We start from the raw sequence: 115343 nt of genomic DNA, 5'->3' as shown, positions 1-115343 counted from the left end.
CGTGGACAAATCAGCCACGCCTGCATCGTGGCGAGAGATCTCCAAAAGGTCCGCGAGCAAGTCCTCGAAACGGTCCAGCTCCTTGATGAGCAACTCCGCCGAACGTTTGGTGTAGGGGTTGAACTCTTCTGCGTCTTCCGCGATGACATCCGCCGCCATGCGCACCGTCGTCAGCGGCGTGCGCAACTCGTGAGAGACATCGGAAGTGAACTGCCGCTGGAGGTCGCCATATTCCTCCAGCTGGGTTATCTGCTTTGACAGCTTGTCTGCCATGTCATTGAAAGAGGAAGCAAGGCGGCCCATCTCATCATCCGAGTTGACCACCATGCGCTCGCGCAGGTGGCCGGCGGCAAATCGTTGTGCAATGCGGGATGCGGAGCGAATCGGGACGATCACCTGCTGGGTAGCCAGCCAGGCAATACCCACGAGGAGGACCACGACCACCACTCCGGCAGCCGAGAGCAGACCACGCATAAGCGCCATCGTGGACTCCTCGGACTCCATGGACAATACGAGGTAGACCTGGGTATTCGGGATATCACTTTCGATGGGTGTGCCCACCATCAACGCGTTATAGGTCGCCCCCGACTGCTGGTCCACCGTGGCATATTGCTGGACAACCTGACCGCGGCCGACGAGCTCGCGCATCCCATCGGGAATACGGTAGCCCTCCGGCGAGGTCGTGGCCGTGCCGTCTGAGTTTTCCACGACGATGACCGGCTCATACACGGCTTGGGCATCGGGCTGTTGCGCCGACATTTGGCCCAAGGCGGCGCGCGCAGAGTTGATGCGCACCTGCGTTGAATTTGCTGTGCCGGTGGCATCGATCTGCTGCTCCACGGCCACACGGGCGCGGTCGAGCTCCTGCAGTGCGGTGTCTTCCTTCTGGCTCACGAGCTGTTGTGTCAACACCGACACCAGTGCATACGCCAGGATGATCATGACCACCGTGGAGGCGACCAGCATCATGCCCAAGACACGTGTCTGCAGGGACGTGCGCCAGCGCTCGACGACGCCATCCCGGGCTCGCCTTAACCAACCAAAAATAGCGGTAGTCCTTTACTCGGCGATTTTTCCAGTCTTGTATCCCACACCGCGCACCGTGAGCACGATGTGTGGATCTTCTGGGTCGTGCTCGATCTTTGCGCGCAGGCGCTGAACATGCACGTTGACCAAGCGAGTATCGGAAGCGTGGCGGTAACCCCAGACGGATTCGAGCAACGCCTCGCGGGTGTGCACCTGTCCGGGCTTTCGAGCCATCTCCAGCAGGAGGTCGAACTCTAGCGGGGTCAGCGAGATCTCCTCGCCGCCCTTACGGGTGACGGTGTGCTCGGGGACGTCGATAAGCAGGTCCCCTACCTCAATTATTTCGCTCGTACCCCCGTCAATCCGGCGCAGGCGCGCACGGATACGGGCGATGAGCTCTTTCGGCTTGAAGGGTTTGGTGATGTAGTCATCCGCCCCCGATTCGAGGCCAAGGACCACATCGACGGTATCGGTCTTTGCGGTGAGCATCACGATAGGCACCGAGGACTCGGTACGGATGGCACGGCAGATATCAACGCCGTTCATGCCCGGAAGCATGAGATCCAACAGGATCAGATCGGGGTCATGCTCGCGGAAGGCCGGGATGGCCTCATTACCATCGTTGACGGCAATAGGTTCCAGCCCTTCCGCCTCGAGCACGATGGTAAGCATTTCGGCAATCGCCGGATCATCATCCACGACCAAGATTTTCGGTGCCACGTTATTGTTCTCCTACAAGCTCCTTGACAGCTTGGATAATCATATCGGCATCCGCGGTGGCGATCCACCGCCCTGCCCACTGCTGCTCCGCCAACCGACGGTAGGCAGCCGCCGTGCGTGACTGCAGAGCGGCATCGCGTTCATAGCGGTCGCGGTTGCGTCCCTCATCCTCTGCTGCACGGGCCACGGCACGCTGGCCGGCAAGGGCTACGTCGGTATCCAAAAAGACCTGCAGTTGCGGCACCGGCAGGCCGAAGCGCTCGAATTCGAGCTCATAAATCCAATCAACAATGAGCTCCCCTCCCACCCGCGCGGAAGAGTACGCGGCGTTGGAGGCCACATAGCGGTCCAGAATGAGCAGAGAGTCCGAGGACGCAGCGGCGGTGAGGAGCTGTTCCTTGGCGCCCCGCCGATCCAGCGCAAAGAGCGTGGCCATCCCGTAGATCGAATCGGTGAGGTCACCCATACGCCCGTAGAGCGCCTCCTGCGCGAGCTGGGCATGGATGGAGTCTTCGTAGCGCGGGAAGCTTAAGACTTCGACATCGCAGGCTAGTTCTTCCCGCAAGCGCTGGGTGATGGTGTTCTTACCCGCGCCGTCAATTCCTTCAATACTGATCAGCATGCTTGGTGTATCTGGTGCTCGAGCTGTTTCTAGGAAAGCTGGCTCTACGACAGAGCCTCAATGAAGGGCTCAAGGTCATAGTCCTCTTCCACACCTTCGATCAGCTCGAGCGCGTTTTCGTTCAGGTTCTCGCTGCCGGAGCCGGCGAGATCCCGGATGAAGGGGTAGTCCTCAACGACCTCCCCGGCACTGAACGGAGCACCTGCCCAGATGGCAGCAATCGTGGCCGCCGCTAGGGCGTTGCGCTGCTCCTCTTCAGTCTGCGCCTCACCTGAAGCCGCAAGCGCGCAGGCATCATCGACCGCAGCAACGATCTCTTCATCCTCTAGATCAGCCAGTTCATCCAAGAAGTCGACGTTGGCCTCGTCAGCGAAGATGTCTTCATCCCATGAGCTCATTGTTTTCTCCTTTATGCTCTGGTGAATTAGGGGTCTGTGTTCTTATATCCACGGTGGGCCGGTGCGGATTCGCAGGCGGGGCACGCCGCGCAGCCGCTATCTAATCCAAGTTCTACCATTCTTTAGGCGCACGTATGCAAGGCTTGCTCCCGCGGGCCCGTTTTATTACGGCACTAGCTATCTACCTTTCCTTCCTCTTTCACATTTCTCTCTCCTTCTACAGCGCACCGAAGACCGGCTCGCATAAGAAGCGCGTGGGGATTATTGCCCAGCCCATTTACTATCCTCAGTTTCGTGTTATCGTTGTTACCGTCTTGTGACATTTGAGCAGGCTTTTGCGCAGCAATTTAAGTAGGAAGGAGAGCACCCCGCATGACGAGCACCCCTCGCCGCATTGTGGCTTTCGTCGTGGCAGGCCTCCTGTGCGCCGTCGCCGTTGGCATCGCAGTTTGGCGCATGAGCGCGCCGGATTCCGTGGTATCCAAGCCCTCCGCCGCCACCGCTGCCTCAAGCGCTCCGGCCACGTCATCTTCGGCAACGCACTCCTACACCACCACGGCCTCCCCGACCTCGACGCGCTCCAAGCAGTCCCAGACTCAGGTTGCCGCACCCGCGGAGGATCCGTACTTGGCACCGAATGCCGTGGTGAACCGCACGGAACCGGCTGCGCCCACGGCTGTCTACCGCCCTGATAATGTCTCCTCGCTGCAGAACCAGCAGCCGCAGGTAACACCGAACACGCAGTACCCGCAGGCGCCGCTCAGCACGGCGCCCACTGCGCCGCCATCTGAAGGTTCCGCTACGACGGCCCCTGGGTCGCCAGTACCGGGCTCTCCTCAGCCGAGCTCAGAACCGACGCAGCCGCCGACCACACCGGAGTCACCGACGATCGTTCCACAAGAGAGCCCAACGGAGGACCACCACGCTGGCCCGCAGTCCTCCGGGCAGCCACAGCCTGAAGAACCTTCTGACTCCCCTGAGTCCTTCAATCCGCGGCCAGCTGGGTTCACCCACGAAGCTCCCGCACCTGATGCTGAGAACCCCACAGAACCCCGCGAAGCAGGCAAGAAACCGTGGGAAGGAACCGCCCCACTAGTCGGCGATGGCGCGAAAACTCCGGGGCGCGACGCCGAGACTCATCGAAGCAACGAGGCTCCCACCCCAGCGGCGCCGACGGATGATGCCCCCGTTGCCGAGGAACCTTCTGCAGCAACCCCCACCGCCACTGCTCCGGCTGAAAGCTCCCCCGAGCCAACCGCCGGACCGGCGATCACAGAGTCGGCTTAAATTCTCTCACACTTAAATCCCCTCACAGCTGCCCAGGCGCACACAAAGCCTGGGCAGCTGCGCAGTTTTAAGGCTGGCCGCACGCCATGGGCTTAGACGCGGGCGATGAATACCTCAGCACCCTCGGCGCCGGCAGCGCGGACGGTAGCAACAGGTTCGTTGGCAGGGAGCCACGCAGCGTGGCCCGCGCTTAAGTTGAGGCTCTCTGCCTCCGCGTTGCTCAACGCAGCTGCGCCGGAGGTACACAGCAGAATCATCGGGCCATCGCTGTCGACATCGACGCTCTCCTCGCCGGAAAGCTCTACACGGTCCAGCAGGAATTCCTCAATCGGTACCGGATAGGACCATGCCTTCGCGCCCTTCACGTTTCCGGTTTCGGAGGCATCCACTAACTCCACTCGCGGGTCTTCAGCCGCCTCGTAGGTGAGGACCTTGACCAGTTCAGGAACGTCAACGAACTTCGGGGTCAATCCGCCGCGTAGCACGTTATCGGAGTTGGCCATGATCTCTACGCCTAAGCCGGAGACATAGGCATGCAGCTGCCCGGCGTCGAGGTAAATCGCCTCCCCCGGCTGCAGGACAATGTGGTTGAGCAGAAGCGCTCCCAGAACGCCGATATCACCTGGGTACTGTTCATTGAGCTTGGCCACGGTACCCATCACGGTGGTCATCCACGGCTCACTTGCCTGGGTGCTGCACAGTCGCTCACCAGCAGCCACCACCGCATTGATCAGTTCCTTGCGCTTGGGGCCAGGGATCGTAATCCAGGTGGTAAACAGCGCGCGGAGACTATCGCCTTCGGCGGCTGGATCCGCATCAAGCATGCCTTCATAGTGCGCTAGTTCTTCGCATTCCAAAGCCGCGAAGAGGCTGCGGGTCTGCGCAAGGGGGCGGAATCCCGCCATGGCGTAAAACTCGGTGAGCGCCACGATGAGTTCCGGCTTGTGGTTGTCATCCTTGTAGTTGCGATTAGCTGCCGTGAGATCGATTCCCGCCGCGTTCTCGCGGGCAAAGCCTTCCTCGGCCTGCTGTTTCGAAGGATGCGCCTGCAGCGATAGCGGTTCGGCGGCTGCCAGAATCTTCAGCAAGAAGGGCAGGCCGGCACCATACTTGTCAGCCACCCGCTGTCCCAGCTGTCCATGGGGGTCGGCCGCGATGATCTCATCCAGCTTCTCCTCCCCAATCGTTGAAGGGTCAGCCGGATGCGCACCGAACCACAGCTCTGCTACCGGGCTGTGGGCTTCCGGCTCGCCGAGCAGCGTCGGGATAAGCGTGCGCGAACCCCACGAATAATTGCGGGCAGCGCTGGTGAGCAACTTCATTGAAATCCTTTATTTCACGTCGTAGGCGGTCGCGGCATAACTGCGCGTAATCAACTGCAGCGAGCGGGCCAATTCCCCACAGGAGGTGTCGGCGCTCGCTGCTGCAAAAGAGTGGGGAAGGTTCGCCTCTTCCTGTCCCCATAAAACAATTTTCAAGGGTACCAAAGGCTCTTCCGCTTCAAACGGGTCGTAGAAGATGTCAGTCGGGTCTGTCTGCAGAATCGGCCCTAAGCCTTCCGCATCAACAACGGTCCCTCCCAGCCCGTGGGCTGCCCACAGCGCACCAGCCATACGGGCAACAAGCGCGTCAAGGTGCACGCGCGTACGCTCCTCCGACAGCGCATAAGGATCGGGCCCACAGCTGTGGATGACTCGCCCGCCCTCTACGAATTCACGCAACGCGCGCCCAGGGTTCGTCGTGGAGTCACGTTGCGGGGATAGTGCTTCCAGCTCACGGTCCACTGCATCGGCGACGTCCTCCACACGGCGGGAAACGAGAACTGGGTCTTCGCTCAGCACCGCGTACACCGCGTGCACAGCTGTAATCACGCGCACCGGGGAGATCCCTTCGGCGGTGGGTAGGTTGTCAATGACGATGGTGTCCTCGGGGGCGTCGTCGATCTCATTGAGAAGGACTGTCGTAGCACCCCGGCGCGCAGCAGTATGCAGCGCGCGCTCCGCCCACGGGCTATCCCCCGCCACCACCACGACATCGAGGGCACCGGTAAAGCGCGGTAGTGACTCGCTGACCATGATGGGGACTTCAGCGGGCTCAGCTAGGCCCACAGCAACGTGAGCGGCAGCGCGGGAAACTTGGTCGGCGGCAAGGATGACGACGCTGCGCGGGCGGAGTCCGCCCAGCACGCGAGCAAGCTCCGGCACGGATGCAGCCACCACGCGCGCCTGGGCGCCTTCGTGGGCAATGTCAAAGAAGCCCACGGTTTCGGGGTCATAGGAAGTCATAGGCCCGAGCATAGCTAGGATTAGTGGCCATGAGCATTCATCCGGTAGTCCTTGTCGGCGGCGGCCCTGGCGCGTGGGATCTCATCACCGTGCGTGGCATGCGGGCGCTGCAGGAGGCCGAGGTCATCGTGGCAGATCACCTCGGTCCAACCGCCCAGCTGGATAAGCTGTGCGATATAGGCACCAAGGAACTTATCGACGTCTCCAAGATCCCCTACCGCGCCCAGGTGGCCCAGGAGCGCATCAACGAGATTCTGGTTGACAACGCCCGCCAGGGGCGCCGCGTGGTCCGCCTCAAGGGTGGGGATCCTTATGTGTTTGGGCGTGGTTTCGAAGAACTCACTGCGCTTACGGAAGCGGGCATCCCGGTGGAAGTGATCCCCGGGGTGACCTCGGCGGTCGCGGTGCCCGCACTGGCGGGAACGCCGGTGACGCACCGTGGCGTCGTTCATGCCTTCACGGTGGTCTCCGGGCACCTGCCGCCAGGCCATCCCAAGTCTTTGGTGGATTGGGCAGCACTGGCACAATCTGGGGCTACGTTGTCTGTCATCATGGGTGTCAAAAACGCGGCCGCTATCGCTGCTGCGCTGATCGACGCCTCCCTGTCGCCCCACACCCCCGTGCGCATCATTCAGGAAGGCTCCCTCGATGGCGAACGAGCATTCCAGTGCGAGTTGGCTGAGCTAGGGGCCACGATGGAAGAGAACTCGGTGGCTCCCCCGGCGGTCATCGTCATCGGTGAAGTTGCCGGGCTCTAGCGCCAAGTTCTACTCAACTCCGACGCGCTCGTCCTCCGAATCCGCGGAGCTTCCTGCATGGGCGGTCTCGCGGCCGGTCGGCTCCGCTGTTTCAACGACGCGGCTGCCGGTGCGCTGCTGCGAAGTGCTATCCCCCTCCGCGCCCTGCGCGGATCGAGCCCGGCGTTGATTCGCCCAGACCGTGAGAGCAACTCCGAGGACCAGCGCAGCGACCTGCAAAAGAAGGATCTGCTGATGCGCCAGCGCCCACCCTAGGGCCCTAGGAATGTTGAGCGTTACGATAGCCGTGCCCACGAAGCCCCCAAGGAGCGTGGGGTTGATGCGCGAGATGAGCCAGGCTGCAATCGGTGCGGTAATCACCCCGCCGATAAGCAACGCTACAACCGCGGCAGCGTTAGCCACGATCTCCTCCCAGAGGCCAACGATGAAGCCCGCCGTGGCACCAAAAGTAACAAGGAATTCTGCGGTGTTGACCGTGCCGACGATGCGCCGCGGCTGCTCACGGCCGACCGCCATGAGCGTCGAGGTGGAAATCGGGCCCCACCCACCGCCGCCTGAAGCATCGACAAAGCCTCCCACCACGCCGAGCCCCGCGAGAAGAGGAGTGGAGTGCTGTCGAGTTTCCTGCGATGTGCGGCTCCGTGGGCGCGAGAAGCGCCAGACGAGGTTGATGCCTAGGACCACGAGAATCGCAGACGTTACGGGCGCGGCAGCTTCGAGAGAAAGGTTAGACAGAACCGTCGCTCCGATGAAGGCTGACAGGCCTCCCGGCACACCGAGCTTGAGCACCGTAGGCCAGTGCACGTTGCCAAAACGCCAGTGGCTAATTCCGGAGACCAAGGTGGTACCCAGCTCCGAGGCGTGCACCACGGCGGAGGCCGTCGCGGGTCCCAAGCCAGCTAGCAGCAGGATGGTGGTGGAGGTGACGCCGAAGCCCATGCCGATGCCACCGTCGACAAGCTGCGCGGCGGCACCCGCAACCGCGATGAGAATGAGGCTACGCATGGGCCACCTCCGCATAACGGTGGGAAACAATGCCGGCGAGTGCCTCACCCAGCGGAGGGAGAATCTGCCGAGTCTCCCCATCGCTGCGCCCTGCATCCTCGTCGAGGCGATCTAAAAGCAGGCCAGGGCTCACAAAAAGTGGCACGACGACCTCCTGTTCTCCGCCCGAGTCAACGGGCTGGCGCGCACCGCGCGTGGCATAGGCAACCTTCGCTGTGCAACCGGCAAGCTCACCGACACGACGCGCTAGACCAGCAACGGCGGCGTTGGCACGCTCATCGGAGGAGCCGACAGAATAGAGCACAACGGTATCTGTTCCCTCTGGAACTCGCTCTGCCAGCAGACGCGCCATGTCCTCACCGGTACCGAGTCCACGGGCTTGGTGAAGGCGCACTCCAGATGCCGAAGAAGCCTGGGCCACAGCTTCAGGAACGTCGATGCGCTGGTGGTAGCCCTCGGTAAAGAGCAATGGCACAACGACCGCCTCGCGTATTCCTTGCGCTGCTAGGCAGCGCGCCGCCTCATCAAGTGGCGGGTTATTGAATTCTAAGTGTGCGGCGGTGGCCGGCACACCGGCCAATTCGCCAGCGGCGTGGGTCAGGGCCATAACGTTCGCTGCAGCCTCAGGGTGGCGTGAGCCGTGTGACAAGGTTAGTAATGCCGTGGTAGCGGTCGGGGCGGTCATGGTGGGTTTCCTTAATTCTGAGTTTTCGCGGTGGAATGGCCGCGGCGAGCGAGAGAGCGCTGCAGCGCCTCCGCGGAGGAGACCGCCGGCGCGGGCGCTACGGGGGCATCGTCTTGGCCGTGGAAGCGTACAGAAAAGATGCGGAGGCACTCTTCGCACTTCCAGGCAAAATCATCTTCCTCATCTGGGAAAAGGTTTGTCCCAGCGCAATAAGGGCAAAAGGCTGGGTGATTGCGGTTGGGGTTAGGTTGACGGCGAAAATTCACTGCAGGTCCTCCTCGTCCGCGCGCAAGACCCAGTGGCGGAACTGTTCGCCGTCTTCGCGCTGTTCCTTGTACTTGTTGACCAAGCGAATGACATAGTCCGGAACCTCATCCGCCACCACCTTGTGCCCACGCAGCTTTCTGCCCCAGTCCGGAGATAGCCCGAGGGCGCCGCCAAGGTGGACCTGGAAACCTTCAACGCGGTTGCCATCGGCATCCGTCACGATCTGTCCCTTGAGCCCGATATCCGCTACCTGCGAACGCGCACAGGCGTTGGGGCAGCCGTTGAGGGCAACAGACAGCGGGACGTCGAGGTCACCGAGGGCATCTTCCAAGATGTCGACGAGCTCGATGGCGCGGGCCTTGGTGGTCACGTGCGCGAGCTTACAAAACTCCAGGCCGGTGCAGGAGATGACGCCGCGGCGGAACTCCGAGGGCTGGGAGTATAGGCCCGTCTCATCCAATGCACGTGACAGCGCGGGAATGTCCTCTTCTTCCACGTCGAGGAAAAGCAGCTCCTTCATCGGTGTCGTGCGAATGCGGCTGATGCCGAATTTCTCGGCCACGTCGGCGATGGCAATGAGCTGCTCGCCAGTGGCATGCCCCACGGTGGGTTTCACGCCGACGTAGAACTTGCCGTCCTGCTGGCGGTGCACGCCCACGTGATCGCGGTTGCCGGGAGCGACGGGGAGCGGGAGGCCATCGAGAAGCGGCGCGTCGAGGTATTCCTCCTCCAGTACCTTGCGAAACTTCTCAATGCCCCACTGCGCCACCAGGAACTTCAGACGCGCGCGGTTGCGGTTGCGACGGAAGCCATAGTCGCGGAAGATGCGCGCCACACCGGCCCATACCTCCGGCACGCGCTCGAGCGGAATCCACGCGCCGAGGGATTGCGAGAGCATTGGGTTCGTGGACAAGCCCCCGCCCACGAAGCAATCGAAGCCCGGGCCGTACTCCGGATGCTGCGTCCCCACGAAGGCAACGTCCTGGATCTCGTGGGTCACGTCCTGACGCACGTTGCCGGAGATGGCGGACTTGAATTTACGCGGAAGGTTATGGAATTCATCGCGCAAGAGGTAATCATTCTTAATCTCCTCGATGGCTGGGGTGGCGTCGATAATTTCGTCGGCAGCCACTCCCGCTACCGGTGAGCCAAGAATGACGCGGGGCACGTCGCCGCAGCCCAACAAGGTATCCAGCCCCACAGAGCGCAGTTTCTCCCAGATGGCGGGGACATCTTCAATCTGAATCCAATGCAGCTGGATGTTCTGGCGGTCCGTAAAGTCCGCGGTGGAGCGCGCATAATCGCGCGAAATCTCTCCCACCGCCCGCAGCTTGGCGGGATCCGCGCGGCCGCCGTCGAAGCGCACGCGCATCATGAAGTACTCGTCCTGTAGCTCGGCGTTGCTGAGCTTGGATGTCATCTCCCCGCCTAGGTTCTGGTTGCGCTGGGTATATAGACCCAACCACTTGAAACGTGGGGCCAGGTCCTCTGCGGGAATAGAGGAGAATCCCTGCTTTGAGTAGATATCAATGACGCGCTGACGCACTGCTAGGGCGTCGTCGGCCTGCTTGATTTCCTCGTCGGAGTTCAGCGGCGCGGTGCCGTCAATCTTCCACTGGCCTTCCGGTTTCTTCGCACGTGGCTTTCGCTGTGTGGCGGTGGTCATAATTTGCTGCCTTTCGTCGGTTAGTGAAAACCTACCGGTCTAGCAATAACAGACAAAGCGGTCTTTTTTATTTTCTCCCGAATATGCAAAGCACGCTGGGTTTATGCAACAATGTTCTCCGAATGTAATTAGGCCCAGTTGCCCTACAGCAGACAAGCCGGTTCAATGAAACCCACGCTTGTTTAGACCTAAGCTTTCGTTAGTTACTACAACATTCCGAAAGGCCATCATGACCCAGCAGTCCCTGAAAGTAGCCGTCATCGGCGCCGGCCCAGCCGGCATCTACGCCTCCGACATCCTGGTGAAGAAAACCGGCGGCAACGTTCAGATCGATCTCATCGAGCAGATGCCCGCCCCCTTCGGGCTCATCCGCTACGGCGTGGCTCCGGACCACCCGCGCATTAAGGGAATCGTTAACTCCCTGCACCGAGTGCTCGACACCGAACAGATCCGCCTTTTGTCCAACATCAACGTGGGCCGCGATGTCACCGTCTCCGAACTCGAGGAGTACTACGACGCCATCGTCTTCGCCACCGGCGCAGTCGGCGACTTGGGCATGCAGATCCCCGGCTCTGACCTCGAAGGAATTCATGGTGCCGGCGAATTCGTTGGCTTCTACGACGGCAACCCGCGTTTTGAGCGCTCCTGGGATCTCTCCGCTACCGACGTCGCTGTGATCGGCGTGGGCAACGTGGGCCTCGACGTGGCCCGCATCCTGGCCAAGACCGGCGATGAGCTCAAGGAATCCACCGAGATTCCCGACAACGTCTATGAGTCCCTGGCCAAGAACCAGGCCACCACCGTCCGCGTCTTCGGCCGCCGCGGCCCGGCGCAGGCCAAGTTCACCCCGCTGGAGCTCAAGGAGCTCGACCACTCCCCGACCATCAACGTGGTGGTGGACCCGGAGGATATCGACTACGACGAAGCCTCCCTCAAGGCCCGCGAAGAGGCCAAGTCCTGCGACCTGGTGTGCCAGACTCTGGAAGGCTACGCCATCCGTGAGCCGAAGGATGCCCCGCACACCCTACAGATCCACCTCTTCGAGCAGCCGGTGGAGTTCATCGGTGAAAACGGCAAGGTTACCGCTGTGAAGACCGAGCGCACCGCACTCAACGGCGATGGTTCTGTCTCCGGCACCGGCAAGTTCACCGAGTGGCCGGTACAGGCCGTGTACCTGGCCGTGGGCTACCGCTCCGATGCCATCGAGGGCGTTCCCTTCAATAAGCAGAAGAACGTCATCAACAACGACGGCGGCCACGTGGTTGACCTCGACGGCGATATCGTCCCGGGCCTCTACACCACCGGCTGGATCAAGCGCGGCCCGGTGGGGCTCATCGGCAACACCAAGTCCGATGCCACGGAGACCATCGGCATGCTGCTTGCCGACGCCGAAGCAGGCAACCTCTCCCACTCCCGTGACGAGGACATCGTCGAGCTCTTCAAGTCCAAGGGCCTGGAGCACCTGACCTGGGAGGGCTGGAAGAAGCTTGACGCCGCCGAGCGCGCCCTGGGTGAGGCCGAGGGTCGCGAGCGCAAGAAGTTTGTCGAGTGGGAAGAGATGGTCAACCACTCGCGCGACTAAGCCGGCTCGTCCCAATTAAAACTGCCCTATCTGACGACGTTATCGCTCCCGCCGCAATGAACGCGGGGAAAATCGTCAGATAGGGCAGTTTTCGTCTCAAGGCTCGAGGCCTTCGTGTGAAGGCACGTGCCTTCACACGCTAGGCGCGGATGATGCCGAGGACCTCGTCGACGATGGCCTGCACCTCGTCTTCAGTCTTAGCCTCAACGTTGAGGCGCAGCAGCGGCTCGGTGTTGGAGGCGCGGACGTTGAACCAGGCGGCAGTGCCCTTGAGCTGTACGGTCACGCCATCGAGCTCGTCGACGGACTCAATCTTGTCCGCCAGCTCATCCAGCACGCGCTGGGTCGTTGCCTTCTGATCCTCCACGGTGGAGTTAATCTCTCCCGAGGCTTCGTAGCGCGAATACTGGGCCATCAGCTCGCTCAGCGGCTTGTCCTGCTCACCCAGGGCTGCCAGCACGTGCATGGCCGCGAGCATGCCGGAGTCCGCATTCCAGAATTCCTGGAAGTAGTAGTGAGCGGAGTGCTCACCACCAAAGACCGCCTTCTCCTTGGCCATCTGGGCCTTAATGAAGGAGTGGCCCACGCGGGTGCGCACGGCCTTGCCGCCCTTCTCCGCGATGAGCTCCGGAACCGTCTTCGACGTAATCAGGTTGTGGATGACTGTGGAGCCTGGGAACTTGTCCAAGTAGCGCTCCGCCACCAGTGCACAAATAGCAGACGGCGGCACCGGCTGGCCCTTCTCATCCACCACGAAGCAGCGATCCGCATCGCCATCAAAAGCCAGGCCGATATCCGCCTTCTGCTCAACGGTGAACTTCTGCAGGTCCACCAGGTTCTTCGGATCTAGCGGGTTCGCCTCGTGGTTGGGGAAGGTGCCGTCCAGCTCGAAGTAGAGGTCACGCACGTCGAAAGGCAGCCCCTCAAAGACCGCCGGGACGGTGTGTCCACCCATGCCGTTCGCGGCGTCGACAGCCACGACCAGTGGGCGGGAGTTCTCCAGCGGCACCAAGCCGCGAAGGAATGCCGCATAATCCGGAAGAACCTCACGCTCAGTGACGGTGCCCGGCTCGCCGTCGAAGGCCGGAGTGCCATCGATCAGCATGTCCTTGATCTGCTCCAGACCTGTCTCCTGGCCCACCGGAACAGCACCCGCTCGGCACAGCTTGATGCCGTTGTACTTCGCCGGGTTGTGGGAGGCGGTAAACATAGCGCCCGCGCAGTTCAGGTGGCCGGCGGCAAAGTACAGCTCATCGGTAGACGTCAGACCGAGCTGGATAACATCAAGGCCCTGCGCAGCAGCGCCCTCCGCGAAAGCAGCGGCCAGCTGCGGGGAGGAAGGACGCATGTCATGGCCCACCGCCACGGTGCTCTCCCCTTCCCCGCGGAGAATCGCGGCAAAGGCCGCACCAGTATCACGCACGAGGTTCTCATCGATGTCCTCGCCCACGACACCACGGACGTCATAGGCCTTGATCACTGCATTGAGCTGTTCACGAGTTCGCATAGCCCACAAGCATACCCCCGTCGGACGCGAGCTACCGCGTCCGACGGACCAGTCAGTGTCCGACGGGCTAGAAAGCGCCCGAATGGCTACTCTGCGTCCGGCACCACAGTCAGGTGAGCGCGGCGGCGCTGGCGGGCATCGTACACTCGGCGGGTGCGGAACACAGGGTGGTTGGAGTTACGCGGATCGGCGCCGTCGAAGGTGGCGGAATAGTCAATCGGATCGGCACCGGAACCAGCAGTGGAATCATCCACCAAGCCTGTGGTCACGCGCCCGGCCTCGCGGACGGCTTCCGCGAGCGCGGTGAGGTCATCATCCTCATCGAGTTCGATGCGGTCAACGCGCACCATCTCCCAACCTTGCGGGGCGGTGATGCGGGCGCTGTGCTTTTCGCACAGGTCCCAGGCGTGGGGATCGGTTTCTTCAGACAGTGGGCCCACGACGGCGGTTTGCTGCGCGTAGGCATAGGTCAACGTCGCCACGGCGGGACGGCCGCAGCCGGGGCGGGAGCAATGGCGAGAGCTATTCACGGGCCCAAGTCTAAACCCTAACTTGAGATTTAGATAGTCCAGCGCGGCGCGTCTCGCCGCAAGCCCTGTTCCGGGCGGCTTAAACTAAGCCGCATGAGCACGCCCCGCCCGCATATTCGCCCGGCCCGCCACCGCCATGGCCGCGGTGCACGCGGGCCCCTGCTCCCCCACAACACACCGCGCTACCGCAGCAGCGCCGAGCGCTTCGACATGGCCGTGCTGGAGGCCTACGCACCCATCCACAATGCTTTCGCGGAACAGCTCACCGGGCTCGATCTCGCGGTCGATACCGTGCCCCGAATGCGCCTATCCGTGGATATGACCGTGATGCCGGATGAAATCATCGCCGATGGCCCGGTTCCGCTCGGACGCATTGTCCCCGCGGGTGTCGATTCCGATGGGCAGCCCACACGCGCACGGTTGGTCATCTTCCGCATGCCCGTGGAGGAGCGCGTGCATTCTGCCCAGGAGCGCGAAGAACTACTGTCCACAGTGCTCACCGCGCTGGTGGCACATTATCTCAATGTCGATCCAGGAGATATTGATCCGCGCTTTACCTGGTAAAACCACTGCTCCCCCTTACTGTTGAACTCTAAGCCCAACAACAAAGGGGAAGTAAGGTTGTTCGCTCGCGGTTGCGCTACGCTCTAACCAATTTCACGCTTGAGGCGGCGACGCTCACGGTCTGACAGTCCACCCCAGATTCCGAAGCGCTCATCATGCTCCAGGGCATACTCGAGGCATTCATCACGCACCGCACAGGCCTGGCAGATGCGCTTAGCCTCGCGGGTAGATCCTCCCTTTTCGGGAAAGAATGCTTCCGGGTCCGTTTGGGCGCACAGCGCCTGGTCTTGCCACTCCTGCTCGACGGCACCAAAGAGTTCATCGAGCGACATCTCTGCAGCAGCACCGCCACGGAGAATAGCGCCGTTATTCGTTGTATTGTCCACGCTGCTTCCTTTCTCCGAGGTCGTTTCTCTCTTAATTCGGTGGCACCGACCCTACACCGAAAAGATTTCTCGGTGCCGCGCCCGCCGTGCCGTTTATTACACTGATGTCATTTCACACCGAATCACTAAATATCGTCAACCTGTCGCGGAAGATTTTTGCGCAGCTCCAGCGAAAACGCTGTACAGAGTCCCCAACTTTCACATCAGTCACAGATCTCCTAGTCGGGGGGTAATCGTCGGGGGTACTACATGTAGTACCCTTTCCCTATCCTGTGAACAATTCCAAGGTTTCTTCGGCGTGTCGCCACCCAGTCCGGCAAAACACATGGATCTCATTCGCACCACGAAAACCACGAGTCACGGCCACGTGTATCGCTTAGCCTTCGGCGCCGTTACTCATACACAAGAAAAGGAAAGCGCCGAGAGACACCCCCTGCTCTCCGCGCTTTCCTATCGCTTTATTCCACTGCGCGGCAGCACCTAGGCGTCGGAACTAAAACGCACGCCCGCGTCCGGAATGCTCACACCTGGGAAGACGCGCATGCCGCCCTGCAGTTCGCAGCGCGCGCCAATAGTGGCGCCTTCACCGATAACGCAGCCATCGATATGCGCGTTCGCACCAATGTGAGCACCCGAGGCAATGATGGAGTTGTTGATGATGGCGCCCGGCTCAATGGTCACGCCATCAAAGACCACCGTGCCATCCAAACGTGAACCCGCCCCAATGACGGAACCGCGGCCCACCGCCGTACCAGACAGAAGGAGCACGCCACCGGCAATACCCGCGGACTCATCCACCACGGACTCACCCGTGCGGCCCACCAACAACGGCGAATGCGCAATACCGCGCACCAGATCAGAGGAACCGCGGACGAAATCATCCGGACGGCCCATATCGCGCCAGTAGGAGTTGTCCACATGTCCGACCACAAGGCGGCCCGACTCCAACAGCTGCGGGAAGGTTTCGCGCTCCACGGAGACCACGCGGCCTGCCGGGATAGTCTCGATAACATCCTTCTTGAACACGTAGCAGCCAGCATTAATCTGGTTCGTCGGCGGATCCTCAGTCTTCTCCAAAAAGGCCGTCACCCGGCCCTCAGAATCCGTCGGAACACAACCAAAAGCGCGAGGATCAGCAACGTTGAGCAGGTGCATCGTCACATCCGCATCCTTGGAGTGATGCGTATCGAGGATGCCGTTCAGATCCATTCCGGACAAAACGTCACCGTTGAACACCATGACCGTATCCTGGCGCAACTTGTCATAGACATTGCGGATACCGCCACCAGTCCCCAGAGCGGTCTCTTCCACCACGTACTCAATCTCCAAGCCCAGCTCGGAGCCGTCCCCGAAGTACTCCTCAAAGACCTCCGCCTTATAGGAAGTAGAAAGCACCACGTGCTCGATTCCTGCTTCCTTGATACGAGCAAGCAAGTGCTGAAGGAATGGGTAGTTGGCCGTGGGCAACATCGGCTTCGGCGTGCCAATCGTCAGCGGGCGCAGACGGGTGCCGCGACCTCCCACCAGAATGACGGCATCGGCCGTCGATCCCCACTGGGGCGCTGATTCAGTCATATCGTTCCTTAATCTCTTTTCAGATAAGCCACCGTTAGTGTATAAGCGCCCCAGCCCTAGGAGCCGTCGCGGCACGCGCTTAAAACCAGCCCGCGCACCCGCAACCCCAGCCACAAAGCCGCGCGCAGTGGCGCTTGGTACCAGTACGGGTGCCTATCCGCTTGGAAGCGATAGGCGGAGTCATGGTGGGCACGCAGCATCGCGCCGCGATGGGCCTGCGTCGAATGGCCCTTGGCGTGGGTAATCACCGCCGTGGGGCAGAAGATATTGCGCCAGCCGGCGCGGACATAGCGGTCACCTAAGTCCACGTCCTCCAAATACATGAAGTAACGCTCATCAAAGCCGCCAATCTGCTCAAAAGCCTCCCAGCGCACCAACAGGCAGGAGCCGGATAGCCAGCCGGCTGGGCGCTCGCTGTCCATGTCGGCATCATCGCGGTAGGCGCGCGACCACGGATTGGAAGGCCAGATTGTGCCAAAGAGCGCATGGCCAACACCCGTCAGCAACGTCGGCACCGCGCGAGCAGAGGGATAGTTGCTACCATCCGGCTCCACGATGCGCGGCCCCACCGCCGCGGCATCTGGGTGGCGGCGCGCACACGCGATCAGCTCATCCAGAGAACCTTCGCTAAACGTCACGTCCGGGTTAGCAATGAGAAAGAACTCTTCATCGACGCCCTTCGCCCGAGCGAAACGCGCGCCGGCATTCATTCCGGCGCCATAACCGAGGTTTCCCCCGGTATCGAGGAATTCCACGTCCGCGTGCTCCCGCGCGGCAGCTTCCGGCACCCCATCGGTCGAGCCGTTATCGGCGAGGATGGTGAGGGTTGGGCGGGACGTCGCCAAGCGCAGCGAGGACAAGAAATCGCTGAGGTAACGGCCAGGAGAAAAGGTCACGGTGACCACGGCCAGGGGTTTCTGTATATTCTTCACGATAAATTTGAGCGTACCCAACGCCAGCGCGCGCACGCGCCCGCGACACTGCTTCACGTTTTTGCAGCGAGCTCACCTAAACTAGTCCCGTGACTTCCCCGAACTCCCCGCGCGCCGCCCGCCATATCCAGGCCGCGCCCTCGCAGTCCGCGCCCACCACCCAACGAGGATCGACGCCGGTGAAGGCCGTCGTCGCGTTCCTGTCTGCTGTCGTCCTGGTGCTCTCCGGCGTGGGCTACTTCACCGTGGGAAAACTGGGAAATGATATTTCCTCCGCCTCCAACCTGGCGCTGGGTAACCAGGGTGGTTTCAAGGACAGCAGTCTCGATGGCGCGGTCGATATCTTGCTCGTGGGCAAGGACTCCCGCACCGATGCCAAGGGGAATCCGCTTTCCGAACAGGAGCTGGCAGATCTGCATGCCGGCGTGGACGAAGGTGAGGAAAACACGGACACCATCATGGTGATCCGTATTCCCAACGATGGCTCGCGCGCCACGGCAGTATCCATTCCGCGCGATACCTATGTCCACGACGAAGACTTCGGAAACACGAAGATCAACGCAGTCTTTGCGCAACACAAGGTAGCCAAGATGGAGGAGCTGCAGCAGGACAACACGGAGGCTGAAGCAGCGGGCAAAAAGGCACCTCATACGGACAAGGAGATTGAGAAGGAAAGCACGGAGGCCGGCCGTTCTGGCCTCATTTCGATGGTGCACCAACTCACTGATGTCAGCGTTGATCACTACGCTGAGGTGGGGTTGCTAGGCTTCGTGCTGCTTACCGACGCCGTCGGGGGCGTCGACGTCTGCCTCAACGACGCCGTCGATGATCCGATGTCGGGCGCCAAGTTCCCGGCCGGGCGCCAAACCTTGCAGGGATCCGAGGGCCTCTCCTTCGTGCGCCAGCGCTATGATCTCCCGCGCGGTGACCTTGACCGCATCGTGCGCCAGCAGGCCTACATGGCATCGCTGACCTCGAAGGTGCTGGACTCGGGCACGCTGACCTCCCCTGGCAAACTCAACAAGATTGCCGATGCCGTGGAGCGCTCCGTGGTCATCGATGACGGTTGGGACATCATGGGCTTCGTCACCCAGCTGGCCGGGCTGGCCGGCGGCAACGTGACCTTTACGACGATCCCGGTGACCTCAATTACCGGCGTGGGTGACTATGGCGAATCGGTGGTGACCATCGATACCGCAGAGGTCCACCGCTTCATGGAAGATTTGGCTAAGTCCCAAGAAAAAGCCGAGGAAGAAGAAAAGTCTGAGGATGCCGCCTCGGACGAGGGCGGCGACAACGGCGAGAAGCCCGTGGCTGAAAACCTCAACCTGCACGTCCTGAACGCCGGCAACGTCGACGGAATGGCCGGCGGAATCGGCGCGTGGCTGAAGAACGTGGGCTACACCGTGGAGCGCACGGCCAATGCGCAGTCGGGCCTGTATACCGAGTCCCAGATTGTGGCCGCGGATGCTAACGATGAGCGCGCCCGGGCCCTGGCTGAGCAGCTCGGCGGACTGCCGGTCACGGCCAACGAAGAGCTCGAGCCGGATACCTTCATCGTGGTGGCTACTGATGATTACTCCGGCCCGAAGGATGACTCCGCGCAGGAAGAAGAGGCTGCTGCGGAGCCCAGCCAGGGTGGCGACACTCAGCAAGTTGGTACCCCGGGCGATGATTTCGGTACCGCGGAGGTCTCGCCTGAGATCGACGCTGGCGGCGACGGCCCGCGCTGCGTGAACTAGTCTGCTGCGAGGTGAACTCGCAGCAGACTCAAGGGCCTAGTCACCGGTCGTTCGTGGCGGGCTGAGCGCCTGCCACCTACGATGGGCGGACATGGAACTCCTACAGCATCTCCTGTCCGCCGATGCCTCTGCTCCCCGGCTCAGTGTTTATAACGAAACTGACGGCACCCGCATGGACTTCTCGGCGCAAACGCTGGAGAACTGGACCTCCAAGATTGCCAACATGCTGTTAGAAGAGCTCGACCTTGAACCCGGCGCCGATTCCCGCATACTCATCGACCTTCCGGTGTCGTGGCAGGCCGCGGTCATTGCGCTTGGGGCACTAGCCGCGGGCATCCCCTTTGACATGACGGATGGTGCGGCTGCTGCAGAGCCAACTCCCGACGATATCGCCGTGGTTTTCACCTCCCCGGAGACCTTTCTCAAGGCTGCGGCGGGCGCCGACTCTGTGTCAGCCCCACTGGTCGATACCGTGCTAGTCACGCAGGATCCTTTTGGCCGCGGCGTTGTCGAAAGCGGCGGCGAGCTGCCGCTCGGTACCATCGACTTTGGCCCCACCGTGCGCTTCTATGGTGATCACTTCTATGGCACCACGACCCCACTGCCGGAGCTTTTCCCCACGGATTTGGGCGCTGAGCGCGTGCTTTCACAGGGCTGGACGGACACCACTTCCTTCCAGCGTGCAGTGCTCGAACCGCTGGCCGCAGGCGGCTCCGCCGTCATTGTGGCGGGCCTGTGCTCAGCCGACCGTTTGGAGGACATCGCGGCGAACGAGAAGGTCACCGTCCGCGCTTAAAGCTTGCCGTGAGATAGTAGAGCAATGTTCAGCTGGCTCTACATCTTCATCGGCCTGCTCATCCTCGTGGGCACAATCTGCCAGGGAACCATCGGATTCGGCTTGGGCACCATCGCCACCCCAATCTTGGCGCTGATTAAGCCGGAGCTCGTTCCCACGCTTATCCTCCTGCTGGCTTTTGTCATTTCCACCACGACAATGCTCAAGTCGCGCTCGGCGGTGTCCTGGGACATCGTGGCCGTCTCCTCCATCGCGCGCATCCCCGGCTCGCTGCTCGGCGCGTGGGCGATTGCCTCCCTCTCCCACCGCGGGCTGTCCATTTTCATCGGTTGCGCCGTCATCTTTGCCATGACCTTGTCCAGCCTCGGCTGGTCTCCCAAGCGCACCACCGCCAACATTGCGGTGGCAGGCGTTGCCTCCGGGTTCCTGGGAACATCCACCTCCATCGGCGGCCCGCCCATGGCGCTGGTACTCAAGGGCTATGACCCAGCCCGCATACGCGGCACCCTGTCGGGTACCTTCATCATCGGCTGCACCATCTCGCTGGCGATCTTGGGCTTAAGCGGGCAAATCACCAGCCTGCAGCTCACCGCTGCCGCGGCTTACCTGCCGGTAGCCATCGTGGGCCTCATCGCCGCCAGCTACCTCAACCGTTTCATCAACGCCAAGGTGCTCAACCGCATCGTCCTCGTCGTGGCTATCAGCGCGGCCCTGGCGCTCATCGTTGAGGGGCTGGTTGCTGCCTAGCGTCAGCCGTATGCTGCCGGGCACAACTGCCAGGAACATGCCCCACACTGCCCGTCCTGCCAAAGTTTTCGCCTCTGACTCAAGATCTGGCAATAACTTCGTCACCTAGGGCAGTCGGGTGGCTCCGGGAAGTCGGGCGGTTCTGGATAGTCGGGTGGTTCCGGCGGCACAGGCGGCACATACCCCAAGTGCTCGCTGTATTCCCACGGTTTCGGCTTGGGCGGCAACACTCCCTCGTGCCAGAAACCGATGAACTTGAAGTAACGCTTCTCAAAGTCCGGATTCCTGGCATTAGCTATCTGGTCAATGACATAGTCCAGATGATGCGCCACGCAATGACCTGTATAGCGCAGCGTTAGCCACCCAATCAGTGCGCCCTCGTTGTTCTTCCAATGGTCCCGCAACCATGACTCTTGCTGGGAATGGAATTTCATCCCGTTGATTTCTACCGCAACTTTGAGCTCTGGGAGCACGATGTCCCAGGTGTAGTGGCCGATAACAACGTTGCACTCGACCTTGAGCCCACGCCTTTTCAGCCCCTTGGCTACTTTCACCTCCGCACCAGAATCCGTGAACAACGCGGCCTGCTCTAGCATTCGTTGGCTTGCAACAGGGGTGACATTGAGTGCTTCGCGGTGACTATCCAGTCGGGCGCGTCCGGCCTTCGAGGAGTAGATGGACTCAAACACGCGAATCCCCAGTTCAGGACTAACAGATTTCATGGCGACAAGAGGATTAAGGACCCGGATCCCAGACGAGGTAACGAAACTCTCGACGCTCACCCGCGAGTGCACATAAAAGGTTGATGTCGGCATTCTCTCCACACTGGCGAGCCGCAGTGGAAAAGTCACGGTCTCGCCAAGAAGCACCTGGGCAGCCGTTGTTCCTGTCGCCTTAAGGAATGGCCTGTGCTCCTGTAATAGCTTTAATAGTTCTAATGGCTCGGGCCTGCCCCAGACATAAAGCCCCTTGGCAAGTCGCGTAATCTCTCCTCGGCGCACGCGAGTTGCAAGCGCACCTTTAGATAGGCCGCACACAATGCCATGTTTCATGTCATTCCCCCCGGAAAGTTAGGCTCCAAGGTAACACGGCACGCCGCTGTGTGCTGCGCAACCGCCCTACTCGCCAAAGTTATTGTCTCCGCCTCAAGATCTGGCCAGATCTTTGGCAACTGGGGCAGTTTTGTCGACTGCGAAACTAGGCGCGCGAAGCGCCCAGCGCCAAGAAAACGCCCTAGCGAAGCGACCCCTCAATAAAACTGCGGAACCGTTGGGCAATCTGCGCAATCTCTTCCCCCGCATAGTGTCCCGGGGACCAGGCCGCGACCAGCGGTACCCCTGCCAGAGCGCGCTCACCATCGACCACGTCGAAGCCCACCAGCCGCGCCGGCTGCAGCTCCGTCATTAAAGCTACAGCTCGCCCGGCACGCGCCAAGGCGCATAGCGTCGCCGTATCATCGCACTCCACGTGCGAGCCTAAGGCGTAGCCAGCCGTGCCCACGAAGGAATCCACCACCCCGCGAGACACACTTCGCCGCGAGGGCAGCGCCACATTTTCCTGCAGCAAGCGCTCGACCTCCACGCTTGTCGAACCCGCACACTCCAGCGCCAGCGGGTGCGTCGGCGGCACCCAGGCACGCACCGGAATCGTGCCCAGCGCCAGGGAGGCCACGTCATTGCCCGGCGGAATGGTGGCAATCACCACGTCGGCGGCGCCTTCCAGTGCGTCGAAAACGTCATAGTGCGTGACCGGGGTCGTGGTGAGCAGAGGGATAGTTGAGCCAGCTGCTTCAATAAAAGGGGCAAGTAGCGTCGAAATCGTCGTCGGCGTAGCCGCCACACGCAACGCCGGGACACTGCCCGCCCGAAGTGCCTCCACCGCCTGCCCGGCGCGCGCGGATTCCGCGAGGAGGCGGCGGCAGGTCGGGATCAGCGCGTGTGCTGCATCGCTCAGTGTTAGTGAGGATCCAGCCCTCATGAAAAGCTCCAGGTCCAGTTCCTTTTCAAAGCGCCTAAGCTGCCGGCTTAACGCCGGCTGAGTTATTCCAAGGCGTTCCGCAGCAGCAGTCACCGTGCCGGAATCCACAATCGCAAGGAAATATTTGGCCTTCACCATGTCCATTTCCCTACTTTTACCACCAACCATGCCCTGAGGGTATGCCTTTCCAACTTTCTAGACATTAGACAACATGACATCACCAAAGAATAATGAGACCACCAACACAACTACTTCAAGGAGGTTTCCATGTCACACGTCGGCGCCGCCATTGCCGAATCACTCGCCGCGCACAACGTCGCTCGCGCATTCCTTGTTCCCGGCGAAAGCTTCCTTCCCGTGTTGGACGGACTCTACGATTCCCCCGTGAAGGCCATCGTCACCCGCCACGAAGGCGGTGCCACCTACATGGCTGAAGCCCACGGCAAAGCCACCGGCCAGCCGGGCGTCGCCTTGGTCACCCGCGGCCCCGGGGCGGCCAACGCCTACGTGGGTATCCACACCGCCTGGCAGGATGCCACCCCGCTCGTCCTCTTCGTGGGCCTCATTCCCACCGCCGACCGCGACCGCGAGTCCTTCCAGGAATTCGACCCTAAGGCCTGGTTCGGCACCCAGGCCAAGCAGGTCTTTGTCCTCGACTATCCATCGCGCGCCTCCCGCGTTGTGGCCGAGGCATTCTTCCAAGCCCAGCAGGGTCGCCCCGGTCCCGTCATCGTGGGCCTGCCGGAGGATGTTCTCCACCAGGAGTTCACCGGCAGCATCCACCCACCCATCCCGGTATCGGAGGGCGCGCTTTCCGACGATCACCTGGACCTCCTCTCCCGCGAGCTGAGCCACGCAGAGCGTCCACTCATTTTTGCCGGCGGTCCGCGCTGGACCCCGGAGGCCGCAGAGAAGATCACTCGCTTCGCCGAAGAGCACCGCATCCCGATCATTCAAGACTTCCGCGCCGCTGACCGCGTGCCTTTCGACTCCCCCGCCAACGCCGGCTGGCTCGGATATGGCCGTGATCCGCACGCGGCGCAGCTACTCGAGGACGCCTCCCTGGTCATCGAGGTAGGAGCTGTGCTGGGTGACGTCCCCACCGACGGCTATACCTTGCGCCAGTCTCCGCAGGCACGCAACATCGCCATCAATCCCGATACCAGCCTGCGTGGCCACTCGGTGGCGCTGCTAGAACACATCGTGGCAAGCCCCGTGGCCTTTGCCAACACCCTGGACCGATTGAGCGTCGAGGGCACGGACAAGCGCGGTGAGTGGTTTGATAACGCGCACGCGAACCACCTCGACTTCGCCACCCTGCCCGAGCCAGCGAACTACCGCCCCGGACAAGACGGCACCGCCCACATGGAGGCCATCCTCGCAGCACTCCACGAGCAGCTGCCGCAGGATCCCATCTACACCTTCGGCGCCGGCAACCACTGCATCTGGGCCCAGCAGTTCCTGCGCTCGCAGGTCTACCCCTCCCAGTTCAGCGTGCGCAACGGGTCGATGGGCTACTCCATCCCGGCCGCGGTAGCCACCAAATTGCAGTTCCCGGAGCGCACCGTCGTCACCATTGCTGGCGACGGCGAATACCTCATGAACGGCCAAGAGCTAGCCACCGCGCTGCAGTACGGCGCGCCCTTCCTCATCATCGTCATGTCCAATGGCGAGTTCGGAACCATCCGCGATCACCAGAAGAAGCACTTCCCCGACCGCGTCTCCGGCACGCAGCTTATAAACCCGGATTTCGCGGCCGTCGCCCGCGGCTTCGGCGCGCATGGCGAGCTCGTCACCGATGACTCGCAGGCACAAGAGGCGGTAGCCCGGGCCTTGCGTGCCATCACCGAGGACGGCGTACCGGCGCTCATCAACGTCATCACCGACCAGGACCACTCCCTGCCCATCGAATAGAGGAGGCTCACCATGAGCTCTGCCAATACTCCACCAACACCATCCACGCCGCCCACCACTGAGCTGAAGGAAGGCGAGCACATTGTGGGCGAGGGGGACGCTGCCAAGCAGCGCCCCGCCGCCTCCACCGCATCGTGGATCATTACGCTCTTCGGCACCGCGGTGGGTGCGGGCATCCTCTTCCTTCCGCTCAATGCGGGCGGTTTCGGTTTCTGGCCGCTCGTCTTCGCTACGGTCTTCATCCTTCCGCTGGTGTATTTTTCACACCGCACCTATGCACGCATCGTTGCGGGCGCACCCAAGGAGGACCATGGCAAGGACATCCTCGAGCTGGTTTCGCAGTACCTGGGCAAAGGCCAAGGAATTGGCTTCGCGGTGCTGTACTGGATCACGGTCTTTTCCACCGTCCTGATCTACGGTGTCTCCATTACCAACGCGGTGGATAGTTTCATCGTCAACCAGCTTGGCGGGCCCTCCATCGACCGCTGGCTACTCGCCACCATCTGCGTCGGAATCATGACCGGCGGTTTCGCCATCGGCCGCAAACCCATGATTTGGCTGGCCCAAGTGCTGGTCTACCCGCTGATTATCGCCCTGGCTATCACCTCCGTCTACCTCATTCCGCGCTGGGACCTGCACAGCTTCATCCATTTCGACGATGGTGCCGATGGCTGGGGCCAGATGCTCAAGGGCATCTTCCTCATCCTTCCGGTGCTGGTCTTCTCCTTCTCCCACATGGCGGCGCTTTCGCAGTTTGCCATCGACATGCAGCCGCAGTACGGCGAGAAGACCGAGAAGCGCGTCTCCCGCACGGAGTTCTACACCGCCATCCTGCTCGTCGTCTTCACCATGTTCTTCGTGTGGTCCTGCGTCCTCGCACTTGGCGCCGACGGCATGAATGAGGCACTCGAGCAAAATATTCCGGTGCTCTCCTACTTCGCTAACGTCACGGGCACTCCGTTCATGGCCTACATGGCTCCCATCGTGGTCATCTGCGCCATCGTCTCCTCTTACTTTGGCCACATGCTCGGCACCGAAGAAGGCACGGAATACCTGCTGAAGAACGCCGCGCCGAAGCTGGCGGAAAAGGTCTCGCACCGCACGCTGCTCAACATCATCTATGTCATCGCCTTCGTGTGCACCACGCTCGTGGCGATCTTCAACCCTTCCATTATTTCGATGATTTCCGTGGTCTCCGGCGTCTTCGTGGCATTCATCGTTTACCTGGTTCCGGTGTACATGTTCAAGAAGTTGGACGTATACAAGCAATTCCGCAATGACCCGTGGAACTACTTCGTCTTCGGCATGGGCCTGCTGATTATGGCCGTGACCATCTGGGATCTGATTTAGAAAGGACGTGATTATGCTTCGTAGTGATCTCTCAAGCTTCCCCGAGTACAAGGTGGGCAAGGATTTCCCCAATGCCCTGAAACTTTCCTCCAACGAGGTCCCCTTCCCTCCCGCCGAGGACATCATTGCCGCGGTTGCCGACGCCGCCCGCACCACCAACCGCTACCAACAGCCCGGCAGCTTGGAGCTCACCAATGCCTTGTGCAATTACTTAGATGTTCCGGCGGATAATATCTTCGTCTCTGCGGGTTCCACGCCCATCCTGCAGGCCACCATCTTGGCCTCCTGCCACACCGGCGATGAGGTCATCGTGCCCTGGCGCAGCTTCGAGGCCTATCCCCTGTACGTGCGCATGGCCGGAGCGGAACCAATTCTGGTCCCGCTCACGAAGGATTACCGCGTCGATCTGGAGGCAGTGCTCGATGCACTGACAGACAAGACCAAGCTCATCATCCTGTGCAATCCCAATAACCCGACGGGCACCGTCATCACGCGCGGTGAATTCCGCACTTTCATGGAACGGGTGCCCCAAGACGTCGTCGTACTGCTCGATGAGGCCTATTGGGAGTACAACGACGCCTCCGATACCCCGGATTCGGTGGAGGAATACCAGCGCTATCCCAACCTGCTCGGCGTGCGCACCTTCTCCAAGGCGTGGGGTTTGGCTGGCATGCGCGTGGGCTACGCGGTGGCGGGCGAAGAAATCATCAATGCGCTGCGGCTACTCTCCCTACCGCTGACGGTGACCGCCATGGCAGAAACTGCCGCGGTGGAGGTGCTCAAACGCCACGACGAGCTTGACGACGCCGTCGAGATCACCAAAGCACAACGCGACCGCGTCTGCGCGGAACTGGGAGCCGAGAAGTCCTACGGTAACTTCGTCTGGCTGCCGCGCCCAGATGCCGAAGAGGTGGAAACGAAGATGCTTGATGAAGGCGTGGTCATCCGCCGCTACCTCGATGAGGGCGTGCGCGTGTCCATTACAGACGAAGCCGAGACCACCCAGTTCTTGGAGGCCTGGCGCCGCGCAGGGATTCAGCCTTGGCGGGGCTAGGTGGCCTCCTTTCACCCCCTCAGCCCAAGTACCCCATAAGCCCATACTGAGATATATGGCATAAAACGCAAACACCTTGCAATAAATCACATTCAGCCCCATAATGGGGCGCAACCCATACACACTTCAATCATTGGAGGATGAAGCAATGTCCGGATTTCGCGTAGAAAACCCCGCTACCGGTGAGGTTCTCGAGACTTTTGACCACGCCACTGACCAGGAGGTCCTGGCCGCTGTCGACTCCGCGCACGAGGCATTCCTCAGCTGGCGCGAGACCCCGATCGAGGAGCGCGCCAAGGTAGTCACGCGCGTTGCCGAGCTCTTCGAAGAGCGCAAGGATGAGCTCGCAGAGATCATCGCTACCGAAATGGGCAAGCCGGTCTCCGAGGGCCTTGAGGAGGCTGAGTTCAGCGGCGCCATCTTTGGCTACTATGCCGACAACGGCCCGAAGTTCGCCGCCGACGAGGAAATCCCCGTCGAAATGGACGGCAAGGGCTACATTCAGCGCCTTCCCATCGGTGTTCTGCTTGGCATCATGCCGTGGAACTTCCCCTACTACCAGGTTGCGCGCTTCGCTGCCCCGAACCTGATGCTGGGCAACACCATCGTCTTGAAGCACGCCACCATCTGCCCACGCTCCGCGCTTGCCATCCAGAAGATCATGGATGACGCCGGCGTACCCAAGGGCGTCTACACCAACATCTTCGCTACCCACGATCAGGCAGAGAAGATCATCGAGCACAAGGAGCTGCGCGGTGTGTCCCTCACCGGGTCCGAGCGCGCTGGTGCTGCGGTGGGCTCTCTGGCTGCGAAGAACCTCAAGAAGGCGGTACTCGAGCTCGGTGGCTCCGACCCGTACGTCATCCTCGACACCGATGACGTCAAGCAGGCAGCCAAGGATGCGTGGGAGACCCGCATGTACAACACCGGCCAGGCATGCAACTCCAACAAGCGCCTGATCGTGATGGAGGATATCTACGACGAGTTCGTCGCAGAGCTGGTCGAGCTCGCAAAGGCCATGAAGCCGGGTACCCCGCAGGAGGCTTCCGAGACCGTCTACACCCCATTGTCTTCGCGCAGCGCGGCAGAAAACCTCAAGGATCAGATCGACCGCACTGTGGCGGCCGGCGCCACCCTGCACGTCGGCGGCGAGCTCGTGGATGAGAAGTCCTCCTACTTCAGCCCCGCCGTACTGACCGATGTTCCGGTTGGCTCTGATGTCTACTACGAAGAGCTCTTCGGCCCCGTGGCCACCGTGTTCAAGGTCAGCAGCGACGAAGAGGCCCTCGAGCTGGCCAACGACACCCAGTACGGCCTGGGCGGTTGCGTCTTCTCCAAGGACGTCGAGCGCGCCGAGAAGATTGCCCAGCGCCTAGAGGTCGGCATGTCCAACGTCAACACCTACGCGGCCGAGGGCGCCGAGGTCCCCTTCGGTGGTGTGAAGAACTCCGGTTACGGTCGCGAGCTGGGCCCCTACGGCATGGATGAATTCGTCAACAAGCGCACTTACTTCGTGGCCAACTAAGGAGATTCCATGACGTCACTAGGAAACTTTGTCCTCGAGGTTCACACTGCGCTTTTCGATGGCCACGAGACCTCCGTCCTGGACAAGCACTTCGCCGACAACTTCGTGGAGCACTCTCCCCTCATCGCTGATGATGCAGAAGGGCTCAAGAAGTTTGTCGCGGATCTGGGAGAGGGCCTGAAGTACACCAACGCCCGGGTGATTGCCGATGAAGCCAACGGCCTCGTCGCTTTGCATGGCCGCTTCGACGGCATCGAGGATGAGCCCTTCGTCGGTTTCGATATCTACCGCGTCGAGGGCGACAAGATTGTCGAGCACTGGGACAACCTCGTTCCCCTAGCAGAACCGAACGCAAGCGGCCGCACGCAGCTCGATGGCGCTACCGAGATCGGAGATGAGAGCCTCACCGAGCAGAACCGAGAGTTCGTCATCGAGTTCTTCACCCGCTCGCTCATCGGCGCTGATTACTCCGGCTTCATCGACAACACCCGCGATGATCAGTTTGCCCAGCACTCCCCTGATATCGCCGATGGTGCCCAGAACTGCGTCGATTTCCTCACCAAGCTGAAGGAAGACGGCGAGGGGCTGGAGTATGAGCGCATCCACCGCACGGTTGCACAAGGACAGTTCGTTCTAACCCATTCCGAAGGCAGCATCGCTGGTGCGCGCCATTCCTATTGCGAGCTGTGGCGCGTCGAGGACGGCAAGCTCGTTGAGATGTGGGATGCCATCTCTGAGGTCCCCTCCGATGACGAGGCACTTCATGACCACGGCATCTTCTAGGCCATAGCCTAGGCCGCACGCCGAAAGGCTGGGCCGCTCCAAATTCCTGGAGCTGCCCAGCCTTTCCGTCTTTTCGGCACGATCTGCAACTAGGTCTGAGCCACAACTGCCCGATCTGCCAAAGTTGTCGCCCCAGCCTCAAGATCTGGCCAGAACTTTGGCAAGTAGGCGGGTGTCGCGTCTAAAAGCGGCTCTTCCGGTTTCGGGGTGCGTAGCGGGGTGAGGTAGAAAACGACGGGTTCAGCGGGTCACCACAACATGTAGGGGTCCCTGGTGTGAAGATGAAAGTTCCTACACAACCATCTAAACCCACCAGGGACCCGTACTGTGAAGCCTACTGGAAACCTCGTCGCCGACACTATCTGCCGTACCGCGGAAATCGGACTTGCCATCACCGGTGCCGCTGATACCGGAGCGTTGACCATCATTGAGGCCACGCCAGTAGCCGTTATCGGCGTGTGCCCGGACTGCGGACAGCCAGGAAAGCTGCGCGACCACACCACCCGTCGACTCGTTGATCTTCCTGTCGTTGGATTCCCCACTAGGCTGCACGTAACAGTCCCCAGATTCTTATGCACAGCCGTCTCATGTAAGAGAAAGATCTTCCAAGAATCTTTAACCTGCGCGGATGACGGCGCCAAACTCACTTATCGGGTCACCCGCTGGATCTTGCAGCGCCTTGCTATTGACCGGATGAGTGTGTCAGCTACCGCCAAAGCACTCGGTGTGGGCTGGGACCTGGTCAACCAGGTCGCACTGGATGCCTGTCGCCAGCTTGTCTACGGCGACCCCTGCCACCTAGACGGGGTTCGCGTCCTCGGAGTCGATGAACATGTATGGAAACACACCAGAAAACCAGGTCAGGCATCAAACCTGGTGACCATACTTGTTGACCTCACCCCGCTGGTGGACGGGCGTGGGCCTGCTCGTTTGTTAGACATGCGACCGGGCAGATCCGCCCACGTGCTCAGCGGGTGGCTTAAAGAGCGCGACCCCAGCTTCCGGGAGCAGATACAGGTGGTGACCATGGATGGGTTCACCGGTTATGCCACCGCAGTTGAAGAGCAACTACCACAGGCGAATAAAGTCATGGACCCTTTCCATGTGGTGCATCTGGCAGCCGACAAGCTCACCAGTTGCCGACAAAGACTCCAACGTGAGACAACCGGGCGCCGCGGACGCAAAGATGACCCGCTGTACAAGCACCGGCGCACCCTGTTGACCAGGACGAACTATCTCACCGAGCGGCAAAAGCAACGCTTAGAAATGCTGTGGGCCACCGATGACGACTACGTGGCCCTAGAAGTAACGTGGCTGCTCTACCAAGACGTGATCGCAGCGTACGCGCATCCGAAGAAATCGGAAGGCAGAAAGCTCATGGAACGCATCATCCACACCCTGCGTAAAGGACTACCAAAAGGCTTAGAAGAGCTCGCCCAACTGGGACGCACCCTGTGGCGTCGACGCAAAGATGTGCTCGCCTACTTTGATATCGGCGCATCCAACGGTCCCGTTGAGGCAATCAACGGCAGACTCGAACACCTACGCGGCATCGCCCTGGGATTCAAAAACCTCAACCACTACATCTTGCGATGCCTCATCCACTCCGGACAACTACAGGACAAAATCAACGCACTCTAAAACCGGAAGGGCCCTAAAAGCCGGTGCTACGCCCAGCCTGCCGGCACCAGCCCAAAGATGGAAATGATCGAGTAGATGAAGGCCAAGACGTAGACCACGATGATGGTGCCCTGGATTACCGGGTGTGCGAGTCCGCCCACGTTCCAGCCTGGGTCGCGGTCGCCCTTCTTTCGGGAAGCGTGCAACAGCATCACCGGAATGACGGACATGATGGCGCCCGCGAAACCACCAGCATAGGACAACGCCGCAACGAAGCCGCCGAGACCAGCAATGGAAATCACCAATGGCGGAACAACCGTCAGTGCTACTGCCACGATGCGCTGTCCCTTCACGCCTTCCCAGTGGAAGATGTCCAAAACGTTGCGCATGGTGGTAAAACCAATCGCCAGGAACGAGGTCAACATAGCCGCCAGGGCAAAGATATTGGCCATGTAGTAGGCCACCGGGCCAAGGGCCTCGCCCCACGCGATGGTTACTACTTCGGTGACCTCCATGCCGAGCAGACCCAGGGCAGCAAAAGGAACCAACGCCAGGGTAAAGCCCGTGATGACCATGCCCATAACGATTGCCCGCGCGGTCTGCTGCGGCTTAGCCGGGTCCATGCCTTGCACCAGCTCCGGAACCACGTACTGCGCCAAGAAAGAAAACACCGCCAGGTTCAGAATCGGGACGATGAAGAAGGGGTGAAGAACCAAAAGGTTCTCAATCTTGATTCCCGGGCCTAGGATCGTCCATCCGCACAGGACAGCGATGATGATGGCCATGCCTGCGGTGATGGCTCCTTCAGTCTTACCCGTGGTGTGCAGCCCGCGGTACATCACCCAGGAACCGAACCCAAAGAAGATCAGCGTGCCGAGGAGCGGCGACAACCCGAAAATATTGTTGATCAGGTCGCCCGAACCAGCGGCATAAGCAATGAGCGCGCCGATGCCGTTGACGATGATGGCCACGAAAACCAACCACCGGCCCCATTGCCCCAGGTAATGTTCCGCCAATCCGGAAACCTGTAGCGGCGCCTTGGTGCGCATGGCAGACTCCGCCACGTACAGCATGGAAATGGTCGTGAGCGTACCGGCCACGAGCAAGGCGATAACGAGTGCGAGGAATCCTCCGTTGCGAGCGGCATAAGGAATGGAAAGGACTCCAGCACCGATGTTGGTGCCGAAAATAAGGGCGATGCCCTGCACGAAGGACAGCGCGGGTTTGAATTCCGCCGTGGACTCATCCCTCTGCGGCACGGAAATGTTGTTGGACAAAGACTTCTCCGATAACTAAGGACTAATAAAACAGGAGCTCACCCGGAAAGATCCAGGTGAGCAACAAGGAACTACTTGTATTCGTTGAACTGCTTCACGACGACCTGCAGCGCTTCACGCCACAGATCTTCCGGAATAGCCAGGGAAGGCAGGAAGCGGATGACGTTGTGGTCGAGGCCGCAGGTCAGCAGCAGGACGCCCTCGGCCTTGGCGGCGTCGGCAATCTTGTGCACCAGCTCGGAGTCCGGCTCACCCTCAGCGGTGACGAATTCGAGGGCGAGCATCGCGCCGCGGCCGCGGAATTCGGCCACGCGCTCATCGCCCAGGATGGGCTCCAGCTCCTCACGGGCAACCTTCTCTAGGTTCTGAGCACGCGCACCGAAGTCCTTCTCTTCGAATTCCTTGAAGGTTGCCAGCGCAGCAGCACAGGCCACCGGGTTGCCGGTGTAGGTGCCGCCCAGGCCACCTGGCTGCGTGGCATCCATAATTTCTGCACGGCCAGTTACCGCAGACAGCGGCATGCCGGAGGCAATACCCTTCGCAATGGTCACCATGTCCGGAACAATGCCCTCATGGTCGGAGGCGAACCAGGTACCGGTGCGCATCATGCCTGCCTGGATCTCGTCGACGATGAAGACCACATCGTTCTCGTTGCACCATTTCTGGATTGCTGCGAGGTAGCCCTCGGCTGGGACGACGAAGCCGCCCTCGCCCTGAATCGGCTCAGCAACAACGCAGGCCAGGTTGGCTGCACCAACTTCCTGCTCAATCATGGTGATGGTCCTCTGGGCTGCCTCGGCGCCGCTCAGGCCGTCGCGCAGTGGGTAGGACATCGGGGCGCGGTAGATCTCCGGTGCGAAGGGGCCGAAGCCGTTCTTGTAGGGAGACTGCTTGGCGGTCATCGCCATGGTCAGGTTGGTGCGTCCGTGGAAGGCACGGTCCATGACCACGACACCGCGCTTGCCGGTGTAGTTACGGGCAATCTTCACGGCATTCTCCACGGCCTCCGCACCGGAGTTGAACAGCGCGGTCTTCTTCGGGTGATCGCCCGGGGTGACCTCGTTGAGCTTTTCTGCCACGGCCACGTAGGACTCGTACGGGGAAATGGTGAAGGAGGTGTGGGTGAAGTGTGCAACAGCATCCTGCACCGCGGCCACGACGGCCGGGTTCGAGGCACCAGCGGAGGTCACGGCGATGCCGGAAGCGAGATCGATGAAGCGGTTGCCGTCGGCGTCGGCAAGAATGCCGCCATCCGCATCCACCACGTAGCCCGGAAGCGAGGGCGCCATGCCCGCGGGGAGGGCATTCTTGCGACGTTCATCCAAGGCGGCACTCTTCGGGCCCGGGACCTGCTGGCCCAGGTGGCGGGACTGCTCAATGTGGTACTGAAGTTCCTGCATGGTCTTCCTTTTGTGTTCGGATGAATAGGATGCCACTTAGTGTGGCCCCTACCACCCTGACGCCACTATGGACAGGGTGTATAAATTTTTTGTGCATAGCTGTGTACTCTGTCCACCATGCGTGAGATAACCTTTCGCTGGCTTCTCAACCAGCGCTCTTTGAACCTGCGAAACATCGTCACCGGTAGCGCTACGTTCAACACTATCCACGCCTCCGAGCTCGCGGACCCCAGCGAGTTCACCTCCCCCGGCGCGCTCATGCTCACCCTGGGGCTTGCTTTTCAGGAAGAACCGGAGGGGTTTGAGCGCTATGGCGCGGCTCTGGCCACGGCCGGCGTGCAGGGCATCGGCTTCGGTACCGGGCTGGCCTTCAGTGAGGTCCCCACAGAACTTATCCGCGCCTGCTCCCAGCACAATCTCACCCTTTTTGAGGTCCCACGCGCCACCCGCTTCGTATCCATCACCACAGCCGTGGCTCAGGAACAGGCCCGCTTGGACAACAACGCGCACTTTGCACTCCACCGCCAGCAGGAACGCCTCAACCAGGCGGCAGCCACGAGCATCGACGCACTCATCGCACAGGCAGGCAAGGAACTCGGCGCCGCGGTAGCAGTAGCCAGTTTCTCCGGAGCGGTGGTCAGCCGCAGCGATCGCGGCCGGATCAGTGCGGCCGACGCCGCGGTGGAAGCCGCGGAGCAGACGGGGCGGGGAACGGGGACGTCGACAAGCACAGGCGCCACCATCACCAGCATCTTCGGATCAGCGGGACGACGCTGGGCCATCGCGGTAACGCGTGCAGAGAAATTCGATTCCTACTCCCGCGCGCTCATCCGACACCTCACCGGCCTGGCCAGCCTGCTCTTAGATCATCCCGACACCACTGCGCACACGATCCTCGGAGCGTTGACGCTTGATACCCAACTGGCCGGCGTTGACTCCCCCGCCCTGCAGGCGGCTTTTCATATGGTCGATAGCCATGATCTCATCGATGTCCTGTTTCTCACAGCAGCTTCCCCCTCCCGCCTCGCGCGGGCTTTGAGCGAGATCGGAAAAGCCGAGCCTCTCAACCTCATCCGCCCGGAACACGATTCGGCGCTTATCGCGCTTCCCCCGGGCACCGCACACCCAGGTTTAAGCGGGAAACACACTCGCTACCTCCGCACATCCATCCTGCAGCGCATCCAATGGCAGGCGTTGACACCGGCGCTCTTGTCCTCTCTCCAGAGCCACGCGCGCAGCCTGCCGCTCGGCGCTGTGACCACCTTCGATTCGGCTGCCCCTACCTGGCTGTCAGAGCCCGGAGTACCCGAGGCCCTCACTGCCCGGCGCGCGGCGACGGTCAGCCGCCTAGCCGAACACGATGTTCAGCACAATACGGAGTTGCTCGCCACTTTGCGCGCCTTCCTCGTGGGCAACGCCAACCTAGCCACTGCCGCCGCGGAGCTTGGGGTTCACCGGCACACCGTGCGCGCTCGGTTGGATAAAGTGGAGCAACTTTGTGGCGTGGACTTGGCTAACCCCGTCACCCGCGCAGAACTCCTCTTACTCAGTATTGATTCTTAACCGACCATTGAGGACTCAGTTCGGAACGCTGACCCCGAGGATGAGCAGCTCCGCCGCCACGAGAGGATCCTTGAGGTCGACTTCGAGAAGATCCTCCAAGTCCGCGATGCGCTTGCGAACGGTATGCCGATGCGATTGCAGCTCCTCAGCGGTGCGGCTCACGTGCCCACCCGCGCGCAAATAAACCTCCAAGGTTTCCGCCAATTCGGTGCCGTGCTCCGCGTCGTACGCGCGCACCTTGCCCCAGGTTTCTTCGGCGCGATTGTGCACCGCACCCTTGACCCTGGGATCCCTGGTCCAGCTCAGCGTCCGCGATTCTGGTCCCGCCAACATTCCTGGCTGCAGCCCAAAGGCGAAGGATTCCAATTCACGGACAACTCCTACTCCCAGCTCGCCCCATGGCATGGGTTGCCCCACGACGATGCGCTTGCTTCCCCGAATATCACGCAACAAGTCTTGCAAGTTCTTCATCGAACGACTCCCCCTAAAGAGCAGGAGGCTGGAGGAGTTATCCAGCGCGTACTCGAAAAGCAAGCGCCCGTGCTCCTGCAGGCGAGCGTCCAAGGCGTGGAGGAAGCGCTGGTGGGCGCGCTCGCCTTCTGACTTCACTAAGACCGGACGTACCCGACCCTGCGCATCACCCACCATGTGGAAGATGCGGCGCATGGGATCTTCCGGCTGGTCCATGCCCAACTGAATGGCCATGGCCATGGAGTTGAGTTCGTTTTGGGTGCGCCGCAGCTCCTGCGGGCGCTTCACGGTGAGTTCCGCGAGACCTGCAGCCTGTTTGAGCAGTGCGCGCTCGTTCACACCGAAACTCTCACGCGCCACCGCCAGCAGCCCGAAGGAGCGCGCACCGTGGTCGGCCAAGCGCTGGGCCAAGACGTTCCACCCGCCGACGCGGCGTGCGGCGTAGAAGTTCTGCGCGCGGGTATCGGTAATTACCGGGCCCCACTCCACTGGGGGCAGGCCGGGGTGACTCGACTGCGCGAAGACCCGTCCGTCCTTATCCACGAGGCAGCAGTGCGCCCCCAACAGGCGTCCGGTCTTATCCACAAGGGCGTCGAGGCCAGCGATGGCGGCGTCGTTGAGCGCACCCTGCTGTGCAATGAAGAGTTCCAGGCCTTCCTCACGCTGACGCTGAAGCTCGTCGTGGAGACGCGCGAGCACCGAAACGAAGGGAACACGCCGCGCCACCGTGAAGAGCGAAATATCGCATTCCCGGGCGGCCTCCACCATGGAGGGCGGAACCTCGGCAAAGGCAATCCCAACGCCGAAGCCCACCCCCGTTACCCCGCCTTCGGCCACCCTGTGGATGTACTCCGCCAGCTCTTCCGGCTTCCCTTCAAAGGCCATGCCGGTAAGCAGGATAACCACCCCAGACCCCACAAACTCGCGGGGATCGCGCAGCTCACACGGGTGTATTACGGAAAAAGGGCGCCCACAATCGTGCAGAATTTCTATCCCCAAATCAGGCTGATTAGCCAACCATCTCAGGGAAACGCTCCCCTCTTCCAGCCCGACCGCTACCCCCGTATCCAATGTGGACAAATTCTCACCATTCTTTCACCAGATTGTCTATGGCCCTTCTGAAGTTTAGCCATAAGAATGACCCACGTCATAAAAAATTCCGAGTATTAAGGAGCAGACAGCATGCAGGATCTCAAGCACCGCCTCCCCCAGGAGCGGAATGTCTCCACCGCAATTCCTGGCCCCCGCAGCCAGGAGCTGAATGCTGCCCGTGAAGCCGACGTCGCTGCTGGCGTCATCCCGGGCTACCCCTCCTACATCACCGACGGTGACGGTGGCGTGCTTGTCGACGTCGACGGCAACACCATCGTCGACTTCGCATCCGGCATCGCCGTGACCTCCGTTGGCGCCTCCAACCAGCGCGTTGCCAAGGCCGTCGCCGAAGCCGCCAGCCACCTGACCCACACCTGCTTCCTCAACGCTCCCTACGAGGGCTTTATCCAGGTGGCCAAGAAGCTCAACGAGCTGACCCCGGGCACCCACGAGAAGAAGACCTGTCTCTTCTCCACCGGTGCTGAGGCAGTGGAGAACGCCATCAAGATCGCTCGCCGCTACACCGGCAAGAACCGCGTTGTGGTCTTCGACGGCGCCTTCCACGGCCGCACCAACCTCACCATGACCATGACCGCCAAGAACAAGCCCTACAAGCAGGGCTTTGGCACCCTGGCTGCTGATATCTACCGCGCGCCGATGTCCTACCCGCTGCGCGACGGCCTCGACGGCAAGCAGGCTGCAGCGCGCACCCTGCGCTACATCGAGCAGTACGTCGGCACCGAAGAACTGGCTGCCGTCATCATCGAGCCGGTGCAGGGCGAGGGTGGCTTCGTCGAGCCTGCCAAGGGCTTCCTCCCGGCACTGCAGGAATGGTGCACCGACAACGGCGTTGTCTTCATCGCCGATGAAATTCAGGCCGGTATCTGCCGCACTGGATCCTGGTTCGCCTGCGACGATGAGGGCATCATCCCGGACCTCATCACCACCGCCAAGGGCGTGGGCGGCGGCATGCCGCTGTCCGCTGTGACCGGCCGCGCCGAGATCATGGATGCCCCGGACCCGGGCTCCCTGGGTGGCACCTACGCCGGTAACCCGGTGGCCTGTGCTGCTTCCCTGGCAGCTTTCGAGGAGATGGAGGAGCTGGATCTGGCTTCCCGCGCCCGCGAGATCGAGGCCATCACCCGCGAGGAGCTGGAGCCGCTGCTCGAGCTCACCACCGTCGCCGAGGTCCGCGGCCGCGGCGCCATGATCGCCATCGAGCTGGTAGACGACAACAACCAGCCGAACGCTGACCTCACCGCCAAGGTAGCCAAGACCTGCCGCGAGCAGGGCGTGCTCATCCTCACCTGCGGCCTCGACGGCAACGTCATCCGCCTCCTGCCCCCGCTGGTCATCAATGAGTCCACCCTGCGCGACGGCCTCCAGGTCCTGGCCGAAGCCATCCGTGCAAACTAATCCACACCACCACCGTCTAAAAGGAGACACACCACTATGAAGATCTACGATTGCATCATCCTCGGCACCGGCTACGGCGGACTGGGCATGGGCGCCCAGCTGGTCCGCGACGAGCAGAAAGACTTCCTCATCCTCGAGGCTGCCGATGAGGTCGGCGGCGTGTGGCGCGACAACACCTACCCGGGTGCTGCCTGCGATACCCAGGCTCTGATCTACTGCTACTCCTACTTCCTCAACCTTGGCGTCTCCCGCATGTTCGCCGGTCAGGACGAAATGCAGGGCTACCTCAAGGCTCTTGCTGAGGAGTTCAACCTCTACGACCACATCAAGTTCAACCACCGCATCACCAACGCCGAGTGGAAGGAAGACCTCAAGGCCTGGGAGATCGAGGCCAACGGTGAGACCTACTACGGCCGCGTCTTCGTCGGTGCGTGGGGCCAGCTCTCCAAGCCGAAGGTTCCGAACTTCCCGAACCGCGAGGCATTCCAGGGCGTGCAGTTCCACTCCGCCGAGTGGAACCACGACGTTGACCTGGCCGGCAAGAAGGTCGCCGTCATCGGCAACGCTGCTTCTGCGGTTCAGCTGGTTCCGGAGGTAGCAAAGGTGGCGGAGAAGCTCTCCGTGTTCCAGCGCTCCGCTAACTACATCCTGCCGCGCAACCAGGTCATCTTCACCGATGAGGAACTTAAGGAGTTCCAGGAGAACCCGGATTCCTACCGCGCTATCCGCCAGGAGATCCACGAGGTCCGCGAGGAGGGCTTCGACCGCACCCGCAAGGGCACCGATTCCGCTGCTGAGGGTGTCGAGCAGGCCATGGAGCACCTGCGCTCCCAGGTCAACGACCCGGAGCTGGTGGAGAAGCTCACCCCGACCTTCGCCTTCGGCTGCAAGCGTATTCTGCGCTCCGATGACTTCTACCCCACCTTCAACCGTGACAACGTAGAGCTCATCACCGCTGGCATCGAGAAGTTCACCGAGACCGGCATCCGCACCGATGACGGAGCAGAGCACGACTTTGACGTGGTCATCTACGCCACCGGCTTCCACTCCCAGGAGTTCCAGGGTGATTTGCCGATTGCTGGCCGCGATGGCGTCGACCTGCGCGAGCGCTGGGGTAACTCCCCGGAGGCTTACCTGGGCATGACCGTGGACGGCTTCCCGAACTTCTTCATGCTCTATGGCCCGAACACCAACCTCAACCACCACTCCGTGGTGGCCATGCTCGAGGCACAGGACCGCTACATCTCCCAGGCCGTTGCTTACCTGCGCGAGAACCCAGAGGCAGCCCTCGACGTGAAGAAGAACGTCATCGACGAGTTCAACACCAAGATCCAGAAGGAACTCGAGGCATCTGCGTTCTCCGCTGACTGCTCCTCTTGGTACAAGAACGAAGAAGGCCGCGTCATCAACAACTGGTCCGGCAACGTTGCTGAGTACTACGAGCTGACCGATAAGCTCGAGCTCAACGACTACGAGCTGGTCTAGGAGGTAGTTCACAATGCACACTCTGCACGACGATTTTTCCGGGCGTCCCGTCGCTGAGGATGCGTGGAAGGCGCTGAAACCTTTCCGCGATGGTGGGGCGAAGTCCTTCCATAACTTCCCCATCCCGCAGGTGCGTGAGAACTACGTAGCCTCGGCCCACGCCAACCCGCTCCACGAGGAGAAGGAACCCGCGACCACGGATTTCCAGGTTGACCAGTTCCAAGTTCGCCTCTACGACCCCCGCCCGGAGGCGGAGCGCGGCCAGGAGACCCCAGCGGTGCTCTACATGCACGGCGGCGGCTGGCTCATGGGCAACCTGGAGACCCACCACTCCTCGGTACGCCGTATCGCGGTGCTGACCGGTCTCCCGGTCGTTGCGGTGGACTATCGCCTTGCCCCGGAGCACACCTACCCGGCGGCTATCGACGATTGCCGCGCTGCCTACCGCTGGTTGTCCAACCCTGAGGCCGAGCACGGCCTGACCGTGACCTCCATCGCGGTAGCGGGTGACTCGGCCGGCGGCCAGCTCGCCGCCACCCTGGCGAACGAGTTTGTGAGCGAAGAAGACGTCGCCAAGCTCAGCTCCCAAATCCTGCTCTACCCCATCACGGATTGCTCCCGCGAGCGAACCGAGAACGGTGCCTCCTACAAGCGCTTGGAGGAGGGCTTCCCGCTGGCATCGGACACCATGCGCTGGTTCATCGATACCTTCGTCACGGAGGAGGCACAGCGCACGGCAACGGATCTCTCCCCGCTGTTGCTAGAAGAGCTACCGGAGGGCCTGCCCCCGTCACTCGTGATCACGGTGGATAACGATCCGCTCGCGGACGAGGGCATCGAGTACGCCGGCAAGCTGGCGAAGGCGGGCGTCGACGTCACGCACAAGCACCTTCTGGGCTACCACCACGGGCTGTTCACCTCCGCCGGTGTCATTGACCGCGGCGAGGAAGAGCTCGCAGTCGTCGCCGAGTTCATCAAGGCGGCAGCGAACTAGAAGCTTCCGCTCCATCACGCACGGGGCAGGCACCTTCAAAGGCAGCCTGCCCCGTTTGCATAAGTAGCTATTTCTGTCCACCTAAAGTTAGGTTCACCATGCTTAAACGCTCATTCGGCATCGCGATGGCCTTCATCGGCGTACTCGCGGGTGCCTCCTTCGCTTCCGGCCGCGAGGCCCTTCAATACTTCGTTGCCTTCGGCAACATGGGCATCGTCGGTGCCATCGTTGCCGCACTGGCGATGACCATCTCCGGTATCACTATTCTCCAACTAGGTTCTTATCACCGCGCCAAGGAGCACACCTCCGTCTTCAACGCGGTGTCCACCCCCATTGTGTCGAAGGTCCTCGACTTCGCCACGCTGACCTGTCTCTTTTGCATCGGCTTCGCCATGTTCGCCGGTGCCGGTGCCAACCTCAACCAGCAGTGGGGCTGGCCAGTATGGATCGGCGCGGTCCTCATGCTCGTGCTCACCCTGCTAACTGGCCTGCTTGACGTGGACAAGGTAACCATCGCCATCGGCGCTATCACCCCGTTCATCATCGTCCTGCTCACCATCGGCACGGTCTATACCGTGCTCACGTCCAACCCCGATTGGTCGCACCTCAACGAGCAGGCACAGCAGCTGCCGACGACGCTGCCGAACTGGTGGGTCTCCTCTATCAATAACCTGGGTCTTAACGTCATCGTCGTGGTCTCCATGATGATCGTTATTGGCGGTAACTTCCTCGATGCTAAGGAAGTGGGCTACGGCGGCATCCTCGGCGGCCTGTGCTTCCTGTTCCTGCTGGCGGTCCTCGTCGGTGGCCTCTACGTCTCCGTGGGCCCGATCACCGAGGCTGAGATGCCAACGCTGGCCATGATTGAGCAGATTCACCCTTGGCTTGGTGTCGCCATGTCCGTTGCTATTTACGGCATGATTTATAACACCTCCATCGGCATGTTCTATGCCTTTGCCAAGCGCCTCACCCGCGGCAAGCCGCAGCACTTCTACAAGGTCTATGTCATCTCCGTGCTCATCGGCTTTGTCCTCTCCTTCATTGGCTTCTCCAACCTCATCGGCTGGGTTTACCCGATTCTGGGCTACATGGGCATCGCCATCATGTTCATCATCGGCTTCGCCTGGCTGAAGAACCGCGGGGAGCTGCAGTCCGAAGCGGACCTGCGCCGCCGCGCACGCGAGCTCCTCAAGAAGCGCTTTGAGAATGACAACCACCTCTCCGATGAGGAGATGCGTGAACTCGTGGCCATTGCTCGCAACTCCTCCATCCCGGAGTCTGACTTCATCAAGGAAATCATGACGGAGGTTGATTCCGCGGATCTCCCGGAGGACATGCAGATTGGCGATGGCAAGCTCCACGCGCTCATTACCGGCAAGCCCATCCCACGCAGCAAGAAGAAGGTGTAGTTCTCTCCCCTCCCCCTCTCACTCTCTGCCCTCACACCTTCTCCGTGCCCCCGCATCCAGCCGCCTAGCGCTGCATACGGGGGCGCAGCGCTTTCCACAGCGCCCACAGGACCAGGTCTGCATCGGAGAAGCGGATACGTTCCGCCAGCGCCTCCAACCGGTGCCGGACCGTATTGGCATGTACACCCACGACCTTGGCCGCACGGGCGACAGAAAACCCTTCGGCCTCATAAGCGTGGAAGATTTCTTCCCCATCTTTAATGGAGCCGATGGCGCGGTCGAGCTGCCCCACTGCATCTTCGAGACCGCGCTGCCCCAGGTAGGCCGCTGCCTTCTCAATGGCACTGCACTGAGAAAACTCCATGCTCTGCAGATGCAGGGAATGTTTCCGTTCCACCACCACCGCGGCAAGCAATGCCTGCAGCCACGCCCGCGGGCCTTCCTCGACGGTATCGAAGCCGTCGGAAAGCCCCACTGAGCCGAAGAGCACATCCGCAATCTTGGTCTCAGTACCCGATTGCGTCGTCAGCACGCAGGTACGGCCAGCCACATATCCCAGCACCAGTGGCACGCCCGCATCTTGCGCCACGGCGAAAGCTTTGTCGCGCACATCACTGCGATAGGAATCCTTGATGGAATCGGAAACGATGAGGCGCATTTTCGCGTGTTCCGAAAAGCCCCGCCTGCGCAACGTGGTGGCCACTTCTTCCCTATTCGAATTCTCATCGCACAACGCCACCATCAACGCGCTCGATTCGGCAACGTGGTTGCGCAGGATGTTTCTCTGCGCCATGAGGGAAGCGGTGAGAAGTTCCTCCAGCGCTGCGAAAGCGGGGTCATCGAAGTCTGCATCCTGACTGGTCTGCCGCCCCCGGATCAGCCAGTAGCCATGGTCGAAGGAGGGGCTCTCACCAGCAATGTCAAGCCACCGGGCAAAGACCTTCCAACGCCCCACGTGCATGCTCGTGGTGCTGTGGTTGACCACCACCGACAGGGAACGTGCAATACTCCGCGCAGGCAGTTCGCCGGCGGCGGCAATAACCCGACCATCAACGGTCAACAACAGCAAGGAATCTCCACTAAACCTGGCAAATCGCGCGAGGATCTCGGACTCCGGCGCCGGGTTAACCAACCCGGGGCTTAATTGCCCGATGGTGCTGAGCTTGCGCCAGGATGCCAGGTTGGGTTGGCGCCGCAAAAGCTCATCCACCGCGCGCCGGATATCTTGGCGCGTGATCCCATCGGTGCCGTACAGGAGGGCGCCGGTTCCCTCTACCGAGTCCAGGACTTCCTGCTCATCGAACTCGGAGTCGAGGAAGATGACCCCGGCGGCGTCGACCAGCCGACGCTGGATGGCGCGTGGGCTTCCCTCCGGCTGGGGAAGGACTAGCCAGCCCGCCACGTCCCCATCGCCCTCGGCGCACAGCCCCACAAAATTCTCATCCTCGAGCGTCTTGCTCAAGCGCCGCAGCCGCGGTTCCATCACGACGAGATCGGCGATCCGCAGCACCGGATCATCTTGTGACGCCACTTAATCCTCCGAAAAATAGTGTCCTATCTTACTTTTAATCAGGTAATTCTAGCGCCCTTCAACCTGGCTTTTTGGAGTTTCCTCCACCGTTTTCCATCTTGATTCACTGTTTCTCCATTGCTCCCCTCCTCGTGCCATATCAAGATTCCTCTCAACCGAATTCACCATCTTTTGAAAGAGAGGTCCACACCATGACGGAGACCAAGCCTTTTCGCGTATCCGTTGACGTCGGCGGAACGTTCACCGACGTCGCGATTGTTAACACCGAGACCCACGAGTTGTCGGTAGCCAAGGTTCCCTCCACCCCGGATGACCCGATGAAGGCGGTGATGAACGGCCTCAAGTCGGCCGACGTCCAGCTCAACCAGGTCGAGGTGTTCTCCCACGGCACCACAGTGGCCACGAATGCGTTGATCCAGCGCCGCTTCCCGCCGGCAGCGCTCATCACCACGAAGGGCTTCCGCGATGTGTTGGAGATCCGTGACGGCACCAAGGATGAGCTCTGGGATGCCTACCACGACGTTCCGGAGCCCTATATCCGCCGCCGCGACCGCTACGAGGTCGAAGAGCGCATCGACTTCGACGGCGCAGAGGTCACCCCGCTCGATGAGGCAGAGGCACGCCGCATCGCCGGCATCCTGCGCCGCAAGAAGATTGAGACCGTGGCGATCTGCTTCATCAACTCCCACGCCAACGCCTCCCACGAGGAACGCATGGCGGAGATCCTGCGCGAGGAGCTTCCCGACGCCGCTATCTCCACCTCCTCCGAAATCCTCCCGGAGATCTTCGAGCACGACCGCTTCTCCACGACCGTCGCCAATGCGGTCCTGGCCCCGCTCGTCTCCGGCTACGTCAACCGCCTATCCCGACAGCTGGAGGAAGGCGGCTACGACGGTGACCTGCTGCTCCTCCACTCCGGCGGCGGTTCCATGACCCCGGAGATGGTCTCCCGCTACCCGGTCCGCCTGGCCGCCTCCGGTATCGCCGCCGGCGCCATCGCGGTGCAGGACATCGCTACGCGCTGCGGCTACTCCAACGCCATCGGCCTAGAGATGGGTGGTACTTCCACCGACATCGCCTTGGTCTACGAAGGTGATATTCGCATTACCAAGCAGTGGCAGGTCGAGTACGGCTTCCCCATCTGCTTCCCGTCCATTGAGGTGGGCACCATCGGTGCCGGTGGCGGTTCGGAGGCCTGGATCGATGAGGCAGGCTCCCTGCGCAATGGTCCGCAGTCGGCCGGTGCGGATCCGGGGCCGGTCTGCTACGAGCGCGGCGGCACCGAAGCCACGAATACCGATGCCAATGTCACCCTCGGCCGCCTCGGCACCGAACTCATCGGCGGCGCGCTGAAGCTCAACCCGGATGCCGCGCGTGAAGCCGTCAACAAGACGGTCGCAGATCCGCTCGGCCTCGATACCGAGACTGCCGCGGAAAACATCGTGCAGGTGGCCAACGCCAACATGGCTGACGCCGTTCGTCTACTGTCCATCCGCCGCGGCTACGACCCGCGTGACTTCGTCCTCGTCGTCGGCGGCGGCGCCGGCGCACTGCACGGTGCCGAGGTGGCCCGTGACCTCTCCATCCCCACCGTCGTGGTCCCGCCGCACCCGGGCGTTACCTCCGCACAGGGCTGCCTGCTCGTGGATATCCGCCACGACATCACCAAGATGTACCAAGCACCCGTGGACGAGGTAGACACCGCAGACCTGCGCAAGGAATTCCAAGCGCTCATCTCCGAGGCCCGCGAGCGCCTCCACAAGGAGCACGTGCCTGAGGAGCGCATGAAGTTCAAGCTGACTGCGTCCATGCGCTACCGCGGCCAGTGGCGCTCCCTGACGGTGGAAATCCCCGAGTCCGATAACCCGCTCGATGATGCCGTCGCCATGTTCCACGATGAGCACGAGCGCGAGTACTCCTTCGCCGACCGCGAAGGCGCTGTGGAGTTCTACCAGATTGGCCTCATCGCTATCGGTGAGCTGGAGAACCCGCCTTTCAAGCACTATGACGTCGAAGAGCACGAGGCAGAGCTCCCGGAGACCACCCGCCCTGTGTACTTCTCCGCGCACGGCGGCTGGGCCGATGTCCCGATTTACCACCGCCCGGATCTGAAGGCCGGCGCAAAGCTCAACGGCCCCGCCATCATCGATCAATTCGACGCCACCACCGTCATTCCGCCTGGTGACCGCGCAGAAATTGATGAGTGGTCCAACATCCGCATCCACATCGGCAAGGCCACCAACGCCTAAGACGCTCGCCTAAGACTCTCCTTTGAAAGGAATCGACATGACTACTACTCAGACACAGCCACAGAAGCCGTCGCCGTCTTCTTCCAGCCGCCGTACGCTCGACCCGGTTACCTTCGAGGTACTCAAGAACGCCTTTGCCACCTCGGTCAACCTCATGTCCGAGCAGATTCTTCGCACCTGCTATTCCTTCGTTATTTATTCGCGCGACTTCTCCTCCGCGCTCTGCGACGCCGAAGGCAACACCGTCATGCAGGGTGACCAGGACATCGCCGTCCACGTCGGCACGCTGCACTTCCAGTGCCAGGCCGTGCTCGAGGAATTCGGCGATGACATCCACGAAGGCGATGTTTTCGCCATCAATGACCCCTACCAGGGCGGCACGCACATGAATGACGTGTCCTTCCTGCGCCCCATCTTCTACGAGGGCACCCTGCTGGCCTTCGCGCAGAACAAGGGCCACTGGGCTGATGCCGGCGGCTCCGTCCCGGGCTCCTTCGATGTGTCCGCCACCAACTACTACACCGAGGGCCTGCGCATCACTCCGGTGCGTGTGTGGTCCAAGGGCGTGTTCCTCAAGGACGTGGCCAAGCTCCTAGCAGGCAACACCCGTAGCTCAGAGATCGTCATGGGTGACCTCAAGGCCCAGGCCGAAGCCACCGCAGTCTGTGAGCGCGAAATCCACCGTCTCGTGGACAAGTACTCGGTCGACATCGTGCGGACCGCGCTGCGTGAGGTCCAGGACTACGTGGAAGACATCGTCAGCGCCCGCGTCGCCGACTTGGAGGACGGCGAGTGGTCCACCACCGACTACATCGACCTCGACCCCGCTAAGGAAGAAGGCCTGGTTCCCATCAAGGTGACAATGCGCATCAAGGGCGGGCGCCTCTCTTACTCACTAGATGGTTCCGCACCGGCGGTCGCCAGCTTCCTCAACGCCGGCTATGGCTCCGCGTTCTCTGGAATCGTCGCCGGTACGAAGACCTTCTTCCCCGACGTTCCACTGAACTCCGGTCTTTACCGCGCCATGGACATCGACCTCGGCCCAGAGGGAACCGTGGTCAACGCCGGAATGCCGCACGCGGTGACCGGCTTCTGTTCCGGCCCCTTCGAGAAGATCATGAACGCCGTCTTCGAGCTGTGGTCCCAGCTCATGCAGGAGCGCGCCATGGCTTGCGCCTTCAACCTGGAGTACCTGCTCATCGGCGGCTGGGATACGCGTGATGCGAAGAAACCACAGGATAAAGGTGAGTTCTTCATGTGGTACGACTGGATGGCCGGCGGCTGGGGTGGCCGTGTCGACCGCGATGGTTCTTCTGCTACCGCACCGGTCTTCGGTCCGGGCCTGGCGGTCCAGCCGGTGGAAGGCCAGGAGCGCCTCTCCCCTGTGATCACCAGCCACCACGCGCTGGTCACCGACTCGGCCGGCCCCGGCAAGTTCCGCGGCGGCGTCGGCGTATCCAAGGGCGGCGTGCTCACGGACGCGAACCAGACCGTGATGAGCTACTGCTGTGACCGCTCCCGTTCAGTCACCTGGGGTATCGAGGGTGGTCTGCCGTCTATCCCGCAGGGCGTGTGGCTCAACCGCGGCACCCCGGATGAGAAGTACCTCGGCGCGCTCTTCTCCAACGTGCCAGTCGGCCCGGGCGATACCTTCGAACGCCCCTCTGCCGGTGGTGGCGGATTCGGCGATGCCCTGGAGCGTGACCCGCAGGCCGTGTTGGAGGACGTCATCGACGGTTACGTGTCCGTGGGCCGTGCTGCCAAAGACTACGGCGTTGTCATCCACGCCATCGACCCCGAGATCGATGAGTACGAGCTCGATGAGGAGGAAACCACGAAGCTACGTGAGGAACTTCGCTCCTCCCGCCTGGACAAGCTGGCGGAGGACCCGGAATCCGTGGCAGAGCGCTACAACGCGGGCGAGCTGGACCAGCTCGACCTGGTCCGCCACTACGGCGTCATCCTGGACTGGGCCACCGGTGAGCTCCTGCCCACCACCACTCAGCAGTACCGCGAGCAGATGACCAAGCGTTCCTCTTCCCACTGGAAGTAGGTGGCGCCCCGACCAGCCCCCTAAACTAGGGAGCATGTCTCTCCTCGGCCCCGTACTCTCCCATCTCGCCAGCGGCACCCGTGTCCCCGACGAGCTGCGCGAGCAACTGGCGGCCGAGGAGCTTGGCGCGCTTCGGGCCATCGAAGAGACCATGCGCGCCAACCACACATGGCGGGTGATGTCGACCAAACTGCTCGACGTCTCCCACATGCTCAACTCCGGCCGCGAATCGACTGATATCTTCCAGGCCATCGTGCGCCACGCGCGCTCCACCATCGGCACCGACGTGGGCTATCTCAGCCTCAACGATGAGGACACCGGCTTTACCAAGGTGCTGGTCACCAGTGGTGTCGTCACGGAGGAATTCCGCACCATCAACATGCCGATGGGCTCCGGAGTCCTCGGCATCGTGGCCGCCACCAACCGCCCAGCGTGGACCTATGACCATTCCGCAGATCCCAACGTTACGCACGTGGATTACGTGGACCGCGCGGTAGAAGCCGAAGGAATCCGCGGAATCCTCGGCGCCCCGATCCGCATCGCCGGGCGCACCATCGGCGCGCTGCTCGTGGGCGACCGCCACCCCCGCCACTACACGCACGAAGAAATCGCGGCCCTCGAGGTGCTTGGCTCTATTACCTCCGTGGCGCTGGAGAATGCGCAAGTCATCGAGAGCCAAGGCGAATCCGTGGCCGAGTTGACCCGCTCCCAGATTGCGCTCAGCCGCCATGTCGAAGAACTGCAGTGGCTCAATGACGTCAACACGCAGCTGCTCCACGTGCTGATGAATAACGCGAGTTTTGAGGAACTCGAACGCGTGTTGGCTGAAAGCCTCGATGCACCGGTGATGCTGTGGACCACGGAAGGTGCCCCGAACACTCCCCCAACCAGTACCTTCCCCGTGGAGTTCAACGGGCGGGCCTTAGGCACGATTGGCGTGGACAAAGAGCTCAGCGATGCCGAACTGCGCGTCATCAGCCATGCCTCCGCTGCCTTTACTGCGATTGCTCTTTTTGCCGAAGCGCTTGTCGACGCCACCGCGCGCAAAGTCGATGACCTCGTCTACGCCGTGGCTCTGGGTAATGCTGGGCGCGAGGAGATCGCTCGTCTGCGCCACCTAACGGGAATCAGCCTGAATTCTTCGGTACAGCTCTATTTCGTCGGCTTACACTCGGCAAAGAGTTTGCCAACTCGCCCGCAACTAGAGCACCTTCTGCCGGGAAATGCCGCTATCACACACCACGACCAGCACGTATGCGTGCTGTACCAGCCGGATCGAGCAATTGATAAGGCACTGGCCCCGCTGCTGTCTGAGTTTTCTGACTTGACGGTTTCTGCCATCGGCTTCGACGGGCTGGATTCGGCACGCAGCGCCCACGATTCCGCTATGGCCTACTTGGAGTCAGCTTTAGCACTCGGCGTACAAGGCCGCTTAGTCACCGAAGATACCTTGGGCACCGTCGGCCTCATCTTGGGCGCGGACCCGCAGGCGTTGAGCGCGCTGTCCACGCGCACGATCGGCCCGTTGGTGCGTTATGACGCAGAGCATTCCACGGAGCTGACCGACACCGCGCACCACTACTTGCTCTCCGGCCACAGCATCCCGCAAACAGCTCGCGCCATGTTTATCCACCCCAATACGGTGCGCCAGCGACTCGACCGGATCGCTGAGCTCATGGGAGATGAGTGGGCCGTGGGCCAGCGCGGGCTCGATGTTTTCGTAGCGCTGCGTGCTCACGCGCTCAGCGGGTAGAAAATTCTCCATCCGCACATATATTGGGTGTAGTTTTTCCCATACCGTTCTCACCCTCCCCCACGTGACGTGGCGTACATTGCGATGCATTAACCCCATCCGATGTCTGGAGGTATCAATGTCTGACACGATTACCATTCGCGGCGCCGTTCTGGAGCGCTCCGGCGATGAGCGCCCCTACGCCGACTCTCAGCCCATCACCGTGAGCGAGCTCGAGCTCTCCGCTCCCGGCGAGGGCGAGATTCTGGTCAAGATCACCGCCGCCGGCCTCTGCCACTCCGACCTCTCCGTGGTCAACAACAACCGCCCCCGTCCGCTGCCGATGCTGCTAGGCCACGAGTCCGCCGGCATCGTCGAGGAAATCGGCCCGGGTGTTACCAACGTCAAGGTTGGCGACCACGTGGTCATGACCTTCCTCCCGCGCTGCGGCGAGTGTGCCGGCTGCAAGACCGACGGCAAGATGCCGTGTGAGGTTGGCTCCAAGACCAACAACGAGGGCACCCTCATCCGCGGCACCCGCCACCTCACCCGCAACGGTGAGACGGTTCAGCACCACCTCGGTGTCTCCGGCTTCGCCACCCACGCCGTGGTCTCCGAGCTCTCCGTCGTACCGGTGGGCTCCGATGTCCCGGCGGACATCGCCGCTATCCTCGGCTGCGCCATCCTCACCGGTGGCGGCGCCGTCCTCAACGAGATTGATCCGAAGCCGGAGGACAGCATCGCTGTCGTTGGCCTCGGTGGAGTGGGCATGGCCGCGATCATTACCGCCGCTGCACTCGGCGTGAAGGAGATCGTGGGCATCGACATGCAGAAGGACAAGTGCGAGAAGGCCCTCGAAATCGGCGCCACCTCCGCCATGACCCCACAGGAAGCCGAAGAGTCCGGCAAGAAGTTCACCGCCGTCGTGGAGGCTGCCGGCCACCCGAAGGCACTGGAGACCGCTTACAAGGTCACCGCACCGGGCGGCCTGACCGTCACCGTTGGCCTGCCGGCACCGGGCTCCACCATCACCATCGACCCGCTCGTAATGACCGGTGAAGCACGCCGCGTGCACGGCTGCTACCTGGGTTCCTCCGTTCCGTCGAAGGATATCCCGAAGTACGAACAGCTATGGCGTGAGGGCAAGCTCAACGCAGAGGCCCTCATCTCTGATCACATCAAGCTCGAGGACATCAACACCGCCATGGACCGCCTCTCCGACGGTGCAGCCCTGCGCCAGATCATCGAGTTCGACTAAACAGAGCTCGGCTAAACCTCAACAAATCTCTCACCTTTCCTCACCAAGCCCTGCGCGCTTCACGCCCGCTGGGCTTGGTCCCTTTTCTTTGAAAGGAGGCCGTCATGGCCGAAACCACCGAAGCCACCGAACCTGAAGACCAGGGCATCGGTCAAGCTTCGCCCCACTGGAAGATGGGGCCTTTCGATGTCCGCCTCCCCTTCGTGCACTACCGCATGGAATGGCCGGACTTCGCCCAAGGCCTGTTTATGTGCGTGGTCGACCTGGGCGCTATCCCCCTGATGACTGAGGCCCTCGGCATGCCCTACGAAGCGGCGCTGGCCGTCGTCATGCTCAATGGCCTTCTCTACCTCACCCACCACATCCTGGGCGACCCAGTTGTCCCCGGCTGGATTACCCCGGCCATTCCACTGTTGACGGTCTACATCCAGACCTTCCCGGAGGGTGAGCAGCGCATCTGGGCGCTGATCAGCTTCCAGCTCATGCTGGGCATATTCTCCTTAACGCTAGGCATAACGGGATGGGCATCGAAGGTCGTCCGCCTCATCCCCTCTGGCTTGCGCTCCGGCATCGTCCTTGGCGCTGGTATCGCTGCCATCATCTCGGTGTTCCAGGAAGGCGGACGTTTCCACTCCTTCCCCATTACCATCACCATCGCGGTGGCCGTGGCCTTCTTCCTCATGTACTCCCGTGGCTTCCAAGCCCTGCGACAGAAAGCCGCCGGCTGGCGCTTCCTGGCTTCGCTAGGCATCCTGCCTGCTATCTTCGTCGCGGTCTTTGTCGCGCCGCTGGCGGGCGAGGCCCCCTGGCCGGACGTGGAGTGGGGTTTCTCCAAGCCGGACTTCATCACTCTGTGGTCTGAGTACACCGTCTTCGGCGTTGGTTTGCCGCCGGCGCACATGTTCCTTACCGCCATCCCCACGGTGCTGGCTGCCTACATCGTCGTCTTCGGTGACGTCCTGCAGGCCAACGCAGTGCTCAAGGAAGCCGACCACGTCCGCACGGACGAGGCCGTGGTCTACAGCCCGTCGCGCGCACACCTGCTTTTTGGTGGCCGCAACATGCTGATGTCCATTATCGGACCGGACGTCGCCATGTGTGGCCCGCTGTGGGCGGCAATGCACGTGGTCATCGTCGAGCGCTACAAGCAGGGCAAGCGCGCCATGCGCACCATCTTCGGCGGTGCGGGCTCCTTCCGTTGGGGCACCAACGTGGGTCTTCTGCTGCTGCCGATCACCTCCTTCGTTGAGCCCATCCTGCCGGTGGGTCTGGCGCTGACTCTCATCATCCAGGGCTTCGTGTCCGTGCGCGTGGGCATCATGGAATCCAAGAACCAAAAGGATCTTGGCATCGCAGGTGTCACCGCCGGCGTTCTCGCTACCCAGGGAGCCGCCTGGGGCTTCGCTGCCGGCATCATCATGGTGCTCGTCGTCTACGGCAAGGACATGTTCAAGGACGAGCGCGACGGCACCATCCGCAACTTCGATGAAATCGATCCGAAGGAGGGCTTCGCCGATGCCCAGGCGGACTTCACCGAGCTGGCCGAGCTCAATGATCTGGATGCTGAAGGCCGCCCGATCGATCCGAACGCCCCGAAGCCGAAGGACACCAGAAGCTAACTAAACGCCTGCTCCCCCGTCAGCACGCGCCCCAGAATCAACGTGTGGATCTCATCGGTGCCCTCGTAGGTGCGCACTGATTCTAGGTTGGCGGCGTGGCGCAGCGGCGAGTAGTCCGCGGTGATACCGTTGCCGCCCAGGATGGTGCGGGCTTGGCGGCAAATGTCGATGGCGGTGCGACAGTTAGCCAGCTTGCCCACCGAAATCTGGTAGGGCTCCAGCGTGCCCGCATCCTTGGCGCGGCCCAGGTTCAGTGCCAGCAACTGCCCCTTGTTCAGCTCCACCGCCATGTCCACCAGCTTCTGCTGGGTGAGCTGGAAGGATGCCAGCGAGCGATCAAACTGCTTGCGCTCCTTGGCATACCGCAGCGCCACCTCCAAGGAATCGCGAGCAGCACCCAAGGCACCGAAGCTGATACCGAAGCGTGCCTCGTTGAGACACATGAACGGACCCTTGAGCCCTGGATGCTTGGGCAGCAGTGCATCAGCAGGCAGGGTAACTCCTTCCAGTTCAATATCGCACTGGATAGAAGCGCGCATCGACAGCTTGCGGGTAATTGGGGTGGCGTTAAAGCCGGGCGTAGACGTCGGCACGATGAACCCGCGCACGCCCGCTTCCACCCCGGCGGCGGAAGCATCCTCCTCAGAAACCTTGGCCCAGATAATGGCCACGCCAGCCACGCTTGCTAAACCAATCCAGCGCTTCGCACCATCCAGTACCCATTCGCCGGAGCGGTAGCGCGCCACCGTCGCCATGCCCGCCGGGTCCGAGCCGGCGGTCGGCTCCGTCAGGCCGAAGCAACCAATGACCTCACCGGCGGCCATCTTGGGAAGCCAGTGTTGCTTTTGCTCCTCCGAGCCGTGCTTATAAATCGCCGACATTGCCAGCGATCCTTGCACCGATACCACCGTGCGGATACCGGAGTCCCCTGCTTCCAGCTCCTGCATGGCTAGTCCGTATTCAACCGCGGAGCGCCCGGCGCAGCCATAGCCTTCCAGGTGCATTCCGAACAGACCAGCCTCCGCGAGCACCGGGAAGATCGACTCCGGCAGCATCGCTTCCTCGTACCACTGCCCCACATGCGGCCGGATGTGTTCATCCACCAGTGCGGCAACGCGGTCGCGGGTAGCTTTTTCTTTTTCGCTCAGCAGAGCATCGATTCCCAGAAGATCCGTCATGGCATTCTCCTCACGATTCGAGCAACGAACCACAATTCGTATGTATAGTAATGTACATCACTCTACCCGCTCGCCCCAGGAGGAACAATGCGCGCGCCCACCAACGCCATCCCCATAACCCTCGCCTTGCGGTGGTCCGACCAAGACGCCAACGCCCACGTCAACAACGCCACAGTGGTCACCCTCCTGGAGGAGGCGCGTGTCCGTGCAGCCGCCACTCTCACCGGCCCTGTCGCCACCGATTCCTATGCTCACGTGGTGCGATCCCTCGAAGTCCAGTATGACGCCGAGCTCACCTACACCGATTCCATCGAGGCTCGCGTGTGGATCTCCCGCATCGGAAACACCTCCTATCAAGTCGCCCACGAACTCATTCAGGATGGCACCCCGTGCGTGTTTGCCACGGCGACGCTGGTGCTTATCGACGTCTCCGCGCGCCGCCCCATCGCCCTATCCGATGACCTTATCGAGCGACTACGTTCCCATTTTTCCGAATAGCCATTCACCGCCGTTTAGTTCAGGAACTCAGTCATCACTCCCCCACGCTTTCCTCACCACGAAGGAGCACAATCCTCATGATTTCCACCCGTGTTACCGAGATGCTCGGCATCGAGCATCCCATCATCCAAGGCGGCATGCAGTGGGTCGGCCGTGCCGAACTCGCCGCAGCCGTATCTAACGCCGGTGGCCTCGGCGTCGTCACCGCGCTCACCCAGCCCACCCCGGAGGATCTGCGCCACGAGATTCGCCGGACCCACGAGCTCACGGACAAGCCCTTCGGTGTCAACCTCACCATGCTGCCGGCAATCACCCCACCGCCCTATGCGGAGTACCGCGACGTCATCATTGAGGAAGGCGTGAAGATCGCAGAAACCGCCGGTAACAACCCCAAGGACCACATGCCGGCTTTCAAGGATGCTGGCATCACTGTCATCCACAAATGCACCTCCGTGCGGCACGCGCTCAGCGCCCAGAAAGTCGGCGTGGACATCGTCAGCATCGACGGCTTCGAATGTGCCGGGCACCCTGGCGAGGATGATATCCCGGGCCTCGTCCTCATCCCCGCCGCCGCCGACCAACTGGACATTCCCATCGTGGCCTCGGGTGGCTTCGCGGACGGCCGCGGGCTAGCCGCCGCACTGGCATTAGGCGCCGAGGGCATCAACATGGGAACCCGCTTCGTGGCCTCCACGGAAGCCCCAGTGCATGAGAACGTCAAGCAGGCCATCGTGGAGCGCAGCGAGCTGGATACCCAGCTCATCCTCCGCGAATTGCGCAATTCCACACGCGTGGCCAAGAATGCCGTGAGCGATGAGGTGGCCGAGCGCCTCGCCCAAGGCGCTGATTTCGAGGATATCCGCCACCTCGTCGCCGGTAAGCGCGGCCGTGCCGTCTACGAGACTGGTGATTTGGATGCCGGCGTGTGGACCTGCGGTACCTCGCAGGGACTTATCCACGATGTCGCTCCGTGTTCTGACATCGTCTCTCGCATTTCCGCCGATGCCGCACGCATCATTTCCTCCCTCACCGAGCTTGTTAAGGACTAATCCATGACCGACGCCATCCTCACCCACCGCGAAGGCTCAGCGCTCATAGCCCAGATCAACAACTCCGCGCGGCGCAATGCCATTGCCAAGGAGCATTGTCTCGCACTCTCTGCAGCGCTTGCCACCGCCTCCCAAGACCCCTCCGTCCGCGCCCTCATCATCACCGGTGATGAGACGGCCTTTTGCGCCGGCGCGGATCTGGTCGCCGCCGCACACTCAGCAGCCGCCGCGCAGGCCGCGGGAAAAGCTCCTAACCCTGCCGAGTCCACCATGCTGCCGCAGCTCAATGCGCTTGTCACCGAAATCCAGGCCGCCGAGATTCCCGTCCTCGCCGCCGTCGAAGGCGCGGCCGCTGGCGCAGGTGCCTCGCTAGCCTTCGCCTGTGATCTCATCGTCGCTGGTGAAGAATCCTATTTCACGCTGCCTTTCGGCAAGATTGGCCTCATCCCCGACGGCGGCGTAAGCCTCACCGCGCTCGCCTCCGTCGGGCGTCACCGCGCACTTGCACTGGCACTTCTCCAGGACAAGCTCGGTGTCGCCGAAGCGGAGGCAGCTGGGATCGTCGCCCAACGCGCGCACCAGGGCCACGCCCTCGAGGCCGCGCTGCAGCTAGCGCAGCGCCTGCACATCGCGCCGCGCGATGCCCTGGCCAAGGCCAAGGAGGCCATCAACCGCACAGCCCTAGGGCAGCTCGATGAGCAGCTCGCGTGGGAGGAGCCCACGCAGTACGCGCAGATGGATTCGGACGGGCACAAGGAAGGCGTCATGGCTTTTCTGGAGAAGCGTCCCGCACGCTTTGATTAGGGCCAGTTTTGACTAGCAGAAAACTGCCAGGGAGAGCACAAGGTGATTCCAGCGTCGCCCGCCATACTTTGTCTTGTGCGTTTGAGAGAGCGCATGCGAGAGAGAACCCCTCACCCTCCAGAGGGCGGCCAATGGCTGATAGTTGGAGGGACTTGATAGAGACGCCGTTGGGCCCCTCCCCGAGGAATCGGAGGACGGGGCCCAACGGTGTTTTCAGGCTTAAGGGACATTTCGTGTGGATTTGCGGCGTGTCGCACTAAGGGACATTTCGTGTGGATTTAGGAGCGTCCGGCCCAGCCTTTTCTTATGCCTAAGCTGGGGTTCCATTCGCTGTCGATGTGGATGTCGTATGTGGCTGGTCGCCCGTCTGGGTGGCCGCGTCGTGTGAGTTCTTCTCTTGCCCAGGCTGCGCGTGCTGCTTTTTCTCCTTGGCGTCCGAAGTCTTGTTGCTTGGCTAACTCCAGTGGCGCTACAGGGTCTTCGGTGTGGGTGTAGAGCCACCAGTCCATGGTGATGCGCTGATGCTCATCGAACATGCCACGATGGTTTCCGGCTAAGTCTTTGAGTTGTTTGTTGATGCCGCCTTCCAGCAGGTTCGTGGTGGCTTTTAAGTCTTGCGTGACACCTTCAGGCGGGTCAAGGAAGGTAAATAATTGTCCGGCGTGGATGAGCTTTTCTAGCCGTTTTAGAGCCCTGCGGGCGTTGCGGTGGGTGTACCACCATTTCTGGTTGGGGCTGACCCATTTCGGTACTTGGCCTGCCGGTATAGCACTGCGGTAGGTTCGCTCTTTAAGCCAATCAGCAAAGGTAATGCGGGTGTGGTGGACTGCAGCTGTAAACCGCGCAGCATCTTCACGGTTGCGTACTTGGACAAGCATGTAGCCCAGTTTCCGGATTGCTTTATGCGCTGGGTGAATCGGGTTGCGGCTGATATCAGCAAAAGTGTTGCGCTGGACGTGAACTAGGCAGCGCTGAATGGCAACGTCGGGCCATTTAGTGCGCAGTGCCTTGAGCGCTCCGCCTGCCCCGTCGGTGGTGACGATGAGTGGTTGCGCGATTTTGTCGAGCAGTTTCAGGTACTCGTATGAGCTTTCACGCAGGCACCAATGCCAGGCGATGACGTGTGTATTGGTGCAGGCTACCAACAGGCATTTCTTGTGAAAGTAGGTGCCGTCGATAAAGACCTGATCGTAAACACGATAGGGGTCAGAAGAAGTGGGCACGGTGATAAACCACAGCAGCTTAAACCACCGGGTCAAAGTCCGCCTTGTTACCCCAAGGCGCTTGGCTAAATGGTCTGCAGATTCGCCGGAGAGAATCCAGTCAATAAAGATTTTGAAATGCCGAATCTCGCTGGCGTGTGCGCGGGTATTAATCGATGAAACGTTGCATTTAGGACATAGCCAGCGTTGGGTTCCTGCCGCGGTCTTGCCGTTCTTAACCAGTCCATGGCCGCACACGTCACACGACGGCCGATTCCTATTAGCCATAGGAATTGGCCTTACCGCACCAGCAGCAGTCCTCCTATCACAGACCTAGGACTATCCAGTGTTGATTTCACAGATCGGGCCGTTGGAACCGATCCAAAATCAAGATCACCGCATTATCCCAGGCTGCCCCAGGAATCCGTATCGGTTTATCCACACGAAATGTCCCTTAAGCCTGTTTTCACCTAGTCTGGTTCACATGAACTCCTGCTCAAGCGGCTCCAGCGCCCTGGACCTTCACTCCAGTGCCACCGCCCACGCCATGGAACTCCCTGGCGCCACGCTGACGCATCCTTTTGGACCAGACTGGGACGTGTTTAAGGTGCGCGGCAAGGTCTTCCTCCTTCTCACTGCGGTCACTGGCCGCCAGCAGGCCATCCTCAAGGCCGATCCCCTGGATGCAGAAGCGTTGCGTAGCGAGCACTCCTTCATCACGCCCGGCTACCACATGAATAAGAGACATTGGGTGTCGGTGCACCCAGCTCCCCAGCTGACCCCGAAACTTCTGGCCGAACTCGTGACGGACTCGTACCGCCTCGTAGTAGAAAAGCTCCCCCGTTCACAACGCCCCATCGATCCCTCCACCTTTGGATAGAGTTGCCGCTATAAACATTTGCGGCCACCAACCCCGAGCTCTTAGGCTTGATCACGTGACGGATTTTGACCTCATCGATGAGACCATCGCGGAATACCGCCGCTTCGAGCGCGCCCGCGCGCGCTTCGATACCGAAGCACGCCGCGAGTACGGCATCACCGGTTCGCACCTTTCGCTCCTCCGGCTCATTGATAAGAAGAGCCCCATTCCCATCTTGCAACTGCGCAAGGAGCTGGGTTGGCAGCCCGCCACCATCGGGCAGGCGGTCAAGCGCTTGGTGCGTGACGAGCTCATTGCCATCGACGATGATCCAGAGGACCTGCGCCGCCGCCTGTGCAGCATCACCGAGGAAGGCCGGCGCTTCCTGCTCCACGTCCCCCTCACCGGCCCGGCGCGCCTGCGCACCTATGAGTTCAGCGAGGAAGAGTTAACCACCATGAAGCGTGGGTTCGAGACCGCGCTGAAGGCTTTCGGGTATGTGCCGTGGAGTGATGAGGACTAGCGCGGATGACTAGTGCAGGACTAGTGCTGTGATGTCTAGTGGCTTTTTGGACACGGAGTCCAGGATGTTTTTGGACGGGATGTCTAGTGGCTTTTTGGACGTTTGCGGCGGTGGAATAGCCGGATGGCTATTCCATTGCATAAGCGTAGAAAGGTCGCAGATTTCGATCCCGTTCGTGACGGCAAGACGGTCACACAGTTTTGCAAAGAATTAGGAATCTCGCGGCAGACGTACCACAACATCAAAAGCCGGATAGCGCAGAAGGGTCGCGCAGGTATTGTGCCTGATTCGACTGCCCCGAAGAATCCGATTAAGAAATTTGACGAGGCCGATAAAATCGCAGTCGTCCACGCCAGGCAGGAGTTGATGGAGCAAGGCTTGGATTATGGGCCTTGGTCGATCTACTACTTCTTGTTTGACACTTCGGGCCCAGATTCCACGCCGTCGCGTTCTACAATCGCCTCGTGGCTTCATGAGCTGGGATTTGTTGATGCCAATGCCCGCAAACGGCCACGCAGTTCCTATAAGCGCTTCGCCCGTGATCTCGTCGGTGAACTCTGGCAAATCGATGGACTGGTCTACCGCCTCTTTGACCATGCCCACACACATGTCACGATTTACCAGATTATCGATGATGCCAGCAGATTCGATGTCGGAACCACAGCGTTCGCTCTGCCAGAAAACGGTACTGATGCGCGCGCCGTACTGGCCGCAGCGTTCGCCGCCTACGGCAAACCTCAAGAAATCCTTTCCGACAATGGCGATGCGTTCGCCACCTATCACCGTGGTTTTCTCTCTGCTACTGAAACTTGGCTCGCTAGCCAAGGTGTACTTGCTATTGCTGGTTTCGCCCCGACAACCCAGGGAAAAGACGAACGCTCTCACCGCACGTTGACCCAGTTCCTCGATGCACGCCACCCAGTCAGCCTTGCTGAGGTCAACACATATCTGGCTGAATATCGCCAGGTCTACAACGAACGACGACGGCACCAATCACTGCTCGTCGGCAAAATGCACATCACACCACGCCAGGCCTTCGATACCTTCCCCAAGGCACCATCACCTACACATCCACTCGATCCTGAGCAGGTCTGGGCCCGCGTAGTCGCCTATAACCAAGCGCACAATCCACAAGCTGTATCCGAAATGCTAAACGGCCCCGCGGAAGCGGCAACTTCACACGAGGCCTGCATCGATGACATGGCAGCTTTGCAAGGCATACCTCCCACCGATACCCCCACACTAACGGCGCCGACGACAAATTCAACAAACCATTGGGATATCCCAGACCAGCTCTGCGTAAGCAAAGACGGCGTTGTACGCGTGTGCGGTTTCGGGCTCTACATTGGTCTGAGGTTTAAAAACCGCAGACTCTACTCCACGGTCACAGCCGAAAACGTTGCGGAGTTCTACACGGCCCATGACGGTGAATTCCTCTTCAGCGTGCCACTGCCGATCACGTTGAGCCACAGACCACCAGGTGGTCAGATCAACATCAACCTCGTTGAAGGAATGAAACACCGCCAACCACCGCGGATGAACCCGAAACTATCCAAACCCCGGCCGAAACGCAGGCCGCAACCATAAACCGCTAGAAGTGTCCAAGACCTCCATGGACTCCGTGTCCAAAAAGACACCGGACTCCATGTCCAAAAACCCTATGGACATAACATGACTAGTGCAGGACCGCGCTAGGGGCCTAATCCTCCCCGCAACCGTTTTCCACGAGGCGCTGCGCCACGTGCGCCAGCACGTCCAGCCCAGCCACGCAGTCTTCCTCCGTGGTGAATTCCTTTTCGTTGTGTGAGATGCCGTCGACGGAGGGGATGAAGAGCATGACCGTCGGCACCACCTCCTTGAGGTTGGTCGAGTCATGGCCGGCCACCGTGTAGATCTCCTGGTGCGAGTAGCCCAGCTCCTCCACGACCTCCTGGGCGAGCGCCACGCCGGCTGCTGGGTAGGGGTTGAGTGCCCACTCGTGCGTTGGGGATAGCTCGACCGAGGTGCGTGATTCCTCCTCTGCTTCGGCGATAATCTCCTGCAGGCGCGCTTGGGCTTTCTCCAGCACCTCCGTGGAGGGTGAGCGCACATCCACGTTGAAGCGCACCTCGCGGGCGATGGTCACGGGCGAGTTCGGCTCCAGTGTTAGCTGCGAGACCGAAGCCTGCAGCTGGCCTTCGGCGAATTCGTGGGTGAGGCGCTCTACTGAAGCAATGATGAGGGAGGCACCGAAGAGCGCATCCTTCCTATCGGCCATCAGAGTGGAACCGGTATGGCCCTGCTCACCGGAGACCACCGCCTGGAATTTCTTCGCACCCCACGTGGCGGTAACCAGGCCAATCGTGTTGCCGGCAGCTTCAAGTTCCTTACCTTGCTCGACGTGGATCTCCGCATAGGCCGCGAGCTTCGGGGCTTCACCGCGCGGGGACCAACCGGCTTCCTCCTGGGCCTGCGCCACAGTGACGCCGGCAAGGTCGGTGGCGGAGCGGGCGCGATCAAGCGCCAGCGTCCCCACGAACACGGAACTGCCCATCATGGACGGCGCAAAACGCGAGCCCTCCTCGTTGAACCAGTTGATGACCGCCAGGTTATAGCGTGCCTTGGCGCCCGACTGCGCCACGCGCCCGGCAGCATGGGCTGCGGCCAGCACGCCATAAGCACCGTCGAAACGGCCTGCCAAGGGCTGCGAATCCAGGTGTGAGCCCAGGCCCACGTACTCGGCGCCGGGGGCGAGCTCAAAGAGCCCGTATTGGTTCCCGATCTCGTCATAGATGACGCGCGCCCCGAGGGACTCTAGGACCTCGTGGAACCAGGCGCGGTTGAGGTTATCGCCGGCACTGGCGGCTTGGCGCTCCACGCCACCGCCCGGAGTGGCACCGTTGGCGGACATGGCTTGGAAATCGGCCAGGAATTGTTCGTTGGTGGTTGCTCGCATGTCTACTCCTTAAAAGCTTCCGTAGCGCAGCTCGCCGCCCACGATGGTGGCGGCCACGTCGATGGTGGATAAATCTTCAGTCTGCAGCGGGTCCTGGGAAAGCAGCACGAAATCCGCCAGCTGCCCAGGCATTACCTGCCCCTTGCGCCCGGCCCAGCCCGTCGCCGCGGCCGAACCGGCGGTATAGGCGTAGAGCGCCTCGGCTGGGGTCAGACGATCCTTAGGCCCGTAGTCCCGGCCCGAGGCGGTGCGCCGCTCCACGAAGGCTTGCATGACCTCCAGGGGCACGCCTGGTGCCACGGGTTGATCGGAGCTGCCGGGGAGGATGAGGGAGGCGTCGAGAAGCCGCTTGCCCGGGTAGCTCCACGCGGTGCGCTCTGGGCCGAGGGCATCCGCCATCGCGTCACCGAAGGCCTGAATGAACAGCGGCTGTGGCACCACCACGATGGGCTTGCCGCGCAGGCGCTCAATCTGGTCGGGGCGCACCACCCCGCCGTGTTCGATGCGGTGCGGCATGGCGGGCACGCCATGCTTGTCGACGGCCTCCTCCAGCGTCTCTATCGCAAAATCTACCGCTGCATCCCCAATGGCGTGGATGGCCAGTGACCAGCCAGAATTCGCCGCTTGCAACGCGCGGGTGAGCATCTGTTCTGGGTCACCCTGGAAGTAGCCGTGGTGGGAGCAACAAGCATAATTTTCACTCAGCGCGGCAGTGGTTCCCAGCAGGGAGCCATCGCTGAAAATCTTCACTGGCCCGATCTGCAGCCACTCATCGCCGAAACCGGTGCGCAGCCCGCCATCCAGTCCCCGGCCGGTCCCGTCGGAGGCGTGTCCGGAAATCTCGTGGAGCACATCCATGGTCACCATCACCTGCATGCGGGTATGCAGGGTGGCGTTCTGATAGGCCGCAATCTCGCGCGGGCTGTGCCCAATCCAGCCGCCAGCCACACCGGCATCCGTGACAGAGGTCAGTCCACGTTCGAGGTAGCGGCGCGTGGCCAGTTCCAGGGCGCGGGCAATCTCCTCGCCGGATTCCGGCAGTGTCACCTCTTGGATAGCGCGCATAGCGTTTTCGTCGAGCAGCCCAGTGCAGTGGCCATCGGCATCGCAAACGAACTCGCCGCCTTCCACCTCCGGCGGGTTGGCGGGGTCAACGCCTGCCGCGTGCAGGGCCGCGGTGTTCACCGTGTAGGCATGACCCGAGTTGTGTTTGATGAGCAGCGGAGCCCCGCCGGTCACGCGGTCAAGCCGCTCTATCTCCACCGGCGCATCCAGCCCGGAGGGGCGAAACCCTGCGGCCACTACCCAACCGTCGGGGTTGGGCTCGGCCTCGTGCAATGCAGAGTAGACATCCTCTGGCGTTGTGGCCTGGGAGAGGTCGACTTCCAGCAGCGTTTGGCCGAACCACACGGTGTGGGAATGCACGTCATTAAAACCAGGGCTCAGCGTGCGCCCGCCGACATCGCACACCTGGTCAGCTGGCAGGTCACGGGCGGCCTGCCCCACTGCCAGGATGCGCCCGTTGGCAAAGGCCACCGCATCCGTGACTGGCCGCGCAGGGTCTTGGGTCAGGATGTGGGCGTTGTCGATGCGCGTGATCATGCGTCCTCCTGTGTTCTCCTGTTTCTCCGACGAACTGCACGCGGTGCGTGCTGTGTCTGCCCCCACAGGTTAAACGTAGAAGTGATACATCTCTCCGCATTGAGGGCAATTCACCAGTGACCACCGTGTAGCGTTGTGCACATGCACGAACAACGCTGGCACGATATCGTTGCGGAGGTCCAGGGCACCATCCCCCGGCTGGTGGAGGATTTCCTCACCGCCTTTAGCCGCTCAGGGCGCTATGGCGACTCACTAGTAAGCGAGGACGAGCTGCGCCTTACAGCTTTTGAGGTCCTCGCTCGCATCTCCGATGTGCTGGTCGGCGCGATGGATGAGGAGGAGCTGCGCGCCCACGCGCAGAGCCTGGGTCGGCGGCGCGCACACCAGGGCGTGGAATTAGCAACGCTGATCGACGCCATCCAGCTCGACTTCACGGTCCTCTGGGAGCATTTACGCCGGGCCGCCGGCGCGGACCAGGAAGTGCTCATCGACCACGTGACCCAGCTGCATTCCGTTGTGACGATGTACAACCTGGTGGTACGCGACGCCTACCGCCTAGAAGAAGCGCGCGGGCAGCACGACGTGCACCGCGCCCACGCCCGACATTTGGAAAGGCTCTTTGCGGCCGAATCACTGGGCACGCTCGGCATTGCGGAAATCACCCGCGCGCTCAACCTGGATGCCGATTGCCACTTCGATGTCGTGGTGGCCCATCCCACTGCGGCGGTGGAGTTGCGCGCGCTTCTCCACGAACCCATCTCCTCCGGCAAGGCCTTCGGCCACGGTGTGCGCGGGATGTTTGTGGCCTTTTGGCCCAGTGAACAGTGCCCCATCAGCCATTCCACAGGACGCAGGACCAAAGAGTTGGCAGATATTTCCGGGGTGCTCTTTCGCAACGCCACCGGACTAGCCGGAGCGCGCGCGGCTGCGCATCAGGCACCACACATCTTCGACGCCACCGGGCCGCTGAACCAACTCACCGAAGCGCCCGATGCACTCTGGGCCGTCGCCGGGGATGCCCTCGCAGACTTCACCGCCAGCGCCATGACGGAGCTCACGCAGGTCATCGCCGAGTTACGGCTTCACCACGCGCCGCTCTACCTGACCATCACCACCTACCTGGACTGCGGGTCCATCAAGGATTCCGCGGAAGCGCTGCACTGCCACCGCAATACCGTGCTCAACCGCCTACGCCACGTCAACGAACTCACCGGTCTTGACATCACTCGCCCAAAGGATGCCGCGCGAGCTTTGCTAGCACTCCATCGCACTGCCCGATAGCACTTGTGCACAGACACAACCACAACACTCAGTCAGTGGGGCAATGCATAGAAAACTCTCCACCCCATTCACCCCAAGGTGACGCGCACCTAATGTTCCATAGAAAGGTAATGCATTTCACATAAGGAGCACCTCGATATGACTACCCATGCAGCGCCGGCCGCCTCGGCCCAATCCGGCGCCGAGGAAATCAAGGTCGACTCAAAGGACGTCTTCCGCATCGCCAGTTCCGCATTCGTCGGCACAGCCCTCGAATGGTATGACTTCTTCCTCTTCGGCACCGCCGCCGCGCTCGTCTTCAACGAACTCTTCTTCTCTGGAATGTCGGGCACCGGCGCCACCCTCGCCTCCTTCGCCACTTTCGGCGTAGGCTTCCTCGCCCGCCCACTCGGCGCGGTTATTTTCGGGCAAATTGGCGATAAGATGGGGCGCCGACCAGCCCTTATCATCTCCATCGTCGTTATCGGAGTAGCCACCGGAGTCATTGGCCTCCTGCCCACCTTTGACAGCATTGGCATCTGGGCACCTATCACTCTGGTCATCCTGCGTCTGCTCCAGGGAGTCGCCGTCGGCGGCGAATGGGGTGGTGCAACAACCATGGCTATCGAACACGCGCCGGCAGAAAAGCGCGGCCGTTACGCAGCCTTCGTGCAAATCGGCTCCCCCGCCGGTACGTTGCTCTCCTCCGGCGCCTTCGCGCTTGTACTCATGCTCGATGATGACGCGGTGAGCTCATGGGGCTGGCGCGTTCCCTTCCTCATCGCCTTCCCCTTCCTGGCAGTAGCACTGTGGATTCGCTCGAAGGCTGAGGAATCCCCGGTGTACAAAGCACTCGAAGAGGAGGCCGAGGCAGACGAAGCCGCGCACCAAGGCTCTCTGAAGGAGCTTTTCACACAACACTTCCCACAACTATGCCTCGCCTCTGCGGCAGCCTTCCTAGGCATCGGCGGGTTCTTCGTCATGAGCACCTACGTCCTCTCCTATGCCACAACCACGCTGGATTTCGAGCGCCAGACCGTCGTGAACGCCACCCTCCTCGGCGCTGTGTGCCAAATCTTCATCAACATCATCTTCGGCCGCATCGGCGAAAAGATTGGCCCGGGTCGTGTGATCGGATACGGCGCACTTGCCACCGCCATCATGGCGTGGCCCCTGTGGGCGATGATCGATACCGGCAATGCCGTACTACTCACGCTCTCTGTCTGCATTGGACTATCCCTGGTTACGATCACCTATTCCGTGTCGGGCGTCCTACTCTCAGAGATCTTCCCCGCCAACGTCCGCTATTCCGGGGTGGCCATCTCCGCCAATATCGCGTCCGCAGTCTCTGGCTTGCTGCCATTCCTCGCCACAGCTTTGAACGCTTCCAATGAAACGCCCAGCTCGACGCCAGGAATCATCATCCTGGCCGCCACCGCGCTCATTACAGCCTTCGGTGGCTTCGCCGGCGAAAGGCACCGCCGCGAGGACGACGTCACCATCGTCGACTAATACACAACCGCTCATAAGAAAAATAAGTTGGGACTCGGCGCCGCAAAGCAAGCTATGGCCTAGCCGGACTCATCCTGATTCCTGCCGTGGCATCCTATGCCATGGCCATATGGAAGATCGTCACTGGCGCCGTGCCCGAGCCGCTCACGCTTTCCGGCACGGCCGTAGCCGCCATGCTCATCAATCTGCTCTGCGCGGTGTTATTGCTGCAACTGCGTCACGGCAGCGCGCTCACGCGCGGTGCTTGGTTGGCCGCGCGCAACGATGTTGCCGCCAACATTCTCATTCTTGGCGCCGGCCTTCTCATGCTGGCATGGGCAAGCCTGTGGCCGGATATCGTAGTCGGCCTCATCATCGGCACCATTAATCTGCGCGCCGCGGCAGAGGTCTTCGAGCAAGCCCGTTCGGAAGACCCGGAGATCGAAGAAGAATGACGCAGCCCCTGTAAGAAATCCCTTAATTTAGAAACCTACGGCTGCGCCCACATCCCTGCCCCCTCAGGGCCAAACCACCCGCCGCCCATCCCCGACGCACCCCTTAATCACCCCTCGATGGGGTCATTCTTTAGTTTGTGAACGAACGGTCAAAGAGACGTTTTCCCAGAATACGGTCTACTGGGACAAAACCAAGGTTGGCGCAAATTTCTTAGTGAAATGTTCACTTCAGACCCACCCGATCGAAATGTGCTTCCATGGGCAAAAATATTAACAATTCTAAGGGTGCGCGATCCTGAAAAGCGTCTTATCGTTGCAACACGTCACGCACTGGGCACAACAGCGCTCCTACAGCGCCACCGCAGTGCGTCACCACATTGCCCCAAAAATTTTCATCCAGGAGAACAACAATGACCAAGCGTCGTCGCACCGCCGGCCTCATCGCCGGCCTCGCGATTGCAGGCACTGCCCTCATCGCGCCGGCTGCCTCCGCAGCTACCCAGACCGAGTCCTACCCGGAGACCCCGGCCGTGAACGCCAAGCTACCCATCGTTCACACGTCCCACGGGTCCGACCACATGAAGGCCAACGTGCTCAACCCGCGCCCGGTCTGCAACCCGTGGGAGGACCACCGCACCGTGGTCTACAAGGTGACCGATAACTTCATGCCAGCAGGCACCATCTCCACCACCAACCAGACCAAGAAGGACATCCCGCTGCAGCAGGACCTGTCCAAGTCCCAGTCCATCACCTTGTCCGTCAACGGTGACCGCACTGAGACCACCTCCATGAACGCAGGCGGCAAGGGTTCCGGCAAGAACTCCGAGGGCTCCTTCGGCGTCTCCCACGAGATTGCTACCAAGCTCGGTGCTTCCGCGTCCTACTCCCTGTCCTGGGAGGCTGGCCAGTCCATCGGCCCGTACGATGTTCCGCCGAACCACACCGGTGAAGCTACCTACGGCTTCCGCGTTCTGAACATGACCGGTACCCAGCAGTACTGCAAGCCGAACGGCACCTGGTCCACCCCGACCTTCTGGTCCGCAATGCAGCCGATGAAGAACGAGGTTCGCGTCAAGCTCTACGACGACATCGCTGATTCCTACGCTCCAAACAAGGACGCTCAGAACACCACCGACGTCAACGACCCGAAGGTTGTTGAGGAAGAGAAGTCCCCGGAGGCTGACGCCGAGGTCATCAAGGACAACGAGGTCGCTCCGGAGGAGAAGGCCGTGTCCGAGGCTGAGGGTAAGAAGGAAGAGGAAGCCGACAAGAAGGTCCAGGAGGACCTTGATAACGGCAAGACCGATGAGGCCAAGCAGAAGCTGGACCTGAAGCCGGTTCTGACCACCTCCGGTGCTAAGCACGCAGGCTTTGCCGGCACCGTTGCTCTCCGCCTGGAGAACGTCGGTACCGAGCGCTACTACGGCGACTTCCCGGCGGTTCAGTACCGCGTTGACGTTAAGACCGCTGAGGGCCCGAAGGGCGTTGACCGCCTCATCACCCCGCGTTCCTCCAACGGTGCGCACATCCGCGACTTGGGCTTCGATGAGAAGACCTCCACCCGCTCCTTCGAGGTCACCCTGGCTAACCCGATTAACGCTGGCGAGAGCGCTCGCGTTGCCAACCTGGACTTCGGCGACGGCAACACCAAGGAAGGCCGCCTGAAGAACTACATCGAGGTGACCCAGATTTCCCGCCTGAAGGGTGATAACTCCACCGACAACGACCAGAACGTTGACTCCCGCGAGATCACCGTCAAGGACACCGGCAAGAAGGCTGAGGGCCTGTTCTAAGGAACACCCCACGCCCGCTTCACAGAGAGTGCAGCCCGCCGGCGCTTAGTCCGGTAACGAGAGAGTGAGAGGACCCCGACCGCCATACGCGGTCGGGGTTTCATTGTGCCCAGCGACTCTTTCACGAGGCTCTCATATCGCAGACGGCATTTCGCGGTACACAATTAGTTGGCTATTGTGAACCAATGCATTTCTCTCGCACCGCACTAGCGGGCCTTCTTTCAGTGGGGCTGATCCTTTCCTCCACTCACGCTCACCCGGCGCACGCACAGGCGCCGGATGCGATGAGCAGCGATATCGCGAACATCGATCAACACTCCAGTGCCCTCGATCCCATAGCCCTGGGCCCACTAGCTCCAGTACTCTTTGCCGATAATATCTTCGCTGCTTGGGGGAAGTTACTTCAGCAAGTGAGAATCCCGACGGTCGCACCAGAAGCTACGCGCCCACCCGCGACCACCGCACCGGCACAACTGCGCGAGCTGCGGCATATCCAAGACAACGTGTGGGAGCTTAAGGCCTATTCACCGGCCATGGACCGCGTTATCACTAACGACATCATTCTTCCTCTGGGAGGATTAGAGAATACTCAGCCTCGCCCGACCTATTACCTGCTGGGCGGCGCCGGCGGAGGCGAGGACGCACTGTGGTGGGACGGTGGCGGAGCTTCCGAGTTCTTCCGCGACAAGCACGTGAATGTCGTATCACCCCGCGGTGCTTATGGCTCGATGATGTCCGACTGGGCGCAGCCCCATGACACCCACGGAAAATACAAGTGGGCCACCTATCTGACCAAGGAACTCCCGCAGCTTATCGACGCCAAGTTTCACGGCAACGGCCGCGACGGCATCGCGGGCGTGAGCAACTCGGGCGGCCCAGCGCTGGAGCTTGCCACTTTTGATCCGCGGTTCAAGGTTGCTGGTTCCTTCTCCGGCTGCCCTTCGACCACAGGTATCCTCGCGCAGTCCTTCGCATGGGTAAGCGCGGCTTTCTACGGTACGGACCCAGCTCGTTCTTTCGGCGCGCCATGGGATCCGGCATGGGCGCAGCACTCGCCGGTTCTCAACCTCGATCACCAAAAGGGGCGGAAGACCTTTGTCATCGTCTCCCGCGGCGGCCCGGCAGACTTTGATGTCGATATTGAGGACTCACCGCTCCCAGCCTTGGGACTCAACGAACGCTTGGATTACTGGTGCAGTTCCTTTTACGCCAAGCGTGCCACCGCCGCTGGCGTTGATCTTGACTACTACGAGCTTCCGGCCGGGCGCCACACGTGGGGGCTCTTCCGCCGGGAGCTAGCCATCAGTTGGGCCACGGTGGGCCCGGCACTCGGCGTGGACTAGCACCGTCAATCACGCGCACAACTACAGCGCGTGAGCTCTAGATCACCACGCACGGCGCACGTAAAATCAACATTCATGAATGTCATGGACACTTGGGAGCCCACGCTGGGCACCGGACCTCTGTTAGGAATTGCGGTGGCGGCCATCGCCGTCATCCTCATCCTCGTCATCCACTTCAAGGTGCACGCCTTCGTCACCCTTGTCACGGTTTCCGCGCTCACCGCTTTGGCCGCCGGAATCCCGCTGGATGGCGTGGTTCCCACCATGACGAGTGGCTTCGGTTCGACTCTCGGCTCCGTGGCCTTGTTGGTGGGCTTGGGCGCCATGATCGGGCGCTTGGCAGAGACCTCCGGTGGCGCCAAAACGCTTGCCGACGCCCTCGTAAAACTCTTCGGCGAAAACAAGGCCCCCTTGGCGCTGGGCGTGGCCTCCCTCATCATGGGCTTCCCTATTTTCTTCGACGCGGGGCTCATTGTGATGCTGCCGGTCATCTTTGCCGTGGCCAAGCGCCTTGACGGCCCCGTCTTGGCCTACGGCATTCCGGCCGCCGGCGCTTTCTCCGTCATGCACGTCTTCGTGCCACCGCACCCGGGCCCAGTCGCGGCCGGTGAATTCTTCAGCGCGGACCTCGGCCTGATCCTTATCTTCGGCCTCCTCATCGCGTTGCCCACGTGGTATCTCTCCGGCTACCGCTTCGGTCTCCACTTGGGCAAGAAATACCCCTACCGCCTGGAGGAGGCCATAACCGGTGCGCTGGTCAGCGATGCCGAATTGCCGGATCGCCCGGCCTCCCCCGCTTCAGTAATCAGCATCCTGCTCATCCCCATGCTCCTCATCTTTGGCAATACCGGGTTGACTACCTTGGGCACAGCTGGCGTTGTCGATCCTTCCGCCACCTGGGTGCGCTTCTTCATCTTTCTGGGGCAAACGCCGATCGCGCTCATCATCACCACGCTTGCGGCGATGGCCGTGCTGGGCCTGCGCCGCGGGGAAGGCAAAAGCGCCATTGAGAAGACCATGGAGTCTGCGCTCGGCCCAATTTGCTCCGTCATCCTCATCACCGGTGCCGGAGGCATGTTCGGCGGGGTGCTGCGTACCAGCGGCATTGGTGATGCCCTCGCGGATTCTATGTCCGGCCTCGGCATCCCCGTTATCTTGGCCTGCTACCTCATCGCGGTCGCCCTGCGCCTGGCGCAAGGCTCAGCCACCGTTGCCCTCACCACGGCCGCCGCGCTCATGGCGCCTGCCGTCGAGGCTGGCGGCTTCAGCGAAATCCAACTGGTCCTCATTACGCTTGCCACCGCGGCTGGCTCGGTCTTTGGCAGCCACGTCAATGACTCGGGATTCTGGCTCGTGGGCCGACTCATGGGCATGGATGTGTCGACCACACTGCGGACGTGGACAGTAAACCAGGCACTCATTTCCTCTATTGGCTTCGGCATTGTCCTTATCTTCTACGGTGCTGCCGCGCTGCTCTAGTGCCGCAGCTGGAGCAGCGGCAGGATCTCGAAAGCACCAGCTAACCCTGAAACCTGACTTGGCCATTTTAGTGCGGAACAATCCTACCCCACCGCCGAAAACCACCAGGTAGCAGTGTCGAGAGAAACGTTGCTCACCCGCCAATGGCCTAAGCCGGGTCACTACGGCCGTTTCCGAAGTGCACTGCACGTATCTGCCTTCGCGAAACGGAATGCCTTCTTCGCTCCCCTCGCAACGTGCAACATTTACGTGCCTTCATTGACATGCTGGAGGCGTCTGGCAAAAGGCATCAGTCCTAAGGCGTTTTCACGGCTGAAAACGCCATTTACTTATCGCAGATGGCGTTTTTAGACTCAAAGATGCCTTTTGCCAGATGCCTTCTGCAGGACGCCCTTCAGACTTAGGCCATTTTAGTGCGGGAACAATCCCACCCCACCGCCGAACAACACCAAGTAGCAGTGCAAGAGTGGCGTTGCTCATCCACCCATGACTTAAGTCAGGAAGCACCAGCTAAGCCCGCAAGTACTCGGCCGCCGCGGCGGCAAGTTCCTCCGGTGTAGCGCTGACATCGAGCATCACTCCTGCTTCCTCTGGGCGCAGTTCCTCCAAGGTCTCGAACTGCGAATCAAGCAGGGATACAGGCATAAAGTGTCCGGAGCGTTGGCTCATGCGCTCTTTGAGCAGCTCATAGGAGCCGTGCAAGTGCACGAAAACCGTATCTGGCGCTGCGGTGCGAATGAGTTCGCGGTAGGAATGCTTGAGCGCGGAGCAACCAACGATGGCGCCACCTTCTTGGTCTGCGAGGAAGCGGCCGATGGATTCGAGCCAGGGTTTCCGGTCATCGTCGTCAAGCGCCTGTCCCGAGGCCATCTTTTCGATGTTCGCTGCCGGGTGCATGTCATCCCCGTCCTGGAAGGGAAGGCCGGTGTGCTGCGCCAGCAACTCCCCGACCGTGGACTTACCGCAGCTTGAGACTCCCATGATCACAACGTGCTTGTGCATCATCCTCCTTCACACGCCACCCGATTTTATGCGCTACGCACTACGTGACGTAGCGCGGTTCAATACGGCGCGGCTTAGCCCAGCGGCGCGTAGCCAAAGTCACCGCGCTGCACCTGACTGCGGGCATTCCGGTCGAAGGTTGCGCACAAGGCAGCCGCCACGTAGCGCACACCGCCTGCCGGCGAAGAGGAGCCGACGCGCTCGGCGCAGTTCTCCAGGGCTGGCAGGCCGATACTCTCCCCAGGCGAAGTCATGGAGAAGAAGGACGCGGCCATCATCGTGTTGCCATCGGCGCGCACGTACTCTGAGGAGCCCTTGATAGCCTGCCAGGTAATCGCCCCGACGGGATCGGTGCGGAACTGGTCCCGCTCAGTCTGAGTCAGCTCGGCGTTAGCAACGGGCACGGACAGCGTTGTGATGAGAAGTGCAGCGGATGCGGCGAGTAGAGGAAACTTTTTCATAGGAACACTCTATCCTCTCACCGCAGGATTGTCGCGGCGTTTTCTATTTGCCGTCAAAACGGATCGATCGACGCAGCTGCCGAATCTCAGCGGGCCCCACGCGGCAGCAGCCGCCCAGAAGGCTGACCCCAGCCGCGTGCATTGTTGCTGCCGCCTCAGTCAATCCCATCGCACCGACGGGAGCAGGACGCCAGTCGCAAGCGCCGTGGTCCCAGTTCTCCCCGCTGTTGGGGCAGGCCAGAAGCGGCTTATCGGTGCCGCTTCGCAGTTGCTTCACCACCGCGCATGCCCGTGATGGGTCGACGCAATTTACGCCCAGGACTCCCAGCCGCGGCGACTGGTTGGCAAGCTCAATAACCCGCGAGAGCTTCTCGGGGTCCGCCGCGATGGCGCCGGTAATACTCAGTGCGAAGGGCTTAGGCTGCTCCTCAAGGAGCTCGAGCAATGCGGCCGTCTCCTCGACGTTGGGAATGGTCTCCGCAAGGAGGAAGTCGGCATCAGTATCCGCGAGTACCGCTATCCTGCGGGCATGCCAGCGCTGTAGCTCACCGCGACGCAGATCATAAGCGCCGTCATAGTCCGTCCCCTTCCCCGGACCCGCGCCATAGGGGCCGATGGATGCAGCGACCAGCAGATCACCATGGGCAGTGCGCTTGTCGACGACCACTCGCACTGCCTCACGGGCCACTGCGACGCTGCGGCGTAGAAGCTTCTCCGCTTCTTCACCAAGCACATCGAAGGTGACTTGGTAGGAGGCCGCGGTAGCAACCTGCGCGCCGGCGGCGAAGAAGTCCACGTGCGCAGACTCAATGAGCGCGGGGTTCTCCCGCAACACCCGCGCCGACCACAGCGGGCCAGAGATGTCATGCCCCTGGGCTTCAAGGTGGGTTCCGAGGCCGCCGTCGACAAGCATCGGCGCATCACACAGTGCCATGACGCACGAGCCTAGCAGCGCACCGTGCCCGCAAGGTCCAGCTCGACAACAGGAAGTTGTTATAGCTTCGTTATTTGCTTGAGATTGGTGGACTCCCACCGCGTCAGAACCCTAAGTATCCGCAGCACTCAGGCATGGGACTGCACTCTTCGCAACACGCGCCGCGAGCGCGCAGTTAACTGCAAAACCTGTCCGCAAGCTGATTTTTTGGTTGAAACAGTCTGGATGTCATGACACGGTGGAAGGGTTAGCGATTCCCGCAGCAAGGAGGGGAAATGGCAGCGATTACTGCCAAGAATCTGTACAAGGTCTTTGGCAAACATGCCAAGAGAGGGGTGGAATCCCTCAAGAATGGGTCTACTCGTGAAGATCTCCGCGAGCAGGGCCTCACCGCCGCGGTGATTGATGCCAGCTTTGAGGTTGAACCGGGGGAGATCTTCGTTGTTATGGGCCTGTCGGGCTCCGGAAAGTCCACGCTCATCCGAATGATCAACGGTCTGTGGGATGCCACCTCAGGCGAGATTTTCATTGGCGACCAAAACTTAGCAGCCATGTCGGAAGAGGAGCTACGCGCTGTAAGACGCGACCGTATCTCCATGGTCTTCCAGTCCTTCGCTTTGCTACCCCACCGCACTGTCGGTGAGAACGCGGCGTATGGGCTGGAAATCAAGGGCGTCGGAAAGCAAGAGCGTGAGGCCAAGGCAGAAGAAGCCTTGGCCATGGTGGGGCTCGAAGGCTGGGCTGATTCCATGCCAGACGAGCTCTCTGGCGGCATGCAGCAGCGTGTGGGCCTCGCCCGTGCGCTGGCAGCAGATACAGACATCCTGCTCATGGATGAGGCGTTCTCCGCATTGGACCCGCTCATCCGCAAGGACATGCAGGATCAGCTCATCGACCTGCAGGCTTCCCTCAACAAGACCATCGTCTTTATTACCCACGATCTCAATGAAGCCATGCGCATCGGTGACCACATCGCCATGATGCGCGACGGCCGGGTGGAACAAATTGGTACCGCCGAAGAGATTTTGCAAAACCCCGCCAATAATTACGTGGCCGACTTCGTCAAGGATGTTGACCGCTCCCGCGTACTCAATGCGGAGAATATCGTCGAACGCCCACAGAACACCCTAAACGCGAGCCAAGGCCCGCTCACCGCGCAAAAGCTACTGCGGGAATCTCAAAACTCCTGGCTCGTGGTGCTCAATGCCGACCGCACACCAGCCGGCGTGGTCTGGGAAGAGGACATCGCCAAGGCGGTGCGCAACGGCAACAGCGAGCTGCCGCTGGATTCCAGCACCACGCACATTGTCCATGAGGGCCAGAACATTGCGGAGCTCTTCGGATATGCCGCCGACACCACGACCCCTCTGCTCGTTGTCGACGGCAACGGCAAGTTCACCGGTGTTATTCCGCGCGTGACTCTCTTGTCCGCCGCATCGAGTGACATCGACACCACTGGAGAGGAGAACTAAGCCATGGATCAAAACGCATTGCCCCGCATCCCCGTGGGCGATTGGGTCTCGGACGGCATTGACTGGCTCACCGATAACGCCGCCGTGCTTTTCGACGCCTTCTCCGCCATCATGAGCTTCCTCATTGACGGTTTCTCAGAGGTGCTCCTCTCCGTCCCTGGCATCATCATGCTCGTCATCTTGGCGTTGTTGGGTTGGTTCTTCCGCTCGCCCAAGTTCGCCATCGGCTCCGCCCTGGGCTTTTTGCTGGTGATGTGCATGCGCCAATGGGACACCATGTTGGAGACCATGTCGCTGGTGCTCATTGCTACTTTGTCTGCCACCATCCTGGCGGTTCCACTGGGCATTTGGGCAGCAAAGTCGAACACTGCCAGCGCGATCATCCGCCCCATCATGGACTTCATGCAGACCATGCCGGCCTTTGTCTACCTCATTCCAGCGGTGACATTCTTCTCTATCGGCGTGGTCCCGGGCATTTTCTCCACCATCATCTTCGCGCTGCCTCCGGGTGTGCGCATGACCGAACTGGGCATCCGCCAGGTGGATAGCGAAACCGTAGAGGCCGGCAAGTCCTACGGTGCCACCAATTGGCAGATCCTCAAGGGCATCCAGCTCCCGCTGGCCGTGCCGACCATCATGGCCGGTATTAACCAGGTCATCATGCTCTCTCTGTCCATGGCAGTCATCGCCGGCATGGTGGGCGCGGACGGCCTGGGCAAGGAAGTGGTCTCCGCTATTTCCACCCTGGATATTGCTCAGGGCGTTGAAGCCGGACTCGCGGTGGTTATCTTGGCCGTCTTCCTTGACCGACTCACCGCGGCTCTGGGTTCGCTCAAGAACTACCCGGCCTCGATTCTGAACTTGGTGCGCAAATAGAACCGCGCACGGAGAAATCCTAGACAGACCGAAAACAGTCAACACAACGAACAAGAAGGACTCACAATGTTGAAAAACAAGATAGTGGCCGCCGTTTCTGTTGCTGCTTTAGCGTGTGGTTTGGCCTCCTGCTCTTCCGCGGGCGAGGATAAGACTCTTACCCTCGGCTACATGCCTGCGTGGACCGATACGGTATCCGGGGCCAACCTCCTCAAAGAACAATTCACCGAAGCAGGTTATGACGTAGAGCTCGAAGAGCTCTCCGACGCCGCCGTGTTCTACACCGCACTCGATAACGGTGACATTGATATCTTCCCGCTGGCATGGAGCGAGCGTACTCATAAGAAATACATGGACCAGTACGGCGAGAACCTCGAAGACTTGGGAATTGGGTACGACAAGGCCGAAAGCTTCTTCGCGGTTCCCACCTATATGGACGATGTCAATTCCATCTCTGATCTCAAGGGGCAGGCGGATCGCTTCGGCGGGAAAATCGTCGGAATTGAACCCGGTGCAGGCCTGACTGAGCTGTCCTCCAACACCGTCGATGCTTATGGCTTGGAGGATGAAGGCTACACGTTGGCAACCTCCTCCACCCCAGCGATGCTGGCTGAGCTAGAAAATGCCATCGACAATCAAGAGGACATCGTCGTCACCCTCTGGAGCCCTTTCTGGGCCAACAGCCAGTACGACATCAAGCGCCTAGAGGATCCGGAAGGTTCCATGGGAGAGCCAGAGAACATGCACTGGCTCGCACGCAAGGGCTTTAGCGAGCAGTTTCCCGACGTCGCCGACTACCTCGGAAACCTCACTTTGGATCAGGAGCAGTACGAGTCCCTCGAAAACCTCATCGTCAACGAGTACGAGGATGGCGACGAAGACAAAGCCGTCCAAGAGTGGCTCGGTACCCATGGCGATGCTTTGCCCAAGCTCAATGACGCTTAAACCTCCGGCGTGAGTGGCACCGCGCCTATCATTACCATTTCGATATCTGAAAGGACCATCAAAAATGTTCTCCCGTAAGATTCTGGCCACCGTCTCTGCCCTCGCGCTGAGCGCTTCCCTCGTGGCCTGCTCCTCTGACTCCTCGGACTCCGCATCTGGCTCCGACAATGACGGTGACAAGGGCACCATCACCATGGGCTACATTCCGTCCTGGACCGATGGCCTGTCCACTGCCCACCTTCTTCAGAACAAGCTGGAGGAGGCCGGCTACACCGTTGAGCACGAGCAGCTTAACGACGCCGCCGTGGTCTACACCGCCCTCGCTTCCGGCGACATCGACATCTACCCGTCTGCCTGGTCCGAATTCACCCACAAGCAGTACATGGACAAGTACTCCGACAAGATTGAGGACTATGGTGCCTACTACGAAAATGCCCGCCTGACCTGGGCAGTGCCGGAGTACATGGATGATGTCAACTCCATCGAAGACCTGAAGGGCCAGGCTGACCGCTTCGGCGGCCAGGTCGTGGGTATCGAGCCGGGCGCAGGCCTGACCAAGGCCTCCCAGGAGACCATCGAAGGTTACGAACTGGACGGCTACAACCTGTCCACCTCTTCCACGCCGGCTATGCTTTCTGAGCTGAAGTCCGCGACCGATGCCGAGGAAGACATCGTCGTCACCCTATGGCGTCCGTTCTGGGCTAACGCTAAGTTCCCAGTCAAGGACCTCGAGGATCCGAAGGGCACCCTGGGTGATACCGAGGGTCTGCACTGGCTAGCCCGCGACGGCTTCGAGGAGGACAACCCTGAGGTGGCCGAGTGGCTCAAGGGCCTGAAGCTGGATGATGAACAGTACGGCACCCTGGAAGACCTCGTGGTCAACGAGTACGGCGAGGGCAAGGAGCTGGAGGCCGTCCAGGAGTGGCTGGACAAGAACCCGGACGTGGTTGAGGACATCAAGTAAACTTCCTCACCCCCATCCGCAAAGCAGCCCCGCATAACGCTTCTGAAGAGGCATTATGCGGGGCTTTGCCAATCCCAACTTCCCCCTCACCAGACAGCCACATAGTTAAATAAGCGCAAACTATGCTTTTCAGAATTAATCCCCGCTTTTGCGCAGAACAACCTTATTTTCTGCCAATAGTTGACAGATCACCAGCGGGTTTTGAAAGCCCTTTCCACAACCCTTAAACTCCTCCCCCATCCCCTACCCCCGAGTTCCGAATTTTCTGAAGAAACCCACATAAACTGAAGCCTTAAAAGCCAGTATCCCAAGAAAGCCTTAGGCCCAGCACGCACAACACTATAAACCCATAGACAAACCTTAAAGTAGCTGGTCAAGTGGCTTTTATGCACCATTTCGAGCTTTAATTTTAAGTGGAAGTACCGCTCGGTACGCGGCCAGAAAGGCCGCCGCTTAACCCCTGAAGCAGAAAGAGGTGCCCGACATGTTCCGCCTCCCATTCGGACATAAAACCACAAAGATCATCGCCCCGATTGCTGCCACCGCTGTACTCTTCACCGGCGCTATCAACGCCCCTGCTCAGGCCACCAGCTCCTTTGGTTCTTTCACCCCTGCCGCGTTCGGTTTCACCATGCCGTCGGCCGCCGGCCCAGTAGCCGCAACGCCACACGCCACTGCCAGCGTTCAAGGAATCATTAACCAGACCAATGCCCAGCGCGTGGCCAATGGTCTCGCACCGCTGCGCGTGGACCCGCGCCTGGCTAACCTGGCACAGGACTGGGCCAACACTTTAAGCCGCGACGGCAATACTCGCCACCGCCCGAACTACTGGACTCACTACCCCGCCGGCCTGCCAGCCGGTGGCGAGAACGTCCTCCAGGCATGGAGCGACTACTCCGACGCTCGCGTTGTTCAACTGTGGATGGATTCCCCAGGCCACCGCAAGAACCTGCTTGACCCCCGCGCCAAGTCCGTGGGCATTGGCATGGCTGTTGCTGCTGACGGCAAGCTGTACGCCGTGCAGAACTTTGGGCGGTAGGCTTCGTACGCCCCGCTGCTAAAGGCACCCGGTAGAGAGATGGTTTTCTCTTTACAGGACGCCATTTAGGGTTTTTCGGATCGGCAGCCTCAGTTCGCACCCACGATTCCAGTGTCCGCGAGCATCACCCACAGAGGGATTCAGCTAGTTTTCTGCTGGACCACGACTCAACGCGGTTATTTTTCATTCCGCTGAAAGGTCTTAGCCACGGCATCTAATTGCTCTTCAACCTCTCGCCACGGAGCATCAAGCTCCAAAGCCTTCGCAGAGATACGGTGACCAGTAATCGAAGCGGAAAAATTGGGGGAAATATCCTCATTAGTTTTTGCGTAAAGTAACAGGCCCGAAACCTCCATTCCGCTTTTGTGGGCAAGGTTAGTCACGTAACTCAATAGTTGGTAAAGATGCTTAGAATGAAGCGTTGCTTTGCCGAATCGGGACCGCTGAAAGGATGACGAATAGTACTTCGCGTCAATAACGAGAGCGGAAGAACTATTTGTCAGCACCACGTCGGAACGCATGACAGGCAGTTGTTCTTCTCCCTGCACTTCCTCGCCCAGATCCCAGGAAATGTGAGGAGAGGATGGTTTTAGTTCCGGGTTATGCCGCTGGTAGTAGCGGAGTAGGAATCGCTCATACAACCTACTTTCTGCTTCTTCCCCCAACCACGAGGCTAATTGGATTCCGTCTTTTGATTCACGTTGCAAAAGTCCTTCAACAACCATCCAACAAATACCGTGCATTAGCTTGTATTCAGTAATCAAACGTGTGTAGTGCACATCGCGCCAACGGATAGAACGCGGTGAGATTGAACGAACTTCGTCAAATACGCGCAAAGCATTCCCGAGCCTGCGCCGACGATACTGGTCCAACTTCCCCTCCGCGAGAAGCAGTTCCATCACCGACTTGAGAATCCTATTGTGCGGTGTATCAAGCAAATACTCATCAAACTCGCACACAATCGCACCACGACTACGAGCGGCAGTTGTAATCGTGCTTGCAAAGTCTATTCGGCCACGCACGGTCCGCAGTTCATCCCGTATACGCTGATAGTCGCGGTGCAAGCCCCGCATAGTCTGCGCTTCAACACCTTGGATGAGGATCTCTGCGCACAGCTCATGGAGATTCTCAAACTCTTCGCCAGAAAATGAAGCAGTTTCTATGCGGCTAATAGAGTCAAAAGCATAGGCCAACATGACATAAATGTTCCGAAGAACGCGTGAGCTCTTCGCCTTTGATGAGTCGGCAGGCACTATTCCACCGCTGCCCGCAGACGACTCGACCACGAATCTACAAGCTCAGGTTCATCAAACCAGTATTCTTCCAACAGCGGAACAAGGTCATCCTCGACGACCGAGTAAAGCCAATCGTCTTCGGTTTCATCCCCACTCGAGCCTTGCACGATATAACTGTGGCCAATCGCAAATCCGCGCCCCAACCTGGGATCATCAGCGACTACGTCATTTAGATCGGTGATTACCCGCACCAACGCGTCAAGTGATTCGCTTTCTTGTGCTGCCTTCCAAGCCTGAAAGCCGGCAGATTCAAAGGCTGGCGGCATGTTGAAAAATCCAAAACGCCGGCGCAAAGCATGATCCATTACCGCGAGACTGCGGTCCGCGGTATTCATAGTTCCGATGAGATACACATTCTCGGGAACGCTAAAGATCTCGTCGTTGTAGATAAGCCGAAGCCCTTGACCACGCTTATCAGACTCAATAAGCATCAGTAGCTCTCCAAAAATCTTCGATACATTGCCGCGGTTAATCTCATCAATGATGAAGAAGAAATGACGGTCGGGTTCCTCTCGGGCCTTCTCACAGAAGGCGTAGAAAGGTCCGTTCACTAAATCAAAGCCACCATCTTTATTGGGCCGGAACCCCATCATAAAGTCCTCATAGGAATAGCTTTGATGGAACTGAATCTGCTCAATTCGCGATGTGTCCCTTTCCCCCATATCTGCAAATGCGATTCGGCGCGCGACGTATGTCTTGCCAACACCAGGCGGACCAGTCAAGATGATATTTTTCTTGCGTCCAATCAAGGACAGTAAACGGTCAAACTGGTGTCTGTTGAAGAAAACTTCATTTAAGAATTCTTTATCTGTGTATGCTTTAACAGGGGAAACGGGGCTTAGCTCGTCTTCTCGCTCTACAGCGAACAAGGCATCGAGCTGATCGATCAAGCCGCGCTTATCGGTGATCCGTGTCAGTGATTTCTGGATAGCGTTTAGGGTGTACTCCCATTCTCCGGTGAACTCCCATTCCACATCACGCACATTCTTAAACTCGCTGCGGTTCTCCTCGTAGCGCGGGGCAGAGACAACAACGCCTCGTCCAAGAATCTTATTCTTGCCACGGCGAGCAAATACAATGTCTCCTATTTGAATCTCTCGTTGAAATTCCCAAACGGCCAGTGGTTGGTTGCGAGAGATTTTTACAGAATCATCCTTCTGCATCTCAGCTTCAATAGAGGCACGATCTGGATATGTACTAAAATCCCCTAAACCATCCCAGCCGAGCCCGATGAGCCCCTCACCCACAAACTCATCCCATCGTTGCTGGCTATCACCGGGATCATAGAGCCAATAGTTGCGGCGTTGGGGCTCTTCTGTTTCTTCCTCGTTCCATAGGGCGAATACAGCCGGGGTCCAAAACCCAAACTCGCCCTCAACCTCCTCTGCTATGGCCGCTCGGATGGAATACAGGTCACGGTCGATGGCCTGCGGCGCTTCCCCCGATCGACCGCCAATCATCGAGCAAAGCTCACCAACTATTCTCTCCTTCAATCCTTGCGCCGAAATTGCTTCAAAAGCTTCTGGGAACAGCAAGAACTGCATAATGTTCCTGATGTCAGATCGGTCATCAATATCCAGATCAAGCATGAAGTCCTGCAGTTTAGCTGGATCGCGCACGGTAGCTCTTCGTTCAGGTTCAGGCAGCTGACGGAATTCTTCTACAAAGCCAGCCATCCATGAAACGTGTCGCCACATGTCTCCGTTGAAAGCTCGGCCTGCCTTAAGGCCGGCGATACCGGATTTCCTGTTCATCCACTCAAGCATGCTATCTGGGATTTCGACTTCCCCTCCAAGACGCTCAAGCACAAGGTCAACATGTTTAATTCGAGTCGACGGGCGAGAATTGATAAGCGCATGCTCACGGAGAAAAACAAGCTCGGCTACTAAAAGGGTTACTACTTTTGAAGCACCTTTTAACTGTACGTCGAGCTTCTCCCATTGAGTCATGCTGGTTCCAACGATCGGGTCCTTGACCAGCCTCTCGCGGACTTCAATAGCTGCCTCAGGCGTCCAGATAGTTACCGAAGGGTCGATGATAGATCGCCCTTCGCCCATGAGCTTCTCCACGATCGGTGCGATTTCATGAGCAATCCTCAAGTCATGAGACAAGCGCGAGCTCGTAACCCGAGGCTCCAACTCAAACTCTTCTCGATATTCCATAGGTCAATTATCCAGGAAACACTTCTGGTTTTTAGGTTTCTCCCTACAAATCAGTATTAATGCTAGTTATTGGAGCGCTCAGCAGGTCTGCAGAATTCGAGCACTCCTATAGTCCCCCGCAATACCGGCATGTATACTCCTGTTATTCTTGTTACTCTCTTCCCCTCGTGAGGTTCCTGATATGGGGTTTTTCAAGGTTGTCGCTGGGCTGTTAGCCGCTGGTGGAGTGGGTTACGGTGCCTACGCCGTATTAGGGCCAGACTCTTCCGATGACGTCATTACGGTTCACAACGTCATCGATGGCGACACCATCGATGTAGTGCAAGGCGGTGAGACCACACGCATTCGCCTGCTCAATATCGATACCCCGGAGATGGGCAAAGAGTGCTTGGCCGAGGAATCTAAGCAATACTTGTCTGGCCTGCTGCCAGTGGGCACGGTAGTGACACTGGAGTACGACGCTGAACGCGAGGACAAATACGGCCGCACGTTGGCCGGCGTATTCAAGGAAGGATCGCTGGTCAACGCTTCCGTTGCTGAGGAGGGTTTCGCTGTTCCGATCAAGGTGGGCGGAAACACTCGTTTCTTCTCGGAGGTCTCTGCTGCTGCCGACAGAGCCCGTGCTGCAGGCAAAGGAATCAACTCGGCCGGCCCGGAATGCGTCTTTGGTGATGACAGCGCCTACCAGTCCTACCAGGACGCACGCTCCGCTGTGGATGAGGCACAGCAGTTCCGCTTCGATGACATGTGGGATGACAAGCAGCTAAACGGAGCTCATGTTCATGTGTCTCGCGTAGCCGATGCAAGGAAATCAATTTCTGCACTGGAAAAAGCAGCCGCAGAACAATCTGAATTCCAGAAAGAAGCATTCGGGAATAAGAATGCCGAGTTGCTAGAAGAGCTCGACAGTGATGCTACCGAGATTGAAACGCTCTTAAACCGCAAAATCACCTATGCTTCAGACACACGCGAAAAGAAACGCGCCGAGGAAGAAGCGGCGCGTGAAGCTGCAGAGGCCGCGCAACGTGAAGCAGAAGAAGCAGCTCGCCGTGCCGAACAAGAGGCCGCGGAGGCAGCCCGTCGTGCAGAGCAGGAAGCCCAGCACGCTGCACCCGCCTACCAAGCACCGGCTGCACCGGCGCTCAGCAATCCGGTGGATAACTACACCGGTTGCCGCGCCTACGGCGGAAACTACGCAATGACCAGCGTTGATAAAAAGGGACGCCCCTACGCCAAGATTGATTGCACCACACGCGTGCAGATTGGATAAGTTGGGAACACTACGAACTTCAATAACAGGACTCCCTATGAATCACGGTTTCGCCCTCCAAACCCCGCGGCTTTCAATGTCGGTACCTACGGATGCCGATATTGACGCCATCTTTGCTATCCACTCGGATGCTCGTACGTACGAGCACCGCCCTGAACTGGCGATGAAAACTAGAGAAGAAGCCGTGGAGTTAGCGCGCGCATGGCAAGCCAATTGGTGTGAGAAGCAGCTGGGCTACTACGTGGTATCCACGCTTGATGGTACGACCATAGGTTTCACAGGTGTGCGTCATAGCGAGGAAGCAGGTGAAGAAGTACTCAACCTCTACTACCGCTTCGCACCAGAATCGCAGGGGCAAGGCTACGCGAAGGAAGCCGCAGCCGCTGCAATTGCCAGTGCACGCGAGCGTTTCCCACAGCTCCCCATCGTTGCCATCATCGATTCCACCAATGAGGCGTCGATTGCCCTAGCCTTGAAACTCGGACTTCAGCACGTCCCCGGCGCAGGAGTGCCGGGCGACTACGAGGTGTACCGACTCGGCTGATACAGAACCGCCTCGTCGAGGGAGTTCGTATCTACCGCTTCCACGTAACAAGGGCAACCACGCCGAAGACGACGGTGCCGAATGCCGCAACCATCCACGCGAGCATCATCAATCCAAGAAACACATCTGGGGCACCAGCAGCTGCTCCCACGATTATTGCGATTGTCAACGCAAGCAAACCTAGAGCTGAGCGCTTGAACCAGCGTGGAGACTTTCTCTCCTTGCGCGGCTGAGGGGTTTCCGGGACCGGCTTTGCAACAGGTTCGGGTACCGGGAATGCGGCGGCAGAAGTCGGCTGAGCTGGCTCCACTGATGGCGCCGGTGCGAAAGGAGATTCTTGCTTCGGCGTCGGTTCCGCGAACCAAGATAAAGATTCATCCTGTGTGTTCTGCTCACGCTGCTGTGGCGTCTCTGCCCACGGTGATGGCTGTTGCGCAGGCGACGGTTCTTGTTGTGCGTGCTGCGTTGGCTCCCAAGGTGCATGAGAAGAGCTCCAGTCTTGGAACGGAGCTGGGGGGTCAGCGACATCCGCAAACTCAGGTTCGGTGGTCGTCTCCGGCTCTACTGTTTCTGTAGAAGTAGTCGGCTCGTCGTCCACAATGAATGGATTATCCGCCTGCAGTTCTGAGACTGTTGCGGCCGCCATAACGTCCTTTTCTTCCTCTTCCTGGCGCAGCTGTTCCTGCGCCCATGCGGCGAAGTCTTCACGTGTCACCAGAGGTTTGTTGTAGCGCACCGCAAGACTCGCCTTGCCGTCTTGAGCAGCGAGGTCATCAGTTACCAGGACATCACACCGCGTCTTGGTTACGGACTGCTTGTACACCAGCCCCAACCCCGCACAGAATTCTTGGAGCACCGGCCCTTGCGGGTACAGCTGATTGTCAATAATGGTGGAGCCACGGAATGCCACGCGGGTACCAGGGGTGAGGACGTCCGCAGCCCGCGCAACATTGTTTTCTGCGTGCGCAGCGTGCGAACCGGCAGCCGCGGCTGCCGGAGCAGCCTCAGTTTCCTTCACAGGAGCACTGACTGGTTCCTTTACTACTGCTCCGGTGTCCGCTGCGGGGGCGGGTGCTTCGAGGAACGGGCCGTGCTCGTACCAATACTCGAAGTCTTCCTGCGAGATGATCGGCTTCCCGAACTCGCGAGCTGCTTGAGCTTTACGAGACATCGATGCCACATCGCGGGCGACGAGTACATCGCACCGTGTCTTCGACATTCCCTTTTTGTACTCAAGGCGGCGGATACGGCAGATGCGGTCGAGACGTTCGTCGTCGGCGGGGCCGCCGAGGAGCTCGTTGCGGCCTGTGAAGGCAACACGAGTACCCGGAACAAGGAGACTCGGAACATCCACAGTGGCGTTTTCGACTGCTGGCAGCTCCACGGTGCGGGTATCGATGCGTGCGACGCGGGCCAGGATGTCGTCGTAAAGCTCCTGCGTCCACAAGCCCCGCGATACCGCCCATGCAGAGAGAAGCTCGGCGCACTCTTCCACTTCAGCGAATGAACGCGGCATCACGGTGCCACCAGACATCGCCGCCCACGCATTATCCGAATCCGTGGCCTGTAACTGGTCCAGGGTCATCGGCGCTTTCGGTGCCCAGGAAGGAATAAGCACTGCGCCTTCGGTTTCTCGTTCTGCGGAAGGAACTAGTTGTCCACGTGACGGAGCAATCGTGCCCTTCTCGTAGGCAACCGCCATCGATTCACACCGGCTGACGACGTCATCTCCCTCGGGTTCAAAGCTAAAGTCCCCCACCTCGTAGCCGATTCCGAGGGCGACATCCATGCCCTTTTCTTGGTGGCGTACGGTACGCTCGAGCATGGCTAGGCGGTCACCAACGACGATGCCTCCTTGTGCCTGACGGAGGAGAAGTGGCCAGAAATCTCCTAGCGTCGGTGACATAGCGAGCCCACCGACCGGAATCTTATAGCGCTGCCCAAATTCCCCGAGGTCAGCCATCGGATTAATCCAGGACCCAAAGCTCGCAACCCGAACACCGTTGTGATACACAATCGCATGAATGCGCGCAATGTGCTCACTCATGCCAAAGTTCACGCCGTTGAATGACACGAGTACCACGCGGTCGGTATTGACACCGCTACTTACCTCACGCCTGACCCGGCGGACAAGGGCGTTGTTGGCCCGTATGTGACGTGGCTCCACCCGAGTAGAAAAGCGTAGATGCTCCAAATCAACTGCACGTGATAATGCAACGTAGAACTGCCCATCGGTGGCGGTGCCGCCGGCAAGGTCGATGTAGAGCTTAGGAATTGTCTTGCCCTGGCTCTTATGGATGGTGATAGCCCACGCCAAGATGACTGGGAATTGCTTAATCGTTCCAATCCTCTCACTAACCAAGCGCGAGCCATCAACTCCTGGCCGGTTAATCTCCCATGTGTGCGGAGTCAGGGTAACCACTTCACCAGTCGCGTCAATCCGCACATCGATCTCGCGCCCAGTTGCCCGTAAGATCTGGCCAAAACTACCGTTGACGAATCGGCCCTTCGGATCATTAATCACGGTCATGACGCGCGCTCCCTCGGCATAGTGAAGTTCATCCTCACCACTGAAAGAATTGGCTGGAAGCTCTCCGGTACCTTCCGCAACCGAGACGAACTTTTCCGTAGGAAGGTTGGCTAGCTTTTGCCGATTAATCCTCGCCACCGTCGACTTACGCGATGTCAACGTCACCCAGTCATCTGGCGCATCAAAGTCGGGAGCAACCAACTGGTTCAGGGTTTCCAGTGATTCTTCGCCAACACTTCCCTCACGCACCTCGTTGAGAAGGTCAATAAACGTCGGGTCAGCCTGACGCCAGACCTGAGTTAGGTTTATTTCTTTCAGGTCCAGCTGCGTATACACCTGAGCGGAAAAGAAGTAAGGAGTCTCCCACACCGAATTGAAAAGCTCGGCCTCATTCGGGGTAACAACCGGTGGCAACTGCAGCAGATCACCAACGAGAACCAGCTGCACACCACCAAAGGGCTTCCCATTCCCGCGGATGCGGCGAAGAGCCTGATCCATCATGTCGAAGAGATCGGCACGAACCATTGAAATCTCATCTACGACGAGAATGTCGGCCTTCTTAAGCACCTCCCATGTCATGGTGGATGGGTGCCACGAACCGCCCTCTTCTAGATCACTGGGAACCATCGATGGCCGAAAGCCAAAAGCTCGGTGGATGGTGAAGCCCTCGATGTTCAGGGCAGCGACACCGGTGGGAGCGGTAACGAGCACTTCCTTACGCCCCGTGTTTTCAAGGAATTCCCGCAACAGCGTGGACTTACCGGTTCCGGCCTTACCTGAAATGAGGACGTTTCGCCCTGCGCCGATTAAACCAAGAGCATGACGAAATTCTTCAGTTAGCGTGATAGCCACGATTCCTCCGAGAGAGTGAGAGCGAGTCCAAGAGAGATTCAACAGAAACTAACTTATCGGAGTCCCCGGACAAGAGACAGGGTGCATCAAACGGCTGTTCGCTAGTCTCGCGGAACTCACAAAATCCACAACACTGAGCCGCTGCGCTTCGTCGGTAGCAACGAGACAGAACGCATTGTCTGTAAAGGAAGCGACCCGACCGAGAATCTCGTTGCTAAATGTTTTTGCTAGAAGCCCGGCAAGAAGGTCCTCAGGTAGCGAACCATCCCATCGAATACAGACTTAGGCATAAACGCGATGAAGGCTCCCGCCAATGCAGCAATCATCCCGATGGCAATGGCTGCCCCCTGCGAAGAACCAACCGATGATTCTCCTGTCTTTCCACCATTTGCTGGACCGTTTGGAGTTTCGGGAATCTCCAAAGGCGAAAGCTCGCGATGCCGCTTGATGTACTCGGCAAAGACATCGATGTCGATTGCCGTGCCCTCAGAAGTCACAGGGGCATTGACAAATGAATCCACCTTGTCGCCGCCATTTACGACGTAATTGCTAATAGCTAGCGAGTAGGTGGACTCCATGTCCATAGAAGTACCGTCATCCCTTCTGATATCCGTGACGCGTTGCCCAAACGGCGCAGACAGGTCGTACTCAAACGTGAATCCAGCAATCCGTGGGAAGCCGTTCCCACCGTCCGGGTTAGATTCAATTCCTTTTTCCAACGCGTCCTTGATCTGAGCACCGGTTGCTTGAATTGAGATTGGTGAGTTGCCAAAAGGGAGCACCGATTGAGCATCGCGACGGGTCAGGGCCCCTTCTTTCATGTCAGCTCGCTGACCGCCACCGTTCTGCCATCCGAGTTGGGTATCAAAGTGTTCGCGGTATGCATCCGCTACCAAGGGCCCGAGTTCTGCTTTTGATAAGGGCTGGGTTGCAGTGCCGAGTTCTTCACCTAGTAGGCGGTCTAGCTCACCGTAAAGCTGGTCTGAGCGCTTCTTCCGCTCTTCGTTAGCGGTGAGCGATGGATTGACCGGGTGATTCACCACCTTCACTGTGCGTTTCTGTGTGGAACGGTCAACAGTAATTTCAAGGTGGACCAGCGTTCCGTAGTCAGCGCGCGGCGCGACGATCGGACGTCGATCAGCGGTGTAGGTTACTTCTTCTGGTGACTGGGCCTCGTTTTCTTCACGCAATGCTGCTGCAAGCTCAGGAATCTTCTCCATCACCTCAGTGGTATCTTCTTGTGAAATCTGGCTCAGCAACACAATTGCATCCACGCCTTCTTTCTCTAGCTTGTTCACCCCAGTACGCGCGGAATCGACGAAATCCCCCACTACGACATCCTTAGCAGCTACGGTCCGATCAAGGTCCGCGGTCAGGGATACAAACCCCACCGTGAGTTCGCCGGACTTGGCGGTGTAGCTAGTCCCGTCCTCGCTAATCGGCTCACCATTCTCAGTAGTCAGATTGCTGGAAATCCACGGAAACTCAGCCTTCTCAATAAGGTTGCGAGTGTGATCCAAGCCGTAATCAAAGTCGTGGTTGCCAAAATTACCGACGTCCACACCGAGTTCATTAAAAGCCTCTACAAATGGCTCACCACGAAAGACGGACCCGAACAAGCTGCCGGCGGCAAGCTCGCCCCCGAAGGCAACGATGGGATCGCCCTCTTCCTCACGGAGCGTTTCGAGAGCGGTTGCCAAGTAGGCGATACCACCCTGCTGGCTGCCATCATCCCACGCCCGGGGTTCAAACTCCTTCATGTCTTGGAAGTAGACGACATCACCGGTCGCCACCGTCGGATGAGCCGGAGCAGAATCAGCTGCCATACCGTTCGCTGGCGTAAGTGTGATCGCAGTAAGGACAGCTATCGCAATCTGAGTTTTTCGCATATCTCAAGGTCTATCGAACAGAGTTGGAGGGCCCACGACTTTAGGGGAAATTCTGGGTGAACGTTCAGAGCTCAATTCTTTGACCGCAGGTTCTAAATCGGTGGTAAAGGGTTGAATTCCGACATTCGCCCGACTGAGTCCCGCAACGACCAATATCGTTTCCAGTCTCTAGCGATAATGTCGGTGTTCGTCGACAAGACTCCGTCTAACACGGCGATTTCTTTATTCACGATTTGGGAAAGATGCCTACGAGACTTAGCAACACCTGTCGCTACGATGTCCCCTTCCCCAGCGTTCTGAGTGACAAACCGACAGGACTCGTTTTTCGCGAGCTGCCGCATCACTTTTTCAATTTTGGAAGGACGCGCAGTCAAACGCATTACATAGGAAGTCTCAAAACCTAGCGCCCGCAGTGACACCTCAATTCGGGGGCGAAACCAACCACGCGCTGTCAAGCGCTCTATCATCGCCTGAGCAGCAGGAACAGACAGAGAAACTTGTTTGGCGACAGCGCTAGCTGTCGCCCGGCCGTTTCTCTGCAGAATTTTAAGGGCCATAAGTTCTCGAGGGGTCGGCGACTGTTCGTCGGAGACATCAAAATCATCGTATTCGAACCCTTTTGTAGCTTGTGCAGAATGCTTATCGTTGGTTCCCCCGGATGCTCGTTGGACACTTATACCTTCGCTCAATTCGATTATGGGACGCCAAGCAGATGCCTTGGTGGCACACTGCAGAACGGGAGCCACTTGCATGCTATCGACCCCTTGCCAGTCCTGGATCGCATTGACTGCATCATAAAGTGAACTTTCGCTTGGACTATGCAAGGTAGTAAAAATTGGCGCACTACCAAAGGTAGACGCCACGTGCTGTGTTTCCGGCAAGCCTACAAGTTTCTCGATAATGCTATCTGGACTCTGTCCTCGGACACGCACCCAGGCATGGACCGGGTAAGTAGTTGAAAATAATCGCCAAGGAATCTCACCAACAAAGCTCACAACATTGCCATCCACAAGCCTCTTCATCTTACGAGAGACAGTACTTGCAGAAACTTCGCTTTGAGCCGCTACCTCCTCCCATGTTGCCCGCGGACTCTGAAACAGGATTTTTAAAAGCTGTTTGTCAACGTCAGTCAGTAGATCTGCCATCTCCTCCACCCATACAGTAGACCGATGATTAATATCCTGCATTATTGCATTCTGGGATTGAAAGTTCATGCATAGCTGCTTGACGGTGACTTACGCCTCATATAGCTTTAGCCGAAACTTAGCTCTCAAAATGAGGAGGTCGACTTGACAGCACAAGCTCCCGCCCCATCTGGAACCAACTCAATCCAGGGCGGTAAAACCATTAACTTTGCTTTTAGGTGCATCAACAAGATTGAAGTCTGGGGCAACAAGCTCCCCCACCCCTTCTGGCTCTTCGTTGTACTTTCCGGCATCCTCGTCGGCCTAAGCGCTATCTTTGAAGCCATCGGCCTAGCGGCAACAAAGCCAGATGATGGCTCGGTGGTAGCCGTCAAAAGCCTGCTTTCACGCGAAGGAATGACAGTAATCGTCGGTGACGTTGTTGAGAATTTTGCGTCGTTCCCTCCTCTCGCGACAATTCTGACCACGATGCTGGGCATCGTCATTGCAGAAAAGAGTGGGCTTTTTGACACGGTCCTCAAGCTCACCGTCACGAAAGTTCCAGCCCGCTTTACCACCTTCGCATTAAGCTACGCAGGAATGATTGGCCACGTTGCAGGTGACGCTGCCTACGTGACACTCATTCCCCTTGGCGCCATTGTTTTCCGAGCGATTGGCCGTAGCCCCATACTCGGCGCGATCATTGCCTTTGTATCCATTTCGGCGGGCTATGACGCTTCACCGTCCCTAACCACTACGGACATCTTGCTGTCTACTATTTCAACGGCTGCAGCACACACGATTGATCCCAACGCCTTCGTCACCCCTACCTCGAATTACTTTTTCGGACTTGCGTCATCAATTCTCATCTCACTCGTTATTACCCTCGTGGTGGAACTTTTCTTGGCCAAGCGCCCAGACTTACAGATTGACGAAGACTACGTCGATCAGGAGGATGACCTATCCGCCACTAACGTTTCGTCTGCGGACCTCCGCGCCCTAAAGTCCGCAGGACTTGTAGCACTAACCTTCGCCGCAGCTCTGGTTGCTGCTCTATACTTCGAATCTTCTCCGCTTAGGGGCGAGGGTAACGGCATCCTCAATTCACCGGTCATGACAGGAATGGCAGGGATAATCGGCTTATTCTTCGCTCTCGTCGGCGTAACTTATGGACTTATATCCGGCAGCTACAAGAAAGTAGGAGACGTCCTTCCCGCCATGATCGAGGGATTCCGATCCATGGCACCAATCTTGGTCTTATTCTTCGCGATCGCTCAGTTCTTGGCATACTTCAAATGGACTGGCATCGGTCAAGTGATGGCCATCTCCGGCGCAACTTGGTTCAAGGAAATCAATGCTCCGGGCTGGGCAATCCTCTTTGGCATTGCCATCTTAATCTCCGTGATGAATTTGGTTTTGACCAGCGGCTCAGCGATGTGGGCACTGGCCGCGCCGGTATTTATCCCGATGCTCATGCTCCTCGGTATTGAGCCAGAAACCACTCAAGCAATGTACCGAGTGGCGGATTCTGTAACCAACTGTGTCACTCCGATGAGCCCCTACTTCGTGATGGCGCTTGGTTTTATTCAGCAGTATCGAAAGGGCGCCGGTATCGGCACACTTGCCTCGTTCACTCTGCCCCTGGCAGGAATTGTTTGGATTGTATGGATTTCCTTCTTCCTGCTCTGGTATCTCCTTGGTCTGCCGTTTGGCTTCTAGCTCACGATTTTCGTCCCTACCTCGCCGAAAGGAAATAGGTTATTCCATGCAAACTCCACGCCCGTTTCAGTACACCACAGCCGCCGATGACCTAAACCTCATCATCGATGATATTCAAGGGTTAGTTAACCTCGAGACCTACAGTTACAATAAGGCTTCCCTAAATGACGGCCTTTCTCATCTCAGCTCAATCGTTAACAACCGTATTGGCTCTCCGGATTATGAGGAAAAGTTCGATGGGGGCCAGTTCGGTGACTGCCTACACTTTCGCTTCGACGGCACGAGCGAGCAATCTATCCTGTTCGTAGGCCACTATGACACCGTGTGGCCCGACGGAACCCTTGCCGACTGGGAAAGCAGCAAAGGAATAACTGAAGATGGGCGCGAGTATTTGTCGGGTCCAGGAATTTTTGACATGAAGACCGGCCTAGTACAAGCCATCTGGATTGCTAAATACTTGAAGGAATCTGGACAACCTTTCCCAACGGTTCACCTGCTTTTCAACGGAGACGAAGAGCTAGGTTCCCCGTTCTCCCGTCCGCACATTGAAAGAGTAGCCAAAGAAGTCGACGCAGCCTTCGTTTTTGAAGCTTCACACCAAGGACTAATCAAGACTCAGCGAAAAGGAGTTGGACTTATAAGCGTCGAAGCACAAGGAGTTGAATCCCACGCAGGACTGAATCCTGAAGATGGCGCTAGCGCGATCACTGCGTTAATGGAGTACTGCTTAGCCGCTACCCAACTTGCCTCACCAGAGAAGGGAACCACCATAAACGTAGGGCTTATTAGTGGCGGTTCTGGCTCTAACGTTGTCGCCGGCAAAGCCAAAGCTGAGATCGATATTCGTATCAAAACTCAAGCAGAACTTGAACGACTCGACAAGGAATTAGATGAGATCTCGTGGTCAAACCACAAAGTCACGGTACAGGTGAAGAAAGATTGGAACCGCCCTCCAATGGAGTTCACCAACGCTAATAAATCCCTTTTTGAAAAGGCACGAACGACAGCGGAAAAAATCGGCTTTAAGCTTCAATCCACCTCAGTTGGCGGTGCTAGCGACGCTAACTTCGTTTCCGCCCTCGGGATTCCAGTTCTCTGCGGAATTGGAGCCGAAGGTGCGGGCGCCCACGCCCGATACGAATATATGATCCCCCAAGCGATTCCGAAATTCATTGAACTCATAACTGGAACAGCACTCAGAATTGCCCACTAGTAACTCCAGCCCGTTCAATTTGCCTTAACCCGCTGGCCTTAGGAAAGCTGCAATTCAGACAGTGGACTGCTCTCCATGCTCCGGACTGAAAGATCAGAAACCAGATTGTGGAGAGCTTCTATGCATCCCCACACTAATCTCTGTCGAACTCAACGCGATCAAGCGGTCGAGCTCCTTAAGGAAGGTTGCGGCTCACGGGCAGCGACGTCCTGCCTTGGGAGCAACCGTAAACTAACACGCCGGCCCGCGGATTTGAGCTCCCGCAACGCAATCGTGCCCGCTCTCGGAGGAACGGTGCGGACTTTAGATCAAACATCAAAGCTCTTTGTTCAGAAGACTGAAATGGTAGCGGTGTGGTGAGTATCTGGTAGCGCCTGAGTGAGTATCCGGTAGCGGTGTCTCACTCAGGCGTTGTTGGTTATGCGTTGGTGGTGAGGCGCATGTTTGGTCCTTCGAGCGTGATGATCTCGGCGCCGGAGACGAGTCGGTTGAGGATTGACTCGGAGATCACGGCATCGGGGATGGACTTGTACCACTCCAGTGGGGTGAATTGTGAGGTCACTATCGTTGAGACTTTGCCTTCTCGTCCGGCGAGGATGTTGAGAAGTTGGTGCGCGGTCGCGGCATCAATAGGTGTGGTGAGGAAGTCATCTAAGACCAGGACGTCGACGTCGTGGAGGTGCTGGATGAACTTCAGCCGTATGGGGTCTTCGGGTTGGAGGACTGCCAGTTCGGCGGCAAGCATGTCGGTGCGGTAGAACCGTGCGGAGTAGTCGTTGCGGCATGCTGCTGTGATCAGGGCTTGGGCGAGGTAGGTTTTGCCGACTGAGGATTTGCCCAGGATGACAATGTTTTGGCCCAGGTGGCACCATTGTCCGTGAGCGAGTCTGCTGACTTGCTCGGGGTTGATGTTGCGGTCAGGCGTGCAGACTACCTTTTCAAGGCAAGCATCAAGGTTCGGCGATCGGGATGCTTTCAGCAGTTTGTTGATGCGTCGTTCACGCCTGGCCGCGACTTCTTTATCGAGTGCGTAGAGCACCTTTTGGGAAAACGTCCATGCGTCGAATGCGGGATCGTTGGCGATGTCGATAACGCTTCTGCCGAAGGCAGTCATCCGCAGCGCGGTGAAGTCGGCCAGAACGGATTCGTCAAGGAAGCGATCTGTTGGCGGGGTTGGTGATGACATGGGCTTTAGTTTCCTTTCTTAACGAGGTTGTCCATGTTGAACTGGTCTGCACCGCCGAGAAACGCGCCTGTGGTATCCCTGTCGGAGACTGCAGGGGCGGTGGATTGGTTGGTTGTGGTGCTGCGCGTGGGCTGGTCACAGCCGCGGGGCCGTGTGGCGTGTTCTTTGCGTATGGCGGCCATCATGTTTTTGACCGCGGTATATGACACCGCTCGTCGGCTGCCGTTGTTGGCGGTCAGGCGCTGGCATGCCTCTTCCAGGATTGGTTTGTTGCCGTGTTTGCCCATCGACAGCACGTTTCTACAGGATTGGTACGCCTGGGCCGGGATGGCTTTCGCCGCGATGAGTTCTTCGATGACCTTGCGTGTTGCCGGGCCGGTTTTGCTGGCTTCGCGATAAAAGTAGTCGCTTGTCCACAGTCCACGGGTGGAGTCCATTCCAGATGGAATGTGCTCATAGTCAGTGACATAGGCCCCACGCTTATGCGAAACCCGGTGGGTTGCTACGGTTGTCCCCTGGTCAAAGACGGTCAAGACTTGCCCGGTGATGCGCACATCGACAGTGCGGCCAACAAGCTGGTGCGGGACGGAGTAGCGCACGGTTGCAACCGTGATATGGAAATCTGGGGCTACTTTCGCACGCTTCCACTCGGTGTGCTGCCACGGGGTTGCCGGCAGATCGGCAAGCAGACGCTGTTCGTGTGCTTCAAAGAGATCCCTGCGGCTTGACTGCTGACTGCGAAACGGCACGGAGGTGTTGATCGCGTCGACCAAGCCCACAATCTTTCCGTTGAGCTCGTCCAAGTCAACGCACTGGTGGCCCTCAAGGACGTGGATGACTTTGTGCGTGACGATCTTTACCGCAGCTTCCACATTCGCTTTATCTTTCGGCCGACGCGCGCGTGTGGGAAGTGCCGCTGTGTTGTAGTGCTCCAAGAACTGCTGGTAGGTGTCGTTGACCTTCCGATTCCTATCGGCAGTGCTGATTGCGTTCGACGCCGTCGACGCGTTATCGGGGACAACAACCTGGCAGACCCCGCCGAAGTAGTCAAACGCTTGGCGGTGGGCATCAAGCCAGGACTGCTGCCGCTGGTCAACACACGCACAGGCAAACAGCATTCCTGAATACGGCAGCGAGGCGACGAAAATGCTGACTTTCGCACCCTGTGTGCCCGCGGGGTCGTACAGGCTCATCTTGGCCCCTGCCCAATCCACCTGCATCGTATGCCCTGGTGCATGGGTGATCCGGGCGGTAAGCCCGGCTGCATCGACATGGGAGGCAACCAGCTGGCGGAATCGGTCGTAGCTGTAATGGCGCTGGCCCGGCTGGGCGGGGTTGGTGGTGTAGCGAGCCCACAATACTTGCAGTGTTTGCTTCACACGCCCTGTGCGTGCTTTGACGACCGCGTCAAAGTCAATCGGGACGAATTCGCCTTGCCCGCTGGTGCGTTTATCAACGAATATCTCGTCCAGCTCGTCATTCGTCAGCGCCGCGACCTGCTGGGCAGTGGTTAGGCCAAGGCTTCGCAGCGCTTGGTTCGCCCGGGAAATCGCGCGGTGCGAGCACCCGAGCTGGTCTTCAATCTGGCGGTAAGAACGCTTCCTAATCAGCAGCGTCATCACCGCACGGTAATCCGGCATAAGCGGACTCCTTCCAGTACACGCCGCACCCGAGTGGTGCGGCTACCGGAAGTATCATCCCGAGCGCCCTGAGCTGCTACCAGAAACCCACTGAAGCGCTACCGGATAGTCACGACACTGCTACCAAATAGCCGGTCGCAACACTCTTCACAAACTTCATAAACTTCAAAGACTTCACAAGTCTTCACTGCCTACCCCAAGGTTGTGGACACCATCCGGCCCATCGTGTTGCACCCCTCCACAAGCACGGCGCCTTTCGACGTCGAACTGCCCACCGACTCCTTCCTCGATGTCGTAGCCCAGGCACTCGGTATTGGACGCTTCGAGGTCATTGAAACAGGTGGGGATGTTTATACCGCCGCGCGTGAGCAGTGGGATGATGCCAACAACGTCGTGGCCATTGAACCTGGCGTGGTGGTGGCCTATGACCGCAACAAGTACACCAACAAGAAATTGCGGGCTGCCGGCATTGAGGTAGTGGAGATCGGCTCGGCAGAGCTGGGGCGCGGCCGCGGTGGCGGGCATTGCATGACCTGCCCGATTGTTCGCGAGGCGGTGGATTACCAACAACACGATGGGAATATATTTTCGCATCTGTCGTCTCACGCCCCGCCCTCCACCAGGAGAGCAGACGGTGGGGTGAAGGGGACGTCGCCAAGCGCAGCCCCATTCCCACCACGGCCGCAGCCACACGCTTCTCACCCTAGGGGTGAGAAATGCAGGCATGGCGCGAGCATCAGTACCATCAGCTCTCCTACGAAACTTCCCCGAGCAAAGCTCACTGCCAGCAGATTCGTTTGAAACCCTGAAATTTCAGCAACCCCGTATAGGGTCAATCGAATTATTGTGCACGAAAGGTCAAAACACTGGCAGTCATCATATTGACACCGCCAACTTCCCCCAAGGCCTTAAGAAATCTCTTGTCCAGCTTTCAAAGCCTCCGGTTTCGACACCTAAGATTGTTTCAGGATTAAATTAGTTCCCCATCATTCTTTGAGTTTCTTTAAGGACGGTATCCAGGTGCACATCAAGGGATTGCGTGCGCTCGCGCCGCTGGCGGCTACAGCCGCGATGGCGACCGCGGCCTTCACCGCGCCCGTGGCACAGGCGGCCAGCATTCCGCCCATGCCACAGGCCTACCCCATCACCAACCTCTACAAGAGCTGCAGCGCAGCAGGCGAAGACCTCACCACCCCGGAGTGGCACTTTGCCGAAACCGGCCGCCGTTACTTAAGCGACGGCACTCTGCAGTTCAAGAACACCACTGACCAAGAAGTGCCCTATACCGCCTCCGTGGAAACCGGCACCAACCACAAGATTGAAGCCAACTCCAAGGCCGCGATGCCTTCCGGGTGGGACACCACCGCCAAGTCCGATGGACCTGACCCCTGTTAGGTAGACACCTGATATCCAGCCCTGTTGGGTTGGGAAGAAAGGTAATCTACCACCATGCCTAGGTACTCCGAACAGTTCAAACGTGATGCTGTGGCCCTCTACGAAAACAATGAGGACCTCTCACTTCACGCGGCTTCAGCAGAGCTAGGAATCAATCGTTCCTCACTTTATTCCTGGCTTAAGCAGTACGGCACCGGCAAGCGTGTCCGCACAAAAAGCATGCGCGACAAGGCACAGGCGACGACTGATTCTGAACGAATCCGTCAGCTAGAAAAAGAAGTCTCTAAGCTTCGTGAAGAACGCGATATCCTGCGTAAGGCCGCGAAATATTTTGCCGAAGAGACACGCTGGTAATCCGCTTCCAGTTTGTCTATGACCATCGAACCGAGTACTCGGTCAAGCGGATGTGCCACGTGTTAAAGCTCAATCGCTCCTCGTTCTACAAATGGGTCAACACCCGCGAAAAACGCAGGTTAAAGATGTGTTCGGATGCTCTTATTGGTGCACGAATCAAGAGCATCTTCGATGATGAGCACGGGCTTTATGGTGCTAAACGCATCGCTGCAAGCCTTAAAGCCGATACGGACTTTCCTCCGATCAATCACAAGAAGGTCGCACGCATTATGAAATCCATGGGGCTAAAAGGCTTTACTAAACAACGTCGATGTGTCACTACCAGGCGCAAGCCTGGTCATCGAGTCATGCCAGATTTAGTAGGCCGCAAATTCACCGCTGATAAGCCGAACCAGGTGTATGTAGGCGATATCACCTACCTGCCGTGTAAGGGAGGCAAGAACATGTACCTTGCCACAGTCATCGACGTCTACTCGCGCAAACTTGTCGGTCATGCGCTCGCCGATCACATGCGGGTATCGCTGGTTATCGAAGCTTTGTCCCATGCCAGCAAGGTTCGCGGAAGCCTTAAAGGGGTAATTTTCCATTCTGATCATGGCAGTGTGTACACCTCACAGGCTTTTCAAGACCACTGCACCCAACTTGGTGTTCGCCAATCCATGGGAGCAGTGGGAACGAGTGCCGATAATGCCCTGGCAGAATCGTTTAACGCCACTTTAAAGCGTGAAGTTCTGCGAGATAGGAAAGTTTTTGACAATCCCATCATCTGCCGCCAAGAAGTCTTCCGATGGTGCATGCGCTACAACACGCGCAGACGGCACTCCTGGTGCAACCTTCTAGCCCCCGATGACTTCGAAGCACTCACATCAGCTACACTGACCCAAGCAGCATAGCTAACCCCCGACGTGTCTACTTTCCGGGGGTCAGGCCCGATATCGGACTGAAGCTATCCAACGGCTGGCAGGAGAAGGAAACCTTCGGTCCCATCACGCTCAAGCCGGGTGAATCCTTCCGCGTGGAATACGGCGTGGTGGAAAAGGACTTCATCTCTATGTTCGTCGGCTGTAACGACGACCGTCTGGAGAACATGCCAGGTGCCAACGTTATCCGCGGCAAAGGCCCGGCCGAGCGCTATGCCTTTGCTTACATCATCAAGGCGGACGGCTCCGTTTCGGACCTGGCCATGGAGATTCCCTCCCGCTCCCCGGGCGCGAACTCCAAGCCCATCGAGGGCAACTACACCTCCGTATCTGGCCCCAGCCTGGAAAAGATTGCGGATCCGAAGAAGGATGAAATCATGCAGCCTTCCGAGGAACTGCAGCGCGATCCCTCCTGGCCCAAGGAGGGCGAGACCTGCGAGGGTCGCGATAGCTCCTGGTACCCACTGGATATCACCGCGGTGGCGCCGACCTTCCGCAAGCCGGGCTACTCCACGGACTTCCTCAACTGGTCCAAGGGCGACTATGAATACGCGCCGGTTACTGACTTCGTCGTTGGCGCAGAGCACGCCCCCTACACCAACTGGCGCGGCAACCGCGGCGATATCCCGAAGGGCTGGCTGGAATCCGTCGGTGCGGTCAAGCGCGCCTACATGCCGGTGGGAACTGAACTCGAGCACATCGACTTGGCCCCAGGTGAGCGCGTGCGCGTGGAGTACGGCACCACTATGACCCGGATCAATTACCGCGAAATCCACTGCGGCAAGGACGGCAAGTACAGCCTGACCTCCAACTACAAGCAGACCACCGCTCCCAGCGGCTTCTGGGCGGAGGCCACCATCACGGGCAAGGACGGCTCCACTCGCACCGAGGACGTCACCCCGGAGGAGTACCGCAAACTTCCAGTCCCGACCCAGACCATCTACTAATCCACCTTTAATCCCCAAGGAGAAATCACCATGTTCAAGACCAAGATTGCTTCCACCACCGCTGCCGTGGCCATCGCCTGCGGTCTGATCGCTACCCCGGCCGCTAACGCCCTCCCGGCACGTGACCTGGGCCCGGCCAACCCGACCACCATTGGTGAGCACTGCACCAACCCGGGCGACACCGGCCAGACCGTTAAGATCAAGCGCACCTACTTCGACGGCTCCGCTGGCTCCTGGACCATCTCCAACTACAACGATGAGCCGCTGCCGGTGACCCGCTCCATCAAGGAAACCAAGACCAAGACCTGGAACGTCTCCGCCGGTGTGGACTTCAAGCTGCTGGATCTGATCAACTTCACCTTCTCCTCCAGCTACACCGACTCCCAGTCCTACGAGGTCGGCGAGCAGGTCGGCCCGTACAACATCGCTCCGGGCAAGACCGCCGTCATGCGCGCGGGTTGGGTGGTTTCCGACTTTGAGGGCCAGAAGACCATCTGCGGTTCCGATAACACCTGGCAGGCTAACGGCGACTCCTTCACCGCTACCCTGCCGAAGGAGCGCCACGTGGAGGTCTCCACCCGCGACAACAACGATTGGGGCTAAGACGTGCTGAAGAAGTCCATCGCGCGCGCTGCCGCGAGCGTCTTCGCTGCGCTGAGCCTGCTGGCAGCCGCTCCCGTTGCCCACGCCGCTGACTTCGGCGGGGACTTCGAGCTGCCCCAGCGTTGGAACGATGATTTCAAGCCGGGCACGCACTGCGCAACACCCGGTGAGAATGGCACCTATGTCACCGCCACTCGCCGCTGGTTCAAGCAAACGGATGCCACCAGCGTGGCCAACCGTAACGATGAGCCCGTGCCGGTCAGCCACACCGTGACCCAGGCCCGCACGCAGACCATTGAGGTCTCCGGCTCCATCAAGGGCGAGGGCGAACTGGCCAAGGTGCTGACCCAGACCTACGGCTTCACCTACGTCCACGAGCAGCACTGGAAGCTGAACCAGGAGGTTGGCCCGTACACTCTGCCGGCGAACTCCCAGGGCAAGCTGGTGTGGGGCTTTACCATGCTCGACACCGACGGCCAGGACGTTCGCTGCAACGCTGATCAGGAATGGGAGGCCGTAGGCAAGCCCTACTCCGCCACCGTTCCGGAGGCGCGCTACTCCGAGCTGCAGCTTGGCGATGCCCCCGTCTGGAACTAACTGAACCGACTCACCCGCCCAGACCTCACCACAGAGGGCGCCTTCACACCGCTTCGCAGCGGCCGAGGGTGCCCTCTTTTTGGCGTTTCACAGCATGATCAAACGGCAGCGGGAGCATTGCAGAACGGCAATGGGAACCTTGCAGAATGGCAACGAAGTCTTTGCAGAACGGCAGCGGGAGCATTGCGGAACCACAACAGCGCAGGCGATTCCTACCAATAGGTGACAACCACTGGGCGATGCTAATCTCGTCGCTCTGGCACGGCTAACCCGCGACGCCGAACGGCCTCCACGCATTTCGAGGACCACGAATATACTGCGCCACATGCCTCATCGAATCTTTTCCGTGCCCTTCGCCGACATCTATCCGCACTACGTCAACAAAGTGGAGCGCAAAGGCAGGACTGTCAGCAAGCTCCACGAAGTCATCACCTGGCTTACCGGCTACTCGGTTGAAGGACTGGGGAGGGTCCGGGAGCAAAAGATCACCCTCGAGGAGTTCTTCGAGCAGGCCCCTCAACTGAACCCGTCTCGCCACCTCATCACTGGCAGCATCTGCGGACACCGTGTCCAGGACATCGAGGACCCACTGATGCAGAATATTCGGTACCTGGACAAGCTCGTTGATGAACTCGCCAGGGGAAAAGCCATGGAGAAAATCCTTCGCGGCTAGTATTCGCCAACTGCGCTATTCAAAGCTTCAAGCTTTAAGCCACAAAGGGGTACGGCGGCGCGGTCTTCTCACGGAAGAAGTAGCGCGCGTGCGTATGGCGGACGGATTCTAAATTCTTAGCGCCAATCGCCACAATCTCGACGTCAGGATCCTTATTTACTTGATCCAGTCTATGACGAGCGCGGGTTCCCTCGATGAGGGATTCGTACTCAGTTACTTCCAGTGCACCTGTCGGTCGATGGTATTTAATCAAATAGGCTGGCATCGATTTATTCTCCCTCCACGTCACGTTGAACTCGGCGTTCTTCGAATTCATGGATTAATTTATCTAGCATCTTATACATGCTACGTCGCAATTGACGTGCTTCTCTTTGCGTTGTATCAGCAGGTTGGTTGCCTTCGAAAGGCTCAGTAAGAATATCGACGAGCTTTTCCACCCTGTTTACGACTTCGGACAGTTCATGCAAAGCGCGGGTCTCAATCTCAAATCCTGCCGGAATTTTTCCGCCGAATTCGAGGTATCGGATTTCTCTCCCCTACAAGTCTCCTGCCATTTCATAAAGGTTTGCCCACTGCGACTGAAGCGCCGTTCGTAACTGAATTTCTGCACGCCCGGCCTCAGACATCACATGTAGGTGCACCGCGCGATAGCCCGAGTGCGGTTCCTCGCGCATGTCCCGGAGCTCTACCTTCCTCGCCCCAGCCTTCATAAGATCTCGAGAAAGAAGCTCCGCCAGTATCGATTGTTCCTTTAGAGTCACGTCGAGATCCAGCCGTACTCCAGAGACGTCTTGGATATTCTCCAAAGGAAAGCTCGGCATTCGACTCAACTTCTCCCTCAACGTGTCTCGTGTTTTTACACGAGAACCCAGGAAGTATGTATCTGAATCTGACTCCACAATCGAGTCTGAACTCAGCGTCAACCGATTATCAAGTTGTGCCATGGTCTGACCTGCTTTTTGAATTATCGCATCACACAGGGCTGATTGCTGGTCCAAGAACAGACCAAACCGTTCCTCATCAACCGCTTCCCCATTCCGTAACGCACTTCCTATTCGATGTACTTGTCTCTTACTAAACGTCGTCGGCTTGTGTTCCAAGAACCTCAAGGTTCCCCCTTCTTCGATAATGGCAACCCCCAAGACGAAGTGTTGCCTGTAGCTCCAGACACCCTTGCTAGACCGCGTGCGTGCGGACGTGCATTCCCCCACCTCTTGGATGCCTGCTCTAAAGAATACGAGGGCGACCGGACATCAACACCACAATGTCACTCATGCGTTCGATGGTCAATTTCAAACGCACACCCCAGAAGTCAAGAGAAGACACACCCCACCTTCAGCTTTGCCATACTTAACGCATGACTTCGCTAGAAACTTGTGCCAGCGACTGGGCGGAAACAATTGCGGCCGCACTCGAGCGCGAATTCCCCGCCGCGATGCACCACACAAGCGCTTCCACAGAAGACTGCGACGTGCGCCCCGCAAGCTGCACCCCAGTTTCTACGGTTGTTTCAACTGGCACTCCAGCGTCCACATGCAGTACTCAGGCACGCTAGTAAACGAGATTCTCGGTCCCGAGTCTCCCAAAGAACTTTCTGCGCTTCTCGACGATCGCCTCAGCACAGAAGCCCTCACCATGGAATACAACTACCTCCTTGCCCACCCCGGATATGAAATACCCTATGGGCGCGCCTGGCTGCTGCAGCTAGCCGTCATCCGGCCCAGCGAAGCGATGGACAAGCTCGTAGAGCTCACCGCACAGCACTGCCGCGACTGGCTCGACTCACTCAACCAACCGGTGCGACACGGTATGCATTCCAATACAGCCTTCAATCTTTTCCTCATTCTCGAGGCCGCGGAGAAACTCGGGCTGGAATCGCTGGCAAGCTCGGTGCGCGAGGCTGCTGCCCGCCTTTTTGGCGACGACCACAACTACCCGCTCGAATGGGAGCTGTCTGGGCACGATTTCCTGTCCAGCGGACTATCGGAGGCGCTACTCATGTCGCGCGTTCTGCCGGATTTCCCACACTGGTTCGACGGCTTTCTTCCCCACCGCGCCGAGGCACTGGACTTTCTTACACAAATTCCTGAGGTACTCGACCCAACCGATGGCCGTTTGGCCCACCTCTTCGGGCTAGCGCTGACCAGGGCGTGGATGCTCGTTGAACTCGCTGAGCATTTCGACACCTCCGTCCTACCCCGCGCACAGGCGCTTGCTGCCAGCGCACAACCGCAGCTTGTCGACGGCCACTTCATGTCCACCCACTGGCTCATCACCTACGCACTACGCTTTCAGCTCGCCTGTGAGGGAAAACGCGTGGATGAGCTTCGGTAACAAGTGATTCATAACGCGCACTTAAGGAATGGTTACTGAGCGAGTAGTACTGTAATTTTCTAATTATCGTTCTTCTCAGGAGCTCACCATGGATTCTCGCTACTCGGCACAGCGCGATAGCTACCGCCTGCCGGAAGAAGGAATCCGTATTGATCTTCGTGCTGAGCGTGCACGCCGTAGCCGCTCTCTTCAAGGCCGCGCGGACGCTACCCCTGAGCGCTCGGCCTACCGGCCGCGACGCCGCCCCAGCCAAGAACGGTTAACTTCTCCCTCTTCGACCGCTACCCCTTCACGGCGATCCGCTTCCCTGTCGGCGCCTACCCAACAAACACCAACACGAACAGCACCGACGAGAAAACAAGGAACTTCACCACGGCGCCACGCAGCGCGCCATCGCCAGCCTGACAGCCGTCACGGGATGGGGGTCCTCCTGATTCTGGCGTTGGTGTTCCTCGGGATTGTCGCCGCGCTTAAGTTCAATAAGGAACCAGAAGCACCCGCGCCGCAACCCGCCGACATAGTCACGGAACCCGCCGCAGTCATCGAGCCCTCCCCCGCAGTCGAGATGTACATCCCAGCAATTGATGTACGCACGGACTTCGAAGAAGGCTCCTGCCGAGTCAAAGACAACAAGATCAATCCGGACTCGATGAATAAGGCCTGCACCTATACCGCGGAGGATAAGCCCTATTCACTTCCCGGTACGGATGCTCAAGACATCGTGGTTATCGCCGGCCATACCGGCGCGGGTGTGCCGGCAGTATTTAATAATCTCTACGACGGCCGGGCAGACGAGCACAAGGCTTCAATAGGCGACAAGCTATACCTGCGCACGCAGAACTCCGCTGATCAGTGGCTGGTATACACCGCGACAGATCTGCACGATCCCTCAAAGGACGGTCTCGAGCAGGACGAGAGCATCTGGGGCGCCGATGCCCAGCCCGGCCGCCTGCTCACCATCAGCTGCATCCAGCCAGCCAACCCACTGGCAGCGGCGGTACGCAATGCCGTGGTGGGATGGCAGTTTGAAGGCGTAGCCGAAACGCCTGAAGCTGCCACAGACCAAGGCTAGAGCTTCCTGCCATACCCCCCATAGTGGGGGACACTCAGCCCATTAGGCTTCTATCGAACATTTTCCCAGCTCGCCGGTTTTCATAGCGCATGTTTCTGCAGGTCAACAGACCCCATAGACGCAACCGAACGGGCCCTCACAAGCCGAACACGCGGCCCGTTTGGCGCGAGAGGTGTCCGCCATGTTAGCGAGCAAAACTTCCAAACCCTTGTGACTGATGTGAAAGTTGTGACTATTGTTGTTCACGTTGGGTTGAATCCCTCTCACTACCCTCACAAGGAGAAACTTATGAAGCACATCAACCGCACTTTGACCGCAGCCGTCCTGGCTGGTTCCCTCGCACTCGGCGGCACCGCCGTTGCCTCTGCCCAGATCCCGGCACCGGCCGAGTTCGAGCTCGATGGCGTAACCTACCGCCAGCAGTCTGACGGCAGCTACCTGAGCGTCAACGAGCTCGGCCAGACCCCACTCAGCAAGGATCAGGCACAGGCAGCCTGGGAGAATTCGCCTGAGTACCAAGAACTCCTAAAGGAAACTTCGAACCAAGGTGAAGACCCGGCCGAAGGCGAATCGCCGTCGAACAACGAAGAGGGCTCCGCCGATGGCGACAACTCCAACAACAACGGCTCCACCGATGGCGACAACTCCAACAACAACAACTCCTCCGAGGGCGAGTCTGACTTCGACAAGAAGCAGCTGGCTTGGCTGGCTCTGCCGGCTGCCCTCGTCATCGGTGGCGTGACCTGGTACCTGGCAAAGGATGGCAAGACCTACGTGAAGTCTCAGGAGGCTGCACAGAAGGACGCTCCGACCGCCGAGGAGAAGGCTGCTTCCGAGCAGATGCTGCAGGAGAACAAGGACGAGGTCATCGCCCAGGGTGGTCAGATTGCTGACAGCACCGCTGCACAGGCCCCGGCACAGACCCGCGGTATCTCCGCTGAGACCGGCTCCAACACCGTTGCTCGCGGCCTTGCCGCCCTGGCCTTCGCAGCCATGATCGCTGCTGGCGCTTTCGCCGCTCGTCGCAAGTTCTTCGCTTAAGAACAACTAGCGCCACACACCGCGTTTCTCCCCCACCTAAAGGCGGAGGAACGCGGTTTATGCGTTTTGCCAACCTCCCGACGCGCAAATCACCACCGCCCAACCGGTGGCACACCTTGAGGCAAGTTAAAAATTCAACGAATGAACTAGAACATCGATAGGCCACAATATCGATGTTAACCAGGAGCATTGCCACAAAATGGCTCCTCGCAGACACCCCCAACCGCCACCCCGCACCCTGAGACCTTCATGACAATTCCCGTGGAATAGCTTAAAAATACAAAATAGTTTGACTCATCTCACTTTTTTCTGGTTAGTATGTGGGCAGTCGAAATCAGTTAACGGTGACAACATCGTCTGATACGGCATTGACCGAACTTTCCCGATCTATTCCCAGGAGAAGAAACATGAAGCGTATCTCCCGTAACCTCACCGCAGCAGCCCTGACCGGTGCCCTCGCACTCGCTGGCGTCACCGCCGCTCACGCCGAAGAGGCCAGCAGCCAGGACACCAACAACAGCTCCTCCGCCGGTACCGAGGGTAATAACGGCAGCAGCGAGCAGGGCGGCGACAACGGCAGCAGCGACGGAGACAAGGGCGACAAGAACAAGGATGGCCAGAGCTCCTTCGATGACTTCAAGGGCAAGCTCTCCTCCGAAGACGGCAAGCCGACCGACTTGGGCATCGCCGCTATCGTCCTAGGTGTCCTCGGCGCACTGGCCGCAGTCGGCCCAGCCGCAGCACAGGCACTGGGAATCAACCTCCCGTTCTAGTTCAAAGCTTCTACACCTAAGCTTTTAAAGCGCCAAGCTAAAGGCGTTAACCAGCAGCACCCCCATCACGGTCGTGATGGGGGTGCTTTCACTTCCCACAGCCGCAAAGATGAGGGACACACTTCACAAAATGACGTGATGCGGGCTACACTAGGCACCCATAGATTGTTCAACAATTCGGGAACTATAGAAGAGGTGTCCTCCTGTAATGAGCGCGCTCCACATAGACCTCAACGCTGACCTCGGCGAAACCACCGCCGGCAACCCCGTGGCCGATGACGCCGCGATGCTCCAGCTTGTCTCCTCCGCCAACGTCGCCACCGGCTTCCACGCCGGTGACCCGCACTCCATCGCGGAAACGCTCAAGGCGGCCGCAGAGGCAGGAGTTACCGTCGGCGCGCACGTTGGCTATAACGACCCAGCAGCATTCGGCCGCCGCTTCATCGATTACGCACCTGCCGAGCTTGCCGCCGAAATCACCTACCAAATCGGTGCCCTCCAGGCCCTGGCCCAGGCCAACGGGACACAGGTGGCCTACGTGAAGCCGCACGGCGCAATGTATAACACCATCGTCCACCACGAGGCCCAGGCCCACGCGGTTATCGACGGCATCAAGGCCTTCGGCGACCTGCCCGTCATGCTGCTGCCCGGCGGCATCGCCGTCGACATCGCCGAAAAGAAGGGCCTCACCGTCATCCGCGAGGCCTTCGCCGACCGCAACTACAACCCCGATGGCACGCTCGTCTCACGACGCGAGGCGAATGCGGTAATGGGTGATGAGGGGGACGTCGTCAAGCGCGTGCTCGAGGTCGCCGAAACCGGCTCTATTACCGCCATCGACGGCTCCGTACTCAACGTGGATGCCCAGTCGGTGTGCACGCACGGTGATTCGCCCGGCGCGGTCCAGCTGCTGCGCGGTGTGGTCAAGGAACTGCAGGCGCACGGAATTGAGATTCGGAGCGCCATCTGATGCATATTCACCCCGTAGGAACGCGCGCGCTGCTCGTAGAGCTAGAGGACTTGTCCCAAGTCATGGCGTGGCACGCGGCGCTCGACGCTAATCCACTCAAGGACCAAGTCGATGCGATTGCCGCCGCCACCACCTTGCTGCTGACCTTTGCCACGCCGAACTCCGCCGCCGCAGCCGCTGAGAAGCTGCAGGATTTCCGCCCCACCGCGCAGGCGGGCGAGGATCCGCGCTTTGTGGAGATCGACGTTCTCTATGACGGCGAGGACCTCGATGAGGCCGCCGAGTTGATGGGCATGTCGCGCGAAGGCCTCATTGATTGGCACACGTCCACCGAGTGGCTCGCCGCTTTTGGCGGCTTCGCGCCCGGTTTTACTTATTGCACCCCGGCGGACTCGGCGCAGAATTTCAACATCGAGCGCCGTGCCACCCCGCGCACCGCGGTGCCGGCGGGTGCCGTCGGTATTGCCGGCGGTTTCTCCGCGGTCTATCCGCGCGTCTCCCCGGGCGGCTGGCAGCTGTTGGGCACTACTTCGACTCCGATGTGGGAATCTGATGCCCACCCGCCGGCACTGGTCCAGCCCGGTGACCGCGTATTCTACCGCGCGGTGAGCTCGCTGCCGGACGTGGTGTCCACCACGCCTTTTGGCCGCCGCACCCCGGCGCGCTTGCCGCGCTTGGAGGTCCTCGATGCGGGGCTGCTCACCCTCTTCCAGGATCAGGGCCGCCCCGGCCGCGGCAACCTGGGCGTCACGCCATCGGGTGCTGCGGACTTGGCCGCTGCAGCCACAGCTAACGTCGCGGTGGGCAACCCGCGCGGCGCCACCGTACTAGAGAATATCGGCGGCATTCGCCTGCGCGCGCTGACCGACGCCGTCGTGTGCGTCACCGGCGCCCAATCCCGCGTGCTTCTCGACGATATGCCGGTGCACCTCGCGCGCCCGGTGCTCGTCACCGCCGGCTCCACAGTGACGGTGGATCCCGCAACGGTGGGCCTGCGCAGCTACATCGCCATCCGCGGCGGCATCGTGGCGGATGCGGAGCTGGGCTCAGCCTCCACCGACGTGCTCTCCGGGCTGGGGCCTACACCGGTACGGCTGGGCGATGTCATCGGTGTCCTCCCCCGCTCCACCGCAATGACGGATGCGCAGCTGAGCAACCCGATGCGCGTGCGCGAAGGCGCGCACGGCCAGACCGAGGGTGTGCTGCGCTGCGTGCTCGGCCCGCGCGATGACTGGTTTACGCCCGAAAGTCTGGAGGCGTTCCTGGCCACCGAGTGGACCGTTACTGCACAGTCCAACCGCGTGGGCGTGCGCCTGGTCGGCCCGGAGGGCTCCGTGGCGTTGAGCCGCGCCCGGGAGGGCGAGCTGCCCTCGGAGGGCATGGTCGCTGGCTCCGTCCAGGTACCGCCGAGTGGCGAGCCCGTGATTTTCCTCCGCGATCACGCCGTGACCGGTGGCTACCCGGTCATCGCCACAGTCCTCGAAGAAGATATTGATATCGCCGCGCAGCTCCCGCCGGGGGCGACGGTCCGCTTTGAACTCGCTTAAATACTAGTAAAGGAACACCCACCCATGATCTCTGCAGTCCTTATTGCTAACCGCGGCGAGATCGCCGTCCGTATCGCCCGCACCGCGCGTGACCTGGGCATCCGCTCCATCGCCATTTACTCCGAAGCCGATGCCGGCGCCCTGCACACCCAGGTGGCCGACGAAGCCTATGCCCTGCCCGGCAACTCCGCGGCGGATACCTACATGAACATCCCGGCTCTCCTCGATATCGCCGTGCGCGCCGGCGCTGACGCCATCCACCCCGGTTACGGCTTCCTCTCGGAGAACGCCGACTTTGCCCGCACCGTGGCCGAGGCCGGCCTGACGTGGATTGGCCCGTCGCCTGAGTCCATCGAGCTGCTCGGCGACAAGATTGCCGCGCGCCGCGTGGCCGAGGAGGTCGGCGCCCCACTGGCACCGGGTACTTCTGATCCCATCGATGACTGGCAGGAGGCCCGCGCCTTCGCTGAGGAGCACGGCCTGCCCATCGCCATCAAGGCTGCATACGGCGGCGGCGGACGCGGCCTGAAGGTGGTGGAAAACCTCGAGGACATCGAGGCGGCCTTCAACTCCGCCGGCCGCGAGGCCAAGGAGGCCTTCGGCCGCGCGGAGTGCTACGTGGAGAAATTCCTGACGCACCCGCGCCACGTGGAGGCGCAGATTCTGGCCGATACGCACGGCAACGTCGCCGTGCTGGGCACCCGCGATTGCTCCACGCAGCGCCGCTTCCAAAAACTCATCGAGGAAGCCCCGGCGCCCGCGCTTTCCGACGAACAGCGCACCGGCATCCACGAGGGTGCCCGCGCCATCTGCGCGAAGGTGGGCTACACCGGTGCCGGCACGGTGGAGTACATCGTCTCCGAAGATGGCACGATTTCCTTCCTCGAGGTCAATACTCGTGTCCAGGTGGAGCACCCGGTGACCGAGATGGTCACGGGCGTGGACATCATCGCCGAGCAATTCCGCATCGCCTCCGGCGAACCCCTTTCCTTCGTGTCCTCATCTTCGTCCGATGCGTCTGAAGCGCATGCGTCTGAAGCTCATGCTTCAGACCCTGTGTCCGAAGGCCACGCCTTCGAGTTCCGCATTAACGCCGAGGACATCCTCAACGGCTTCGCGCCGTGCCCCGGTACCATCGTGCGCTTCGAGCCGCCGACCGGCCCTGGCATCCGCGTCGATTCCGGCGTGCGCACCGGATCCATCGTGCCTCCCTACTATGACTCGCTCGTGGCCAAGCTCCTGGTCTGGGGCCCAACCCGCGAGATCGCGCTGAAACGCGCGCAGCAGGCCCTTCAGGAATTCGATATCGAAGGTGTTCGCACCGTGCTGCCCTTCCACCGCGATATGGTCTCCTCCCAGGTCCTCGTGGACCATGGCGACGCCGATGCCGCGGCCGGCATCTACACCGACTGGCTCGACCACAATTACCGCCCGTCAGCGGAGGCCACGAGCGCCACCGTTCCGGTGGAGGCCATCTACGCGCAGCGCACCCGCGTGGCGCTGGAAATCGACGGCAAGCTGGTCAGCGTGGGCTTCCCCACGGAGATGTTGTCGCAGGGGCCGGTGAAGGGGGCGTCGGCAAGCGCGGCGTCTGGAGCCAGCGGCAGCGGCAACGAGGTGACCTGCCCCTACGAGGCCAACCTCGTGGCATGGAACGTAGAAGACGGCGAGACGGTCGAAGAAGGCCAGGCTATCGCCACGATCGAGGCAATGAAGATGGAATCTGCGGTCAAGGCTCCGTCTGCGGGCAAGCTAAGCCGGGTGGCAACGGAAGGCTCGAGGCTGGAACCGGGCGCGGTAATCGCCACGATTTCTTAAGCGGCGGGCTACTGTAAGTCGCATGCTTGCAGATTCCGTCGCCTCCGCGCTCCGCGCCGCCATCTCCGAAGGCGAGTACATGCCTGGGCAACAGCTCAGCGAGGTCCGCGCGGCCGAGCGCTTCGAATGCTCCCGCAACACCCTGCGGGAGTCCTTCGCCATGCTCGCTTCCGAGCGCATCGTGGAGCGCATCCCGCACAGGGGTGTCTTCATTGCCACGCCCGATGCCGATTTCGTGCGCGATCTTTATTTAGCGCGCGCCGCCATCGAGCCGGCCGCGGCACGCTATGCCACCTTCGAGGACCCGGGCGAGCTGGTGCGGCTGACCGAATCCGCCGTGCAAGACGGCGCTCCCCGCCCCCTCATCAACCAGCGCTTCCACAAGAGGTTGGTCGCTGGTCTGGGCTCACCGACGCTGGACCGCTCCATGTCTCATCTCCTAGCGCGCATGCGACTCACCTTCTTGCTGACATTGGAGCGCTACCCGCAGATTCACGATAACCACGTGCAGGCCAACATCGACTTAGCCCACCTCATCGCGCAAGGCGAACGTGAGGCCGCCGCCGATGCCTGCCGCGCGGACTTGATGCGCGCGATGGAATCGATTCTTCGGGTCCTTTAGTCTCCGAGTCCTCTACGCTCCTGTTAGCCGGTTCCACCCGCGCGAAACTGCTCGGCCCACATGGTTCTAGTGAGATGGTTCGGGTCAAAAGGTTCGTTTACCCCCAAGTGAACCATGTACGCATTCACAGAAGGTTTGTTTCCCCCAAACAAACCTTCTGACCAGAACCATCTGAGTAGAACCATGTATCGGCGTCATGAGAGCTAGAGGAAACGCCACCGAACTGGGGCTCAGGGGATGAGGAAGTCGCGGTCCGGGATGTCGGTGACGAGCATCTTGCCTGGGGCATGCGTGATGGCCAGGCTGGGACGCGAGTTCATCACGATGGCCTGCGGGGTCACGCCGCACGCCCAGAAGACCGGGATTGTGCCCTCAGGAATGTCGACGGCTTCGCCGAAATCGGGCTGCGATAGGTCTTCGATGCCGATGGCTGCCGGGTCGCCGACGTGCACTGGGGCACCGTGGACGCCTGGGTAGCGGGAGGTGATGCGGACGGCATCAGAGACCTGGTTCGCGGGGATCGGGCGCATCGATACGACCATCGGCCCGGAGAAGACCCCGGCTGGGGTGGTGGCGATGGACGTGCGATACATCGGTACGTTGCGGCCCTGCTCGATGTGCGCAATGGAGATGCCGTTCTCCAGAAGGGCGTTCTCAAAGGTAAAGGAACAACCGATGAGGAAGGAGACGATATCTTCGGAGTAGAAAGGGGAAGCGTCGCCAAGCGTCTGCGTGAGCTGGCCGTCCTCGTAGATGTTGTAGGCGGGAATGTCGGTGCGAATATCGCCGTTCGGAATGAGGTCGGAGGTGAACTGTCCTGCTTCCAGCACGCCGACGATGGGGCATGGCTTGGGATTGCGCTGCGCGAAGAGAAGGAAGTCGAAGGCGTACTCGCGCGGCAGGGCAATGAGGTTGGCTTGCATAAAGCCGCGGGCGTGGCCGGCAGTGGTGGTCATGTCGTGTGCGCGGGCAAAGGCGCGCACTTCTGCGGGAGTCTGCATCATGCCCATAGGTTAACGATTCCCGAGATGGATTTAACGCCAATGAAGATTTCCAGCACGAGTGCTAACACACCGGCGATGAGCAGCCACATCGGCTGCTTAACACCGTGGGTAAGGTCGTGGCGTTTGAACGCGACCCACATCACCATAGCGAAAGCGATGGGCAGGATGATGCCGTTGAAGGCACCCGCGAAAATGAGGAGTTTCTGCGGCGCGGAGTTGAGAATGCCGAAGAGAATGGCGCAGACAACGATGAAGCCTACGGTGAGGAAATTGCGGGTGCGCGGGCTGACCTTCTGGGTGGTCACGAAGGTGATCGAGGTGCAGGACGCGCCGATAACGGAGGACAAGCCGGCAGCGAAGAGCACAACGCCGAAGGCGCGGAGACCAAATTCGCCGGCGGCGTGGCGGAAGGCATCGGCAGCCGTGTTGTCTTCAGAGAGGGCAACGCCCGTGGCGACGACACCCAGGACCGCGAGGAAGAGCAGCACGCGCATGATGCCGGTGACGATGATGCCGAGGACAGAGGTCTTGGTAATCGCGTTGACGTTTTCCGGTCCGGACAGGCCGGAGTCGATGAGGCGGTGCGCACCGGCGAAGGTGATGTAGCCGCCCACCGTGCCGCCGATGAGGGTGGTGATGACGAAGAAATCGACGCTCTCCGGCATGACGGTGTTCTTCAGCGCCTCGCCCACCGGCGGCTGGGAAACAATCGCCACGTAAAGCATGAGCAGAATCATGATGGCGCCCAGCGCGGCGACGATGCGGTCGAGCGCGACGCCCGCCCGCTTGGACAAGAAGATGAAGATGGCGATAGCGGAGGCGATAAGGCCGCCGATACGAGCATCGATGCCCAGCAGGGCGTTAAGGCCGAGGCCCGAGCCGGCGATGTTGCCGATATTAAAGACCATGCCGCCGATGAAGACGAGAATGGCGAGGAACCATCCCAGCCCGGGCAGAACAGTATTACCCAGCTCGTTGGCACGCATGCCGGAGATGGCGAGCACACGCCACACGTTCAGCTGGATGGCGATGTCGACGATGATCGACAGCGCAATGGCGAAGGCAAAGGCCGCGCCCATCTGCACGGTGAAGACGGAGGTTTGGGTCAAAAAGCCCGGGCCGATAGCGGAGGTGGCCATGAGGAACATGGCGCCGGCCATGGCGCCGATGCCCTTGGGGGCCTGCACTTCTTGCGGCGCGTTCTGGGCGGCTTCCTGGGAAGCGGAGGGATTGGTGGGTTCCGAACTCATTGTTGGGCACCTTTCGTGACGAAGGTCGCATTAAACGTTGGTGAAAGCATAAGGGTTGTTGAACAATCTGTAAACAGCGCGGGGGTGGCGCACGTTACACCCACGCCAAAAGTGCAGCCACCCCCACACCCCTCGCCTGATTTCATTGCACGGCAATAGAAAGTGACCTAGGATACAAGTTAACTAATGGCCATTCGCATAAATCTATGGAGGAATTCATGCCCCAGGACATTTACATCGCCGGGGCTGCACGCCTGCCTATCGGCAAATTCGGCGGCAGCCTCGCGCGGCTTTCCCTGACCGAACTTGGCTCCCTTGCGGCCGAAACGGCTATTGAGCGTTCGGGGCTTTCAGGAGAAGACCTCGACACCGCCGTGGCCTCCAACGTCATGCCCGTTGTGCCGAAGGACCTCTATCTCTCCCGCGCGATTGCCCGGAACGTAGGGTTGCCAGACTCCTCCACTGCCATGGGCGTTAACCGCCTCTGCGGCTCCGGTGTCCAAGCAGTCATCAGTGCAGCCCAACTCCTGCAGTCTGGCGACGGCTCTCTAGCGTTAGCCGTCGGCGCAGAATCCATGAGTAACGCGCCCTACTCCGTCGAAGGAGCGCGCTTTGGCAAGCGCATGGGGGATGGCAAACTCTACGACTGGCTCACCGGCGCACTCTCCTGCCCCTTCGGCACCGGGCACATGGGCGTGACCGCAGAAAACGTCGCTGCGGATAACAACATCTCCCGCGAACGCCAGGACGAATTCGCCGCCGAATCCCAAGAGCGCGCCGCGAAGGCCCGCGCGGAGGGTGTGCATGCCGAGGAAATCGTCCGCGTCGGCGAGCTGGACTTTGATGAGAGCGTGCGGGAGACGAGCGTCGAGAAGCTGGCAAAGCTCAAGCCGGTCTTCGTTAAAGATGGAACCGTCACCGCCGGCAACGCCTCCGGCATCAACGATGGCGCTGCGGCCGCCGTGCTGGCCACCGCAGAGGAG

96 protein-coding genes and 3 pseudogenes (2 of these 99 running past the window's edge) are annotated in these 115343 nt (G+C 59.9%); 60 read left to right on the top strand and 39 right to left on the bottom strand.

All coding sequences use genetic code 11. The features are described from left to right. The 4 genes from mtrB to CAURIM_RS03470 all read right to left on the bottom strand — a co-directional run. Positions 1-990: the 5' portion of an MtrAB system histidine kinase MtrB gene (gene mtrB, locus CAURIM_RS03485; protein ID WP_290206556.1), read on the bottom strand. 684 nt of this gene lie to the left of the window's left edge; only the first 990 of its 1674 coding nucleotides appear in the window; the start codon lies at positions 988-990; its stop codon lies off the left edge, out of view. Positions 991-1059: 69 nt separating this feature from the next. After that, positions 1060-1746, bottom strand: coding sequence for an MtrAB system response regulator MtrA (mtrA, locus tag CAURIM_RS03480; RefSeq protein WP_070446165.1), 687 nt, complete (start codon positions 1744-1746; stop codon positions 1060-1062). A gap of 1 nt (position 1747) precedes the next feature. Then, a complete protein-coding gene (locus CAURIM_RS03475) occupies positions 1748-2368 on the bottom strand; it encodes a dTMP kinase (RefSeq protein ID WP_070644122.1) in 621 nt (206 codons plus the stop codon). 44 nt (positions 2369-2412) lie between these two features. Continuing rightward, complete coding sequence (locus CAURIM_RS03470; protein ID WP_070446169.1) at positions 2413-2766, bottom strand: DUF4259 domain-containing protein; 354 nt, start codon at positions 2764-2766, stop codon at positions 2413-2415. 372 nt (positions 2767-3138) lie between these two features. Here CAURIM_RS03470 and CAURIM_RS03465 point away from each other — a divergent pair, with 372 nt between their 5' ends. Next, positions 3139-4053 (top strand): DNA-directed RNA polymerase II, encoded by a 915-nt coding sequence (locus CAURIM_RS03465; RefSeq protein WP_201828593.1) that lies wholly within the window; start codon positions 3139-3141, stop codon positions 4051-4053. Positions 4054-4145: 92 nt separating this feature from the next. On the opposite strand, the gene manA is transcribed toward CAURIM_RS03465, so the two are convergent. Continuing rightward, the gene (manA, locus tag CAURIM_RS03460; RefSeq protein WP_201828594.1) at positions 4146-5375 is read right to left on the bottom strand and encodes a mannose-6-phosphate isomerase, class I; all 1230 of its coding nucleotides are present in this window, start codon (positions 5373-5375) and stop codon (positions 4146-4148) included. A gap of 9 nt (positions 5376-5384) precedes the next feature. Continuing rightward, a complete protein-coding gene (locus CAURIM_RS03455; RefSeq protein ID WP_236659312.1) occupies positions 5385-6338 on the bottom strand; it encodes an exopolyphosphatase in 954 nt (317 codons plus the stop codon). A gap of 29 nt (positions 6339-6367) precedes the next feature. Between CAURIM_RS03455 and cobA the strand changes: the two genes are divergently transcribed. Next, positions 6368-7096 (top strand): uroporphyrinogen-III C-methyltransferase, encoded by a 729-nt coding sequence (cobA, locus tag CAURIM_RS03450; RefSeq protein ID WP_070446179.1) that lies wholly within the window; start codon positions 6368-6370, stop codon positions 7094-7096. Between the two features lie 9 nt (positions 7097-7105). Here the strand turns inward: cobA and CAURIM_RS03445 are convergent, their stop codons facing one another. The 4 genes from CAURIM_RS03445 to CAURIM_RS03430 are packed head-to-tail and all read right to left on the bottom strand — an operon-like array spanning position 7106 to position 10719. After that, positions 7106-8101 (bottom strand): sulfite exporter TauE/SafE family protein, encoded by a 996-nt coding sequence (locus CAURIM_RS03445; protein WP_201828595.1) that lies wholly within the window; start codon positions 8099-8101, stop codon positions 7106-7108. After that, entirely contained in the window at positions 8094-8786 is a 693-nt protein-coding gene (locus CAURIM_RS03440) for a sirohydrochlorin chelatase (protein WP_201828596.1), read from the bottom strand. Before CAURIM_RS03440 ends, CAURIM_RS03445 begins: the two co-directional genes overlap by 8 nt. An 11-nt stretch (positions 8787-8797) precedes the next feature. Beyond that, the gene (locus CAURIM_RS03435) at positions 8798-9052 is read right to left on the bottom strand and encodes a hypothetical protein (RefSeq protein ID WP_070644136.1); all 255 of its coding nucleotides are present in this window, start codon (positions 9050-9052) and stop codon (positions 8798-8800) included. Further along, positions 9049-10719 carry a nitrite/sulfite reductase gene (locus CAURIM_RS03430; protein ID WP_070644137.1) on the bottom strand — a complete coding sequence of 557 codons (1671 nt, stop codon included), beginning with the start codon at positions 10717-10719 and terminating at the stop codon, positions 9049-9051. Before CAURIM_RS03430 ends, CAURIM_RS03435 begins: the two co-directional genes overlap by 4 nt. A 229-nt stretch (positions 10720-10948) precedes the next feature. Here CAURIM_RS03430 and CAURIM_RS03425 point away from each other — a divergent pair, with 229 nt between their 5' ends. Beyond that, on the top strand, positions 10949-12301 hold the full coding sequence (locus CAURIM_RS03425) for an FAD-dependent oxidoreductase (RefSeq protein WP_201828597.1): 1353 nt from the start codon (positions 10949-10951) through the stop codon (positions 12299-12301). A 139-nt stretch (positions 12302-12440) separates the two neighbouring features. On the opposite strand, the gene CAURIM_RS03420 is transcribed toward CAURIM_RS03425, so the two are convergent. Then, positions 12441-13808, bottom strand: coding sequence for a phosphomannomutase/phosphoglucomutase (locus CAURIM_RS03420; RefSeq protein ID WP_201828598.1), 1368 nt, complete (start codon positions 13806-13808; stop codon positions 12441-12443). A gap of 86 nt (positions 13809-13894) precedes the next feature. Next, positions 13895-14338 carry a DUF3499 domain-containing protein gene (locus CAURIM_RS03415; RefSeq protein WP_083308507.1) on the bottom strand — a complete coding sequence of 148 codons (444 nt, stop codon included), beginning with the start codon at positions 14336-14338 and terminating at the stop codon, positions 13895-13897. Between the two features lie 93 nt (positions 14339-14431). Between CAURIM_RS03415 and CAURIM_RS03410 the strand changes: the two genes are divergently transcribed. Then, positions 14432-14902: a metallopeptidase family protein gene (locus CAURIM_RS03410; protein ID WP_070644146.1), complete on the top strand. Its 471-nt coding sequence runs from the start codon at positions 14432-14434 to the stop codon at positions 14900-14902. A gap of 83 nt (positions 14903-14985) precedes the next feature. On the opposite strand, the gene CAURIM_RS03405 is transcribed toward CAURIM_RS03410, so the two are convergent. From CAURIM_RS03405 to CAURIM_RS03395, 3 genes are all read right to left on the bottom strand, one after another. Then, positions 14986-15234, bottom strand: a complete 249-nt coding sequence (locus CAURIM_RS03405; RefSeq protein WP_005528147.1) for a WhiB family transcriptional regulator — start codon at positions 15232-15234, stop codon at positions 14986-14988. 534 nt (positions 15235-15768) lie between these two features. Then, complete coding sequence (gene manB / locus CAURIM_RS03400; RefSeq protein WP_070446197.1) at positions 15769-16863, bottom strand: mannose-1-phosphate guanylyltransferase; 1095 nt, start codon at positions 16861-16863, stop codon at positions 15769-15771. 56 nt (positions 16864-16919) lie between these two features. After that, positions 16920-17795 (bottom strand): glycosyltransferase family 2 protein, encoded by an 876-nt coding sequence (locus CAURIM_RS03395; RefSeq protein ID WP_236659313.1) that lies wholly within the window; start codon positions 17793-17795, stop codon positions 16920-16922. An 89-nt stretch (positions 17796-17884) separates the two neighbouring features. On the opposite strand from CAURIM_RS03395, the gene CAURIM_RS03390 reads away from it, so the two are divergent. From CAURIM_RS03390 to CAURIM_RS03380, 3 genes are all read left to right on the top strand, one after another. After that, on the top strand, positions 17885-19537 hold the full coding sequence (locus tag CAURIM_RS03390; RefSeq protein WP_201828599.1) for an LCP family protein: 1653 nt from the start codon (positions 17885-17887) through the stop codon (positions 19535-19537). A 91-nt stretch (positions 19538-19628) separates the two neighbouring features. Next, positions 19629-20333 (top strand): TIGR03089 family protein, encoded by a 705-nt coding sequence (locus CAURIM_RS03385; RefSeq protein ID WP_201828600.1) that lies wholly within the window; start codon positions 19629-19631, stop codon positions 20331-20333. A 24-nt stretch (positions 20334-20357) separates the two neighbouring features. Then, the gene (locus CAURIM_RS03380) at positions 20358-21080 is read left to right on the top strand and encodes a sulfite exporter TauE/SafE family protein (RefSeq protein WP_201828601.1); all 723 of its coding nucleotides are present in this window, start codon (positions 20358-20360) and stop codon (positions 21078-21080) included. Between the two features lie 101 nt (positions 21081-21181). On the opposite strand, the gene CAURIM_RS03375 is transcribed toward CAURIM_RS03380, so the two are convergent. Beyond that, positions 21182-22132 (bottom strand): type IV toxin-antitoxin system AbiEi family antitoxin domain-containing protein, encoded by a 951-nt coding sequence (locus CAURIM_RS03375; RefSeq protein ID WP_070644155.1) that lies wholly within the window; start codon positions 22130-22132, stop codon positions 21182-21184. A 181-nt stretch (positions 22133-22313) separates the two neighbouring features. Continuing rightward, positions 22314-23195: a LysR family transcriptional regulator gene (locus CAURIM_RS03370; protein WP_236659314.1), complete on the bottom strand. Its 882-nt coding sequence runs from the start codon at positions 23193-23195 to the stop codon at positions 22314-22316. Between the two features lie 129 nt (positions 23196-23324). On the opposite strand from CAURIM_RS03370, the gene CAURIM_RS03365 reads away from it, so the two are divergent. The 6 genes from CAURIM_RS03365 (at position 23325) to CAURIM_RS03340 (ending at position 31324) form a co-directional block, all read left to right on the top strand. After that, positions 23325-24971 carry a thiamine pyrophosphate-dependent enzyme gene (locus CAURIM_RS03365; RefSeq protein ID WP_201828603.1) on the top strand — a complete coding sequence of 549 codons (1647 nt, stop codon included), beginning with the start codon at positions 23325-23327 and terminating at the stop codon, positions 24969-24971. 12 nt (positions 24972-24983) lie between these two features. Continuing rightward, positions 24984-26321, top strand: coding sequence for an aromatic amino acid transport family protein (locus tag CAURIM_RS03360; RefSeq protein WP_201828604.1), 1338 nt, complete (start codon positions 24984-24986; stop codon positions 26319-26321). Between the two features lie 13 nt (positions 26322-26334). Next, the gene (locus tag CAURIM_RS03355) at positions 26335-27375 is read left to right on the top strand and encodes a histidinol-phosphate transaminase (RefSeq protein ID WP_144656017.1); all 1041 of its coding nucleotides are present in this window, start codon (positions 26335-26337) and stop codon (positions 27373-27375) included. 148 nt (positions 27376-27523) lie between these two features. Beyond that, positions 27524-28900, top strand: coding sequence for an NAD-dependent succinate-semialdehyde dehydrogenase (locus tag CAURIM_RS03350; protein WP_070730632.1), 1377 nt, complete (start codon positions 27524-27526; stop codon positions 28898-28900). A gap of 9 nt (positions 28901-28909) precedes the next feature. Further along, positions 28910-29683, top strand: coding sequence for a nuclear transport factor 2 family protein (locus CAURIM_RS03345; protein ID WP_070719601.1), 774 nt, complete (start codon positions 28910-28912; stop codon positions 29681-29683). A 327-nt stretch (positions 29684-30010) separates the two neighbouring features. Continuing rightward, the gene (locus tag CAURIM_RS03340) at positions 30011-31324 is read left to right on the top strand and encodes an ISL3 family transposase (protein WP_201828605.1); all 1314 of its coding nucleotides are present in this window, start codon (positions 30011-30013) and stop codon (positions 31322-31324) included. A 26-nt stretch (positions 31325-31350) separates the two neighbouring features. On the opposite strand, the gene CAURIM_RS03335 is transcribed toward CAURIM_RS03340, so the two are convergent. Beyond that, positions 31351-32580: an aromatic amino acid transport family protein gene (locus tag CAURIM_RS03335; RefSeq protein ID WP_070719600.1), complete on the bottom strand. Its 1230-nt coding sequence runs from the start codon at positions 32578-32580 to the stop codon at positions 31351-31353. 71 nt (positions 32581-32651) lie between these two features. Continuing rightward, positions 32652-33980, bottom strand: a complete 1329-nt coding sequence (gene gabT / locus CAURIM_RS03330; RefSeq protein WP_201828606.1) for a 4-aminobutyrate--2-oxoglutarate transaminase — start codon at positions 33978-33980, stop codon at positions 32652-32654. A gap of 117 nt (positions 33981-34097) precedes the next feature. Here gabT (CAURIM_RS03330) and CAURIM_RS03325 point away from each other — a divergent pair, with 117 nt between their 5' ends. Beyond that, complete coding sequence (locus CAURIM_RS03325) at positions 34098-35543, top strand: PucR family transcriptional regulator (protein ID WP_201828607.1); 1446 nt, start codon at positions 34098-34100, stop codon at positions 35541-35543. Between the two features lie 15 nt (positions 35544-35558). Here CAURIM_RS03325 and CAURIM_RS03320 read toward each other — a convergent pair whose 3' ends face one another. Then, a complete protein-coding gene (locus tag CAURIM_RS03320; protein WP_435383989.1) occupies positions 35559-37085 on the bottom strand; it encodes a helix-turn-helix domain-containing protein in 1527 nt (508 codons plus the stop codon). Positions 37086-37196: 111 nt separating this feature from the next. Here CAURIM_RS03320 and gabT (CAURIM_RS03315) point away from each other — a divergent pair, with 111 nt between their 5' ends. The 4 genes from gabT (CAURIM_RS03315) (at position 37197) to CAURIM_RS03300 (ending at position 42410) form a co-directional block, all read left to right on the top strand. Continuing rightward, complete coding sequence (gabT, locus tag CAURIM_RS03315; protein ID WP_070446239.1) at positions 37197-38522, top strand: 4-aminobutyrate--2-oxoglutarate transaminase; 1326 nt, start codon at positions 37197-37199, stop codon at positions 38520-38522. A gap of 36 nt (positions 38523-38558) precedes the next feature. Beyond that, complete coding sequence (locus CAURIM_RS03310) at positions 38559-40007, top strand: flavin-containing monooxygenase (RefSeq protein ID WP_070446241.1); 1449 nt, start codon at positions 38559-38561, stop codon at positions 40005-40007. Positions 40008-40020: 13 nt separating this feature from the next. Then, the gene (locus tag CAURIM_RS03305) at positions 40021-41001 is read left to right on the top strand and encodes an alpha/beta hydrolase (RefSeq protein ID WP_070719597.1); all 981 of its coding nucleotides are present in this window, start codon (positions 40021-40023) and stop codon (positions 40999-41001) included. Between the two features lie 98 nt (positions 41002-41099). Next, positions 41100-42410, top strand: a complete 1311-nt coding sequence (locus CAURIM_RS03300) for a YkvI family membrane protein (protein ID WP_070446244.1) — start codon at positions 41100-41102, stop codon at positions 42408-42410. A 64-nt stretch (positions 42411-42474) separates the two neighbouring features. On the opposite strand, the gene CAURIM_RS03295 is transcribed toward CAURIM_RS03300, so the two are convergent. Continuing rightward, positions 42475-43941 carry a helix-turn-helix domain-containing protein gene (locus CAURIM_RS03295; RefSeq protein WP_010189243.1) on the bottom strand — a complete coding sequence of 489 codons (1467 nt, stop codon included), beginning with the start codon at positions 43939-43941 and terminating at the stop codon, positions 42475-42477. A gap of 191 nt (positions 43942-44132) precedes the next feature. Here CAURIM_RS03295 and CAURIM_RS03290 point away from each other — a divergent pair, with 191 nt between their 5' ends. The 5 genes from CAURIM_RS03290 (at position 44133) to CAURIM_RS03270 (ending at position 52852) form a co-directional block, all read left to right on the top strand. After that, positions 44133-46190, top strand: a complete 2058-nt coding sequence (locus CAURIM_RS03290; protein ID WP_010189244.1) for a hydantoinase/oxoprolinase family protein — start codon at positions 44133-44135, stop codon at positions 46188-46190. A gap of 37 nt (positions 46191-46227) precedes the next feature. Then, positions 46228-48243 (top strand): hydantoinase B/oxoprolinase family protein, encoded by a 2016-nt coding sequence (locus CAURIM_RS03285; RefSeq protein ID WP_201828608.1) that lies wholly within the window; start codon positions 46228-46230, stop codon positions 48241-48243. 34 nt (positions 48244-48277) lie between these two features. Beyond that, positions 48278-49996: a helix-turn-helix domain-containing protein gene (locus tag CAURIM_RS03280; protein WP_201828609.1), complete on the top strand. Its 1719-nt coding sequence runs from the start codon at positions 48278-48280 to the stop codon at positions 49994-49996. Between the two features lie 118 nt (positions 49997-50114). Further along, positions 50115-51233 (top strand): alcohol dehydrogenase catalytic domain-containing protein, encoded by a 1119-nt coding sequence (locus CAURIM_RS03275; RefSeq protein WP_070446252.1) that lies wholly within the window; start codon positions 50115-50117, stop codon positions 51231-51233. A gap of 104 nt (positions 51234-51337) precedes the next feature. After that, on the top strand, positions 51338-52852 hold the full coding sequence (locus CAURIM_RS03270) for a permease family protein (RefSeq protein ID WP_201828610.1): 1515 nt from the start codon (positions 51338-51340) through the stop codon (positions 52850-52852). On the opposite strand, the gene CAURIM_RS03265 is transcribed toward CAURIM_RS03270, so the two are convergent. Further along, positions 52849-54030 (bottom strand): acyl-CoA dehydrogenase family protein, encoded by a 1182-nt coding sequence (locus CAURIM_RS03265; RefSeq protein ID WP_201828611.1) that lies wholly within the window; start codon positions 54028-54030, stop codon positions 52849-52851. The genes CAURIM_RS03270 and CAURIM_RS03265 overlap by 4 nt on opposite strands. Positions 54031-54117: 87 nt before the next feature. On the opposite strand from CAURIM_RS03265, the gene CAURIM_RS03260 reads away from it, so the two are divergent. The 3 genes from CAURIM_RS03260 (at position 54118) to CAURIM_RS03250 (ending at position 56381) form a co-directional block, all read left to right on the top strand. Beyond that, complete coding sequence (locus tag CAURIM_RS03260; protein ID WP_201828612.1) at positions 54118-54528, top strand: acyl-CoA thioesterase; 411 nt, start codon at positions 54118-54120, stop codon at positions 54526-54528. A gap of 77 nt (positions 54529-54605) precedes the next feature. Beyond that, a complete protein-coding gene (locus tag CAURIM_RS03255) occupies positions 54606-55577 on the top strand; it encodes an NAD(P)H-dependent flavin oxidoreductase (protein ID WP_201828613.1) in 972 nt (323 codons plus the stop codon). A 3-nt stretch (positions 55578-55580) separates the two neighbouring features. After that, positions 55581-56381, top strand: coding sequence for an enoyl-CoA hydratase-related protein (locus CAURIM_RS03250; RefSeq protein WP_070644272.1), 801 nt, complete (start codon positions 55581-55583; stop codon positions 56379-56381). A gap of 278 nt (positions 56382-56659) precedes the next feature. On the opposite strand, the gene CAURIM_RS03245 is transcribed toward CAURIM_RS03250, so the two are convergent. Beyond that, on the bottom strand, positions 56660-57871 hold the full coding sequence (locus tag CAURIM_RS03245; protein ID WP_201828073.1) for an IS1249 family transposase: 1212 nt from the start codon (positions 57869-57871) through the stop codon (positions 56660-56662). A 196-nt stretch (positions 57872-58067) separates the two neighbouring features. On the opposite strand from CAURIM_RS03245, the gene CAURIM_RS03240 reads away from it, so the two are divergent. The 3 genes from CAURIM_RS03240 to CAURIM_RS03230 all read left to right on the top strand — a co-directional run bounded on the left by CAURIM_RS03240 (position 58068) and on the right by CAURIM_RS03230 (position 60552). Continuing rightward, positions 58068-58463, top strand: a complete 396-nt coding sequence (locus CAURIM_RS03240) for an MmcQ/YjbR family DNA-binding protein (protein ID WP_236659315.1) — start codon at positions 58068-58070, stop codon at positions 58461-58463. A gap of 55 nt (positions 58464-58518) precedes the next feature. Continuing rightward, positions 58519-58965 (top strand): MarR family winged helix-turn-helix transcriptional regulator, encoded by a 447-nt coding sequence (locus CAURIM_RS03235; RefSeq protein WP_070644274.1) that lies wholly within the window; start codon positions 58519-58521, stop codon positions 58963-58965. A 123-nt stretch (positions 58966-59088) separates the two neighbouring features. Further along, positions 59089-60552, top strand: coding sequence for an integrase core domain-containing protein (locus CAURIM_RS03230; protein ID WP_201827648.1), 1464 nt, complete (start codon positions 59089-59091; stop codon positions 60550-60552). A 112-nt stretch (positions 60553-60664) separates the two neighbouring features. Here CAURIM_RS03230 and CAURIM_RS03225 read toward each other — a convergent pair whose 3' ends face one another. Beyond that, positions 60665-61900, bottom strand: a complete 1236-nt coding sequence (locus CAURIM_RS03225; protein ID WP_201828614.1) for a M20 family metallo-hydrolase — start codon at positions 61898-61900, stop codon at positions 60665-60667. A 9-nt stretch (positions 61901-61909) separates the two neighbouring features. Then, entirely contained in the window at positions 61910-63502 is a 1593-nt protein-coding gene (locus CAURIM_RS03220; RefSeq protein WP_201828615.1) for an amidohydrolase, read from the bottom strand. Between the two features lie 141 nt (positions 63503-63643). On the opposite strand from CAURIM_RS03220, the gene CAURIM_RS03215 reads away from it, so the two are divergent. The 6 genes from CAURIM_RS03215 to CAURIM_RS03190 all read left to right on the top strand — a co-directional run bounded on the left by CAURIM_RS03215 (position 63644) and on the right by CAURIM_RS03190 (position 71323). Next, positions 63644-64783: a helix-turn-helix domain-containing protein gene (locus CAURIM_RS03215; protein ID WP_201828616.1), complete on the top strand. Its 1140-nt coding sequence runs from the start codon at positions 63644-63646 to the stop codon at positions 64781-64783. A 138-nt stretch (positions 64784-64921) separates the two neighbouring features. Then, positions 64922-66274, top strand: a complete 1353-nt coding sequence (locus CAURIM_RS03210) for an MFS transporter (RefSeq protein ID WP_201828617.1) — start codon at positions 64922-64924, stop codon at positions 66272-66274. A gap of 101 nt (positions 66275-66375) precedes the next feature. After that, positions 66376-66708: a cation efflux transmembrane domain-containing protein gene (locus CAURIM_RS03205; RefSeq protein WP_201828618.1), complete on the top strand. Its 333-nt coding sequence runs from the start codon at positions 66376-66378 to the stop codon at positions 66706-66708. A gap of 410 nt (positions 66709-67118) precedes the next feature. Continuing rightward, positions 67119-68501, top strand: a complete 1383-nt coding sequence (locus tag CAURIM_RS03200; protein ID WP_070446277.1) for a hypothetical protein — start codon at positions 67119-67121, stop codon at positions 68499-68501. Between the two features lie 410 nt (positions 68502-68911). Further along, entirely contained in the window at positions 68912-69844 is a 933-nt protein-coding gene (locus CAURIM_RS03195) for an alpha/beta hydrolase (protein WP_083308520.1), read from the top strand. An 84-nt stretch (positions 69845-69928) separates the two neighbouring features. Further along, positions 69929-71323 carry a GntP family permease gene (locus tag CAURIM_RS03190; RefSeq protein ID WP_201829635.1) on the top strand — a complete coding sequence of 465 codons (1395 nt, stop codon included), beginning with the start codon at positions 69929-69931 and terminating at the stop codon, positions 71321-71323. A gap of 510 nt (positions 71324-71833) precedes the next feature. Here CAURIM_RS03190 and CAURIM_RS03185 read toward each other — a convergent pair. The 3 genes from CAURIM_RS03185 to mmuM all read right to left on the bottom strand — a co-directional run bounded on the left by CAURIM_RS03185 (position 71834) and on the right by mmuM (position 73720). Then, positions 71834-72328: a gluconokinase gene (locus tag CAURIM_RS03185; RefSeq protein ID WP_236659316.1), complete on the bottom strand. Its 495-nt coding sequence runs from the start codon at positions 72326-72328 to the stop codon at positions 71834-71836. 71 nt (positions 72329-72399) lie between these two features. Next, complete coding sequence (locus CAURIM_RS03180) at positions 72400-72786, bottom strand: hypothetical protein (RefSeq protein WP_201828619.1); 387 nt, start codon at positions 72784-72786, stop codon at positions 72400-72402. 43 nt (positions 72787-72829) lie between these two features. Then, a complete protein-coding gene (gene mmuM / locus CAURIM_RS03175; RefSeq protein ID WP_201828620.1) occupies positions 72830-73720 on the bottom strand; it encodes a homocysteine S-methyltransferase in 891 nt (296 codons plus the stop codon). A 275-nt stretch (positions 73721-73995) separates the two neighbouring features. On the opposite strand from mmuM, the gene CAURIM_RS03170 reads away from it, so the two are divergent. The 5 genes from CAURIM_RS03170 (at position 73996) to CAURIM_RS03150 (ending at position 79016) form a co-directional block, all read left to right on the top strand. Then, positions 73996-75192 carry a quaternary amine ABC transporter ATP-binding protein gene (locus CAURIM_RS03170; protein WP_070446287.1) on the top strand — a complete coding sequence of 399 codons (1197 nt, stop codon included), beginning with the start codon at positions 73996-73998 and terminating at the stop codon, positions 75190-75192. Between the two features lie 3 nt (positions 75193-75195). Then, the gene (locus tag CAURIM_RS03165; RefSeq protein ID WP_201828621.1) at positions 75196-76068 is read left to right on the top strand and encodes an ABC transporter permease; all 873 of its coding nucleotides are present in this window, start codon (positions 75196-75198) and stop codon (positions 76066-76068) included. Positions 76069-76134: 66 nt separating this feature from the next. Then, positions 76135-77013, top strand: coding sequence for a glycine betaine ABC transporter substrate-binding protein (locus tag CAURIM_RS03160; protein ID WP_070730596.1), 879 nt, complete (start codon positions 76135-76137; stop codon positions 77011-77013). A 64-nt stretch (positions 77014-77077) separates the two neighbouring features. Further along, positions 77078-77977 carry a glycine betaine ABC transporter substrate-binding protein gene (locus CAURIM_RS03155; protein ID WP_201828622.1) on the top strand — a complete coding sequence of 300 codons (900 nt, stop codon included), beginning with the start codon at positions 77078-77080 and terminating at the stop codon, positions 77975-77977. A gap of 484 nt (positions 77978-78461) precedes the next feature. After that, a complete protein-coding gene (locus tag CAURIM_RS03150) occupies positions 78462-79016 on the top strand; it encodes a CAP domain-containing protein (protein WP_201828623.1) in 555 nt (184 codons plus the stop codon). Between the two features lie 176 nt (positions 79017-79192). Here the strand turns inward: CAURIM_RS03150 and CAURIM_RS03145 are convergent, their stop codons facing one another. Both CAURIM_RS03145 and CAURIM_RS03140 read right to left on the bottom strand, forming a co-directional pair. After that, positions 79193-80212 carry a 5-methylcytosine restriction system specificity protein McrC gene (locus CAURIM_RS03145; RefSeq protein WP_070730594.1) on the bottom strand — a complete coding sequence of 340 codons (1020 nt, stop codon included), beginning with the start codon at positions 80210-80212 and terminating at the stop codon, positions 79193-79195. Between the two features lie 56 nt (positions 80213-80268). After that, entirely contained in the window at positions 80269-82473 is a 2205-nt protein-coding gene (locus CAURIM_RS03140) for an AAA family ATPase (RefSeq protein WP_201828624.1), read from the bottom strand. A 181-nt stretch (positions 82474-82654) separates the two neighbouring features. Between CAURIM_RS03140 and CAURIM_RS03135 the strand changes: the two genes are divergently transcribed. Both CAURIM_RS03135 and CAURIM_RS03130 read left to right on the top strand, forming a co-directional pair. After that, a complete protein-coding gene (locus CAURIM_RS03135) occupies positions 82655-83743 on the top strand; it encodes a thermonuclease family protein (RefSeq protein ID WP_201828625.1) in 1089 nt (362 codons plus the stop codon). A 37-nt stretch (positions 83744-83780) separates the two neighbouring features. Then, positions 83781-84287 (top strand): GNAT family N-acetyltransferase, encoded by a 507-nt coding sequence (locus CAURIM_RS03130; RefSeq protein ID WP_201828626.1) that lies wholly within the window; start codon positions 83781-83783, stop codon positions 84285-84287. 31 nt (positions 84288-84318) lie between these two features. Here the strand turns inward: CAURIM_RS03130 and CAURIM_RS03125 are convergent, their stop codons facing one another. The 3 genes from CAURIM_RS03125 to CAURIM_RS03115 form a co-directional block, all read right to left on the bottom strand. Continuing rightward, positions 84319-87669, bottom strand: a complete 3351-nt coding sequence (locus CAURIM_RS03125; RefSeq protein WP_201828627.1) for an AAA family ATPase — start codon at positions 87667-87669, stop codon at positions 84319-84321. A gap of 227 nt (positions 87670-87896) precedes the next feature. Then, positions 87897-89558, bottom strand: a complete 1662-nt coding sequence (locus CAURIM_RS03120; RefSeq protein WP_201828628.1) for a bifunctional metallophosphatase/5'-nucleotidase — start codon at positions 89556-89558, stop codon at positions 87897-87899. A 92-nt stretch (positions 89559-89650) separates the two neighbouring features. After that, a complete protein-coding gene (locus CAURIM_RS03115) occupies positions 89651-90772 on the bottom strand; it encodes an Lrp/AsnC family transcriptional regulator (protein ID WP_201828629.1) in 1122 nt (373 codons plus the stop codon). Between the two features lie 75 nt (positions 90773-90847). Here CAURIM_RS03115 and CAURIM_RS03110 point away from each other — a divergent pair, with 75 nt between their 5' ends. Both CAURIM_RS03110 and CAURIM_RS03105 read left to right on the top strand, forming a co-directional pair. Then, the gene (locus CAURIM_RS03110) at positions 90848-92401 is read left to right on the top strand and encodes an AbgT family transporter (protein ID WP_201828630.1); all 1554 of its coding nucleotides are present in this window, start codon (positions 90848-90850) and stop codon (positions 92399-92401) included. A gap of 46 nt (positions 92402-92447) precedes the next feature. Continuing rightward, entirely contained in the window at positions 92448-93614 is a 1167-nt protein-coding gene (locus CAURIM_RS03105) for a M20 family metallopeptidase (RefSeq protein ID WP_201828631.1), read from the top strand. 418 nt (positions 93615-94032) lie between these two features. Here the strand turns inward: CAURIM_RS03105 and CAURIM_RS03100 are convergent, their stop codons facing one another. Then, positions 94033-94800 carry an ATP-binding protein gene (locus CAURIM_RS03100; RefSeq protein ID WP_046647029.1) on the bottom strand — a complete coding sequence of 256 codons (768 nt, stop codon included), beginning with the start codon at positions 94798-94800 and terminating at the stop codon, positions 94033-94035. 5 nt (positions 94801-94805) lie between these two features. Beyond that, a complete protein-coding gene (gene istA, locus CAURIM_RS03095; RefSeq protein WP_201828632.1) occupies positions 94806-96440 on the bottom strand; it encodes an IS21 family transposase in 1635 nt (544 codons plus the stop codon). Positions 96441-96626: 186 nt separating this feature from the next. Here istA and CAURIM_RS03090 point away from each other — a divergent pair. From CAURIM_RS03090 to CAURIM_RS03060, 7 genes and pseudogenes are all read left to right on the top strand, one after another. Continuing rightward, positions 96627-97004: pseudogene (locus tag CAURIM_RS03090) on the top strand (arginine deiminase family protein); the annotation flags it as partial. A gap of 507 nt (positions 97005-97511) precedes the next feature. Beyond that, positions 97512-97817: pseudogene (locus CAURIM_RS03085) on the top strand (hypothetical protein); the annotation flags it as partial. A 72-nt stretch (positions 97818-97889) separates the two neighbouring features. Continuing rightward, positions 97890-99082, top strand: a protein-coding gene (locus tag CAURIM_RS03080) for an IS3 family transposase (RefSeq protein WP_408909948.1) whose coding sequence is annotated in 2 segments (ribosomal slippage) — positions 97890-98172 and positions 98172-99082 — 1194 coding nt in all. Because the reading frame shifts where the segments join, the coding sequence is not laid out codon by codon here. 32 nt (positions 99083-99114) lie between these two features. Next, positions 99115-100056, top strand: a pseudogene (locus CAURIM_RS03075) (hypothetical protein); the annotation flags it as partial. A 30-nt stretch (positions 100057-100086) separates the two neighbouring features. Further along, positions 100087-100659, top strand: a complete 573-nt coding sequence (locus CAURIM_RS03070; RefSeq protein WP_201828633.1) for a hypothetical protein — start codon at positions 100087-100089, stop codon at positions 100657-100659. A 3-nt stretch (positions 100660-100662) separates the two neighbouring features. Beyond that, positions 100663-101256 carry a hypothetical protein gene (locus CAURIM_RS03065; protein ID WP_201828634.1) on the top strand — a complete coding sequence of 198 codons (594 nt, stop codon included), beginning with the start codon at positions 100663-100665 and terminating at the stop codon, positions 101254-101256. 325 nt (positions 101257-101581) lie between these two features. Further along, positions 101582-101929, top strand: a complete 348-nt coding sequence (locus tag CAURIM_RS03060; protein WP_201828635.1) for a DUF2200 domain-containing protein — start codon at positions 101582-101584, stop codon at positions 101927-101929. A 34-nt stretch (positions 101930-101963) separates the two neighbouring features. Here CAURIM_RS03060 and CAURIM_RS03055 read toward each other — a convergent pair whose 3' ends face one another. Continuing rightward, on the bottom strand, positions 101964-102245 hold the full coding sequence (locus CAURIM_RS03055) for a hypothetical protein (protein WP_236659317.1): 282 nt from the start codon (positions 102243-102245) through the stop codon (positions 101964-101966). A gap of 220 nt (positions 102246-102465) precedes the next feature. Next, on the bottom strand, positions 102466-102873 hold the full coding sequence (locus CAURIM_RS03050; protein ID WP_236659318.1) for a RelA/SpoT-related domain-containing protein: 408 nt from the start codon (positions 102871-102873) through the stop codon (positions 102466-102468). A 274-nt stretch (positions 102874-103147) separates the two neighbouring features. Here CAURIM_RS03050 and CAURIM_RS03045 point away from each other — a divergent pair, with 274 nt between their 5' ends. The 8 genes from CAURIM_RS03045 (at position 103148) to CAURIM_RS03010 (ending at position 112106) form a co-directional block, all read left to right on the top strand. Next, complete coding sequence (locus tag CAURIM_RS03045; protein ID WP_236659432.1) at positions 103148-104263, top strand: DUF2891 family protein; 1116 nt, start codon at positions 103148-103150, stop codon at positions 104261-104263. Between the two features lie 418 nt (positions 104264-104681). Then, positions 104682-105335 carry a sortase family protein gene (locus tag CAURIM_RS03040; RefSeq protein ID WP_236659319.1) on the top strand — a complete coding sequence of 218 codons (654 nt, stop codon included), beginning with the start codon at positions 104682-104684 and terminating at the stop codon, positions 105333-105335. A 288-nt stretch (positions 105336-105623) separates the two neighbouring features. After that, entirely contained in the window at positions 105624-106376 is a 753-nt protein-coding gene (locus CAURIM_RS03035; RefSeq protein ID WP_201828637.1) for a hypothetical protein, read from the top strand. Between the two features lie 407 nt (positions 106377-106783). Further along, entirely contained in the window at positions 106784-107149 is a 366-nt protein-coding gene (locus tag CAURIM_RS03030; RefSeq protein WP_201828638.1) for a hypothetical protein, read from the top strand. Positions 107150-107357: 208 nt separating this feature from the next. After that, the gene (locus CAURIM_RS03025) at positions 107358-108119 is read left to right on the top strand and encodes a 5-oxoprolinase subunit PxpA (RefSeq protein WP_070716977.1); all 762 of its coding nucleotides are present in this window, start codon (positions 107358-107360) and stop codon (positions 108117-108119) included. Next, positions 108119-109666 (top strand): 5-oxoprolinase subunit B/C family protein, encoded by a 1548-nt coding sequence (locus CAURIM_RS03020; RefSeq protein ID WP_201828639.1) that lies wholly within the window; start codon positions 108119-108121, stop codon positions 109664-109666. The genes CAURIM_RS03025 and CAURIM_RS03020 overlap by 1 nt, the downstream gene beginning before the upstream one ends. A 24-nt stretch (positions 109667-109690) precedes the next feature. After that, positions 109691-111484 (top strand): acetyl/propionyl/methylcrotonyl-CoA carboxylase subunit alpha, encoded by a 1794-nt coding sequence (locus CAURIM_RS03015; RefSeq protein WP_201828640.1) that lies wholly within the window; start codon positions 109691-109693, stop codon positions 111482-111484. 22 nt (positions 111485-111506) lie between these two features. Then, on the top strand, positions 111507-112106 hold the full coding sequence (locus CAURIM_RS03010) for a GntR family transcriptional regulator (protein ID WP_070446320.1): 600 nt from the start codon (positions 111507-111509) through the stop codon (positions 112104-112106). Positions 112107-112336: 230 nt separating this feature from the next. Here the strand turns inward: CAURIM_RS03010 and CAURIM_RS03005 are convergent, their stop codons facing one another. Next, the gene (locus tag CAURIM_RS03005) at positions 112337-113116 is read right to left on the bottom strand and encodes a putative hydro-lyase (RefSeq protein WP_408909949.1); all 780 of its coding nucleotides are present in this window, start codon (positions 113114-113116) and stop codon (positions 112337-112339) included. Then, on the bottom strand, positions 113107-114270 hold the full coding sequence (locus tag CAURIM_RS03000; RefSeq protein WP_201829639.1) for an NRAMP family divalent metal transporter: 1164 nt from the start codon (positions 114268-114270) through the stop codon (positions 113107-113109). Before CAURIM_RS03000 ends, CAURIM_RS03005 begins: the two co-directional genes overlap by 10 nt. Before the next feature lie 308 nt (positions 114271-114578). On the opposite strand from CAURIM_RS03000, the gene CAURIM_RS02995 reads away from it, so the two are divergent. After that, on the top strand, positions 114579-115343 hold the 5' portion of the coding sequence (locus CAURIM_RS02995; RefSeq protein WP_201828641.1) for an acetyl-CoA C-acyltransferase. It continues 396 nt past the right edge of the window; 765 of the gene's 1161 nt are visible here — the first part of the coding sequence; it begins with the start codon at positions 114579-114581; its stop codon lies beyond the right edge, outside the window.

It is taken from the genome of Corynebacterium aurimucosum (assembly GCF_030408555.1).
GTDB lineage: Bacteria > Actinomycetota > Actinomycetes > Mycobacteriales > Mycobacteriaceae > Corynebacterium > Corynebacterium aurimucosum.
This window is presented reverse-complemented; position numbering and strand designations above follow the sequence as displayed.

Excerpts from the sequence above, each read along its gene's own strand:
- CAURIM_RS03475 (WP_070644122.1), bottom strand. The coding sequence starts at position 2,368 with ATGCTGATCAGTATTGAAGGAATTGACGGCGCGGGTAAGAACACCATC.
- CAURIM_RS03470 (WP_070446169.1), bottom strand. The coding sequence starts at position 2,766 with ATGAGCTCATGGGATGAAGACATCTTCGCTGACGAGGCCAACGTCGAC.
- CAURIM_RS03465 (WP_201828593.1), top strand. The coding sequence starts at position 3,139 with ATGACGAGCACCCCTCGCCGCATTGTGGCTTTCGTCGTGGCAGGCCTC.
- manA (WP_201828594.1), bottom strand. The coding sequence starts at position 5,375 with ATGAAGTTGCTCACCAGCGCTGCCCGCAATTATTCGTGGGGTTCGCGC.
- CAURIM_RS03455 (WP_236659312.1), bottom strand. The coding sequence starts at position 6,338 with ATGACTTCCTATGACCCCGAAACCGTGGGCTTCTTTGACATTGCCCAC.
- cobA (WP_070446179.1), top strand. The coding sequence starts at position 6,368 with ATGAGCATTCATCCGGTAGTCCTTGTCGGCGGCGGCCCTGGCGCGTGG.
- CAURIM_RS03445 (WP_201828595.1), bottom strand. The coding sequence starts at position 8,101 with ATGCGTAGCCTCATTCTCATCGCGGTTGCGGGTGCCGCCGCGCAGCTT.
- CAURIM_RS03440 (WP_201828596.1), bottom strand. The coding sequence starts at position 8,786 with ATGACCGCCCCGACCGCTACCACGGCATTACTAACCTTGTCACACGGC.
- CAURIM_RS03430 (WP_070644137.1), bottom strand. The coding sequence starts at position 10,719 with ATGACCACCGCCACACAGCGAAAGCCACGTGCGAAGAAACCGGAAGGC.
- CAURIM_RS03425 (WP_201828597.1), top strand. The coding sequence starts at position 10,949 with ATGACCCAGCAGTCCCTGAAAGTAGCCGTCATCGGCGCCGGCCCAGCC.
- CAURIM_RS03420 (WP_201828598.1), bottom strand. The coding sequence starts at position 13,808 with ATGCGAACTCGTGAACAGCTCAATGCAGTGATCAAGGCCTATGACGTC.
- CAURIM_RS03410 (WP_070644146.1), top strand. The coding sequence starts at position 14,432 with ATGAGCACGCCCCGCCCGCATATTCGCCCGGCCCGCCACCGCCATGGC.
- CAURIM_RS03405 (WP_005528147.1), bottom strand. The coding sequence starts at position 15,234 with ATGTCGCTCGATGAACTCTTTGGTGCCGTCGAGCAGGAGTGGCAAGAC.
- manB (WP_070446197.1), bottom strand. The coding sequence starts at position 16,863 with ATGACTGAATCAGCGCCCCAGTGGGGATCGACGGCCGATGCCGTCATT.
- CAURIM_RS03385 (WP_201828600.1), top strand. The coding sequence starts at position 19,629 with ATGGAACTCCTACAGCATCTCCTGTCCGCCGATGCCTCTGCTCCCCGG.
- CAURIM_RS03380 (WP_201828601.1), top strand. The coding sequence starts at position 20,358 with ATGTTCAGCTGGCTCTACATCTTCATCGGCCTGCTCATCCTCGTGGGC.
- CAURIM_RS03375 (WP_070644155.1), bottom strand. The coding sequence starts at position 22,132 with ATGAAACATGGCATTGTGTGCGGCCTATCTAAAGGTGCGCTTGCAACT.
- CAURIM_RS03370 (WP_236659314.1), bottom strand. The coding sequence starts at position 23,195 with ATGGTGAAGGCCAAATATTTCCTTGCGATTGTGGATTCCGGCACGGTG.
- CAURIM_RS03365 (WP_201828603.1), top strand. The coding sequence starts at position 23,325 with ATGTCACACGTCGGCGCCGCCATTGCCGAATCACTCGCCGCGCACAAC.
- CAURIM_RS03360 (WP_201828604.1), top strand. The coding sequence starts at position 24,984 with ATGAGCTCTGCCAATACTCCACCAACACCATCCACGCCGCCCACCACT.
- CAURIM_RS03355 (WP_144656017.1), top strand. The coding sequence starts at position 26,335 with ATGCTTCGTAGTGATCTCTCAAGCTTCCCCGAGTACAAGGTGGGCAAG.
- CAURIM_RS03350 (WP_070730632.1), top strand. The coding sequence starts at position 27,524 with ATGTCCGGATTTCGCGTAGAAAACCCCGCTACCGGTGAGGTTCTCGAG.
- CAURIM_RS03345 (WP_070719601.1), top strand. The coding sequence starts at position 28,910 with ATGACGTCACTAGGAAACTTTGTCCTCGAGGTTCACACTGCGCTTTTC.
- gabT (WP_201828606.1), bottom strand. The coding sequence starts at position 33,980 with ATGCAGGAACTTCAGTACCACATTGAGCAGTCCCGCCACCTGGGCCAG.
- CAURIM_RS03325 (WP_201828607.1), top strand. The coding sequence starts at position 34,098 with ATGCGTGAGATAACCTTTCGCTGGCTTCTCAACCAGCGCTCTTTGAAC.
- gabT (WP_070446239.1), top strand. The coding sequence starts at position 37,197 with ATGCAGGATCTCAAGCACCGCCTCCCCCAGGAGCGGAATGTCTCCACC.
- CAURIM_RS03310 (WP_070446241.1), top strand. The coding sequence starts at position 38,559 with ATGAAGATCTACGATTGCATCATCCTCGGCACCGGCTACGGCGGACTG.
- CAURIM_RS03305 (WP_070719597.1), top strand. The coding sequence starts at position 40,021 with ATGCACACTCTGCACGACGATTTTTCCGGGCGTCCCGTCGCTGAGGAT.
- CAURIM_RS03300 (WP_070446244.1), top strand. The coding sequence starts at position 41,100 with ATGCTTAAACGCTCATTCGGCATCGCGATGGCCTTCATCGGCGTACTC.
- CAURIM_RS03290 (WP_010189244.1), top strand. The coding sequence starts at position 44,133 with ATGACGGAGACCAAGCCTTTTCGCGTATCCGTTGACGTCGGCGGAACG.
- CAURIM_RS03285 (WP_201828608.1), top strand. The coding sequence starts at position 46,228 with ATGACTACTACTCAGACACAGCCACAGAAGCCGTCGCCGTCTTCTTCC.
- CAURIM_RS03280 (WP_201828609.1), top strand. The coding sequence starts at position 48,278 with ATGTCTCTCCTCGGCCCCGTACTCTCCCATCTCGCCAGCGGCACCCGT.
- CAURIM_RS03275 (WP_070446252.1), top strand. The coding sequence starts at position 50,115 with ATGTCTGACACGATTACCATTCGCGGCGCCGTTCTGGAGCGCTCCGGC.
- CAURIM_RS03270 (WP_201828610.1), top strand. The coding sequence starts at position 51,338 with ATGGCCGAAACCACCGAAGCCACCGAACCTGAAGACCAGGGCATCGGT.
- CAURIM_RS03265 (WP_201828611.1), bottom strand. The coding sequence starts at position 54,030 with ATGACGGATCTTCTGGGAATCGATGCTCTGCTGAGCGAAAAAGAAAAA.
- CAURIM_RS03260 (WP_201828612.1), top strand. The coding sequence starts at position 54,118 with ATGCGCGCGCCCACCAACGCCATCCCCATAACCCTCGCCTTGCGGTGG.
- CAURIM_RS03255 (WP_201828613.1), top strand. The coding sequence starts at position 54,606 with ATGATTTCCACCCGTGTTACCGAGATGCTCGGCATCGAGCATCCCATC.
- CAURIM_RS03250 (WP_070644272.1), top strand. The coding sequence starts at position 55,581 with ATGACCGACGCCATCCTCACCCACCGCGAAGGCTCAGCGCTCATAGCC.
- CAURIM_RS03245 (WP_201828073.1), bottom strand. The coding sequence starts at position 57,871 with ATGGCTAATAGGAATCGGCCGTCGTGTGACGTGTGCGGCCATGGACTG.
- CAURIM_RS03240 (WP_236659315.1), top strand. The coding sequence starts at position 58,068 with ATGAACTCCTGCTCAAGCGGCTCCAGCGCCCTGGACCTTCACTCCAGT.
- CAURIM_RS03230 (WP_201827648.1), top strand. The coding sequence starts at position 59,089 with ATGGCTATTCCATTGCATAAGCGTAGAAAGGTCGCAGATTTCGATCCC.
- CAURIM_RS03225 (WP_201828614.1), bottom strand. The coding sequence starts at position 61,900 with ATGCGAGCAACCACCAACGAACAATTCCTGGCCGATTTCCAAGCCATG.
- CAURIM_RS03220 (WP_201828615.1), bottom strand. The coding sequence starts at position 63,502 with ATGATCACGCGCATCGACAACGCCCACATCCTGACCCAAGACCCTGCG.
- CAURIM_RS03215 (WP_201828616.1), top strand. The coding sequence starts at position 63,644 with ATGCACGAACAACGCTGGCACGATATCGTTGCGGAGGTCCAGGGCACC.
- CAURIM_RS03210 (WP_201828617.1), top strand. The coding sequence starts at position 64,922 with ATGACTACCCATGCAGCGCCGGCCGCCTCGGCCCAATCCGGCGCCGAG.
- CAURIM_RS03205 (WP_201828618.1), top strand. The coding sequence starts at position 66,376 with ATGGCCATATGGAAGATCGTCACTGGCGCCGTGCCCGAGCCGCTCACG.
- CAURIM_RS03200 (WP_070446277.1), top strand. The coding sequence starts at position 67,119 with ATGACCAAGCGTCGTCGCACCGCCGGCCTCATCGCCGGCCTCGCGATT.
- CAURIM_RS03190 (WP_201829635.1), top strand. The coding sequence starts at position 69,929 with ATGGACACTTGGGAGCCCACGCTGGGCACCGGACCTCTGTTAGGAATT.
- CAURIM_RS03185 (WP_236659316.1), bottom strand. The coding sequence starts at position 72,328 with ATGATGCACAAGCACGTTGTGATCATGGGAGTCTCAAGCTGCGGTAAG.
- CAURIM_RS03180 (WP_201828619.1), bottom strand. The coding sequence starts at position 72,786 with ATGAAAAAGTTTCCTCTACTCGCCGCATCCGCTGCACTTCTCATCACA.
- mmuM (WP_201828620.1), bottom strand. The coding sequence starts at position 73,720 with ATGGCACTGTGTGATGCGCCGATGCTTGTCGACGGCGGCCTCGGAACC.
- CAURIM_RS03170 (WP_070446287.1), top strand. The coding sequence starts at position 73,996 with ATGGCAGCGATTACTGCCAAGAATCTGTACAAGGTCTTTGGCAAACAT.
- CAURIM_RS03165 (WP_201828621.1), top strand. The coding sequence starts at position 75,196 with ATGGATCAAAACGCATTGCCCCGCATCCCCGTGGGCGATTGGGTCTCG.
- CAURIM_RS03160 (WP_070730596.1), top strand. The coding sequence starts at position 76,135 with ATGTTGAAAAACAAGATAGTGGCCGCCGTTTCTGTTGCTGCTTTAGCG.
- CAURIM_RS03155 (WP_201828622.1), top strand. The coding sequence starts at position 77,078 with ATGTTCTCCCGTAAGATTCTGGCCACCGTCTCTGCCCTCGCGCTGAGC.
- CAURIM_RS03150 (WP_201828623.1), top strand. The coding sequence starts at position 78,462 with ATGTTCCGCCTCCCATTCGGACATAAAACCACAAAGATCATCGCCCCG.
- CAURIM_RS03145 (WP_070730594.1), bottom strand. The coding sequence starts at position 80,212 with ATGTTGGCCTATGCTTTTGACTCTATTAGCCGCATAGAAACTGCTTCA.
- CAURIM_RS03140 (WP_201828624.1), bottom strand. The coding sequence starts at position 82,473 with ATGGAATATCGAGAAGAGTTTGAGTTGGAGCCTCGGGTTACGAGCTCG.
- CAURIM_RS03135 (WP_201828625.1), top strand. The coding sequence starts at position 82,655 with ATGGGGTTTTTCAAGGTTGTCGCTGGGCTGTTAGCCGCTGGTGGAGTG.
- CAURIM_RS03130 (WP_201828626.1), top strand. The coding sequence starts at position 83,781 with ATGAATCACGGTTTCGCCCTCCAAACCCCGCGGCTTTCAATGTCGGTA.
- CAURIM_RS03120 (WP_201828628.1), bottom strand. The coding sequence starts at position 89,558 with ATGCGAAAAACTCAGATTGCGATAGCTGTCCTTACTGCGATCACACTT.
- CAURIM_RS03115 (WP_201828629.1), bottom strand. The coding sequence starts at position 90,772 with ATGAACTTTCAATCCCAGAATGCAATAATGCAGGATATTAATCATCGG.
- CAURIM_RS03105 (WP_201828631.1), top strand. The coding sequence starts at position 92,448 with ATGCAAACTCCACGCCCGTTTCAGTACACCACAGCCGCCGATGACCTA.
- CAURIM_RS03100 (WP_046647029.1), bottom strand. The coding sequence starts at position 94,800 with ATGTCATCACCAACCCCGCCAACAGATCGCTTCCTTGACGAATCCGTT.
- istA (WP_201828632.1), bottom strand. The coding sequence starts at position 96,440 with ATGCCGGATTACCGTGCGGTGATGACGCTGCTGATTAGGAAGCGTTCT.
- CAURIM_RS03070 (WP_201828633.1), top strand. The coding sequence starts at position 100,087 with ATGTTCAAGACCAAGATTGCTTCCACCACCGCTGCCGTGGCCATCGCC.
- CAURIM_RS03060 (WP_201828635.1), top strand. The coding sequence starts at position 101,582 with ATGCCTCATCGAATCTTTTCCGTGCCCTTCGCCGACATCTATCCGCAC.
- CAURIM_RS03055 (WP_236659317.1), bottom strand. The coding sequence starts at position 102,245 with ATGAATTCGAAGAACGCCGAGTTCAACGTGACGTGGAGGGAGAATAAA.
- CAURIM_RS03050 (WP_236659318.1), bottom strand. The coding sequence starts at position 102,873 with ATGGCACAACTTGATAATCGGTTGACGCTGAGTTCAGACTCGATTGTG.
- CAURIM_RS03045 (WP_236659432.1), top strand. The coding sequence starts at position 103,148 with ATGCCTGCTCTAAAGAATACGAGGGCGACCGGACATCAACACCACAAT.
- CAURIM_RS03040 (WP_236659319.1), top strand. The coding sequence starts at position 104,682 with ATGGGGGTCCTCCTGATTCTGGCGTTGGTGTTCCTCGGGATTGTCGCC.
- CAURIM_RS03035 (WP_201828637.1), top strand. The coding sequence starts at position 105,624 with ATGAAGCACATCAACCGCACTTTGACCGCAGCCGTCCTGGCTGGTTCC.
- CAURIM_RS03030 (WP_201828638.1), top strand. The coding sequence starts at position 106,784 with ATGAAGCGTATCTCCCGTAACCTCACCGCAGCAGCCCTGACCGGTGCC.
- CAURIM_RS03025 (WP_070716977.1), top strand. The coding sequence starts at position 107,358 with ATGAGCGCGCTCCACATAGACCTCAACGCTGACCTCGGCGAAACCACC.
- CAURIM_RS03020 (WP_201828639.1), top strand. The coding sequence starts at position 108,119 with ATGCATATTCACCCCGTAGGAACGCGCGCGCTGCTCGTAGAGCTAGAG.
- CAURIM_RS03015 (WP_201828640.1), top strand. The coding sequence starts at position 109,691 with ATGATCTCTGCAGTCCTTATTGCTAACCGCGGCGAGATCGCCGTCCGT.
- CAURIM_RS03010 (WP_070446320.1), top strand. The coding sequence starts at position 111,507 with ATGCTTGCAGATTCCGTCGCCTCCGCGCTCCGCGCCGCCATCTCCGAA.
- CAURIM_RS03005 (WP_408909949.1), bottom strand. The coding sequence starts at position 113,116 with ATGGGCATGATGCAGACTCCCGCAGAAGTGCGCGCCTTTGCCCGCGCA.
- CAURIM_RS03000 (WP_201829639.1), bottom strand. The coding sequence starts at position 114,270 with ATGGCCGGCGCCATGTTCCTCATGGCCACCTCCGCTATCGGCCCGGGC.